The 115,343-nt window shown below is 58.3% G+C and carries 99 protein-coding genes and 1 pseudogene (2 of these 100 running past the window's edge); 58 read left to right on the top strand and 42 right to left on the bottom strand.

Annotated elements, in window-relative coordinates:
• A protein-coding gene (gene mfd, locus AC5S26_RS01995) for a transcription-repair coupling factor (RefSeq protein WP_494183173.1) crosses the window boundary here: on the bottom strand, nucleotides 1-2,814 show its 5' portion. It extends 858 nt beyond the left edge of the window; 2,814 of the gene's 3,672 nt are visible here — the first part of the coding sequence; its start codon is at nucleotides 2,812-2,814; its stop codon lies off the left edge, out of view.
• Between the two features lie 169 nt (nucleotides 2,815-2,983).
• Between mfd and AC5S26_RS01990 the strand changes: the two genes are divergently transcribed.
• The gene (locus tag AC5S26_RS01990; RefSeq protein WP_494183172.1) at nucleotides 2,984-3,985 is read left to right on the top strand and encodes a substrate-binding domain-containing protein; all 1,002 of its coding nucleotides are present in this window, start codon (nucleotides 2,984-2,986) and stop codon (nucleotides 3,983-3,985) included.
• 18 nt (nucleotides 3,986-4,003) lie between these two features.
• Here AC5S26_RS01990 and mgrA read toward each other — a convergent pair whose 3' ends face one another.
• Nucleotides 4,004-5,035 carry an L-glyceraldehyde 3-phosphate reductase gene (mgrA, locus tag AC5S26_RS01985; protein WP_494183171.1) on the bottom strand — a complete coding sequence of 344 codons (1,032 nt, stop codon included), beginning with the start codon at nucleotides 5,033-5,035 and terminating at the stop codon, nucleotides 4,004-4,006.
• Between the two features lie 107 nt (nucleotides 5,036-5,142).
• On the opposite strand from mgrA, the gene AC5S26_RS01980 reads away from it, so the two are divergent.
• The 7 genes from AC5S26_RS01980 (at nucleotide 5,143) to aspS (ending at nucleotide 16,874) form a co-directional block, all read left to right on the top strand.
• Nucleotides 5,143-8,385 carry a DUF3857 domain-containing protein gene (locus tag AC5S26_RS01980; RefSeq protein WP_494183170.1) on the top strand — a complete coding sequence of 1,081 codons (3,243 nt, stop codon included), beginning with the start codon at nucleotides 5,143-5,145 and terminating at the stop codon, nucleotides 8,383-8,385.
• Between the two features lie 39 nt (nucleotides 8,386-8,424).
• Nucleotides 8,425-9,717: a histidine--tRNA ligase gene (gene hisS, locus AC5S26_RS01975; RefSeq protein WP_494183169.1), complete on the top strand. Its 1,293-nt coding sequence runs from the start codon at nucleotides 8,425-8,427 to the stop codon at nucleotides 9,715-9,717.
• A gap of 23 nt (nucleotides 9,718-9,740) precedes the next feature.
• On the top strand, nucleotides 9,741-10,682 hold the full coding sequence (locus AC5S26_RS01970) for a PIG-L deacetylase family protein (protein WP_494183168.1): 942 nt from the start codon (nucleotides 9,741-9,743) through the stop codon (nucleotides 10,680-10,682).
• Nucleotides 10,683-10,880: 198 nt separating this feature from the next.
• Entirely contained in the window at nucleotides 10,881-11,759 is an 879-nt protein-coding gene (locus tag AC5S26_RS01965) for a hypothetical protein (RefSeq protein ID WP_494183167.1), read from the top strand.
• A 151-nt stretch (nucleotides 11,760-11,910) separates the two neighbouring features.
• Complete coding sequence (locus tag AC5S26_RS01960; protein WP_494183166.1) at nucleotides 11,911-12,240, top strand: PadR family transcriptional regulator; 330 nt, start codon at nucleotides 11,911-11,913, stop codon at nucleotides 12,238-12,240.
• 2 nt (nucleotides 12,241-12,242) lie between these two features.
• Nucleotides 12,243-14,921 carry an ABC transporter permease gene (locus AC5S26_RS01955; protein WP_494183165.1) on the top strand — a complete coding sequence of 893 codons (2,679 nt, stop codon included), beginning with the start codon at nucleotides 12,243-12,245 and terminating at the stop codon, nucleotides 14,919-14,921.
• A 129-nt stretch (nucleotides 14,922-15,050) separates the two neighbouring features.
• Nucleotides 15,051-16,874, top strand: a complete 1,824-nt coding sequence (gene aspS / locus AC5S26_RS01950; protein WP_494183164.1) for an aspartate--tRNA ligase — start codon at nucleotides 15,051-15,053, stop codon at nucleotides 16,872-16,874.
• A 42-nt stretch (nucleotides 16,875-16,916) separates the two neighbouring features.
• Here the strand turns inward: aspS and AC5S26_RS01945 are convergent, their stop codons facing one another.
• The 4 genes from AC5S26_RS01945 to AC5S26_RS01930 form a co-directional block, all read right to left on the bottom strand.
• Nucleotides 16,917-18,275, bottom strand: coding sequence for a tannase/feruloyl esterase family alpha/beta hydrolase (locus tag AC5S26_RS01945; protein ID WP_494183163.1), 1,359 nt, complete (start codon nucleotides 18,273-18,275; stop codon nucleotides 16,917-16,919).
• Nucleotides 18,276-18,427: 152 nt separating this feature from the next.
• Complete coding sequence (locus tag AC5S26_RS01940) at nucleotides 18,428-19,381, bottom strand: aldo/keto reductase (protein WP_494183162.1); 954 nt, start codon at nucleotides 19,379-19,381, stop codon at nucleotides 18,428-18,430.
• Between the two features lie 148 nt (nucleotides 19,382-19,529).
• Nucleotides 19,530-20,918: a hypothetical protein gene (locus tag AC5S26_RS01935; RefSeq protein ID WP_494183161.1), complete on the bottom strand. Its 1,389-nt coding sequence runs from the start codon at nucleotides 20,916-20,918 to the stop codon at nucleotides 19,530-19,532.
• Between the two features lie 202 nt (nucleotides 20,919-21,120).
• Nucleotides 21,121-21,945, bottom strand: coding sequence for a rhomboid family intramembrane serine protease (locus AC5S26_RS01930; RefSeq protein WP_494183160.1), 825 nt, complete (start codon nucleotides 21,943-21,945; stop codon nucleotides 21,121-21,123).
• Between AC5S26_RS01930 and AC5S26_RS01925 the strand changes: the two genes are divergently transcribed.
• Nucleotides 21,926-22,453 (top strand): hypothetical protein, encoded by a 528-nt coding sequence (locus AC5S26_RS01925; RefSeq protein WP_494183159.1) that lies wholly within the window; start codon nucleotides 21,926-21,928, stop codon nucleotides 22,451-22,453. The genes AC5S26_RS01930 and AC5S26_RS01925 overlap by 20 nt on opposite strands.
• 36 nt (nucleotides 22,454-22,489) lie before the next feature.
• Nucleotides 22,490-22,876 (top strand): carboxypeptidase-like regulatory domain-containing protein, encoded by a 387-nt coding sequence (locus tag AC5S26_RS01920; protein ID WP_494183158.1) that lies wholly within the window; start codon nucleotides 22,490-22,492, stop codon nucleotides 22,874-22,876.
• Between the two features lie 76 nt (nucleotides 22,877-22,952).
• Here AC5S26_RS01920 and AC5S26_RS01915 read toward each other — a convergent pair whose 3' ends face one another.
• Both AC5S26_RS01915 and AC5S26_RS01910 read right to left on the bottom strand, forming a co-directional pair.
• Nucleotides 22,953-26,408, bottom strand: coding sequence for a TonB-dependent receptor (locus AC5S26_RS01915; RefSeq protein ID WP_494183157.1), 3,456 nt, complete (start codon nucleotides 26,406-26,408; stop codon nucleotides 22,953-22,955).
• Nucleotides 26,409-26,740: 332 nt separating this feature from the next.
• Nucleotides 26,741-27,094: a cupin domain-containing protein gene (locus AC5S26_RS01910; protein ID WP_494183156.1), complete on the bottom strand. Its 354-nt coding sequence runs from the start codon at nucleotides 27,092-27,094 to the stop codon at nucleotides 26,741-26,743.
• A gap of 172 nt (nucleotides 27,095-27,266) precedes the next feature.
• Between AC5S26_RS01910 and AC5S26_RS01905 the strand changes: the two genes are divergently transcribed.
• The gene (locus tag AC5S26_RS01905; RefSeq protein WP_494183155.1) at nucleotides 27,267-27,806 is read left to right on the top strand and encodes a PEP-CTERM sorting domain-containing protein; all 540 of its coding nucleotides are present in this window, start codon (nucleotides 27,267-27,269) and stop codon (nucleotides 27,804-27,806) included.
• Nucleotides 27,807-27,844: 38 nt separating this feature from the next.
• Here the strand turns inward: AC5S26_RS01905 and AC5S26_RS01900 are convergent, their stop codons facing one another.
• On the bottom strand, nucleotides 27,845-29,476 hold the full coding sequence (locus AC5S26_RS01900) for an acyl-CoA carboxylase subunit beta (protein ID WP_494183154.1): 1,632 nt from the start codon (nucleotides 29,474-29,476) through the stop codon (nucleotides 27,845-27,847).
• A 60-nt stretch (nucleotides 29,477-29,536) separates the two neighbouring features.
• Complete coding sequence (locus AC5S26_RS01895; protein WP_494183153.1) at nucleotides 29,537-30,586, bottom strand: glycoside hydrolase family 43 protein; 1,050 nt, start codon at nucleotides 30,584-30,586, stop codon at nucleotides 29,537-29,539.
• Nucleotides 30,587-30,696: 110 nt separating this feature from the next.
• Here AC5S26_RS01895 and AC5S26_RS01890 point away from each other — a divergent pair, with 110 nt between their 5' ends.
• The 5 genes from AC5S26_RS01890 to AC5S26_RS01870 all read left to right on the top strand — a co-directional run bounded on the left by AC5S26_RS01890 (nucleotide 30,697) and on the right by AC5S26_RS01870 (nucleotide 34,588).
• Entirely contained in the window at nucleotides 30,697-32,016 is a 1,320-nt protein-coding gene (locus tag AC5S26_RS01890) for a Y-family DNA polymerase (protein WP_494183152.1), read from the top strand.
• Nucleotides 32,017-32,056: 40 nt separating this feature from the next.
• Nucleotides 32,057-32,440: a cupin domain-containing protein gene (locus tag AC5S26_RS01885; protein ID WP_494183151.1), complete on the top strand. Its 384-nt coding sequence runs from the start codon at nucleotides 32,057-32,059 to the stop codon at nucleotides 32,438-32,440.
• Between the two features lie 170 nt (nucleotides 32,441-32,610).
• Nucleotides 32,611-32,976 carry an energy transducer TonB gene (locus AC5S26_RS01880; RefSeq protein WP_494183150.1) on the top strand — a complete coding sequence of 122 codons (366 nt, stop codon included), beginning with the start codon at nucleotides 32,611-32,613 and terminating at the stop codon, nucleotides 32,974-32,976.
• A 17-nt stretch (nucleotides 32,977-32,993) separates the two neighbouring features.
• Nucleotides 32,994-33,824: a tRNA glutamyl-Q(34) synthetase GluQRS gene (gluQRS, locus tag AC5S26_RS01875; protein WP_494183149.1), complete on the top strand. Its 831-nt coding sequence runs from the start codon at nucleotides 32,994-32,996 to the stop codon at nucleotides 33,822-33,824.
• Nucleotides 33,825-33,952: 128 nt separating this feature from the next.
• Nucleotides 33,953-34,588, top strand: coding sequence for a hypothetical protein (locus AC5S26_RS01870; protein ID WP_494183148.1), 636 nt, complete (start codon nucleotides 33,953-33,955; stop codon nucleotides 34,586-34,588).
• A gap of 498 nt (nucleotides 34,589-35,086) precedes the next feature.
• Here AC5S26_RS01870 and AC5S26_RS01865 read toward each other — a convergent pair whose 3' ends face one another.
• The 3 genes from AC5S26_RS01865 to AC5S26_RS01855 all read right to left on the bottom strand — a co-directional run bounded on the left by AC5S26_RS01865 (nucleotide 35,087) and on the right by AC5S26_RS01855 (nucleotide 39,330).
• Complete coding sequence (locus tag AC5S26_RS01865; protein ID WP_494183147.1) at nucleotides 35,087-37,498, bottom strand: S9 family peptidase; 2,412 nt, start codon at nucleotides 37,496-37,498, stop codon at nucleotides 35,087-35,089.
• A gap of 75 nt (nucleotides 37,499-37,573) precedes the next feature.
• A complete protein-coding gene (locus tag AC5S26_RS01860; RefSeq protein WP_494183146.1) occupies nucleotides 37,574-38,332 on the bottom strand; it encodes an RNA methyltransferase in 759 nt (252 codons plus the stop codon).
• Between the two features lie 68 nt (nucleotides 38,333-38,400).
• Nucleotides 38,401-39,330 carry a YXWGXW repeat-containing protein gene (locus AC5S26_RS01855; protein ID WP_494183145.1) on the bottom strand — a complete coding sequence of 310 codons (930 nt, stop codon included), beginning with the start codon at nucleotides 39,328-39,330 and terminating at the stop codon, nucleotides 38,401-38,403.
• Nucleotides 39,331-39,606: 276 nt separating this feature from the next.
• Between AC5S26_RS01855 and dnaG the strand changes: the two genes are divergently transcribed.
• The 7 genes and pseudogenes from dnaG to AC5S26_RS01820 all read left to right on the top strand — a co-directional run bounded on the left by dnaG (nucleotide 39,607) and on the right by AC5S26_RS01820 (nucleotide 47,659).
• Nucleotides 39,607-41,406 (top strand): DNA primase, encoded by a 1,800-nt coding sequence (gene dnaG / locus AC5S26_RS01850; RefSeq protein ID WP_494183144.1) that lies wholly within the window; start codon nucleotides 39,607-39,609, stop codon nucleotides 41,404-41,406.
• A gap of 188 nt (nucleotides 41,407-41,594) precedes the next feature.
• A complete protein-coding gene (locus AC5S26_RS01845; protein WP_494183143.1) occupies nucleotides 41,595-42,995 on the top strand; it encodes a lipopolysaccharide biosynthesis protein in 1,401 nt (466 codons plus the stop codon).
• Nucleotides 42,996-43,060: 65 nt separating this feature from the next.
• On the top strand, nucleotides 43,061-43,306 hold the full coding sequence (locus AC5S26_RS01840; RefSeq protein WP_494183142.1) for a hypothetical protein: 246 nt from the start codon (nucleotides 43,061-43,063) through the stop codon (nucleotides 43,304-43,306).
• Between the two features lie 218 nt (nucleotides 43,307-43,524).
• Entirely contained in the window at nucleotides 43,525-45,237 is a 1,713-nt protein-coding gene (gene rpoD / locus AC5S26_RS01835; RefSeq protein ID WP_494183141.1) for an RNA polymerase sigma factor RpoD, read from the top strand.
• 202 nt (nucleotides 45,238-45,439) lie between these two features.
• On the top strand, nucleotides 45,440-45,982 hold the full coding sequence (locus AC5S26_RS01830; protein ID WP_494183140.1) for a DUF4136 domain-containing protein: 543 nt from the start codon (nucleotides 45,440-45,442) through the stop codon (nucleotides 45,980-45,982).
• Nucleotides 45,983-46,071: 89 nt separating this feature from the next.
• Nucleotides 46,072-46,248 (top strand): annotated as a pseudogene (locus AC5S26_RS01825) (sigma factor-like helix-turn-helix DNA-binding protein); the annotation flags it as partial.
• Nucleotides 46,249-46,384: 136 nt separating this feature from the next.
• Nucleotides 46,385-47,659: a hypothetical protein gene (locus tag AC5S26_RS01820; protein WP_494183139.1), complete on the top strand. Its 1,275-nt coding sequence runs from the start codon at nucleotides 46,385-46,387 to the stop codon at nucleotides 47,657-47,659.
• A 75-nt stretch (nucleotides 47,660-47,734) separates the two neighbouring features.
• On the opposite strand, the gene AC5S26_RS01815 is transcribed toward AC5S26_RS01820, so the two are convergent.
• Nucleotides 47,735-48,199 (bottom strand): hypothetical protein, encoded by a 465-nt coding sequence (locus AC5S26_RS01815; protein ID WP_494183138.1) that lies wholly within the window; start codon nucleotides 48,197-48,199, stop codon nucleotides 47,735-47,737.
• A gap of 99 nt (nucleotides 48,200-48,298) precedes the next feature.
• Complete coding sequence (locus AC5S26_RS01810) at nucleotides 48,299-49,087, bottom strand: transporter (RefSeq protein ID WP_494183137.1); 789 nt, start codon at nucleotides 49,085-49,087, stop codon at nucleotides 48,299-48,301.
• 304 nt (nucleotides 49,088-49,391) lie between these two features.
• On the opposite strand from AC5S26_RS01810, the gene AC5S26_RS01805 reads away from it, so the two are divergent.
• Complete coding sequence (locus AC5S26_RS01805; protein ID WP_494183136.1) at nucleotides 49,392-50,582, top strand: GGDEF domain-containing protein; 1,191 nt, start codon at nucleotides 49,392-49,394, stop codon at nucleotides 50,580-50,582.
• A 76-nt stretch (nucleotides 50,583-50,658) separates the two neighbouring features.
• Here the strand turns inward: AC5S26_RS01805 and AC5S26_RS01800 are convergent, their stop codons facing one another.
• Both AC5S26_RS01800 and AC5S26_RS01795 read right to left on the bottom strand, forming a co-directional pair.
• Nucleotides 50,659-51,705 carry an alpha/beta hydrolase gene (locus AC5S26_RS01800; RefSeq protein WP_494183135.1) on the bottom strand — a complete coding sequence of 349 codons (1,047 nt, stop codon included), beginning with the start codon at nucleotides 51,703-51,705 and terminating at the stop codon, nucleotides 50,659-50,661.
• 190 nt (nucleotides 51,706-51,895) lie between these two features.
• Nucleotides 51,896-52,135 (bottom strand): peptide ABC transporter substrate-binding protein, encoded by a 240-nt coding sequence (locus tag AC5S26_RS01795; RefSeq protein ID WP_494183134.1) that lies wholly within the window; start codon nucleotides 52,133-52,135, stop codon nucleotides 51,896-51,898.
• Between the two features lie 144 nt (nucleotides 52,136-52,279).
• Between AC5S26_RS01795 and AC5S26_RS01790 the strand changes: the two genes are divergently transcribed.
• Entirely contained in the window at nucleotides 52,280-52,963 is a 684-nt protein-coding gene (locus AC5S26_RS01790; protein WP_494183133.1) for a DinB family protein, read from the top strand.
• Between the two features lie 65 nt (nucleotides 52,964-53,028).
• Nucleotides 53,029-53,982, top strand: coding sequence for a PhzF family phenazine biosynthesis protein (locus AC5S26_RS01785; RefSeq protein ID WP_494183132.1), 954 nt, complete (start codon nucleotides 53,029-53,031; stop codon nucleotides 53,980-53,982).
• Nucleotides 53,983-54,085: 103 nt separating this feature from the next.
• Here AC5S26_RS01785 and AC5S26_RS01780 read toward each other — a convergent pair whose 3' ends face one another.
• Complete coding sequence (locus AC5S26_RS01780) at nucleotides 54,086-54,469, bottom strand: hypothetical protein (RefSeq protein WP_494183131.1); 384 nt, start codon at nucleotides 54,467-54,469, stop codon at nucleotides 54,086-54,088.
• Between the two features lie 246 nt (nucleotides 54,470-54,715).
• Between AC5S26_RS01780 and AC5S26_RS01775 the strand changes: the two genes are divergently transcribed.
• Nucleotides 54,716-55,846: a tetratricopeptide repeat protein gene (locus tag AC5S26_RS01775; protein ID WP_494183130.1), complete on the top strand. Its 1,131-nt coding sequence runs from the start codon at nucleotides 54,716-54,718 to the stop codon at nucleotides 55,844-55,846.
• Between the two features lie 37 nt (nucleotides 55,847-55,883).
• Here the strand turns inward: AC5S26_RS01775 and AC5S26_RS01770 are convergent, their stop codons facing one another.
• Entirely contained in the window at nucleotides 55,884-56,315 is a 432-nt protein-coding gene (locus tag AC5S26_RS01770; protein ID WP_494183129.1) for a hypothetical protein, read from the bottom strand.
• A gap of 226 nt (nucleotides 56,316-56,541) precedes the next feature.
• Here AC5S26_RS01770 and AC5S26_RS01765 point away from each other — a divergent pair, with 226 nt between their 5' ends.
• The 3 genes from AC5S26_RS01765 (at nucleotide 56,542) to trhO (ending at nucleotide 58,377) form a co-directional block, all read left to right on the top strand.
• A complete protein-coding gene (locus tag AC5S26_RS01765) occupies nucleotides 56,542-57,087 on the top strand; it encodes a cupin domain-containing protein (RefSeq protein ID WP_494183128.1) in 546 nt (181 codons plus the stop codon).
• 47 nt (nucleotides 57,088-57,134) lie between these two features.
• The gene (locus AC5S26_RS01760) at nucleotides 57,135-57,380 is read left to right on the top strand and encodes a DinB family protein (RefSeq protein WP_494183127.1); all 246 of its coding nucleotides are present in this window, start codon (nucleotides 57,135-57,137) and stop codon (nucleotides 57,378-57,380) included.
• Nucleotides 57,381-57,636: 256 nt separating this feature from the next.
• Nucleotides 57,637-58,377, top strand: a complete 741-nt coding sequence (gene trhO / locus AC5S26_RS01755) for an oxygen-dependent tRNA uridine(34) hydroxylase TrhO (protein ID WP_494183126.1) — start codon at nucleotides 57,637-57,639, stop codon at nucleotides 58,375-58,377.
• Nucleotides 58,378-58,392: 15 nt separating this feature from the next.
• Here trhO and AC5S26_RS01750 read toward each other — a convergent pair whose 3' ends face one another.
• The 4 genes from AC5S26_RS01750 to AC5S26_RS01735 form a co-directional block, all read right to left on the bottom strand.
• Complete coding sequence (locus AC5S26_RS01750) at nucleotides 58,393-58,701, bottom strand: hypothetical protein (protein WP_494183125.1); 309 nt, start codon at nucleotides 58,699-58,701, stop codon at nucleotides 58,393-58,395.
• A 201-nt stretch (nucleotides 58,702-58,902) separates the two neighbouring features.
• Nucleotides 58,903-59,919, bottom strand: a complete 1,017-nt coding sequence (locus AC5S26_RS01745; RefSeq protein WP_494183124.1) for an alcohol dehydrogenase — start codon at nucleotides 59,917-59,919, stop codon at nucleotides 58,903-58,905.
• A gap of 179 nt (nucleotides 59,920-60,098) precedes the next feature.
• Nucleotides 60,099-61,256: an acyltransferase family protein gene (locus AC5S26_RS01740; protein ID WP_494183123.1), complete on the bottom strand. Its 1,158-nt coding sequence runs from the start codon at nucleotides 61,254-61,256 to the stop codon at nucleotides 60,099-60,101.
• Nucleotides 61,257-61,407: 151 nt separating this feature from the next.
• Nucleotides 61,408-62,838, bottom strand: coding sequence for a PP2C family protein-serine/threonine phosphatase (locus AC5S26_RS01735; RefSeq protein WP_494183122.1), 1,431 nt, complete (start codon nucleotides 62,836-62,838; stop codon nucleotides 61,408-61,410).
• 129 nt (nucleotides 62,839-62,967) lie between these two features.
• Between AC5S26_RS01735 and AC5S26_RS01730 the strand changes: the two genes are divergently transcribed.
• Complete coding sequence (locus tag AC5S26_RS01730; protein WP_494183121.1) at nucleotides 62,968-64,215, top strand: amidohydrolase/deacetylase family metallohydrolase; 1,248 nt, start codon at nucleotides 62,968-62,970, stop codon at nucleotides 64,213-64,215.
• A gap of 66 nt (nucleotides 64,216-64,281) precedes the next feature.
• A complete protein-coding gene (locus AC5S26_RS01725) occupies nucleotides 64,282-64,689 on the top strand; it encodes a cupin domain-containing protein (RefSeq protein WP_494183120.1) in 408 nt (135 codons plus the stop codon).
• Between the two features lie 71 nt (nucleotides 64,690-64,760).
• Here the strand turns inward: AC5S26_RS01725 and AC5S26_RS01720 are convergent, their stop codons facing one another.
• On the bottom strand, nucleotides 64,761-64,970 hold the full coding sequence (locus AC5S26_RS01720) for a hypothetical protein (RefSeq protein WP_494183119.1): 210 nt from the start codon (nucleotides 64,968-64,970) through the stop codon (nucleotides 64,761-64,763).
• Nucleotides 64,971-65,253: 283 nt separating this feature from the next.
• On the opposite strand from AC5S26_RS01720, the gene AC5S26_RS01715 reads away from it, so the two are divergent.
• Nucleotides 65,254-65,694: an NINE protein gene (locus tag AC5S26_RS01715; protein ID WP_494183118.1), complete on the top strand. Its 441-nt coding sequence runs from the start codon at nucleotides 65,254-65,256 to the stop codon at nucleotides 65,692-65,694.
• 45 nt (nucleotides 65,695-65,739) lie between these two features.
• Here the strand turns inward: AC5S26_RS01715 and bla are convergent, their stop codons facing one another.
• Nucleotides 65,740-66,618, bottom strand: a complete 879-nt coding sequence (gene bla, locus AC5S26_RS01710; RefSeq protein WP_494183117.1) for a class A beta-lactamase — start codon at nucleotides 66,616-66,618, stop codon at nucleotides 65,740-65,742.
• 96 nt (nucleotides 66,619-66,714) lie between these two features.
• Entirely contained in the window at nucleotides 66,715-67,647 is a 933-nt protein-coding gene (locus AC5S26_RS01705) for a glycerophosphodiester phosphodiesterase family protein (RefSeq protein ID WP_494183116.1), read from the bottom strand.
• Between the two features lie 334 nt (nucleotides 67,648-67,981).
• On the opposite strand from AC5S26_RS01705, the gene AC5S26_RS01700 reads away from it, so the two are divergent.
• From AC5S26_RS01700 to AC5S26_RS01685, 4 genes are all read left to right on the top strand, one after another.
• Nucleotides 67,982-69,160 (top strand): glycoside hydrolase family 76 protein, encoded by a 1,179-nt coding sequence (locus AC5S26_RS01700; protein WP_494183115.1) that lies wholly within the window; start codon nucleotides 67,982-67,984, stop codon nucleotides 69,158-69,160.
• Between the two features lie 89 nt (nucleotides 69,161-69,249).
• On the top strand, nucleotides 69,250-70,182 hold the full coding sequence (locus AC5S26_RS01695) for a hypothetical protein (protein ID WP_494183114.1): 933 nt from the start codon (nucleotides 69,250-69,252) through the stop codon (nucleotides 70,180-70,182).
• A gap of 184 nt (nucleotides 70,183-70,366) precedes the next feature.
• Nucleotides 70,367-70,702, top strand: coding sequence for a hypothetical protein (locus AC5S26_RS01690; RefSeq protein ID WP_494183113.1), 336 nt, complete (start codon nucleotides 70,367-70,369; stop codon nucleotides 70,700-70,702).
• A gap of 264 nt (nucleotides 70,703-70,966) precedes the next feature.
• Nucleotides 70,967-71,947 carry a zinc-binding alcohol dehydrogenase family protein gene (locus AC5S26_RS01685; protein ID WP_494183112.1) on the top strand — a complete coding sequence of 327 codons (981 nt, stop codon included), beginning with the start codon at nucleotides 70,967-70,969 and terminating at the stop codon, nucleotides 71,945-71,947.
• An 8-nt stretch (nucleotides 71,948-71,955) separates the two neighbouring features.
• Here AC5S26_RS01685 and AC5S26_RS01680 read toward each other — a convergent pair whose 3' ends face one another.
• The gene (locus tag AC5S26_RS01680; RefSeq protein WP_494183111.1) at nucleotides 71,956-73,026 is read right to left on the bottom strand and encodes a hypothetical protein; all 1,071 of its coding nucleotides are present in this window, start codon (nucleotides 73,024-73,026) and stop codon (nucleotides 71,956-71,958) included.
• Between the two features lie 211 nt (nucleotides 73,027-73,237).
• On the opposite strand from AC5S26_RS01680, the gene AC5S26_RS01675 reads away from it, so the two are divergent.
• From AC5S26_RS01675 to murQ, 5 genes are all read left to right on the top strand, one after another.
• Nucleotides 73,238-74,908, top strand: a complete 1,671-nt coding sequence (locus AC5S26_RS01675; RefSeq protein WP_494183110.1) for a VWA domain-containing protein — start codon at nucleotides 73,238-73,240, stop codon at nucleotides 74,906-74,908.
• A 61-nt stretch (nucleotides 74,909-74,969) separates the two neighbouring features.
• Nucleotides 74,970-75,344: an ArsR/SmtB family transcription factor gene (locus AC5S26_RS01670; RefSeq protein WP_494183109.1), complete on the top strand. Its 375-nt coding sequence runs from the start codon at nucleotides 74,970-74,972 to the stop codon at nucleotides 75,342-75,344.
• A complete protein-coding gene (locus AC5S26_RS01665) occupies nucleotides 75,310-75,801 on the top strand; it encodes an SRPBCC family protein (RefSeq protein ID WP_494183108.1) in 492 nt (163 codons plus the stop codon). The genes AC5S26_RS01670 and AC5S26_RS01665 overlap by 35 nt, the downstream gene beginning before the upstream one ends.
• Complete coding sequence (locus AC5S26_RS01660) at nucleotides 75,798-76,232, top strand: LIC_13387 family protein (RefSeq protein WP_494183107.1); 435 nt, start codon at nucleotides 75,798-75,800, stop codon at nucleotides 76,230-76,232. The genes AC5S26_RS01665 and AC5S26_RS01660 overlap by 4 nt, the downstream gene beginning before the upstream one ends.
• An 8-nt stretch (nucleotides 76,233-76,240) precedes the next feature.
• Nucleotides 76,241-77,176 carry an N-acetylmuramic acid 6-phosphate etherase gene (murQ, locus tag AC5S26_RS01655; protein WP_494183106.1) on the top strand — a complete coding sequence of 312 codons (936 nt, stop codon included), beginning with the start codon at nucleotides 76,241-76,243 and terminating at the stop codon, nucleotides 77,174-77,176.
• 44 nt (nucleotides 77,177-77,220) lie between these two features.
• On the opposite strand, the gene AC5S26_RS01650 is transcribed toward murQ, so the two are convergent.
• Nucleotides 77,221-78,477, bottom strand: a complete 1,257-nt coding sequence (locus AC5S26_RS01650; RefSeq protein ID WP_494183105.1) for a GGDEF domain-containing protein — start codon at nucleotides 78,475-78,477, stop codon at nucleotides 77,221-77,223.
• 375 nt (nucleotides 78,478-78,852) lie between these two features.
• On the bottom strand, nucleotides 78,853-79,920 hold the full coding sequence (gene ruvB, locus AC5S26_RS01645; protein WP_494183104.1) for a Holliday junction branch migration DNA helicase RuvB: 1,068 nt from the start codon (nucleotides 79,918-79,920) through the stop codon (nucleotides 78,853-78,855).
• Nucleotides 79,921-79,998: 78 nt separating this feature from the next.
• Between ruvB and AC5S26_RS01640 the strand changes: the two genes are divergently transcribed.
• Nucleotides 79,999-80,784, top strand: a complete 786-nt coding sequence (locus AC5S26_RS01640; protein ID WP_494183103.1) for an NIPSNAP family protein — start codon at nucleotides 79,999-80,001, stop codon at nucleotides 80,782-80,784.
• 73 nt (nucleotides 80,785-80,857) lie between these two features.
• Here AC5S26_RS01640 and AC5S26_RS01635 read toward each other — a convergent pair whose 3' ends face one another.
• The 3 genes from AC5S26_RS01635 to AC5S26_RS01625 form a co-directional block, all read right to left on the bottom strand.
• A complete protein-coding gene (locus tag AC5S26_RS01635) occupies nucleotides 80,858-82,216 on the bottom strand; it encodes a glycoside hydrolase family 27 protein (protein ID WP_494183102.1) in 1,359 nt (452 codons plus the stop codon).
• A 43-nt stretch (nucleotides 82,217-82,259) separates the two neighbouring features.
• Complete coding sequence (locus AC5S26_RS01630) at nucleotides 82,260-82,733, bottom strand: DUF4126 family protein (RefSeq protein WP_494183101.1); 474 nt, start codon at nucleotides 82,731-82,733, stop codon at nucleotides 82,260-82,262.
• Nucleotides 82,734-82,849: 116 nt separating this feature from the next.
• Nucleotides 82,850-83,350, bottom strand: coding sequence for a GNAT family N-acetyltransferase (locus tag AC5S26_RS01625; RefSeq protein WP_494183100.1), 501 nt, complete (start codon nucleotides 83,348-83,350; stop codon nucleotides 82,850-82,852).
• Nucleotides 83,351-83,418: 68 nt separating this feature from the next.
• Between AC5S26_RS01625 and AC5S26_RS01620 the strand changes: the two genes are divergently transcribed.
• From AC5S26_RS01620 to AC5S26_RS01605, 4 genes are all read left to right on the top strand, one after another.
• Nucleotides 83,419-84,597, top strand: coding sequence for a fibronectin type III domain-containing protein (locus AC5S26_RS01620; protein WP_494183099.1), 1,179 nt, complete (start codon nucleotides 83,419-83,421; stop codon nucleotides 84,595-84,597).
• Nucleotides 84,598-84,619: 22 nt separating this feature from the next.
• Nucleotides 84,620-85,450, top strand: coding sequence for a fumarylacetoacetate hydrolase family protein (locus AC5S26_RS01615; RefSeq protein WP_494183098.1), 831 nt, complete (start codon nucleotides 84,620-84,622; stop codon nucleotides 85,448-85,450).
• Nucleotides 85,451-85,566: 116 nt separating this feature from the next.
• Nucleotides 85,567-86,562 (top strand): transaldolase, encoded by a 996-nt coding sequence (locus tag AC5S26_RS01610; RefSeq protein ID WP_494183097.1) that lies wholly within the window; start codon nucleotides 85,567-85,569, stop codon nucleotides 86,560-86,562.
• A gap of 332 nt (nucleotides 86,563-86,894) precedes the next feature.
• Complete coding sequence (locus tag AC5S26_RS01605; protein WP_494183096.1) at nucleotides 86,895-88,052, top strand: acyltransferase family protein; 1,158 nt, start codon at nucleotides 86,895-86,897, stop codon at nucleotides 88,050-88,052.
• A 65-nt stretch (nucleotides 88,053-88,117) separates the two neighbouring features.
• On the opposite strand, the gene AC5S26_RS01600 is transcribed toward AC5S26_RS01605, so the two are convergent.
• A complete protein-coding gene (locus AC5S26_RS01600; protein ID WP_494183095.1) occupies nucleotides 88,118-89,050 on the bottom strand; it encodes a cation diffusion facilitator family transporter in 933 nt (310 codons plus the stop codon).
• A gap of 43 nt (nucleotides 89,051-89,093) precedes the next feature.
• On the bottom strand, nucleotides 89,094-89,564 hold the full coding sequence (locus AC5S26_RS01595) for a DUF3592 domain-containing protein (protein WP_494183094.1): 471 nt from the start codon (nucleotides 89,562-89,564) through the stop codon (nucleotides 89,094-89,096).
• A gap of 135 nt (nucleotides 89,565-89,699) precedes the next feature.
• Here AC5S26_RS01595 and hslV point away from each other — a divergent pair, with 135 nt between their 5' ends.
• From hslV to AC5S26_RS01575, 4 genes are all read left to right on the top strand, one after another.
• A complete protein-coding gene (hslV, locus tag AC5S26_RS01590) occupies nucleotides 89,700-90,335 on the top strand; it encodes an ATP-dependent protease subunit HslV (RefSeq protein ID WP_494183093.1) in 636 nt (211 codons plus the stop codon).
• An 85-nt stretch (nucleotides 90,336-90,420) separates the two neighbouring features.
• Nucleotides 90,421-92,013, top strand: coding sequence for an ATP-dependent protease ATPase subunit HslU (gene hslU / locus AC5S26_RS01585; RefSeq protein WP_494183092.1), 1,593 nt, complete (start codon nucleotides 90,421-90,423; stop codon nucleotides 92,011-92,013).
• A gap of 202 nt (nucleotides 92,014-92,215) precedes the next feature.
• Nucleotides 92,216-95,275, top strand: coding sequence for a lamin tail domain-containing protein (locus AC5S26_RS01580; RefSeq protein ID WP_494183091.1), 3,060 nt, complete (start codon nucleotides 92,216-92,218; stop codon nucleotides 95,273-95,275).
• Nucleotides 95,276-95,330: 55 nt separating this feature from the next.
• Complete coding sequence (locus AC5S26_RS01575; RefSeq protein WP_494183090.1) at nucleotides 95,331-95,846, top strand: PEP-CTERM sorting domain-containing protein; 516 nt, start codon at nucleotides 95,331-95,333, stop codon at nucleotides 95,844-95,846.
• 148 nt (nucleotides 95,847-95,994) lie between these two features.
• Here AC5S26_RS01575 and AC5S26_RS01570 read toward each other — a convergent pair whose 3' ends face one another.
• Nucleotides 95,995-97,137 (bottom strand): glycosyltransferase family 4 protein, encoded by a 1,143-nt coding sequence (locus AC5S26_RS01570; protein WP_494183089.1) that lies wholly within the window; start codon nucleotides 97,135-97,137, stop codon nucleotides 95,995-95,997.
• A 132-nt stretch (nucleotides 97,138-97,269) separates the two neighbouring features.
• On the opposite strand from AC5S26_RS01570, the gene AC5S26_RS01565 reads away from it, so the two are divergent.
• The 3 genes from AC5S26_RS01565 (at nucleotide 97,270) to clpB (ending at nucleotide 101,964) form a co-directional block, all read left to right on the top strand.
• Entirely contained in the window at nucleotides 97,270-98,415 is a 1,146-nt protein-coding gene (locus AC5S26_RS01565; RefSeq protein ID WP_494183088.1) for a PP2C family protein-serine/threonine phosphatase, read from the top strand.
• Nucleotides 98,416-98,565: 150 nt separating this feature from the next.
• Nucleotides 98,566-99,066 carry an Hsp20/alpha crystallin family protein gene (locus AC5S26_RS01560; RefSeq protein WP_494183087.1) on the top strand — a complete coding sequence of 167 codons (501 nt, stop codon included), beginning with the start codon at nucleotides 98,566-98,568 and terminating at the stop codon, nucleotides 99,064-99,066.
• A 246-nt stretch (nucleotides 99,067-99,312) separates the two neighbouring features.
• Complete coding sequence (gene clpB / locus AC5S26_RS01555) at nucleotides 99,313-101,964, top strand: ATP-dependent chaperone ClpB (RefSeq protein ID WP_494183086.1); 2,652 nt, start codon at nucleotides 99,313-99,315, stop codon at nucleotides 101,962-101,964.
• Between the two features lie 80 nt (nucleotides 101,965-102,044).
• On the opposite strand, the gene AC5S26_RS01550 is transcribed toward clpB, so the two are convergent.
• Together AC5S26_RS01550 and AC5S26_RS01545 are read right to left on the bottom strand one after the other, a co-directional pair.
• Entirely contained in the window at nucleotides 102,045-103,847 is a 1,803-nt protein-coding gene (locus tag AC5S26_RS01550; RefSeq protein WP_494183085.1) for an ArnT family glycosyltransferase, read from the bottom strand.
• 210 nt (nucleotides 103,848-104,057) lie between these two features.
• On the bottom strand, nucleotides 104,058-105,101 hold the full coding sequence (locus tag AC5S26_RS01545) for an NAD-dependent epimerase/dehydratase family protein (RefSeq protein ID WP_494183084.1): 1,044 nt from the start codon (nucleotides 105,099-105,101) through the stop codon (nucleotides 104,058-104,060).
• A 225-nt stretch (nucleotides 105,102-105,326) separates the two neighbouring features.
• Between AC5S26_RS01545 and AC5S26_RS01540 the strand changes: the two genes are divergently transcribed.
• The 4 genes from AC5S26_RS01540 to AC5S26_RS01525 are packed head-to-tail and all read left to right on the top strand — an operon-like array spanning nucleotide 105,327 to nucleotide 108,436.
• Nucleotides 105,327-106,997, top strand: coding sequence for an NAD(P)/FAD-dependent oxidoreductase (locus tag AC5S26_RS01540; protein ID WP_494183083.1), 1,671 nt, complete (start codon nucleotides 105,327-105,329; stop codon nucleotides 106,995-106,997).
• A 25-nt stretch (nucleotides 106,998-107,022) separates the two neighbouring features.
• Nucleotides 107,023-107,820 carry a DUF6454 family protein gene (locus tag AC5S26_RS01535; protein WP_494183082.1) on the top strand — a complete coding sequence of 266 codons (798 nt, stop codon included), beginning with the start codon at nucleotides 107,023-107,025 and terminating at the stop codon, nucleotides 107,818-107,820.
• A gap of 56 nt (nucleotides 107,821-107,876) precedes the next feature.
• Nucleotides 107,877-108,263: a hypothetical protein gene (locus AC5S26_RS01530; RefSeq protein WP_494183081.1), complete on the top strand. Its 387-nt coding sequence runs from the start codon at nucleotides 107,877-107,879 to the stop codon at nucleotides 108,261-108,263.
• Between the two features lie 29 nt (nucleotides 108,264-108,292).
• Nucleotides 108,293-108,436 carry a hypothetical protein gene (locus AC5S26_RS01525; RefSeq protein ID WP_494183080.1) on the top strand — a complete coding sequence of 48 codons (144 nt, stop codon included), beginning with the start codon at nucleotides 108,293-108,295 and terminating at the stop codon, nucleotides 108,434-108,436.
• A gap of 7 nt (nucleotides 108,437-108,443) precedes the next feature.
• Here AC5S26_RS01525 and AC5S26_RS01520 read toward each other — a convergent pair whose 3' ends face one another.
• The 5 genes from AC5S26_RS01520 to AC5S26_RS01500 form a co-directional block, all read right to left on the bottom strand.
• Complete coding sequence (locus AC5S26_RS01520) at nucleotides 108,444-108,794, bottom strand: nuclear transport factor 2 family protein (protein ID WP_494183079.1); 351 nt, start codon at nucleotides 108,792-108,794, stop codon at nucleotides 108,444-108,446.
• A 110-nt stretch (nucleotides 108,795-108,904) separates the two neighbouring features.
• Nucleotides 108,905-112,303, bottom strand: a complete 3,399-nt coding sequence (locus AC5S26_RS01515) for a TonB-dependent receptor (RefSeq protein WP_494183078.1) — start codon at nucleotides 112,301-112,303, stop codon at nucleotides 108,905-108,907.
• Nucleotides 112,304-112,510: 207 nt separating this feature from the next.
• Nucleotides 112,511-113,365 carry a peptide chain release factor N(5)-glutamine methyltransferase gene (gene prmC / locus AC5S26_RS01510; RefSeq protein WP_494183077.1) on the bottom strand — a complete coding sequence of 285 codons (855 nt, stop codon included), beginning with the start codon at nucleotides 113,363-113,365 and terminating at the stop codon, nucleotides 112,511-112,513.
• Nucleotides 113,366-113,381: 16 nt separating this feature from the next.
• Complete coding sequence (locus AC5S26_RS01505; RefSeq protein WP_494183076.1) at nucleotides 113,382-114,227, bottom strand: VOC family protein; 846 nt, start codon at nucleotides 114,225-114,227, stop codon at nucleotides 113,382-113,384.
• Between the two features lie 160 nt (nucleotides 114,228-114,387).
• Nucleotides 114,388-115,343, bottom strand: partial view of a glycoside hydrolase family 27 protein gene (locus AC5S26_RS01500; protein ID WP_494183075.1) — the 3' portion only. It continues 223 nt past the right edge of the window; 956 of the gene's 1,179 nt are visible here — the last part of the coding sequence; the start codon falls outside the window, past its right edge — the gene reads right to left on this strand; it ends in the stop codon at nucleotides 114,388-114,390.

The following is a 115,343-nucleotide window of genomic DNA, read 5'->3' as shown; positions in this document are numbered from 1 at the left end:
TGCCAGCGGGATATCGAGGCCGTTCTCAATGATCGAAGTTGCCACCAGCACATCGTATTCGTGGTTCATGAAGGCGAGCATCACCCGTTCAAGCTCCGCCTCAGGAAGCTGTCCGTGGCCGATGACGATCCGCGCCTGTGGAACCAGCTCTCGAATCTTTGCGGCAATGTCGTAGATGGATTCGACACGATTGTGCACAAAGTAGATCTGCCCTCCGCGTTCGAGCTCCATCTCGACCGCGGTGCGGACCAGCTTCTCATCGAACTTGGCGACGATGGTCTGAATCGCCATGCGGTCCTTCGGCGGAGTTTCGATGACGCTCATGTCGCGCAGCCCGATAAGCGACATATGCAGCGTGCGTGGAATTGGTGTCGCCGACATGGAGAGCACGTCGATGGCAGCCCGCATCTGCTTCAGCCGTTCTTTATGGCGCACGCCGAAGCGCTGCTCCTCATCGACGACAAGCAGGCCAAGATCCTGAAACTTCAGGTCCTTCGAGAGAAGGCGATGAGTACCGATAAGGATGTCGACCTTTCCGTCGGCGACACGCTCAAGGATCTCTTTCTGCTCCTTCGGCGTGCGAAACCGCGAGATCATCTCGACATTCACGGGGAAGTTCGCGAAGCGCCGCTTGAAGGATTCGAAGTGCTGAAAGCTGAGAACCGTCGTCGGCGTGAGGACGGCGACCTGTTTGCTATCCTGCACCGCCTTGAACGCCGCACGCATGGCGACTTCAGTTTTGCCGTAGCCCACGTCTCCGCAGAGCAGGCGGTCCATCGGCTGCGTCGATTCCATATCGGCTTTGATATCGACGATCGCGTTGAGCTGGTCGTCCGTCTCGTTGAAGTCGAAGGCGTCTTCGAACTCGCGCTGCATATTGGTGTCGGGAGAAAAGGGCGTGCCCTGTGCGGCCTCGCGCTGCGCGTACAGCTTCAGCAGCTCGGCCGTCATATCGGCCATCGCCTTCTTTACGCGCGCCTTGGTCTTCTGCCAGCCCTGCGATCCAAGTCGATTCAGCTGCGGCGCAGGGCCTGTATCGGTGGAGCGATACTTCTGAATCAGATCCAGCCGCGTCAGCGGAACGTACAGCTTCGCCTCTTCGGCGAACTCGAGAATCATCAGCTCGAGCGGAGGCGCGTCGTTCTCTTCGATGACACGCAGGCCCATATACCGGGCGATGCCGTGCTCTACGTGAACAACATAATCGCCGATGCGGAGATCGCGGAAGTCAGATACGAAAGCCGCAGCCTTCGAGCGGCCGCGCCGCGCAGGACGAGCCGTGACGTCGGCTTCGTCCGAGAGATCCTGTGCACCGAACAGAATGACCTGTCTCGCGGTCGTCCGGTCCAGATCAAGAATCTGCACTCCTGTCGCGATCGGCGTCTTCACGATAACCGGAGTGCGAAGATCACCCGCCAGATAGCTCGATTCGGAGTAAACGGTAGAGGACCCCGCCTGATCCGCTCGAGAGCCGAGACGGTAGGGAACCTGGTACTCCTGCAGCAGGCCGGCCAGCCGCTCGACCTCTCCCTGGTTAGCGGCAGCGAGCAGGATTCGTGCCTCCTGGCGCATGAGAGTGTTGAGCGCTTCGATCAGCGCAGGGATAGATCCATGGAAGCGTTGCGTGGGCCGCGTGGCGAACTCGATCTCCGACAGCTCGTTGCGCTCCGCGTCGAGAACATCGACCGCACCCAGCTGGTCGAGATCGCATCCCGTCGTTCGGCGCACGCGATCCTCAAGCTCCCAAGGAGACAGGTAGATATCTTCCGGCCGCACCAGCGAGCCGATGCCCGAGCGGTCGTGTCTCTGCTCGACCTTGTTCCACCAGCGCTCGCCCTGGTTCTTCACCATCGCGGGCTCTTCCACAAAGACGCGGGTCGAGGAGCCCAGCAGGTCGAGAAGGGAATGCTTGGCCCCCGCCACCGGAGCGAAGAACTCCCACCCGGGAAAAATGGTGGCTTCGCCGGTGCGCGTAGCGATGTGCGTCTGCAGCTCGACAGGCTCTTCGCCGCCCTCAAGAGCAGCCCCTGCCGCGCCGGCGCGGGTCAGGCGAGCGTTGATCGCCGATAGCAGCTTCTCGGTGACCGGCGTCTCCGTAAGTGGAAGAAGAAGAACCTCATCCAGCGAAGAGCTGGATCGCTGCGTCTCCGGATCGAAGCGGCGAATGGATTCGATCTCGTCCCCGAAGAAGTCGATGCGAACAGGGCGATCCTGTTCCGCCGGATAGACATCGATGATGCCGCCGCGGATCGTGACCTGGCCCGGCATCTCCACCACATCGACGCGGGTATAGCCCACCGAGAGCAGATGTTCCACCAGCATCTCGGGCAGATGTTCTTCGCCCGTCCGAAGTTGCAGTGCAAGCGCGGCGTAGTAATCGCGATCGAACAGGCGCATGCAGGCCGATTCGATGGGAGCGATCACCAGGCGCGGTGTCCGGTCCCCGGCACAGATCTTCCACAACGCAGAGGCGCGTGTCTCTTGGATCTCGGAGTGCGGCGAAAGATTTTCAAAAGGTAGAACATCATGCGCGGCCAGCCGCAGCACCTGCGAAGGGTCAAGCGCTCCGCTCAGCTCGCACGCAGCCAACACTCCGGCATGCATCGCCTCCGCCGCCTTGTTGTCGGAGACGACCACCAGCGCCGGAGCCTGAGAAGCGCGAACAAAATAGGGGAGATAGAGGGAGCGGGCGGTTGCGGTAAGCCCGGAGACACGACGACGCCCCGATCCGCCGCTTAGATGGCGACGCACGCGCTCAAAGGCATCGGAGTGTTCCAGGTCCGCAAGAAGCTCGCGGACGAATGGCAGGACCATGCTGTTTCTGATTTTAGAAGAATCGCCTCTGCGGTGCATTTTGATGTCTTTACACGCCAGATGTGCTTAGAAAAGCGTATGATCCCACCCACCGCGATCTAATTTGCGGCGCTGCCCGATGGTTCGGGTTGAGCGGTCGGACAGCATGTCTCATTCGGAGGGTATCCAGATGAGCGTGTGGACCAAAGGGATCATGGTGGCCCTGATCTGCGTACTTCCTCTGCTGGAGGGATGCACGCGGCACTCAAAGAGCGAACACTATTACCTGGTTACCGTAAACGTCGATCTTCCTTACTGGAAGACTGCCGGGGAGGGGTTCCAGAAGGCGGCGACCGAGTACGGCGTCTCAGCCGAGATGCGCGGACCGGGGAGATTCGATCCCCAGGCGGAAGTCCAGGAGTTCCGTACTGTTGTGGCGCGAAAGCCCGCTGGCATTCTCGTCTCGGTGACAAATTCGGAGCTGCTTGGCCCGGAGATCGATGCGGCAATCTCTGCCGGAATTCCGGTCATCACGATGGACTCCGACGCTCCCTCGAGCAAACGGCTTTACTTCATTGGAACCAACAACCTTGAGGCGGGAAGACTCGGCGGACAGCGCGTCGCCGCGCAACTGGAGGGCAAGGGCAACGTAGTCTTCTTCACCATGCCTGGTCAGCCCAACCTTGAAGAGAGGCTAAAGGGCTATAAGGACGCCTTTTCGAGCTATCCGGGCCTCAACGTCGTTGAGGTCTTCGATATGAAGGGCGACTCAGGGATTGCGATGGACAAGGCAACCGAATATCTCGCACGCAAAGGTAAGGATAGGATCGACGCGCTTGTTTGCCTGCAATCTTCCGCCGGCAAAGATGTTGGCGAGGCGCTGCGACGCGCGAAGGCGAATGGCGAGCCCGGCCGCCTGCTGGTCGCAATGGACTCCGATGTTGCGACTTTGCAATTGATCCGAGAGGGAATCGTCGATTCGACGATCTCGCAGAAGCCTTACACGATGGCCCTGATTGGGTTGAAGGCGCTGGACCAGATCCATCACAATCCAATCCCTTCGATGGGAACCGACCACGGCCTTGATCCGTTTTCTCCTGTCCCAGCTTTTGTCGACACCGGCGTTGCCCTTGTGGATAAGAGCAACGTTGAAGCGATCCTGACGCGCAAAGAAGCGGCTGGTTCAAAGTAGGCCCATCGCGGCTAAGACTCAGGAAGTACCCTCGCGCGCTCCCTTCCACAGGTCCAGATCGCCTTCTTTCGCGTGCTTGTCGATCTCCGCCAGCTCGGCTTCGGTGAAGCTGAGATTTTTTACCGCGTCCAGCGAGTCGTTGAGCTGATCCATATTACGCGCCCCAATCAGCGCCGAGGTAACGCGCGAATCCCGCAGCACCCAGGCAATCGCCATCTGGGCCAGCGTCTGGTTGCGGCTGTGGGCGATCTCGTTCAGCGCCCGAACATGCTGAAGGTTCTCTTCGCTGAGGAAGCCCTTCTTGAGCGAGCCCTCCTGGCTGGCTCGTGAGTTCTCCGGGACGCCCTTGAGATACTTGCTGGTCAGAAGACCCTGCGCGAGCGGCGAAAAGGCGATACAGCCGGCGCCGATGGTTTCTAGCGCGCTCAGAAGCTCCTTCTCGATCCAGCGATTCAGCATGGAGTAGGACGGCTGGTGGATGAGGAGCGGAACCCCTTCGCTGCGCAGAATATCCGCTGCCTCCAACGTCCGCTCTGGGCTATAGGAAGAGATGCCAACATAAAGCGCCTTGCCCTGCCGGACGATCTGGGCCAGCGCGCCCATCGTCTCCTCAAGCGGCGTATCCACGTCGGGCCGGTGAGAGTAGAAGATGTCCACGTAATCCAGCCCCATGCGCCGAAGGCTGTCGTCGAGCGAGGCGATCAGGTATTTGCGCGAGCCGCCGATGCCATAGGGTCCGGGCCACATGTCCCAGCCTGCCTTGCTGGAGACGATCAGCTCGTTCCGATAAGGGCGGAGATCCTTACGGAGGATCTGGCCGAAGTTTTCCTCGGCCGAGCCATACGGAGGACCGTAGTTGTTGGCAAGATCGAAGTGGGTCACGCCGCGATCGAAGGCGCGCAGTACCATGGCGCGGCCAGTCTCGAAGACGTCGGCGCCACCGAAGTTCTGCCAGAGACCGAGTGAAATCGGGGGAAGAACGATCCCCGACCGTCCACAGCGGCGGAACTGCGCCTGCTCATATCGTTTCGAATCTGCCACGTAACTCATTCACCCGTCTCCTTATAAGGTTCAGCGATTGAAACCCACCAGGCCGAATCCGCCTCGCGGAACATTTTGATAGCTTACTGCTTCGACCTGCTGTATCTGTTACAGATATGCGTTTTACTGTTGTTCTGTTTGTTTTTGCCTTGGTGATGCTTCCGGTTTCCAGTATGGGTCAGGATACCGGCGGTAGTTCAGCGACCCCTCAAAAAGAAGTCCCCCACAATCTTCAGAATGCGGATCAATCGTCGTCCGCGAAGCGCGACTATCCGGCAGAGTCCGTGATCGTGGAACAGCTGAAGACCGTCTATCGGTACAGTATTCAGGGCACTGCCTCTCGCGAAATCAGCAACATCACTTTGATCCAGAGTGACGGTGCTGCAAGGCAATACGGTGTGGTGACGATTCCATTTGCTGGAAACAATCAACGCGCAGAAGTTGACTATGTACGCGTAAGAAAACCGAATGGAACGCTGGTTGAAACACCTGCGACAGACGTTCAGGAGATGCCGCAGGAGGTTACACGACAGGCGCCTTTCTACAGCGATCTGAAGGAAAAACAGATTCCTGTTCGCAACCTGCAGGCCGGCGACCGCCTGGAGTACAAAATCCGGATTGTGGATACAAAGGCAGAGATTCCCGGGCAGTTCTGGGGTCAGGAATCCTTTGGCAGCTGGGCGGTCATCCTGGACCAGAGCATTGAGCTGCACGTTCCCAAAACCAGCTACGTCAAAGTGTGGAGCCCGGATCGTTCACCAACCAAAACCGATACCGCCGATGAGCTGGTCTATCGCTGGACCGGATCTCAACTGGAGCCCACGGTGGGAAAAGATGGCAAGGCTATCCAGAAAGAGGTTGATCTGAAAGGCGAGTTGCCCACGATCGCATGGACCACCTTTAAAAGTTGGGACGACGTGGGGAACTGGTATCAAGGACTTGAAGCCGATCGTGTGGTTCCCGATGCGACTGTAAAAGCGAAGGCCGCGGAGTTGACGGCCGGAAAGTCTACCGATTCGGAAAAAGCGAAGGCGCTTTATAACTTTGTAGCAACCCAGATTCGCTACATCGGCGTTGCGTTTGGCGTGGGGCGTTATCAGCCGCATTCGGCAAGCGAAGTATTGCAAAACCAGTATGGGGACTGTAAAGACAAACACACGCTCCTTGCAGCGATGCTTACCGCAGAAGGTCTTCATCCCAAAGCCGCGCTCATCGGTGCCGGAATCCGAATGAATGAAGAGATTCCCTCTCCAGCTTCGTTCAATCACATGATCACTTTTGTGCCCATCGATGGAGCGCCTGTATGGCTCGACTCGACTTCAGAGTTGGCGCCTTATCGAATGCTGGTTTCATTTATTCGAGACAAACAGGCCCTCGTGGTTCCTGTGACAGGTCCGGCAAAGATCGAAAAGACTCCGATCGAACTTCCCTTTAAGCCATTTTCATCCTTTGTCGCGGCAGGCACCTTGACCAGGGAAGGGACGGTGAAGGCAAAGATTGAGCTCACAGAACGTGGCGATGATGAACTCCTGATGCGTACATTGTTGCGCCAGATTCCTCGCGGGCAGTGGAATGAGCTGATGCAGCGTCTTTCCCAGGGATTTGGGTTTGGCGGCGTCACAAGCGATCCCGATGCGACTCGTCCGGAATTAACCAACGATCCGGTGAAACTGGACTACAACTACGAGCGCGAGAAGACTGGAGATTGGGAAAATCATCGAATTCTCCCGTTGTTTCCAATCGTCTTCCTGCCGGCTATCGACGATAAAAATCCGCCTCAGAAGCAGCCAATCCAGCTTGGCGAGCCCAGGGTTGAAACCTCGCTATCTACCATTGAACTACCGAAGGGTTGGGGTGCGGAGCTTCCATCAGCGGTCCACCAGAAGACCGCCTTCGCCATCTTCGATAAGACCTACAGGATCGACCACGAGAAACTCATAACGGAAAGAAGAGTGGAGATTCTGCAACGGCAGGTTCCTACCCCCGAGTGGAAGGCTTACAAGAAATGGCTGGATACGACGTTGACCGATGGGGAGTCGTTTATACAGCTGATTCCCACAGCGGAAGACAAGTCATCTGGAACGGAAGGAACTCGGGATGCGGCACAGCTCGTTCGGCAGGCCTATGAACAGGTGGAGCGCGGTGAGATCAACGGTGCTGAGACCACGCTGAACAAAGCCAAAGAGATCAATGAGAAGCAACAAAGCCTCTGGAGCACTTACGGATTTCTCAACTTCCAGCGGCACGACTGGAACGCTGCCGTGGCGGCTTACAAAAAGGAGATTGCTCTTTATCCGGATACATTATGGGTTTATGGCGCCATGTCCCAGGCGCAGATGAACAGTGGGCATTTCGACGATGCCGTAGAAACGTTGCGAACGCTGAATGAACAGAAGGGAGCAACGGATGATGATCGAAAACGTTTTGCAGCCCTGCTTAAGTTCCGAGAGAAATATGAAGAAGCCCTTCCCATACTTCAGTCGCTCCTCTCTAAGTCCCCCGATGATGAGGGGCTTGCCATCGAACTCGGCAGCGCGCAACTGAAAGCCGGGCACACGGCCGACGGAGAGAAGACTTTAGTCTCTGTACTGACCAAAACATCGGATCCCTATGTACTGAACAGTGGCGCCGATGAGCTGGCGAACGCGGGGATTCAGCTCGACCTGGCGGAAAAAAGCGTGCAGAAGGCCGTCGAGACTCTCACGACCGAATCAAAAGAATGGAAGCTGGACACTCCAGAAGAAGAAGCAGGAAAGATACGTAGAAAGCAGGCACTTCTCGTCGCAGCGTGGGATACATTGGGCTGGACCTTTTACCAGCAGGGACGACTTCAGGAGTCGGAGAGCTATCTGCAAGCCTCCTGGAAAAACACCCAGGACGCTGAGGTTGGACTTCATCTGGGGGCCCTCGCGGAAAAGCAGGGGCAAAGCCAGGAAGCGCTCCATCTCTATAACCTCGCATTTTCAACGACACGCGATGCATTACCGGTCGGGAATCCTCTCAAAGGTCCTGATCCCGTGAGTGCCAAGATCCGAAAGCGGATGGACGCTTTGAAGAAAAAGGGAATCTCTGCGGGAGACACGAATATGCAGAGTGAGCTCACAAAACAGCGGACGATTCGTGTTGGCACCAAGACAGGTGGAAATCTCCTGTCGGAATATTCCTTTGTGATTGCAAATGGAAAGATCGTGCTGACTAGCAAATCGCCTTCCGACCATCCAATCGCTAGCGAAGATGCCATGCTCAAGCGTGCTGACTTCGAAAGGTGGATTCCGCAAGGATCCGACGCACACTTGCTGCGCAAGGGCACATTAAACTGTCACAGCGGAATCTGCGAGTTGGTCCTCTATCCAATGTAGGCGTATAAGACTCGTCCGATTTCGCTACACTGAAAGGCAATGGCAACCATCAAGGCAGTACGCGGAACCAGAGACCTCCTCCCCCCGGACACCACTCTTTGGAATTACGTAGAGGCCACGGCGCGATCGGTCTTCGCGCGGTACGGATTTGGTGAGATTCGCACGCCCGTCTTTGAAGTGACGGAGCTGTTTAGCCGCAGCGTGGGCGAAGAGACCGATATCGTCTCGAAAGAGATGTACACATGGGAAGATCGCGGCCGCGGCGATAGCGACAAGGGCCAAAGCCTGACCCTGCGCCCTGAGAATACCGCTGGAGTGGTCCGCGCCTACATCGAGCACGGCATGGCCGACAGCGGGATGCTCGAGAAGCTCTTCTACATCGGACCGCAGTTCCGACGCGAGCGTCCGCAGCGCGGAAGATACCGGCAGTTCTGGCAGATCGGCGCTGAAGTTCTCGGTCCCCCCTGGTCAGGGTCGGATTCGGCCCTGCGCGACGCCGAGGTGCTGGAGATGCTCGCGACCCTGCTGGATGAGCTGGGCGTAAAGGGCTGGCGTCTGGCGTTGAACTCCGTGGGCTCCGCCGAAGATCGAAAGCGGTACAGCGTGGCCTTGCGCGACGCTCTGGCCCCGGTGAAGCACCTGATGTGCGAGGACAATCAACGGCGTGCGGAGACCAATCCGCTGCGGGTCCTTGACTCCAAGGATGCCAACGACCAGAACATCATCGAAGGACTGCCAAAGATCGCGGACTTTCTCGACGAGGATTCTCGCGCGCACTTCGAGCAGGTAAAGACAGCTCTCGACACCTGTGGGGTCCCTTACGATCTCGACCCCAGGCTGGTACGCGGGCTCGACTACTACACACGCACCACCTTCGAGTTCACAGTTCCCGACGGCAGCGGCCTCGGCACTCAGAATGCTCTGCTCGGCGGCGGACGTTACGACGGCCTCAGCGAGATGCTGGGCGGCCCCAGAGCCCCGGGAATCGGTTTCGCCATCGGCGAGGACCGGCTGATCCTCACCCTGCAGGCGCAGGCCGAGGAACAGCAGGCGACGAAGCTCGACGCCTTTATCGCTCCCATGGGAGTGGCGCAGAATCCCGCGGCTCTGAAGCTGGCACGCGAGCTACGCCAGGCCGGGCTCACGATCGAAGTAGGCGATGGCAACTTCCGTCTCAAAAAGTCCTTCGAAGCGGCCGACAAACTGGCTCGTAAGATGGTGATCGTAGGCGAGGACGAAGTGAACTCGGGCCTGTTTACCGTCAAGAACTTCGCAGCAGGCGAACAGGATAAGGTCTCCCGCGAAGGTCTGGTTTCGGCGCTGAAATCCTGATCCTGACCGCATAAGGAGGCGTGATGGTGCGCAGAGATTTTTTCAGGATCGCCGCGGCAGCAGGTTTCGGCACCGCGGCACAGAACCCCGGCATGGCGCAGACGACTGCGCCAGCCACTCCGCCCACGATCGAACACGCCACCTCTGGCCAGCCATCCAAGGGCAAGGTCTTCGCGTTGATCACACCGCACCTCGACGACGGCCCCATCTTCGCCGGGGGCACCATCGCCAAGCTGCTCAACGAGGGCTACACCGGCTACTTCATCCGCGTCAGCAACGACGAGAAGGACTCCTACAACCTGACCCTGGGTGAGACCGTGCTGGCCAACGAACAGGACGCGGCGCACTTCGTCGAGGTCGCCGGCCTCAAAAAGCGCTACGACCTGCACTACCGCAACCACGGCCTCGACGACATCTCGCGCATGGAGATTCGCGTCCGCCTCATCTTCCTCTTCCGCCTTCTGAAGGTCGATACCGTCCTCAGCTACGATCCCTGGGGCCACTACGAAGAGAATCCCGACCACTACGTCACCGCGCAGGCCGTCGAGGCAGCCTGCTGGATGTCGGCCGACCACCTCGACTTTCCGGAGCAATTCGACGCCGGCCTGAAGGTCCACGCGGTCAGCGAGAAGTATTACTTCGCCCGCGGCCCTCAGATGGTCAACCGCGTCGTCGACATCGGCCCCACACTGAAGCAGAAGATCGCCTACATCCGCTCCTGCAGGACGATGATCACCAACATGGTCCGCAGCACCAACGACTCGCTCGCCGCGAAGGGAATGCGCATCCCTGCCTTCTCCAGCGGGCAGGACGCAGCGAAAGACGTCTACATCGAAGCCGCATTTATCGAACGGGACAAGCAGGTAGGAGCTAAATACGGGCTCGACTACGCAGAGGAGTTCCACTACATCGGCCCCGACCACTCCCTGGACGACTACATCCGCGCTCATGCCGAGCGCATTTAGCGGGTCAGTTTGCATTGCTTGGAAGCTAAGCCCGTTTTACGGACGAATGGCGGTAGAGAAGGCCAACAGCGCCGCCCTCCGGCGTATCACCGGAAATGAAAATCCGATGAGAAATCGAACTCCAGCGAGTAATATGGGCTGGACTTCTGCCCCGGGCTCCAATCTACTTATCCAGACATTTGCTCCTTGGAGATTGCCGTGCGAAAACCAGCGCTCTTTGTGGTCTTTGCCTTTGCCGCAGCGTCACTCCTTCTGAATGCACAGAACTCGCAAAGTCCCCAGCAGCACGCCCGCGATGGCGGTACGATCGAGCGCGTCGTCGGTCCGTTCATCCCGACCATTCCCGGTGCTCCGTTCAGTGCTTACGTCGTCACAGAATGGACTCATCTCCTCCCCGACGGGACCGTCGGCACAGTCAAAAATCGGCGCTTCATCGCACGAGACAGCGCCGGGCACGTGTTTGAGGAACACCGCAATTTTGCTCCTGACGGAGACCAGCGTCCCACGCGCCTTGGCTGGACCGACTACGCCGACCCACAGCGGCACGAGTACTATGCCTGCGTCCCGGGCTATCACCTGTGTGAGGTTGCTCCGCTGAGGCAGGCTGCTCTTGCCGCAGCCATTCCTGGCAGGCCGCAGCAGAACACTACGACTCCGAGCGGCTCACAGCGGGGCACGGCCAATGGAGTTGTGCCACCGACTGCACCGAACGTGCAAACAGAGTCGCTTGGGGAGCGGGTGATGGAGAGCATCAATGTCAACGGCTCCCGCGAAATCACGACCTTCCCGAAGGGAGCTTTTGGCAATCAGGAGCCCCAGCCTGTGATCAAGGAATTCTGGTACTCCGATCGCCTGCAGGTCAACATCCTCACCAAACGCTTTGACCCGCGCGTCTCCGCCAGTCAGACGTTTACGCTGACCGACATCAACCTCTCTGAGCCGGCGCCGCAGCTCTTCCTCGTGCCTACGTATCAGATGATCCAGGTACCCACGCCCAATGCCGCGGCGTTATCGGCCAGCGTGATGACTCCCATGCAAGGCGCCCCGCAACAGCCTACAAATCAGCCCACGCGGTAAACGAGAGTTACCCCAGGATCACCGGACAGGAAAAGAAAAAGTTTCCTTTTCTTGCCGGCAAGTACCCGTGCCAGTGCCCCAGGAAGTTCTGCCTTAGTCATCGCAAAGATTTGACACAACTACTTAGACGTCTATATATAGACATCTAAGTATGAGAAAACCTGACGCACTGCAAGGCTCACTTGATCTGTTGGTCCTGAAGATTCTTTCGCGGAGGCCGGGACTGCATGGGTACGCCATCATGACCGCGATTAAAGATATTTCGAAAGATGTGCTGCGAGCCGAGGAGGGGTCGCTCTATCCAGCGTTGCACCGGATGGAAGAGAACGACTGGATTCGCGCGGAATGGGTGGTGAAGGAGACGGGGCGGCGGGCGCGGGTGTATGAGTTGACGGCTGCAGGTAAGAAGCAGCTTGCAGCAGAGGAGCTGCGGTGGCAGACGGTGACTTCGGCGGTGAACCTTGTGCTGAGGACGGTGTAGTCATGTCCATGTGGACTCGGGTTCGGAACGTGTTTCGTGGGGAGCGGCTGAATCGCGAGATTTACGAGGAGATGGAGGCGCACCTTGCAGAGGCGGTGGCTGAGGGACGTGATCCGATGGAGGCTCGGCGGGCATTTGGATCCACGTTGCGGCGGGGCGAGGAGAGTTACTCGGTGCAGGTGGTGGGGTGGCTGGATTCGCTGCGAGCGGATGTGGTGTTTGGATGGCGGCAACTAAAGAAGCGCAAGGTAACGACCACAGCGGCGGTGCTTTCGCTCGCGCTCGGGATTGGGGCTTGCGTTACTGCGTTTCGCCTGGTGGATGCGTTGTTCTTGCGTTCGATGCCCGTGAGTGATCCGGCGAGCCTGTATGCGGTGACCTACAAGAGGCAGGCCACGGCATATCTGCCGAGTTCGTTCGATACCAACTCGTATCCGTTCTTCGAGCGGGCGCGCGAGGTGGCGAAGGGTGATGCCGAGGTGGCGGCGGCTTCGACGATGAGCCACATCGATGTGACCTATGGCTCGAATGCGGAGACGGAGAAGGCCTACCGGCAATGGGTATCCGGTGAGCTCTTCTCCATGCTGGGTCTGAAGCCAACTCTGGGGCGGTTGCTGACGGAGGACGATGACCGCGTCGTAACGAAAAGCCCATACGCGGTGATCTCGTACGACTATTGGACCCAGCGGTTTGGGCGAGACCCGAATGTGGTTGGGCGGACCTTCCGCATGGGCGACAACCTGTACGAAATTGTGGGCGTGGGGCCGAAGAAGTTTACCGGCACGGAGCCGGGAACCAGGACAGACATCTTTGCTCCGGCAAGGATGGAGCCAATCCTGCCAGCTACGAATCAGTTTTGGCTGCGTGTGTTTGTGCGTGTGAAGCCGGGTGTGAACGCGACGGTGCTGGCAGGCAAGCTGAACGGGGCGTATCAGCGGTGGGAAGAGGAACGCCTGAAGGCCTTCCCAAAAAGCGTGACAAGCGGGCTGGGTCCGAATCCGACACTGGAGTTGAAACCAGCGGGAGGTGGCGTTTCAAAACTGCAGAGTGATTACGGAGAGGCTCTGACGGTACTGGGCGTGCTGGTGGGGATGGTGCTGCTGATTGCTTGCGCGAATGTGGCGAACCTTATGGCAGGACAGGCGGCGGCGCGGACGCGGGAGCTGGCCCTGCGGATGTCCCTGGGTTCGGGGCGCGCACGGCTGGTGCGCATGGTCATGGTGGAGAGTGCGATGCTGGGTGCGATGGCCGCCTCGCTGGGCCTGATGTTTGCGTGGTGGGCGACTCCGATTGTGGTGGGGCGGATCAACCCGCCGGACAATCCCGCGCGGTTGGTGCTGGGTCCGGACTGGAGTGTGGTGGTGTTTTCAGCGGGCCTGGCCATGAGCGTGACGATTCTGTTTGGGTTGCTGCCTGCACTTCAGGCGTCGAGCGTGCAGCCGGTTAACGCGCTGAAGGGTGGGGCGGGGCCAGGGGCGAGAACGCAATGGATGCAGGGAATGGTTGCGGTGCAGGTAGCGTTCTGCGTTGTAGTGCTGTTTCTGGCGGGGCTGTTTGCCGTGACGATGACGAAACTACTACAGCTGCCGACGGGGTTTGTGGCGGAGCGGCTGTTGTTGCTGGATACGGTCACAAATACAGAGCAGCCGGCAGTGAAGTGGGACCAGATGGCAGCGGCTCTGCGCCAGGTGCCGGGCGTGCAGTCGACGGCGCTGGAGAATTGGCCGCTGATGAGCGGGGCCCAGCAGAACGAGTTGATTTCAGTGCATGGAGAAGCGCCGAGTCAGACGCTGGCGTTCTTTCTGGCGGTATCGCCGGGGTGGCTGGATACGATGCGGATTCCGCTGGTGGATGGGCGGGACTTCCGCGATACGGATGCCACGCCGAGTGTTGCCCTGGTGAATGAGACGTTCGTGAAGACATTCTTTGGCGGACGAAGTCCGGTGGGGCAGTCGTTCGAGCTGACGCGCCATTTCGATGCGCCGCAGTCGCAGCCGATTGTGCACTACGAGGTGATTGGCGTGGTAAAGGACGTGATGTATTGGAAGGTGCGCGACGGAATTTTGCCGCAGGTATATCTGCCGGTACATCAGCTATCGACCGCCGCAGGAGCGGCCGCAGGCACACTTCAGACAAGGCGCAGGGAGGTGATTGCTGTGCGGACGTCGAGAGACGATGTTGCGCAGATGGCCGAGATGCTGCGGCGCACGGTGACGCAGACCGATCCGGAGTTTCGCGTGAGCACGGTGACAACGCAGACCGAGCTGATCTCCGATCAGACGATTCGGGAGCGGCTGCTGGCGACGCTGGGCGGGTTCTTTGCCGCAGTGGCTTTGCTGCTGGCGGCGATCGGGCTGTACGGCGTACTGCATTACTCAGTGGTGCAGAGGGAGCGGGAGATCGGGATTCGGATTGCTCTTGGTGCGGCGGCCGGGAATATTGTTCGCCTGGTCACCACTCGAGTGTTTGCAATGGTCACAGTGGGAGCTGTAGCGGGGCTGGTCTTGGGGATGGCTTCCGTACGATATGTCGCTACGTTGTTGTACGGGGTGAAGGGCACGGATCCGGGGATGTTATTGGGGCCGACGACAGTATTGCTGGCGGCCGCCGGTCTGGCTTCGTTACCCGCAGTAATGCGGGCGGTGAGAATCGATCCGGTTGTAATGCTGAAAGCTGAGTGAATTCACTCTTTACCTTTCCGCAAAGCGGACATCTTGGGCGATCGGTTGTGGGTCAATCTGAAACTGCTTTATTACCCCGTTTCGCCGCATTTAGCGATTCCGCCTCGCCCTCCGTACAATAGAGAGATTGTGACACTCGACTTTTTAGGCAACTTGCAGCGCACCCATCGGTGCGGAGAGCTCCGTGTGGAGCAGGACGGACAGGACGTGGTTTTGATGGGCTGGGTCAACCGGCGCCGCGACCACGGCAATCTTATCTTTCTCGATCTGCGTGACCGCACGGGAATTACCCAGGTGGTGCTGGATAAAGAGGTCTCCGACGAGGCGCACGCCAAGGCCGAGGCAGCCCGATCGGAGTACGTCGTCGCGGTCAAGGGTACCGTCCGCCGTCGCGGCGCTGGCCTTGAGAATCCGAATATGGCCACCGGCACCATCGAGGTGGTTGCCAGGGATCTGCTGCTGCTGAACGAGGCGAAGACGCCTCCGTTCTCGCCTGCCGACGACGCCATCGCCAACGAAGAGGTGCGGCTGAAATACCGCTACCTCGACCTGCGTCGTGAGCAGATGCAGTACAACTTCGCGATGCGCCACAAGGTCGCGCGTGCCATCCGCGAGTATCTCTCCGACAACGGCTTCCTCGAGATCGAGACGCCCTTCATGACGCGGTCAACCCCTGAAGGCGCCCGCGACTATCTCGTCCCCAGCCGCGTGCATCCCGGCGACTTCTATGCGCTGCCGCAGTCGCCGCAGATCTTCAAGCAGATTCTGATGATCTCCGGCTTCGACCGCTACTTCCAGGTCGCGCGCTGCTTCCGCGACGAGGACCTCCGCGCCGACCGCCAGCCGGAGTTCACCCAGATCGATCTCGAGATGACCTTCCCGCAGCAGGAGACGGTCTTCCGCACGGTGGAAGGCTTCCTGACCGCTGCATTCAAGACGGCCGGAATTTCGCTGACGGCCCCCTTCGTGCAGATGACCTACGACGACGCCATCCGGCAGTACGGCATCGACAAGCCCGACATGCGCCTGCCCGCAATGGTCGAGCTGACAGACGAGCTGACTCCTGCGCTACGCGAGCAGTTGAAGGTCGAGCAGAAGCTGCCCGTGCTCGGCTTCGTCATCCCGAAGGCCGGCGGTCTAAGCGGAACCCAGCGTCGTGGTCTGGTCGATGAGATTCGCAAGGCCTTTGGCGAAACCGGCCTCGACTCGCTCGACGTCACCCGCCTGAAGACGAATGAGACCTTCGCTCCCCTCGCCGCGATCATCGAGCAGAAGCTGGCCGTCGGAGCCGATGATCTCGCTGTCGTCATTACACCCAAGCTCGGCACTCCGGAGAAGTGGAACTACGATCCGCAGTGGATCTACAAGCGCGTCGGTGCGCTGCGGCTCCAACTGGCGCAGAAGTTCGCCGACAAGCACGGCCTCTTCACCCAGACCGGAACCGCAGCCGACTACAAATTCCTCTGGGTTACCGACTTTCCCATGTATGAGTGGGACGAGGAGGCGAAGACCTGGAACGCCGCGCACCACCCGTTCACCTCGCCCCATGAGGACGACATCAAGTCAGGTGCGCTCTTCAACGACAAGGGGTCCGTTCGCGCATTGGCCTATGACATCGTGCTCAACGGAACCGAGCTCGGTTCAGGATCGATCCGTATCCACCGACAGGACGTACAGTCGGAGATCTTCCGTTCCCTCGGCATGAGCGACGAAGAAGCGAAGCAGCGCTTCGGCTTCTTCCTCGATGCGCTCGAGTACGGCACGCCTCCGCACGGTGGCATCGCCCTCGGCCTCGACCGCATCGTGATGATCCTCGCCGGAGCCTCCAGTCTGCGCGAGGTCATCGCCTTCCCGAAGACGGCAAAGGCCATCGACCTCATGGTCGACGCGCCCAGCCCCGCGACGGAACAGCAGATGAAGGAACTACACCTGAAGATCGCACCGCGTAGCTAGACCGTCGCATTTGTTTTGCGAAGAGTTATGCCGCTGAAGCTGTCAACGTGAAGTGCAGGTGAAGTTCGCGGCATCGTCGATGCTGCCACTGCCGTTATATCTTGCCACCTGCGGATACGCACACAGCGGCCGCGTGCGATCTATTTTGCCTGCAGCGTGGTGTGCCGCGATGATGCGCGACGGAGCCGTACCCTTCTCCACCCAATCTTCCATCGCGCCAATCTTGTCGAAGCTGTCCGGTCCCTCGCCGCCGGAGCAATGCCCCATGCCCGGCACCATGAAGAGCTTCGCCCACCCTGCTTCCTGTCCCGCGTTGAGATTGAGCAGCGACTTGTAGAATTCGACCGTCGAACCGGGAGCAACCTGTTGATCCGCCCAGCCGTGATACAGCAACAGCTTTCCGCCGCGCTTTGCGAACGCATCAAGATGCGGATCGAGCGTGTCGACATCCTTGTTCACAGCGTTAGCCTTTGCCGCATCACGATCAACGTCGAAGCTGCGCCAGTCCCAGTTGGGATCCTGGTATACAACATAGCGAAACTGGTCGAGGAAGAGTTCCGCAGGCTCAGGGCCTCCCGCAAGACGACTCCAGCGAAGCTCCGTTCCAGGCTCCAGCCGCGGAAAGAGCATGTTGCCCGAAGAATCTTTCAATGGACTGAGAATGATCTCAGCCGTATGCACTTGTCTCGGCGTAAGACAATCGGCGGCATCGCCCGCCTTGCACGTCAGCGGTGCGAAATCGACCCGGCAGCTCTCTGGATCAGAGACCAGACCATCCTTCAATCCATCCTTCGCATCGCACGCGTCAAGAACAGCGCGGTGAATCATCGCGTACTTTGCCGGAGGAATATAGTCCTGCTGGTCTTTGAACGTCGCATTTGCCAGCCAAAGCGCCCATGCATTGCGGCGCATATCGGCAGGATCTCCTGCGATGAGACCGTCGAACTCCTCCGGATAGCGATAAGCCTGCAAAAGTCCCTCGCGCCCTCCACCGGAGCAGCCATCCCAGTACGCATACCGCTGCGGGTGCCCATAGAAGGCCTTGATCAGCGCCTTCGCCTCAACCGCCATCTCATGCTCGGCCCGATAGGCAAAGTCGACGAACTTCTCCGGATGTCCCACAATGAAGCTGGCGCTCGACCCTGCATGTCCGTCATCGGTAGCGCTGGTTGCGTAACCACGTCGCAGTGCCTCGGCCATCGCATCGTAGGCGATGGAACCACCCCATCCGCCGCTGCCGACGGCAAGATACTTCCCATTCCATCCGGAAGACGGCAGCCAGACTTCGATGTGAATCTCGGAGTCTGCGGTTGGCCTTGAGATCGCCGACACGCTGCAGAAAGCAGGCAGATTTGAAATCTTCTTTGCACCCGGGGTAAAGTCACCCGCGGGAACGGACATGGCCTTCTGGATCGATACGTTTGGCGATTTTTGCCGGGCTAGGTTTTCACAAGACTGTGCATGAGCCACGGGAACAAAAGCCAGAGCAATTGCAGCGAGCAACCATCGTTCGGTCATGCAGAAAACTATACCGCTTGGCGCACCTGAAACGACTAACAATAGGCGCTTGCGTCTGTCAGCTTCTTAAGGTTCTCTTCACTCAGTTTCAAATCCACCGCATCAAAGAGCGATTCCAGTTGTCTCGCGCTGGTGGCGCTTGCGATCGGCGCTGTCACGGTGGGCTGCGCCAGCAGCCATGCCAACGAGATCGTCGCAGTCTGAGCCCCCGTTTGCTGTGCGATTTCGCTAAGCGCCTTCAGAATCTTTTTGCCCCGCTCATCGAAATACTTGAGGACACGCGACTCACGATTCGCTCCCTTTGCATCTTCTTCATTTCTGTACTTGCCGGTGAGAAACCCGCTGGCCAACGAAAAGTAAGTAATCACGCCGAGCCCATATTTCTTCGCGACCGGTGCGAGATTGGTCTCGTACTGCTGACGGCTGTAAAGGTTGTACTCCGGCTGTAGAGTTTGGTATATCGGCAACTTGGTCTTGTGCGCACACTCGATGGCTTCGCTCAGGCGCGCTCCTTTGAAGTTGGAAGCGCCGATTGCGCGCACCTTCCCTTGCTGAATAAGTTGCTCATAAGCCTCCAGAGTCTCCGTAATCGCTATGGATTCATCGTTCTGGTGGGACTGATAAAGATCGATGCGGTCGGTCCGCAGGCGCCTGAGGGAAGCTTCAGCCTCTTCGAGAATATATCTCTTGCTCAGCCCCTTCCTGCCATTCCCCATGTCCATGCCGACTTTGGTGGCGAGAACAACCTTGTCGCGCTTGCCCGAGCGTTTGAACCAATCGCCGAGCATTGTCTCCGACTCCCCTCCGTTGTTGCCCGGCAGCCATCGCGAATAAACATCCGCAGTGTCGATACAGTTGAAGCCTCGATCCACAAAGGCGTCGAGCAGGGTGAACGAACCAGGTGCATCGACTGTCCAGCCAAAAACATTGCAGCCAAAGACCAGAGGAACAATGGAAATATCGGTATGGCCGAGAACTCTGGTTTGCATGATCCTCCTCTGCACCATTGGATTGCAAAAGCTCGCGGAAGGGTTTATGCGAGATCTCGTTTTTCGCTGTCGCTTGTTCTTAAAGCAAAATGCCGCGCACTCGAGGGAGCGCACGGCATCTTTGCGTGTGGTTGTCTTGGCGAAACAGCTACTGCACTGTGACGGTGATGGTCTTGCTGCTTCGGTCGAACTGGTTGGTTGCGTAAAGGGTGTAGGTTGTCGTCGTGGTCGGATGAACCGTAGCGCTGTTTCCGCGCACGGCTCCTACCTCGGGCGAGACGACGTAGTAGCTTGCGTTGTCGGCGGCCCAGCTCAGCGTCACCGCAGTGCCAGCCGAAACGGTGAGGTTGTCGGCGGTAAAGCTGGTGACGTTGGGAGCAGCCCCCTGGGCCACGTTTGCTGCCGTTGTAACGGTCGGCATCTGGATTACCTCAAACGCCGAAGCAGGAACCTGCTTCAACGAACTGAGGTCATCATTGTTCCAGCGATCGTCCGGAGCGCCGGTAAGGAACATGTTGCTCCCGTTATCGGCCATGATCATGCCGTAGCTCTTCAGCGCAGTAAGGATGACCTTGGCCTGCGGGGGGAACGACGAGATGTCATAGTTTGCCTTGAGCCTCATGCGCATGCCCATCGGCGCGGCATTCGCATCGGACGAGTTGGCCGCCCAGTGCGTTGCAGGAGCAACAAAAGCCGCGCGGCTGTGCTGGAGCGTGAAACGGATGGCGTGGTCGATGTGACCGGCCGCAACCTCGTCGTATCGCACGAGACCCGGGAACACCGGAAGGCCTGCAGCATCGGTTGAGGTCCATCGGAATGGACGTGCATTGGCGTTGAGCATATCCCAGACAGCTCCTGCTGCTGCCTGCCACGTGCCATCGCCCTGCGGAGTCGCGCCGCCGATCTCATAAAGCCAGCAGTTGTCGCGATCCAGGACCAGTACGTGACGATCGCCGTCGCCAGGGTTGGGAGAGCCTTCCATCAGCGTTGAGGTCGAGATGGGCATGGGGCCCGGGTCGCTCTCATCGCCATAGGCGTTGTAATTGATGGTGGTGAAGGGTGAACCGCTGACGACCGTGTACGGGATGCCAATGATATTTCCGGCATAGGTTCCCGAACCAAAGTTGGCGTAGAGGTTGGAACCTCCAATGAAGTTCACCAGGTTACCGGAGTTCCCGTCGACCGGAGCATTGGCGACATTTTGCCGCCACGCATTGTTTGCCGCGAAGGGGACGAAGCCATTCAGGTTAGCGCCGGAGCCGAGATCCATCGTGCTGCATGCGGGCGGAGTCGACGGATCGGTCGGGGTCGTTGTTGGAGGAGAAGAGGGATCGGTTGGAGTCGTCGTAGGTGGCGTTGACGGGTCCGTGGGGGTAGTTGTAGGGGGAGTGCTTGGATCCGTGGGGGTCGTGGTAGGAGGGGCTACAGGCGCTTTGAGCTTCACAATTGTGTAGCGCGTGTTCGACGTGCCTTGTCCAAAAGAAAAGGTTGCTGCGGACAAGACAATAACGGCCAGCATGGGGAGTTTGCGTGGCATATAAATGGCGATTCTCCTTGATGACTCCTTCTTGCGAAGCCATTGTGAACTGGTTAATGCGCCAAGGACAGTATTATTTTAAGAAGGTTGCTGCCTGAAGACCCGGGAAGAACTCTGCGAGTGGCTGTCGATAGGACAGAACTGATTTTCGCAATTATAGAGGAACAGGAAACTTCCTCAAACCAATTGCGGCTCGGAAAAATTAATTCATCCAGCGTTTATCGTTCGGATCGCGTCGCTCGTCCGGATCGATGTAACGGCCGTCTTTATCGAAGTGCACCTCGCGATTCTGTTTGCGCATATAAACCTCAAACTTTCGCGCGGCACGACGACGCTTATATCGGTAATAAGCATTGCGTACACCAAAAAGACGCTCGGTCATCCCAAAGGCGATTCCCCGGCGCGGAGCAAAGCGCACGAAAAGAAAGCCTGCAAGACCACCCGATAGCTGCAGCAGTGCGCCGAAATTATCCGCTTCTTTCAGCAGCACCGCGATTGCGATCAGAATATAAATCGCGACAAGGTACTTTGCCTTGATGCGGATAACGAACCAGAGCAGGAACTCCTGATCGCCGAAAAGCATGGCAATCGCCACAAGAAGGCCGAAGATGCCCGCCCATACCCCTACTGCAACCGCATCCGGCCGAAGCCCGAAGATGTGCGTGAACGAGACCGCGGAGGCAATCACCGCTCCGCCGATCACAGAGCTCCAATACAACTCCGTCAGCCACCGGCTTCCGTAACTGCTTTCCAGCAGCGATCCCGTAAACCACAGCGTCAACATGGCAAAGACGATCGACAGGATCCCCGGATTGATAAGCGAGTAGGTGAAGATCTGCCACACCTCTCCCCGAATCACCGCGGAAGGCTCGAGCAGAAGATGAGCGGTAAGAACCCGGTTAAGTGAGGGTGAAACCCAGGAGAGAATGGCAAGCCCAAAGAAGGCGCCCACATTCAGCAGGATCAACCTGCGTACGGCTCCTCCGAAGGATGGCAGAGCAAGCGGGATGGAGCCGGTACGTCGCATCGTGATTCGTCTCTTTATTTCATCACAGGGCGCGGCTTCGTGCTCGGAGTGGGAGATCGGCCCAGGAATCCGGGACCAGCCGGGATCGAGAGCAAAGGGCCGGATTCCGGCAAATGTCACCCCGACGGGTGAATCCAACCATTTCGCCTGTGTAAATCAGGAAAAGGTAAAAATCTCAACTGGGGCCATCCTTATGCTTGACGCCCCGTCACGGGGAGTCGATAAATTATTAGCGGGGGCGTCGCGCGGACCTATCCGCGATTCCACGAAGATTCTGGCTCGCGACACATCCCCCGTACGGAGGCTCCTGATGGCTGTGATATGTCCCGAATGCGATAACCCGATCGATCTCGATGATGAATTGGACCAGGGCGAGACCCTGCAATGTGACGAATGCGGCGCGGAACTTGAAGTAGTCTCCACGGACCCCGTGGAACTAGCCCCCGTCGAAGAAGCCGGATACGACGAGGAAGAATCCTCTCACCTTCCCGGGGACGAAGACGAGTAGTTCGCCTCGAAAAAATTACCCCCGTATACTGGAGGGATGAACGGTCTTCCTCGGTTTTCGGTCCGCATTGGCAAAGTCGCCTTGGTATTTTCGTCGTTCTGCGTTTTCACCGTACTACCCGCAACCTTCGCAATCCCGGCTGCCGCACAGCAGCGCGGCCCGGTGCAACGCGTAGTCCAGGGTAAGGTGACCAACCATGAAAATGTACCGGTCAAGGGAGCTGTCATCTATCTCAAGGATGGCCGCTCGGTGAAGAGCTTTATCGCCAACGATGGCGGCGAGTACCGCTTCGGACAGCTGGCGCAGAACACGGACTACGAGATCTGGGCTGAACACGACGGTGCAAAGAGCTCCGTAAAAACCATCAGCTCCTTCGACAGCAAAAATCAGTTCTACATCGACCTCAGGATTGACAACAAGTAGTCGAATTCCTCTACATCAAATAAAAACGGGGACTGCATTGAGCAGTCCCCGTTCTCATTTTGAGATGCGTTGAGAGTTAGAAGGTAAAGCCGACCTTCAGGCGAATCGCGCGACCTGATTGCCAGCTGCTGGGAAGACCATACAGATTGCTGAGTACGAGGGGTCCGCGGCTCGTGGAGAGTCCGTTCCCGTTATTGGCGATGGATTTCCAATCGTACCCGTTCTCGAGGACGCCATAATTCGGGTTTCCGGCTGTCGACCCAGCAGGCAGGATGTAGTTTCCGCTCGAACCAAGAGTTGCATTCGCGCGCGACTGATAGACAGTTGCTGCCTTCTGATTGAGGAGATTGGTGAATTGCGCCTCAAATTGAAGTCTCCAGGCCTCGTGCGTGTCGCTCACACGATACGAGTCGGTCAAGGACAGGTCCGACTGTGTGTACCACGGCGTGCGACGAGTGTAGGTATTGCCGTAGACCCACGCGCCACTTGCGGCATCGCGGGTTATGTCAATCCACTTACCGCGGCCAACGACATAGACGGGATAACTGGTAGTCGCTCCATTGACGTCGGCAAAGGTGCTGAGAGGAGTACCCGAAGACGCCTGCTGGAACAGACCGATGGTGGGCTCGTTGCGCTTCCAGGTGCTGAACCGGTAATACGCAATTCCCTTGAAGGAGTTGGGACGGTCCGTAGCCAGAAGACCATTGGAAGGATTGCCATTGGCATCGAACTGGAACTGGGGCTCGTCAAATGCACGGTTGTTGTTCGGATTAGCGCGGGCGCCGCCTGCATCGGAGACGTCTGTGCTGGTAAGACCGCTATAGTTGCCGCGCAACCTGCTATAGGTATAGGCAAACTGACCGAACCAATGCCGGGTCGATGCCCTGGTAATCCGGAACTCGACCGCGTCATAGTTACGCTCAGCTTTGGGTTGCGGTTTGCAAGTGGAGCAAGAAGCGGTGGTTCCACCTGCATCGGTACCGAAGCCGGGGTTGGCAATAATGAAAGCCTCGCCATCCGGACCGATATAGCCGACGTCCTCAATGGCCTTATCAAGGCGTCTGCGGGTATAGCGAGACTCAAAGGTCCAGTCGCGGGTGATCTGGTATGCAGCTCCGACGACACCCTCGTGCTCTCGATACGGCTTGAGGCTGGGATCGACGGCAGCGCCCTGTGAGGGATCGTTCGAAGGGATACGGAAGTCCTGGTTTTCGATGAAACGCAGACCTGCCGGCGTTGCGCCGCCTGCGAAGTTTGCGCCGACTGCTGCACCACCTGCCGGGCAGTAGTGTCCGGTTGCATCCTTGACTGGTTTGACGACAGAGAAGTCCGGCGTGTCGAGAGCGTAGACGCAATCGTGCCAGTAATTGCCACCAAACGAACCGATGGCAAGGTTGAGCTTCATCACATCGTAGAAGGCCGCATAGCTCGCGTTGAGCTTAAATCTGCCGTCCTGGAAGACATCCCATGCGGCACCGAGACGAGGGGCGACCTTGCTGCCCCACCCGAAGTTGATACCGGAGGGGTACTGGTTGTAGGACGGAAGGTACTCGTGCTCGAAGCGCACACCGACGTTGGCAGTGAGGCCCTTCATCATCTGCCACGAGTCCTGAATATAAAAGGCATGGTTGTTGCTGCTCGCTTTTCCCGTGATCTCAACACCATCCCGGATGTTGACGTAACCCCAGTTGCCTTGGCAGGCACCGGAGTTTCCGCCTGCAGCCCATCCCTTTGCCGTGTTCTGCTGGGCAATGGCTGCGCAGTTGGCTTGACCCAACGCCGTGCCAGGGCCATAGGTTGCGCCATAGGTCAGACGGACAAGGTCGTTGGTGAAGGTCTGATTGACGTTCTCGTAGAAGTGGGTGAGCTGATAGCCGCCCTTCAGATTATGGGTCCCGAAGAATCCCTTCTTGAAGAAGGCAAGGTCCTCATTGAACGAGGTACGAGAATTTGCGTTGAACTGATAACCGAGGTTCGGGCTGATGTTGTAATTGTTATTCGATTTCACGGCGTTTGCATTCGCCGTACCGAGAGTGGGGGCCGTGGGATCAAGAGCAGTTTGCGTTGCGTTGGCATTGCCCACCCAGAGGTAACGATCACCTTGAGGGAGGCCACGATCGGCATAATTCTGGAAGAAGTTGCCGAATCGGGTGGTGGAGACCAGGTTGGACGTCAACGTAATGTCGGCGCCGGCAGTATAGATACTGTTCGGCTGAACGGAGCCGATAGCGCCCTGGTAGGAGTCAATCGGATTTGCCGTGGAAGGATTGTACTGGCCGTAGATCGAGTCGGGAGTGGGGAAATTACTACCAGCTACGTTGTTGCTGCCGGTCGTACGGTCAAACGCATACTGCCATCCACCGTAGAGACGAATCTTTTCGCTGACCTTAAGGTCAACGCGAGCAGCAGTGAAGTAGGTTTGTTCGCTGTAATTGAACTGACGAACGCCGGGGCAGCCTGAAGCCGCGCAAGAGGGATTCGTGAAATTGACTGTGCGACGCACCGTTTGGATCAATGGCGAAGAGGAAACCCAAAGCCAAAGGCGGTCCTTCTTCAGATATCCGCCTGCATCGAAGCCGGGTTGAAGATAACGGAAGTGATCCTTCTGTGGCGTGTAGAACTGGGCAGCGTAATCCTGCCTGTTTGGAGTGGAATAAGTCCCCTGTGGATCGGAGCGAAGGAAATTGCCCTGGTGTGTCGCTCCACTGTCATATTGACTCAGTGGCGTGATGGCATAGCTGGAGTCCATGGGGTCGCCTTCGTAGTACATCCAGACGTTGCCATGCCAGGTATTGCCACCACGTTTGCCGATAACATTGACGACACCACCCAACGCACCGCCGTTCTCAGCCTCAATGCCGCCGGTCTTTACCTGAACCTCCTGAACAAATTCGAACGGAGCGTTTGCGGCCGACTTGCCGGTGACCATGCTGCCGGTCTCCATGCCATTGATCAGATAAGAATTCTCAGCCGTAGCGCCGCCATCGATCTGATACCCACCCTGCAGCGGCTCAAGACGCGCACCGGGAGCAAAAGCAATCGCCGATTGGAAGGACCGGCCGCGAGGAGCATAATCGATCTCATCTTTGCTGATCGTTGTCTGCTGACGCGACGACGTCACATCAATCACAGGTGTTTCTGCGCTGATCTCTATGATGGTTTGCTCTGAGCCGATAGACAGTGGAAGATCAACCGTCGGAATACGGCCCGTCTGAATCACCAGGCCATCGCGCTTGAGCTCGGTGAACCCCGGGGCGCTTGCCCGAATCGCGTAGGTTCCAGGAGGAAGATTGTCGAAGCGATAGTAACCGCTTTTGTCGGTCGAGATCGCCTTAATGCCGATCAGCTTGTCTCCGCTGATGGTTACGTTGGCGCCTGTGATGGAAGCTCCGGTTTTATCCTTGACCGTACCTTCAACCGCGCCCGTCGTCTCCTGCGCGCGAGCAATCGGAAGCACAGCCAGGAAGGTAAACAGAAGCAGACAAACGATTGTCGAAAATCGCCTGAACAATACCACTGAGGTTGTGATCATTTTCGTGTGACCTCTCAGAAAAAAGCATTCTTGTGCGGATGTGTGAAGAACAATCGCTGCAATTCGTGCGTCCGATTGCAGTGCGAAGCAAGGTCCCGGCTAGAGACACGTGGGGGCGTTCAGACGCACATCCGTTGTGTCTGTGGGACCGGTCGATGAAGCTGTCAACGCCGGTGAAGCTTTAGATATGCAGGAGAACCTACAGTCTTATTTACCGTGGGTCAATATAAAAATGTGATGAACGTCGAAGTTTTTGTGACTAACTATAAGAAACGAGGGATGAATACCCTTGACCGTAATTGGTATACCGTAGTTGATTCTTGAACGACAGTTCACGCCTTATCGTCGATGCGATCGCTATGACTTGGTGGCTGACTGGTCACAATAATCCGCACCGGGGCAGCGCTTGTGTTCATCGCCTGGTGCGCCTGTCCCGGAGCGATCTCAATCCCCTCGCCTGCCCGCACCGTGAAATCGTGATGCTCGATCTCCATCGTCAGCTCGCCCTCAAGCACAAAGAAAAACTGCCGCGCATGCGCATGATGGTGGCGCGTCTCGCTGGTTCCCGGCGGCATCAGCTCTTCGATGATGTTCAGCTCAGGCGTGCGCACAAGATACCAGCCGTCGCAGTTGGCTCCCCATGTGTAATGTTCGGCGTTCGCAGTAGAGATTACCTTGGCGGGCATTTCTCTACCATGACACAACCCATTCTTCCGGGGCAGGAAGTCACAAAATTGTTAGCGCTCTTAATAACGTTCGCAAAAAAAAATGCTCCGCATCTCGTCTTGACATCTTCTCCGCGTTAGAACATCCTTCGTGTGCATGCTATCTTTGCCTCCTTTTTTGAAGGGACTCCTGATGCGCTTCTCCAAAGTCTTTTCCTTGCTTCTTCTCGCTGCCGCAAGCTTCATCGCGAGGGCCGATACCTTTTACATCACTGGCGCTGGCGTCTCAGGGCAAGAAGGTGCTACTTTTTCAATCCCCTCGCCTTCTACTCCCGATTTTCTCTCGGGGAATAGCTTTTCCTTTAGCAACGTCCCTTTGACGGTTCTCTACGGATTTACCCCTTATCCGCCTGCCGGAACTGTCATTCCCGCCACCGTATCGTTCGAGGACCTCGGGGACTCTCGCTACTTCTATGTGAACTCCGCTTTGGATCCGAATATGGGGGGCGAATATCTGCTCGACAGCCCTTTCTTCACCGTCGCGAACGGTCAGATTTCATTCATTCCCGGACAGTATGGTTTTATCGGCCTTGGAACCAGCTTTTCAATGTCCATCGATCCGGACCAATCCGATTCTCCCGTACCCGAGCCCGCCACCATTGCACTCGTCGCAACAGGGGCCTTGTATCTCTTGGTCGATCTGCGACGCAGACGCCTCGCAGCCCACGTCTGATGAATGGAAAAATCATCAGCCTCGACGAAGCAGCAAGCTCACAATGGAATATTGCCGTGCTTCTTGGGAGGATTCTTCTCTCGCTTTGTCGCCAGCATATCGAGCGCCGTGTTCAATCGCCGGCGCGTCTCGCTGGGGCGAATCACCGCATCGATATAGCCGCGTTCGGCGGCAATATACGGGTTCGCAAACCGCTCGCGAAACTCCTCCACCTTCGCCGAACGAGCCTCCGCCAGAACCTCCAGCTTCTGCTCCTCAGAGAGAGACACACCTTGCGGCATCACCGCCTCTGCCCGCCGCACCACCGCATCCAGCTCGCGCTTGTATACGATATTGACCGCGCCCTCCGGACCCATCACCGCAATCTCCGCCGTCGGCCACGCCAGGTTCACATCGGTCCGCAGGTGCTTGGAGCTCATCACGCAGTAAGCCCCGCCGTAAGCCTTCCGTGTAATGACCGTCAGCTTCGGCACAGTCGCCTCGGCGAAGGCATACAGAAGCTTTGCGCCATGGCGAATAATTCCTCCGTGCTCCTGCCGCGTTCCAGGCATAAACCCTGGCACGTCTTCAAACGTGATCAGTGGAATGTTGAAAGCATCGCAGAACCGCACAAACCGCGCCCCTTTGACCGACGCATCGATATCCAGCACACCCGCAAGCACAGCAGGCTGGTTCGCGACTACGCCCACCGGCCTCCCATTCATACGCGCAAAGCCGACGACCAGATTGCGCGCGAAGTGCTCCTGCACCTGGAACAGATAGCCGTCATCGACGATGCGCGCAATCACGTCCACCATGTCGTAGGGCTGGTTGCTCTCCTCCGGGATCATCGTGTCCAGAGCCGCATCTGCCCTCGCTGGATCATCGCTGGTCGCGCGACGAGGAGGGTCATCGAGATTGTTCGACGGGATAAATCCCACCAGCTCGCGAATCATCGCCATGCACTCCCGGTCGTCATGAGCCATGAAGTGAGCAACACCGGAGATCTCGTTGTGCGTATGCGCTCCACCCAGCGCGTCCTTGGTCACATCCTCGTGCAGCACGGTCTTGATAACGTCAGGCCCGGTCACGAACATGTAGCTCGTCTTCTCAGTCATCAACGTGAAGTCCGTAATCGCCGGCGAATAAACCGCGCCTCCCGCACAGGGTCCCAGCACCGCCGAGATCTGCGGCACCACACCGCTCGCTAGCGTATTGCGCAGAAAGATATCTGTGTATCCCGCCAGCGAGAGCACGCCTTCTTGAATCCGTGCTCCGCCTGAATCGTTCAGCCCGATCACCGGCGCGCCCACCTTCACGGCCATGTCCATGATCTTCACAATCTTCGCCGCGTTAGCCTCCGACAACGACCCGCCGAAGACGGTGAAGTCCTGCGCGAAGACAAACACCACGCGGCCATCGATGCGTCCATGCCCGGTTACGAATCCATCCCCTGGAACCCGCTGTGAGTCCATGCCGAACTCCGACGCGCGGTGCGTAACAAACTTGTCCGTCTCCTCAAACGTTCCTTCATCGAGCAGCAGCTCCACCCGCTCGCGCGCGGATAACTTGCCGGACTTGTTCTCGCGAGCCCGTCGCTCCGGCCCTCCGCCCTCTTCGGCGATGGCATGTCGCGCTGCCAGCTCAGCCAGACGCACTTGCTGTGCCGTCGGTTTCTTGTGCGATGTCATGGGTTGTTCCACTGCGGCCATAGGCAGCGATTTTAGCAGTGAGCAGGCGCGCTCTGCCTTTTATGGAAGATCTCCATCCAGGTCACTCCGCTCCCGCACCACCTCCAGGTGATCGCTCGCGTCCCGCATCTCGTACAGCTTTCCACGGGCTCCCTTGAACGGCCTGTGCAGCACCATCATCAACTGCCCCTCGAAGGTGCGGAAGAGCATGCCGTGCCCGCTATCTTGTCGCACCAGCGGTGCAAGCTGCACCCACGGTCCCTTCAGCTCTCCCGACTGCGAACGCGCCACCGTCTGCACGTAGTGGCTCCCCGGAGTCTTGTCGCTGAGATGTTCGTAGCTGGACCACAGCATCAGCAGGTGGCCATCCTTCGTGCGATACAGCTCCGGACCGTCCGTGACGTAGCGCGAAGCCGAGGTCGTCGGCTTCGCCTGCTCATCGATCCATGGAGCGTCCGAGGCCTTGAAGAGCGAGATCGGCGCTCCGTCCGCGGAGGTCAGGTCCTCCTTCAGCGGCACCGCCTCCATCGTTCCGTCCGTCACCTGCAGCCACTCGTGCGCATAAACCATCCATGGCTTACCGCTGCGGTCGATATACAGCGTTCCATCCAGTGTCATGAAATCCGCCGGAGGAATCGGGCCGTCTGCCTTTACCGGCACAAACGGGCCATCAGGAGAATCAGCCACAGCAATGATGGTTCCGCGCATGTACGTTTCATGGCCCACCGGCAGTGGCTGCGGCAGAGGCTTTCTGTCGTTGTGCAGCGTCGTCAGCAGATAGTATTTGCCTTTGTACGCATGCACCTCAGGAGCCCAGCCACCCTGCTCCGCCCAGAAGTTCTCGGGGACCGTGAACACCACCTTGGGGCGGGTCCAGTGCTTCAGATCCTTGCTCGTATACGCCATCGTCCCCACACGCTTCACTCCCGTTAGCGAGGGAACATTGGAGGTGTACAGGTAATACGTCTTACGCGGAGCATAGGGGAGGATGTACGGATCGTGCAGCGGCATCTGCGGCAGCAGCATCTCTTCCGATGACGACGATGTACCTTGTGCCCGCAACCCGGCAACAGTCATCACCAAAAGACACAACAACCCGATTCGCTTCATCCTCTTCTCTCCACCTTTATGATTCACATGCAACGATAAATCCTTTTCCATTCGCGAGCGAAGATACAGCGAATATAATCGGCCCAGCGGCACATCTCTCAAAGCCCAAAATGCCTCCAGCCCTCCATCCCGACTGCTTCACCTTCCTGCACATCGACCTGAACTCCTTCTTCGCCTCGGTCGAGCAGCAGCTGCATCCGGAGTATCGCGGTAAACCTCTCGCCGTCGTGCCAACGATGGCCGATACCACCTGCTGCATCGCCGCCAGCTACGAGGCAAAAGCATTCAAAGTCAAGACAGGCACACAGGTGGGCGAGGCAAAGAAGATGTGCCCCGGCATCATCCTCATCGAAGGAAGCCACACCGAGTACGCAAAGTACTCCAAGGCCATCGCCGAAGCTGTCGAACTCTGCTGCCCCGTCGCGCACACGCCTTCCATCGATGAGATGTGCTGTCAGCTCATCGGCCGCGAGCAGGAGCCGCCCCGTGCCCGCAAGATCGCGCTCGAGATCAAGCAGTCCATCTACAAAAATGTCGGTGAGGCCCTCCGCTGCTCCATCGGCATGGCGCCCAACCGCTATCTCGCCAAGATCGCCAGCGACATGCAAAAGCCTGACGGCCTCATCGGGCTTCTGCCGTCGCAGCTCCCACGCGCCATCGCTCATCTCGAACTTCGCGATCTCCCCGGCGTAGGTGCGCGCACCGAAGTCCGCCTCAACGCCCAAGGCATCACCACCATGGAGCAACTCCTCGCGCTCGACCGAAACGGCATGCACAAGCTGTGGGACAGCGTATGGGGCGACCGCCTTTACCATTGGCTGCGCGGCGCCGAAACCGGAGACGACGGAGCCCCCGTCTCGAACGGCGTGCAGAAGTCGCTCGGACACTCCCACGTCATGGCTCCGGAGTTCCGCAACGAAGAGGGCTCCTGGGCAGTCGCCAACAAGCTGCTCCACAAGGCCGCGATGCGCCTACGCATGGAGAAGTTCTACACCGGCTCCATGTCCATCACCATCCGCTACCAGCTCACAAAAGAGCAGGCGGAGCGCATGAAATCCAAACGCCACTTCAGCGGAATCAAGCAGTCAGGATGGGGCATGGAGGCGCGCTTCCAGCAGTGCCAGGACACCCTCACCTTGCTCGGGGCACTTCGTGGCATGTGGGCGCGCCGTCCCCAGGGCGAGGAGTTCCGCCGCCCCTTCTTCGTCGGCGTCACCCTTCGCGATCTCATCCCCGAAGACGAGCATCAGGAAGACCTCTTCGGCGATCCCGACAATCGCACCCAGCTCTCCGCCACCATGGACAAGCTCAACCTCAAGTACGGTCACACCACCCTGCACTTCGCCGGAATGCTCCCCGCCCGCGAGAGTGCGCCAACACGCATCGCGTTTACGCAGATCCCCGTCCAGTATGGTGTCGACTACATGTAATACGAATCATCCAATCGACGTACCCGAAACAAGGCCAGGCATGGAGCGACAAGTGCATAATTCTTCCTTCGAAGTCATCAAACTTTCTGCTGAATCAGCATCGGCGGGAAACTACGACAACCATTCCATCGCCAGCGTCAATGATCATGAAATCCGCATAAGCACAATGACCGAGCCTTACCATTGGCACTCTCATCCCGATTCCGATGAGAGTTTCCTGTCGTTGGAAGGTGGCCTCTTCATTGATTTTGATGACCGAACGATCGAGCTCCTCCCCGGGCACATGATCACTGTCAATCGAGGCGTTCGTCATCGCACCAGACCAGTCGGCGAACGCTCGGTCAATCTCACGTTCGAGCGAGTCGGTACACGGAGCGAGGCGCTTCCTGCGCCAGTGGAAGAAATTTCTTATCCATCTCCTTAAGGCACGGCTTCAGCCCTTGTCGTGAACATGATCCGGAGACGACCACCCCGCACTTCGCCGGAATACTTACCGCCCGCGAATGTGCCCCACCCCATCGCCTTCACCCAGATCCGGTGCAGTATGGTGTCGACTATATGTAGGATGAGGTGAATAGATTACTAAATAAAATTATGCGTTCTTTTCTGCTCTCGATCGCGTCTTCATTTTTCATAGCTGCTGCGAGTTCGAGCGCACAAGTCACAATCACAGCTCCTCGTGTAGATCCTGCGTTTGCGGAAGCGAACCGTATTGCTTATGTGGCGCCAGTGTGTCCGACCGTTTGCATAACAGGAACTGTGATCCTTCAGATAGAAATTGAATCGGATGGATCTGTCACAAAAATAAAGGTGGTCAGTGGTAATCCAATGCTCACGGGAGCCGCAATCGACGCGGTGAAGCAATGGAAATATCGACCTCTAACCCGTAACGGAGTTGTTGAACGCTTCAGTACGACAATCCGCGTTCCTTTTGTAAAACATCCCTGTCACACAAGATAACGATGCGGTGATTTCCATTGATAGCAAACTACACAGGCCGCATAGCCCCCTCGCCCACCGGCCTCCTCCACCTTGGCCACGCCGCCACCTTCTGGACTGCATACCAGCGTGCGAGGAAACATCACGGCACACTTCTCCTCCGTAACGAAGACCTCGACCCGCAGCGCTCCAAGCAAGAGTACGTCGACGCCATGATCGAAGACCTCACCTGGCTCGGCATCGAATGGACTCCACCCATCATCACGCAGTCGCATCGCATCGCTCTCTACCGCGAAGCCTTTGTCCGCCTGCTCGCCAGTGGCCACGCCTACGCCTGCACCTGCAGCCGCAAAGATCTCGCGCAGATGGTTCAGGCTCCGCATGAAGACACCGACGATGAGCCCGTCTACACTGGCCGCTGCCGGCCTGCACCAAACGAGACCCCGCAAACCCTGCAGCCCGACACCAACTATCGCTTTCGCGTCCCTGACGAGGAAGCCATCCGCTTCACCGACCGCAACCTCGGCCCGCAGAGCTTCACCGCAGGTAAAGACTTCGGTGACTTCCTCGTGTGGCGCAAGGACGGCCTGCCCAGCTATCAGCTCGCCTGCGTCATTGACGATGCGGCAAGCAACATCACCGAAGTCGTTCGCGGGGCCGATCTGCTCAAATCAACCGCGCGGCAGATCCTCCTCCAGCGCGCGCTCAACCTGCAAACACCTGCATACTTTCACGCCCGGCTTTTACGCGACGAAAACGGGGTACGCCTTGCCAAACGCCATGACGCGCTCGCTCTCCGAACCCTGCGTCATCAGGGGATTACACCGAATCTCTTGCCCCTGATCTCCCATTCGCTCCAGCGACGATGACATCCCGTTCTCCGCTTTTGGCTTTACCGTGCACAGGAGCAGGCCCAAAAATCCACCATTGTGCCCTTCCATGGGAAAGCCGCGCTCGACCTCTTCTGCATCCCACTTCCATGAAGGAGCGTGTACGAATGAGGAACTTTAAAATTTTTCCGCCACTCTGGGCGGCGACTGCATTGGCGGTCACACTTTCAATCAGCGTCGGCTGCAACAAGCACGTTGATAACACCCAGCACTTCACCGACGCCATCAATACCTATTACAGTGCTCACCCCGTTTGCCTGTGGGAGACCTCCACGAAGTTTCCCGTACAGGCCACTACCTCCGATACCACCAAGACCTCTGGCTACGACGCATTAGTCGATCAGGGACTCCTGGCGCGCACGACAGCTGAAAAGAAGGTGATGATCGTGGCCAGCAAGCAGGTCACGAACTACGATCTCTCTGACAAGGGCCGAACCGCCTGGACCGCGGATGTCGATCAGCCGGGCTCCGGCAACTTCTGCTACGGCCACCGCAAGGTCACCAGCATCGACAGCTCCACACCCACCAACGACGAGCGCGGAGCCACCACCACCGTGGCTTACCACTACACCGTAGCCGACGCGCCGGCCTGGGCCACCGCGCAGGAGACCCAGAACGCCTTTCCGCAGATTCAACAGAATCTCTCCGGACCCCGGACCGGAACCGCCGTCCTCATCGAGACCAATGAAGGCTGGAAGGTCGGACGAACCGGCCCTGTAGTGACTCCTGCACCGGCGCAATAAATCAGCAGTCAGTCCTAGGGAAACGGCATCGAACCCTGTCAAGCCCCGTTTGGCGTAAGTAAAACCAAACACACGAAATCGAGTTGCCGATTCGTCCCTCTCGTCTTGCTAAACTTAAACCAGCACAGAAAATTTAGATCGCTACAAAAAAGCCCCGGAATCCTTCCCGGGGCTTTTCCTTCAAAGACTCGTCATCAACCGCAAACCGCAAACCCAAAAACCACGTCATCTCGACCGGAGACGCGCAGTTTCACCGCGCGTCGTAGTGGAGAGATCCCTGTATTTCGCCTTTGCTCTTGCTGTTGCCTGTTTTCATTTCGAATCTATCTACAGGACCCCAACTGGGATCCTCAAGCTACGCAGCCAAAGCCGCAAACAAATCCTTTGAATACAATATCTTGCCTGTAACCCATTTATATCGAAGACTTTGCAAGCGAAGTCCGCAGCTAAATCGCCTCTTATCAAGACTTTGCACAAAATAAGGGAGGAGGGGGAGGATCAGTCGGCATCCCCCGGTCCATTCAATATCGTCTGCTCCTTGTCCCACGGCTTCATCTCGTACTCGTGCGGTGGAGTCTCGCCCCCGAGGTAGCGAACGAAATAATCCCATCGCCGCCGCGTCATGTATGGCGTGTCCACACCATAGCCGTGGTGTACGTTCGGAAGCAGCAGCAGGTCGAAGTCCTTATTCGCCTTGATCAGCGCATCCACCAGCGTCAGCGTGTTGTTCAGCGGAACGTTGTCGTCCATCGTCCCATGCGCCAGCAGCAGATGACCCTTCAGATTCTTGGCGATGTTCTGGTTCGCCTGGCTGTCGTAGTTGCTGGTTCCATCCGGATTCTTCACTTCGAGCCCGGCCCACTTCTCCGCCCAGTCGTCCTCGTAGTCGCGCTGGTCGTGGTTGCCGCTCTCCGCGATGCCGACCTTGAAGAAGTCCGGATAGTTGAACATCGCCGCCGCCGTTGCATTGCCGCCGCCGGAGTGGCCATACATGCCCGCGCGATCGATGTCGATCCACGGATACTTCTCTGCCAGCTCCTTCATCCCCGCTACCTGGTCGGGAATCGTGTTGTCCCCCAGGTTGCCATAGTAGAACTCGTGAAACGCCTTCGACCGGAACGGTGTCCCCATGCCGTCGATGCACACCACCACGAAGCCCAGCTCCGCCAGCGACTGCATATCGCGATGCGAGGCTGAAAAGCTCCGGCTCCCGCATGATCCTGTCTGCGGCCCCGGATAGACGTTGTTCACAATCGGATACTTCTTCGACGCATCGAAGTTCGTCGGCTTGAACAGGAAGCCATAGAGATCCGTCTTCCCATCGCGAGCCTTCACCGTGATCGGCGTCAGCGGCTGCCATCCCGTCGCGCTCAGCTTCGTGATGTCCTGCTTTGCCACCTCGAGCGCAAGCCCGCCGTCGCTCTCGCGAACCACCGTCGTCTGCGGCGTAGTCGGAGTGGAAGCCACGTCGACGAAGTACTTTCCATCAGGCGAAGGTGTTACCGCATGGTCAGCGTCTTCCGGAGTCAGCAGCTTCATGGCGCTTCCGTCGAAGCGAATGCTGTAGTAGTGCTGGAAGTAAGGATCGCGCCCCTTCTCCTTGCCCACGCCAAGGAAGTACAGCGTGCGTTCGGACGGGTTCACCAGCAGCACCTGGGTCACGTTGCCGTCGCCTTTCGTGATCTGGTTCTTCAGCTTTCCGGTCTTGCCGTCGTACAGGTACATCTGTCCCCAGCCGTCGCGCTCGCTGAACCACAGTACCTCGTTGGTCTCCCACAGGTACTTCCAGTTCACGCGATCGTTTCCGCTCTCAAAGAACTTCGGCGCGGACTCCGTCATCGCCTCGCGCACATTGCCCGTTGCAGCGTCGGCGACACGAAGCCATTCCTGCTTGTGATCCCGCGAGGTCGAAACGAAAGCGAGCTGGCGGCTGTCATCGCTCCACTGCACATCCTCCCAGCCGCCGCTGCAGCTCACATCGTCGCAGATGGTGGAGCGATGCTGATCTGGTGGAAGCTTCAGGCGAACGATCTTCGGCGCGTTCACATCGATCACCACGCGCTCGATCATGGTGACATCCTTATCCCCCACCAGCGGATACTTCCACGCCTCGAGCTTGGGATGACGGTTGGTGACCGGGACCAGGTACATCTCGCCGACCTTGCGCTGGTCCTGCTGAAACGTTGCAATCTTCTTCGAGTCCGGAGACCACAGCACGATCGGCCTCGCACTGTGCTGCCATCCCGCATTGTCGGTAGCGTAGCCGTAGTCCTTCACGCCGTCCGTGGTCAGCTGGGTCTCCTTGCCAGTCGCGACGTCGCGCACCCAGAGATTCCAGTCGCGAACGAAGACCGCCTTGCTTCCATCGGCAGAAAGCTCGGTCGGACGAGCTTGCCCGCGGCGGTTCGCTCGGGGCCCCGGCGTCTCCGATCCCGGCTTGTCCGTCGAGGAGCAAACGCCCGCTCCGCTCAGATCGCAGCGCCAGTGCCGCGATCCGGTCGCCACGATCACGGTCCGATCCGGATCGGCCAGCGAAAACTCCGTGATGGCCAGATGATGCGGGTCCTGCGGTGGAACAGCTTCGCCCGACGGATTCGCACTCGCCGCCGCCTGAAGGGCGTTGGCCAGCTTTGCGTGATCGAACGCCGGTCCCTTCGTCTTCTTCGCCGGATCGACGAGGATGTACGTCGTGCCTTCCGCATCGTGATCGCGGTACCAGAAGCGGCCATCCGGGAGCCACGCCGGATGCTCCACGCCGTGGTAGACCAGCGGATTTACGTTGTAGTTCATCAACCTCTCAGCCCGCGCATAATCCTCCTGCGTAAGCTGCCGGCCCTGCTGCGCCACTCCCGTAACTGCCAACGTTGCCAGCATAGCCGCCGACAAACACAGAATCTTCCCTGACGACATTCCTCGCTCCTCGTCGCGTGGTATTGAATGAAGCCTACTCTACAGCCTCTCTCAAGAAAGGCGATAGAACATCTGCTACAAAGTCTCCAGATCCTGCCGGTCAAGCTTCCACAACATCTGGCGCATGACGCCCATCCATATCGGCACGTCGGCCGCTGTCAGGCCCATGCGCAGCAACAGTCGCCTCACCTGTTCTTCGCCGCAGTTCGACGGATGCCTTCGCGAATATCCCGACTCCTCCAGCACCTTCCGGAAGATCGCGAGCAAGCGCTCCACCTCTCCCGCAGAGGCGGCAACACGGTCTCCCGACCCCACCGGCGCATCCTCAACCCGGACCAGTTCATAGAGGCATACCGCAACCGCCTGGCCAAGATTCATCGAAGGATGACGCATCTCCACATGCGAATGCATGGGAATGGTCAACAGCCAGTGACAGTGGCTCAGCTCCTCGTTGCTGAGTCCCGTCTTCTCCGAACCGAAGAGAAGCGCAATCCGCGAGCCGGAGCTGACTGCCTCACCGCGAATCTCTCCGCCCGCTTCAGCCAGGGTGTAGAGACGATGCTGCAGCGCGCGCTCTCCCACCGCCGTCGTCCCCACCACCAGCGTGCAGTCCGCGACCGCCTCCGTCACCGATTCGAAAGATTTCGCTTCGGACAGGACCTCTGAAGCGTCGACTGCAGAGCGTGCTGTCTCGAGCGGCGGCGCATACTCGCTCACCACGCGCAGATCGCGAAAGCCGAAGTCATGCATCGCGCGTGCGACTGCGCCGATATTGTTAGGATTGCGGGCTCGCACCAGCACAACCACGATGCGATCCAGAAACTCAGGGCTCACAGCTTCATTCTAGGCAAAAAAAACGGCCCGGAAAGCTTCCCCGGGCCGGTCGTTTCAAAATGGCACGCCTATCGGCGTTCACGATCGTTGTGCTTGTCGTCGTGAATCTGCTCGCTCACATGGTTCTGTTCGCGATTGACCTGCTGGCGCTCCTGCTGGTTCAGATGACCGCCATTGGCTTCACGGTCATTGCGGACCTGCTGATGAATCTGCGCCTCGTTGTGCTCGATGTTGTGCGTCTCATGAGGAGTAAGCTCGCCGGAACGCACACCGTTCGCAACCCGCTGCTGCTGGACATTGCCGCGCTCGCCTACCCTCGACATCGCCGCCGTGTGCGGATTTCCATGGTTGTACGACGCGAGCTGCCCGTGATCGTTGCGCATCGCCTGCTCGTGCGCCATCTGGTTCGAGGTCGACTGGAAGTGGTGCTCGTTATAGGCCGCCTGCTCCCGCTCCGAGGCACGCACTGTCAAACCGCCTCGGCCGCCGTTGTAGCTCACGCGGTTCACGTTATTCACAACCACCGTCCGGTTATACACATTGGTGATGTGAACACTTCCAAAGTTGTTGACCGCCCGGTTATAGGCAAAGGCTCCGCCTCTCCAGTAACCGCCTTCATAACCGATGCCCGTATAGCCGTAGCCATAGTTCACGCCGCCATAGAAGCCGATGTGCGGCCCCCAGTAACCCGCATGGAAGACATAGGCTGAGCCACCCCAACCCCAGTAGCCCGGCGTCCAAAGCACTCCGACAGCCGGCGGACGAACCCATACACCTGGGACCCAGTAGTATCCTGCCGGACCCCATGCCCAGTAACCCGGCGTCCACATATAGCCTTCGCCAGGCATGATCGGTTGCGTATAAACCGGCAGTGCCGGAGGAGGCGTATTGACCGAAACTCCGATCCCGATATTGACGGAGGCCGAAGCAACCGCGGGAAGAGAGATCGCGGCAGCAGCCGCCAGAACGATGGTTCGTATTGTCTTCAGGGAGGACATCTTGTAACTCCTTCGCAAATGCTGCTCAAAAAATAGAACAGCGGATAAAAGCCCAAACGCTCAAGTGGGTCTCATTTCATCAGCCCACTTAAGAAACTCCAGACAAATAGACACGCATCGCCGCGCTAAGTTTTCACATTCGCAATAAAATCTGTATCTGGTCCGCATACAAAAAGTTACGTTTCTCACACAACCATCCTGTCGGTTTCGCATCGCGCCTCTGCACTCCGAAACTGTTCAACGCCCTGCAATCGAATAAACTGACCTTAGCCGCCGGTGTCCGACAACTTCTCCCAAACCGTGAAGCAGCAGGCCGATATCGTGCGCATCGTCGGCGAGTACATCAAGCTGCGCAAGACCGGAGCGCAGAACTACACCGGCCTCTGCCCTTTTCACAAGGAGAAGACGGGATCGTTCTCCGTCAACGCCACCCACGGATATTTCTATTGCTTTGGCTGTCATGAGAAGGGTGACGTCTTCACCTTCATCATGAAGCTTGAAAACATTCCTTTCCCCGAGGCTGTTCGCGTTGTCGCGCAGAAGGCAGGCATCCCGCTTCCCAAACGCGAGTTCTCCTCACCCGAAGAGGCGCGCGAGGCTGGTCTGCGCCGCCAGCTCCTCGATATTCATGAAGCCGCCACGCAGTATTTCGAGGCAGCACTGAAATCTCCCGAGGCCGCGCGGGCGCGAGAGTATCTCACCGGACGCGGCGTGACGCCCGAGACGGTCGAGAAGTTCCGCATCGGCTATGCTCCCGATGACTTCAATCACATGCGCAACGCTCTGAAGGCTCACTTCAGCGAAGAGACGCTCCGTGCCAGCGGGCTCTTCAAATCGAAGGATCAGGCCGATGGCTCGCCCGGCCCTCTCTACGCAGGCTTTCGCAAACGCATCATGTTCCCGATCGCAAACGAGCAAGGCAAGCCGATTGCGTTCACTGGCCGCGCGCTCGATGCTCAGGACGAAAAGGGACGCGATATCGCCAAGTACATGAACTCGCCGGAAGGCCCCATCTATACCAAGGGCCACGTGCTGTTCAATCTGGACAAGGCGCGAGCCGAGATTCGCAATCTGGGCTTCGCTCTTCTCGTTGAGGGCCAGATGGACTGCATCTCCGTCTACATGGCAGGGATTCGCAACGTCATCGCGACCTCCGGCACTGCCTTCACCGAAGCGCAGGTGCGACTGCTCTCGCGCTTCACTCCCAACAAGCAGGTCATCCTCAACTTCGATCCCGACACCGCGGGCCGCACCGCCGCGGAAAAGGCCGGTGCCATGCTGGTGGAGGAAGGCTTCGACGTCCGCATTGTTCTACTCGACGATGGCCTGGACCCCGACCGATACATTCGCGAGCGCGGTCTGGCCGCCTACACCGCGGCGGTTCGCGCGGCCAACCGCTATATGGATTACCTGATCGAGCGCGCCCGTCAGGAGCATCCCGGCCGTACCTCCGATGCGAAGGTTAAGGCGATGAACTTCCTGCTTCCGCACATCCGCCGCATTCCTTCGCCGCTGCAACGCGACGAGTTCGCCGCCGATGCTGCACAGAAACTCGGCATCGACTCCGCGATCCTTCGCCAGGAGTTGCGCCAAGCCGCCGCGCAGCGTGTCGAAAGCGTCCGCTCGCACAGCCACGATCCCGCCAGTGAGATCGAGCGCATTCTTCTGCGTGCGCTCGTGCTTTCTGAGAACGACTCTGCGCGGCAGCTGGCGGCCTCGCGGCTCTCCGAGCATCCTGAGTGGTACGACGGTCTTCCGTCGTCGACGATTCTTGAGGCGCTGTCGCTCGCTCCGGCGCCGCAGAATCCCCTCGACGTCGCGCCAGACCAATCCAGCCGTGTCCTGCTGGCACGCGCTCTCGAACACCCTGACTCCGACGGCCTCGCGACTCCTCTCCCTTCAGCGACCGAGCAGGTTGAGAATGCTCTGCACACCCTCGAGCGCCGTCATCTTGAGCGCCGTCAACGCGAGCTGCGCTCGCTTATCGCCGAGGCAGAACGCCGCGGAGACAGCCAGATGCTCACAACGTTGATTCAGGAGAGGATGCAGCTCGACCGCCGCCTTCGCGAGCACTGACACTCTCTTAACAACCGCTTGTTACAATCAATAGCAATGGCCAAGCCTTTGACCTCCTCCCTGGGAATTTTCGTCCATCGGGCGAAATACCCTCAGGCGACCATTTACTTCTCCAATCGTGCCCACCCGCAAGCCACATCGATGGATGTGGGACGTTTCCCGGCGCAGTTAGGCTGAGCTCAGAAAACATGGACACTTCTACCAGACGAAGGCTATTCTTCGGTTTCCTCACCAACTGGATCAGCAAGCTCGCGAACACCATCATCCAGCTGGTCCAGGTTCCCGTATTCCTGCACTACTGGAGTGTTTCTCTCTACGGCGAGTGGATGATCGTCATCGCCCTTCCTTCGTATCTCAACGTCAGCAGCATCGGCTTCGGAAACGTCGCAGGCAACGAGATGACGATGATGACCGCGCGAGGCGATCGCGATGGAGCCCTTCGCGTCTTTCAGAGCTGCTGGTGGTTCATCACCTTTATCTGCGCGGGCTGCCTGGCCCTTCTCATCGGCATTCTGTACTTTCTTCCCGCCGGGCGCCTGCTCAAACTGCACGCCATCGGCGAGAGCGATGCTAAGTGGATCCTCTTTTACCTCGGCTGCTCGGTTTTGCTGGGCCAGCTTGAGACCCTGCTGCAATCCGCCTATCGCTGCATTGGCCGGTATTCCTACGGTTCGTTCATGAAGAGCGTCTTTTCCCTGGTCTCTTTTGCGGTGATGCTGATTCCGGTATGCCTGGGAGGAGGAGCCAGGGTGACGGCGCTCGTCTTCGCCTGCGCTAACGTCCTCATTACGATCGTTCTCGGCATCATGGTGCGTCGCGACATCCCGTGGATCCGTTTTGGATGGAAGTACGCCACGTTCTCAGAGATCCGCCGCCTCAGCGGCCCGGCCTTCGCTTTTATGGCCTTTCCCATCGGCAACTCCCTCAATCTGCAGGGAACGCTGATGGCGGTCGGCTACGCCCTCGGTCCGGTCGCGGTCGTCGTCTTCGGAACCGCCCGCACGGTCTCCCGCGTGGCCCTTCAGATGGTCCAGATGGTCAACAACACCTTTTGGCCGGAGCTCTCGACCTCCTTTGGCAGCAACGATATAGGGCTTACCCGCACCCTTCACCGGCGCGCCTGCCAGCTGGGATTGTTCCTGGGACTTGGCATCGCGGCGGTCATGATGAGCTTTGGGCCCTGGTTCCTTCATCGCTGGACGGGAGGCCATGTGCCGCCAAGCCCCGGGCTCCTCGGCATCCTGCTCGCTGTCGTGGTTGCGAACGCGCTTTGGTCCACCAGTTCCACCCTGCTGACGGCCATTAATAGACACCAGCGTCTGGCTGCCTGGTACCTCTTCGGAACCAGCATTACGGTCGTGCTGACCTATTTCATGGCCAAATACTTCGGTCTGTACTGGGCGGCGGCATCCCTGCTTGTCTCGGAGATGGTGATGAACATGTACGTTCTTCCGGCATCCCTCGAGCTCTCCCATGACACCTTCCCGGCCTTTATGTCCAGCATGGTGCATTACCCTGAGTCTCTGAGACCCGCAGCCCTGATGGCCCGCTACCGCCGTTCCCGTCCGCAGATGGAGAGCCAGGGTTAGTTAGCCGCATGGTTCGCCTCGCAAACCGAGGCGTTCCAAGCTTTAAAATCTTCTCTGGACAGAAGATGCCCCGACACAAAACCACCGACCCCGGATACTGCAATAAACATGGCCAGACCGTCATCTCCCGAACCGGATTTCCCTCCGAGAGCTTTCCCGGCCAGACCATCTACCACCTTCGTTGTAGTCACTGCACCCACGATTACGGCTCAAACGGCACCGATATCCACAATCGCAAATGTCCCGGCCACCAAAATGGCGTCAAGGGCGAGCCTCTTCGTACCCCGCCGCCGAATCTTTTCTCGGCCTGAACCGTCTAAAACTATGTGGTATCCTGTGATTCGCTGGGGAAGTGTGCCCTTGAATGCCCTGACCTCTCCGAAGGTCATCCGGCTGGCCAAAGCGGTCTAAACCGCTACCTGCTCCCTGCCCATTACGAAACAACCCAGGGATAACTCCGCCTCGGATATCACCGAACCGCCTGAGCGGCATCCCACTAAAAGAATATTTTGCAGGAGCGCGCACCCTCGTGGCAGAAGAAATCGATAAGTACGAAGACGACATAGAAGACAAGCTCATTGAGACCGGGAAAGAAAAGGGCTATCTCACCTACGGCGAGGTCAATGACCTTCTGCCCGGCGATATCACCTCCCCCGACGATCTCGACGATCTGCTTACCACCATCAACACCCAGGGGATCGATGTACTCTCCGGGGACAAGTTCGACCGGGATCGCGACAAGTACGAGCCCGAAGCCGGTGAAGAGTCTGAGGACGTAGAGCTCGACCTCTCTCCCGGAACGCTGGAAAAGACCAACGATCCCGTCCGCATGTACCTGCGCGAGATGGGAACCGTTCCCCTGCTCACCCGCGAGGGCGAGGTGGAGATCGCCAAGCGCATCGAACGCGGACAGCTCCGCGTCATGAAGGCCATCTCGCGTTCGCCGATCGTCATTCGCGAGATCACCGCCCTCGGCGAAGACCTCCGCCGCGGCGTTCGCAACATCAAGGAAGTCGTTACCTTCGACGAGGAAGAGCTCACCGAAGAGATCCTCCAGGCCCGCGTCAAGCAGACCGTCGGCCGCATCGACGTCATTCTGAAGCACCAGAAGAAGATCGTCGGGCTCGAAGAGAAGCTCGCCGCGCCCCAGGGCAAGGACGCCAAGGCCAAGGCCAAGGACACCCGCAAGCACCGCTGGCTCATCGGCCGCGAGCACGTGTACATCAATCGCGTCGTCCGCGAGCTGAAGTACACCAACTCAGAGAAGAAGCGCCTCCTCGACAAGGTCAACAAGACCGTCGACTCCATGCGCACCCTCGAGCGCCAGATCAAGACGCTTGAGAACAAGCACGAGGCCTCCAAGTCCGAAGAGCTGCGCAAAGAGTACAAGCGCCAGCAGAAGAACTGCCGTACCGACCTCGAGCATCTCGAGCAGGACGCCGGAATCTCCATCGCCGACCTCAAGCGCACCCAGCGCGAGATGATTCAGGGCGACATGGACGCCGAGCGCGCCAAGCGCGAGCTCATCGAGGCCAACCTTCGCCTCGTCGTCTCCATCGCGAAGAAGTACACCAACCGCGGTCTCCAGTTCCTCGACCTCATCCAGGAAGGCAACATCGGCCTGATGAAGGCGGTCGACAAGTTCGAGTACCGTCGCGGTTACAAATTCTCGACCTACGCCACCTGGTGGATCCGTCAGGCCATCACCCGCGCCATCGCCGACCAGGCCCGCACCATCCGTATCCCGGTGCACATGATCGAGACCATCAACAAGCTCATCCGCACCTCGCGTCAGCTGGTGCAGGAGCTTGGCCGCGAAGCGTCCTCCGAAGAGATCGCCCGCCGCATGGACATCCCCGTCGCGAAGGTCCGCAAGGTCCTCAAGATCGCGCAGGAGCCCATCTCGCTCGAGACCCCCATCGGAGAAGAGGAAGACTCGCACCTTGGAGACTTCATCGAAGATCGCATGGCCGTCTCGCCGTCCGACGCGGTCATCAGCGTCAACCTCAAGGAGTACACCTCGCAGGTCCTCCGCACCCTGACCCCGCGCGAAGAGCGCGTCATCAAGATGCGCTTCGGCCTCGAAGACGGCTCCGAACACACCCTCGAAGAGGTAGGCCAGTCGTTCCAGGTCACCCGCGAGCGCATCCGCCAGATCGAGGCCAAGGCCCTCCGCAAACTCCGTCACCCCAGCCGCAGCCGCAAGCTGAAGGCATTCGTGGATGGAGTCAAAGAGGTCTAACCAGCATCAAATCAATGAAATCAAAGGCCGCGAGCAATCGCGGCCTTTCATGTTTTTTGGCAAACACAAGCGTGCCTTCGGTCCGGGTATCCCGGACGTGCAGCGCTCGGACCCGTCATTGTGCTAAAACCTTTACCTGTCTTCATTGGCTTGTCGATGAAACGCACACAGGGTCCGTTTTTTCAAAGTCAGGAGGTAGAAAATGCGATTGAGACGAGTGAACACGTACCTTTCATCAGGATTAGCTATTGCTCTACTCTTGCTTGCGGCTGGGCCACTCTTAGCGCAGGACGTTAAATCCAACTTCATGCCCGGAACAGATTTTTCGAAATATCACACCTACAAATGGATCAACATCGAGGGCGCTTCTCACCCGAATCAGATTGTGGATGCAGAGATCAAACAAGCTGTGGACGCACAATTGGCCACGAAAGGTTTGACGAAAACCGACGGCGACAAAGCCGATATGTATGTGGGCTACCAAGTCGCTGTCGACAAGCAGAAGCAATGGAATGGATATGGGATGGGGGGCGGCGTCCGTTGGGGCGGCGGAATGGCGACAGCCACAAGCTCAACCATCGACGTCGGAACCCTCGTGCTTGATATGTACGATCCAACAACGAAGCAGCTCGTTTGGACTGGAAGTGCGACCAAGACGATGGACCCAAGCTCGAACCAGCAGAAGAACGAGAAGAATTTAAGCAAAGCTATGGAGAAATTACTGAAGAACTATCCTCCCAAATAGGAACGGAACCCAATAGAACCGCCCGGTGCCCACTCATGCAGCCTCATCGCATGAGTGGGCATTCGAGCGAGGTTCGAATCCATTCTCCTCAAATGCGCTTCGGCCTCGAAGACGGCAGCGAGCACACCCTCGAAGAGGTAGGCCAGTTCTTCCAGGTCACCCACGAACGCATCCGCCAGATCGAAGCCAAGGCCCTCCGCAAACTCCGCCACCCCAGCCGCAGCCGCAAGCTGAAGGCATTTGTGGATGGAGTCAAAGAAGCCTAAGCGGATATCAAGTAATAGACAGAAAGGCCGCGAGTAATCGCGGCTTTTCTGTTTTCCGGCATCATTTTGCTTGTTATCCCGTAGCGTAACGGGGAATCTGCTTTTATTAATTAGGGCTAGACTTAGCAAACAAACCATGTCAGCACATCCCAAGCTTGAAACGTTAGCTTCACTGGTAATTTTGTGCTGCGCCCTATTCGCAGGTTGCTCCCGAAAAACGAAGCATCCTGAAAGGGCAGCTGACATAGGGCCACAGGCCAGCGTTCAAGTACCTCTCAAGCAGCATGGCTTGCCCGTTGATTTCTTTAAATCCACCGGCTACACAGAATGCGCCTCGCGGATCATTGGCTACCGCTTCGTGGTCTGGATCAACAATCAAGATATTGCAGTTGGCTTTAACACTAGCCCTCCTTGCCGCAAATCGCCTGACCGTAAGGTTGACGGTATGCTTCGAGTCTTAGTCTTCGATCTACAAGGTAATCTAAAAGCCAGTCGCGACTTCCCTTATCTCGCCGACGGTAATGGTGAGCTCGTTGCAGACGGCGAGGCCATGTCAGGGCCAAATGGGACGCTTCTCATTCGTAGAGAATCTGTCAATCTCGATGAAGATGGCAGGTCTGAATCGAAGTCCGGCGTCCATCTTCTCGATAAGTCCTTAAAGGACGTGGCACAACTCAATGGCTTTCTCGAGCAGACAACTCTTGTGAATCACGCCATCGTCTTTCAAGAGGGCTACGCGCTTTCCGGGCCGCGGACCTACTCCATTCTTGACGGCCCCGCAGCAACCGTGATCACCCGTCGACAAGTGGATTGGCCAACTGGAGCAATGGATCGGAAGTTTGGAGAGCACGACATCGCCTTTATGTACTGCGGACAGGAATTAACTCCCGGTTCGTATGTCAACACTAATGTGGTTCACGTGGGCGCTAGATTTCGTTGTGCTCTCAATGTGCTCAGCGCGTCCGATAAAGGCTGGACAGCAAACCTAGCTGATGGTGAGACTGCCGCATTGGTTGGCATATTAGCCGACGGCAGTGTAGTAGGAAAAGTTCATACCTACAAAAGTAATGCGGAGCGCTTGATGCGCTGGAAAAGTGATGGGCACTCAGAAACCTTGCCCTGGGTTCCTTCACCTATGGATGGAACAATCGAAACTGTAGCCAACAATTTCTCCCGGTATGGCGTTCATGCCGCCATCAACCCGCAGCCATGTAATCCAATCCAGCGAATCATGGGAACCAAATGCGATGAAGACGGAGAGGCACGCTGGTTAGTATTCGACCGCAATTCACAATCTCCACTTATAGATCGCACGTTGCCAAAGAATGGGCGGGCTGCGTTATCTCCAGACGGAAATCACTACGCTTCGATCGAGTTAAATGAGCTCCGCGTTTTTTCCCTCGCACGTTAGAGGTCGGGTGGCCCACATCTGACCCCATTCATTCGGCCATCGCATGAGTGGGATCGTTCGAGCAAGTCTCGAACCTTATTTCCATACCGAGACAATCAGCATCACCAGCCCCAGGAGACACACCGGGATCGACACCAACACAATCATTGGCAATGTTATGTGCACATTGACATTCATCAAAACAGCTAAGAGACATACACCCACAGGCACAGAGAAAAGCGTCAACGCGAGCTTCTTAGATTCTTGTCTGCCTAGCTTTATAGCCCACCCAATTGCGCCGACAATGAGACATACTAAGCCCGCACCAATCGCCGAGAAGCCCAACGCCAAGTGATCGCCTATTATGTTCGTGGATATGGCGTAGTTACAAAGTGCCCCGAAGCATGCTGCGATAAGCCCGCAGCCAGACAGGAAAATGATCTTCCAGATTGATAGATCGTTCGCGTCCGACATTGAACGGATTTTATCGTCAGAAACGGATGAGTGGCCCAGGTCTACCCAGTGAGTGCCCCACATCTCGATTTTGAGATGTGGGATCATTCGAGCGGAGCTCGAACCGCCTCGCTTAAGGGCACGGCTTTAGCCGTGTCGAACGATCTCCACGGTGAAGGGGCTTTAGCCCCTGAGGCATCCGTGTCATTACTTCGCCGCTACATCCCCCCGTAGCCGCCGCCCAAACACCAGCCCGATCGTCGAACCCACACTCGCAGCGTGGTCGCTCACCCCGAACCGCATCCCACCATCGATCCCGAACGCCTCGCCCAGCTGGCGATAGAACCCGCCAAACACGTACGTCCCCGGCGGCGTGTTCGACTGCGACACATTCTGCCCAAAGACCTCCGCATACAGCCGCGTCTGCTTATTCACGTGATAGCTCACTGCAAACGACTGCTGCCCGCCATAGCTGCATCCCATCCTCGTCTGGCAGTCCGACTGCACCACCGAGCCGTTGGCAATCACATCCAGGTCGCCGTCCTTGCCACAGTGGTGATTCACCATCAGCGTCGCCTGCTGCCCGTAGCCCTGCAGCGCATGCTCCGACGCCGTCGGTAGCGCCGCTTCGTATTGCAAGGCAAACCCGGGAGCAGCGCGATGATAGTCTTCCTTCTTCAGCACGACCTTGCCGCCGATCTGCATCGTGCCGACCCCATTGGTCACGACCTCGTCCTCTTGCTGATGATTGAAGGCCGACCAAAGCATGTCCAGCCGAAGTCGATCCAGCGGGGCATACGTCACCAGCGTGTCCGCCGTCTGCTGATCGCCGGGCACGCTCTGTGGATAGGCATCGTAGCCCGCCTCCACCTGCAGCACGCCCTTGCCCTGAATCGTCGCTCCATCGCCACCGTGGGGCGTGTCGGACTCAGACTCAAGTCCTGCGCGAACGCATGGCCCACAGAAACGAACATCACCGCTGCTGCAACGGAGCAAACAAGTCGCGCCACCACAACCCGAACCGATCCGCCGCGCACACGCCTACACTCCGGCACGCGACACCTTGTGCCGTCCACTTCAACCTTGCGTCTGCGAATCATTCCCACGATCTTACTCGCACAAAAAAGGTTCATCCTCAAACAAGCCCTACCTCACATCTGGAGGAAACACCGAGCCCCGATTTCCCTCGGCCCGAATTGGGCCGAAGCAGATCAGGGAGCGCTTGAATTCTCGCCTCTTCGTTCTTGCGTTTTGCGTTCTCCGCGTGGGAATATACAGATCTCACGCTAAAAAAAATCAGTTGGGCTCGATTCTGATGGATGTCCGCACCATCCTGTACATCAACGTGTTCTTGCTTGCCGGATGCACCGCCGGACTCGCTGTAATCGCCTTCCATCATCGCCGCTTCCGGCAGTTCTTCCTCCTCACCATCGCCTACGCCATCGGCTGCCTGAGCACCGTCCTGAGAATGCGGCAGGGCCATCTCCCGGACTTCTTCGTTCTGGTGCTCTCGAACTTCCTCCTGGTTGCGACTCTGCTGCTCGTCCATCGCTGTTTCGCCGCCTTTCTGAAGCCCGACCTGCGAACCGGCTGGCTCGAGGTACTCTTCCTCGCGCCCTCCTTCGCAGGGCTGATGTATTACACGCATCTTCATCCCAGCTATGCGGCACGATCCCTGCTCATGAGCCTGGTCACAGCCGGTGTGGCCGCCGCGACCGCCTACATTCTGATCCGCTACGCCGATCCGGCGGTGCGGGTCCCGTGCAGAGCAACCGCCGCGCTCTATGTCGTCTTCGGTCTCATGACGGCCATCCGCTGCATAGGGATTCTCTTCTGGGGCGTACCGCAAAACTTCTTCATCGCCTCCGTCTCGCAGCTCTTCGGTTTCTTGGGGTTCTACATCCTGATCGTCGGAATCCCGATCGGCTACTTCTGGATGACCTCCAGCCGCCTCTATGCCAACCAGGAGTTGCTTGCGCGAACCGACTCTCTCACCGGTCTGCTCAACCGCCGCGGTCTCGAAGAGCACGCTCTCCGCGAGATCAAACGCAGCCGTCGCCACGGTACTCCGCTCACGGTGCTGGCCATGGATCTCGATCACTTCAAGAGCATCAACGATCGATATGGACATGAGACCGGTGATGCCGTTCTCTGTTCGGTCGCCAAAGCTCTTGCCGCCGCCATGCGCAGCTACGACGTCGCAGCCAGGCTCGGGGGCGAGGAGTTCGTTGCGCTGCTTGCAGAGACCAATGCCCAAAACGCGGCTTCCACCGCCGAACGGCTTCGCGCCACCATGGAAGCGCTGGAGGTTTCGGCCAACGGCCATTGCCTGGGATTTACCGCCAGCTTCGGCATCGCCGTCTTCCAGCCCGACGATACGCTCGAAAGCGCCTTACGCCGCTCAGATCGCGCGTTGTACGCAGCAAAGCTGGCAGGGAGAAATCGTGTGATGCAGGATCCCTTTACGGTAGCGAAAAATATAGAAGGCTAAGCTCCATCTGAGAGCTTCGTAAAAAAGGATCGCTTAGATGGCATTCCCCACCTCCGTCTCTCTCTCTTCTCAGATCTCACCGCCCCAGCTCCCGATCAAAGAACTCCGCCATGTATCCCCACGCCTCGCGCGACTCCGGCAGCTGATTGTTATTCCAGAAGCAATGCGGCAGGCCATCGAACACAATCAACTGCGACTGGTTCCCCGCCCGCAAAAATGCGCGATGCAACTCGCTCGTCGAACTCAGCAGCAGATCACGCTCGCTCGTGATGAAGAGCGCAGGCGGCATATTGTGCAGATCGGCATAGATCGGCGACAACACCGGATCGTGCCGGTCCGTCTTCCCCACATACTCCGGATTCTGCATTCCATCTTGAACCGGCACGTACCCGCGCCATCCATCCGTGTTGTACAACGACCGTGAATCGCCGCCCTCCACCATGCTCGCCGACGAGGAAAACGGACCCAGCGCCGCAGGCATCGGCATCTTCAACTGCTTCATCTTCACCGCCGCCTCCAGCGTAAGCGCCGCGCCCGCGCTGCTGCCGAAGATGCCGATGCGATTCGGCTTGTAGGTCTTCAGCAACTCCTTGTAGACCGCAATCACATCATCCACTCCAGCAGGAAATGGATTCTCCGGCGCCATCCGGTACAACACGCTTACCACGCGCACGCCCGTCAACCCCGCCACAGGAATCGACTCCGAATACGAACCCGAATCCGCATTGAACCCGCCGCCATGTAGGCAGATCAGCACACGATCCTGATGTTTGATCGTCGTCGGCATAACCTCGCGCACTGGAACGCCTGCGACCGTGCTGTTCTTGACGGTCACCGGAAACATCTTCAGCAACTCATCACGATGACGCGCCTGCGAGGCATCCAGCATCGCGCGCCGCTGCTCAATCGTCTGCGGCACATTCGCATCCGTCGCCAGCGGACGGCTCAACCACGCCTTCGCCTCTGGACTAAGCCACTGCGGCAGCGGAATCACACGCTGCTCCCGCACCGTACCATCGGCCTCCGTTACCACATGGTTCTCCGTAATCTTCGCCGCAGGATTCTCCTGCGCAGCCGCCACCAGCCCCACCGACAACGTTGCCACAACAAAGCACAGTTTCATCAATCCGGCCTCCGCCAACCAATATTGCAGGTAACGCAGCGATCGGTACAAAAATATCGTTCAGGATTTCTAACGGGTGCCAGGTGCCCCATTCATGCAGCGCAGGAATGGGATCATTCGAGCGAAGTTCGAACCGCCTCTACAACCGCCAACCCTGTCTTCTCCGCCCTCACTGTTAGAGGCATTCACTTTAGCTCTCTTCGCCACGCTTCTTGATCACAAGCTCATCCACCGTAAGCTTGCCGATGCTCAGCTCCTCGATCCTTCCTGTTCCCATCCTCAGTGCGCCGATCCCGAGCGCACCGATCGCCAACGCACCCACAGCCATCGCACCCACGGCCATCGCTCCCACCGCCGTCCCCACCATGGCAACACCAACAATGGCTGCGCCCTTCAGTGCTGTCGCTTTCAAGTAGCGTTTGCGTATCATGCAGACGATCTTACGCTCCTCGAACTTCGGCGGCGGCCCATATAGAAAGCTCGAACCGCCCCCACGTCTCCTGCTTTCCAGTAGACTGGCTCGCACCGAATTTATTCAGCGGCACAACGACGTCCTGTCCGGAGGAAACCAGTGATGCCCCGATCTTCTTTGAGCCCCAATCCATTGGCGACGCGCCGAACCTTCGTCTTCGCCGGCGTAGCCGCCCTTGCCGCCAGCTACGGAACTGTTTCCGAAACCGCCCTCGCCGAAACCGGTAGCCCAAACATGCTCGGTCCGCTGCCCGGCTACTCCCCCCAGATCGGAACTTTTGTCTCGCAGCTCACCTGGCTACGCGAAAGGAACGGGGTCCTTGTCACCACAGGAAAGCTTACGCAGGCAGATCTCGATTACCTCTTCGACAAAAACGCCAACACCATCGGTGCCCTCATGCTCCATCTCGCCGCGACGGAGACGTACTACCAGATGAACACCTTCGACAATATGAAGTGGGACTCCTGGTCCGCCGACATCAAAAAGAAGTGGGATCCCGCAATGAATCTCGGCGACGCAGGCCGCGCCACCATCAAGGGTCACGATCGCGACTACTACGTAAGCATTCTGCACGAGGTACGCGAAAAAACGTTAGCCGAATTTCGCAAGAAGGATGATGCCTGGTTCCTCGCAGCCGACAAAAGCTGGGGATGGGGTCCAACCAACAACCTCTGTAAGTGGTTTCACGTCTGCGAGCATGAAGCGCACCACACCGGCCAGATCGCCTTGCTCAGCAAGCGCCTTCCGGGAGCGAAGGCAGGCGGCGACTCCGGCGGCGCAAACTAATCGTTGCGGTTGTCCCATACACAAATAGAAACTCATATCTCGGGTGCTCTACCATTGAGGCCAGCATGTGGATTGATCGACGAAAGTTCCTCAACTTCGCCGCAGCCAATACAGCCGCGACCGCCATACCCCTGCTCGCGACAGAACAGAGCAACGAACAAGGGACGGCAAACAGCGCCACTGCGTTCGACTTCCACCAAGTTGACGTATTCTCATCCAAACCTTTGCTTGGCAATCCTCTCGCCGTAGTCATTCGTGCCGACGCGCTAAGCGATGAGCAGATGGCAGCTTTCGCAAACTGGACGAATCTTAGTGAAACAACCTTTCTTGTAAAACCGAAATCACCTGCTGCGGACTATCGCGTTCGCATCTTCAACCGGGAGGGAGAAGTGCCTTTTGCCGGCCACCCTACTCTGGGCAGCTGTCACGTCTGGTTAGCTTCCGGTGGAGTAGCAAAAGGCAGCGAGATCGTGCAGGAATGTGGGATTGGCCTCATCCCCCTCCGTCGCACGCCTGAGGGCCTCTCGTTTGCGGCGCCAAAACTGATTCGTAGTGGGCCGGTCGAGCCTGAGATTCTGGCACGGGTAATCAAAGGCCTGAACGTGGCGCCTGACGCAATCACCGCCTCAAACTGGGTGGATAACGGATCGCCCTGGCTTGCGGTCATGTTGCGTTCCCGGACGGAAGTTCTTGCACTCCGTCCGAACTATTCGACCTTGGCAGGACTGAAGGTCGGAGCCTTTGCAGCATTCAATCCCTTGAAAGATGGAACAGCTGCTCAATTTGAGGTGCGCGCCTTCAGTGCGGAAGGTGTCGGTCACGAAGACCCTGTTACCGGAAGTCTGAATGCCGGACTTGCGCAATGGCTTATCAAAAGCCGGATCGCGCCTCCAGAATATGTCGTGAGCCAGGGCGCAGTCATGAGGCGGATGGGCCGTATTCACATACGACAGGATGGTTCCAAAATATGGGTCGGTGGAGCGATCCGAACGTGTGTCAAGGGTAAGCTGATGCTCTGAGCACTGGTGCGCCACGAAAAAAGAGCGGTCCGTGCCTGCTGAAGGGCCGGATCGCTCAAACTCACCACAATCGAATGCCCATGGAAGCCAGGCTGGAACCCCGCTACGACACGATCACAGGCTTGACAGGCACCGCAGATGAATCGGCAGCGATCTTCAGGAACGCGCTGTTGATCGTGTCCTGTGTGTTTCGCGATGCAATATGCATCCGGCGCGTGGTCTTCGCCGCCATCTGGCATAGCTGATACCGGTTTGAGAGAGTCTCTTTTGCACGAAAAATGGCTTCAGAACGCATACATGCCTCCGATACTTCTTTGCGGCGGATCAGATGGTCCCTGTTTTCTCTGAAGCGCGGATAAACTGCAGCATACCCGATCGTCAGCAGCAGAGCGCCGCCGAACGCGATCGTACCTAAGTCTATACCCCACAGGTCATCAAAGTGCAGAGTATTCCGCTTCACCGCCTGCAAAGCAGCCGGGTGCCCCATCTTCGACGCAAACCGGTTTCCTGGTGAGTTTGTTCGCTGGGTAAGGAAGCAGCTAAGGCAGCGGGAGCTCTTGACTCATCCGAACTTAGAGTTGGACCTTTTGTCGGACACTAGCGCGTTCATCAATACCAATTCGAGAAACGAAAGGACAACTTCCGGTTTACCCGTTATTCGGGAGGAACTGGTAGCCCATGAGCGATTTCGTCGGGATCCGGTGTCTAAATCACCAGGAGCACCGATGTCGCGATGAGAAAGAACAAAGGATTGCACAGAGGGCTAACAAACATCTTCTCGTTTCTCTTGTTTGCGACCCCTGGACTAGCCCAAGGCAATCTTCGCTGCGCCGCGCTTGAGAACAAACCTTCGACGCAGGCAAAGTATTTTGCTGCGCATCCCGACGATCTGGAACGAGCGAAATGCATGCTCGACTTCTATGCGCGTCGCCTACCCTTGAGCGATCTGCGGACGTATCGAATTGCCCTGATCCGATGGGTTATTACTCATGATCCCGGTATTAATCTTGAGAATTACCTGGATCAGGGGCTCGACGTCGGCACAGAAGCCATCCCAGACTACGCCGAGATCAGAGCCCTGTGGCACAAGCAGGTGAAACGCAGGCCGACTGACCCCGCTGTGCTCTCAAATGCTGGGCGCGCTCTCTCCATCGCCGATCGGGAACAAGCGCTCCGATGGCTGAAGTACGCCCGCACTCTGTCCCCACAAGACACGACCATTCCGAAACGGCTGGCGGACCTCTATTCCTATGCCATCAGCGGGGTGGCGGGTACCGGGCCAGAGCTCAATATAACCCGTGTGGATAGGAGCGAACAGCAATCAAGCTTTGTGTGGCTTGCATTCCGAGAGGCAGAGGAAGACTCAAATATCGCTGCGTTGACGGGACTGAAACTCCACTACATGTCACGCTGGCCGTTTTTTCGTAGTCATCAGCTCGATTACGACAAGCAGGCGGAGACACTGTTATTGAAAGCTGCGGCCCTTGATTATCCCCATCCGACAAAGATCTCGGCGCTTGCAGCTTTTTATTTCGATCAACGTGGCAAGGCAAGCGGAAGTATCTATTCCGAGGCTCCCACGGTTGAGAGATCTAGCGACGAGATGATGAAAAGGCTCACTACGCCCGAGCTCCTCCAGGCCGGAAACGCCCGGCCGTCGCTTTCGGTGCGCGTCAAGACCGTCGTTGGTGTCGACGGTCATGTACAGTCAGCCTCGGCGATCGATCCTCCGACAGAGCAAAGCGGCCTTATGGCAGCATACAAAGCGAAGTCGTTCAGCTTCCTCCCTCTCCGGGTGGACGAAAACTCTGTCCAGGTCCGGACCGAACTCACTGTGATGGTGGAAGACGCTTTTGTGAACTAATTGAGCGTCAACTCCCGGTTTGTCGGCAAACCGTACCTTACTCCCTGAATTCGACCAGGACATCGCCCAGACCGAAACGGCAACCGTGACACAGCACGCCTCCGGCGTGAATGAGACTTTGCACACTCTTTGGTAGTGGCCAGAGGCTTTGTACAGGGGCCAACAATGGTGCACAGTGGCCGACATTGATGTGCAGGAACACCTCTGCATTCAAGAAAAAGAATCCTCCCCGCACCTGAGCGTACTTAGCACTTGCGTTACAAAACAGACCGGAGACATGGGTCAGACGGATCCATTTCACCCGAATGTTATGCATGTGGGTGAAGATGGCCACGATGGAGCGGACCTTGCCGGGAGGCCTAGCGGTCCAGACGTCCGGGTGGAGATGCTCGATGTGAAGTTGATTGAGGCCCTCGTTGATGGCAAAGATCCGAGCGGCGTCTGGTTCGAGTTGCTGAGAGGTGGCCACGACTCCCTCTCCTCTATCTGCAGCATGATCGGCCACGCTGCTCAACAAGCTCCGATCACGGGCTGCGCAATCGGGTACTGGAATAAAAACGGCGGACGCGGGTTATATATCCGCGGGGCAATGATAAAGGCGTCAGTAAAAACTACTAGTTTTACTTCGGGAATTGCACGCCGAGTGGCGCTCTTATTGACATCCCCCAACCCGAGCCACGCATGGAAAGGAACAAATGAAGGGAAAAACATCGAGCGCTGTAAAAGCCTACAAGAGATCGCCGGCACTGCCGAATTCAACCTGGTACAAGGGGATTCTTATCAGCCAGATGGCGGGGCCTGCTGATAATAACGGAGCTTTTGACATCATCGTTGCCAAGACCAAACGGGGCACCGAACCACCGCCCCATGTGCACACGCGAGAAGATGAGGTCTTCTACCTTCTAGAGGGTGAGATGACGGTGTATGTCGATGGTGAAGTCTTCTCGGTGACAGCCGGGGAATTCGTGTTTCTTCCCCGTCAAAAGCCCCATGCATTCCTTATTGAATCCGAGCAGACCCACCTTATTGCAATTATCACTCCGGGAGGGTTCGTCGACGCCGTGAACAAGATGAATGCCCCGGCCGAGCGGATGGAATTTCCGAGTGATAAGGATGTCGTTACCTACGCAACCGCGGACCTCACGGAGACGATGGAAATATTCGAGATGCATGAGGTACGACTGCTGACTCCCGATGAGGTGCGCACCGTGATGCCGCAATACCCCCTACCGCCCGCGTAGAACGTGTAAGCTTTCGGCTAAACCTCGCGTTACCTGCATTGTCTATCATGCTGTCGGTCAGCCAGTGCCGATATCCGAAGGTGCGCAGCCAATGGATAACCCGGCCCCAGATACTCTGCTACATGATCGCCCACGAGGCCCACCACCGCGGTCAGGTCAGCATGCTCGCCCACCAACTCAGCCATTCGCTGCCTACAGAGATCTCCTCGAAACTCTGGAACTGGGAATCTCCAAAAACAAGGCAAACTTCTCTGTCAAGCTCCAAAGTCTCGCAATCCCTTCATAACCAATAAGATCGAGAGTGCCGATGAGTTCTCCTTGATTCTCTATACTGGAACAGATCAGAAAAAACCGGCTCAAGCGAAACTCCGGGGTTATATCTGCCTCGTTTTCAATACTTTGTCCCTAAGTCAAGCATAATCAATACTTTGGCTATGTGGTCCGGACCTAAGCATTGAAGAATCAATACTTTGTGAGAAAAAGAGGGAGGGGGCTCACCTTGATCTGTTACGTTCATCTGCGCCTCATCCCATCAGTCCGAAATGCTCCATGTGGGCGATTTATGATGAAACGAGCGTGACCTACACCATTGCAGCTTTCTACCGATTCGTTCGCCTCTCCGAACCGACTGTTCTGAGAGAGGAACTACTCTCCAGCTTTGGCGACAGCAACCTTCTCGGCACCACGCTGATCGCCGGCGAGGGCATCAACGGAACTGTGGCAGGGGCCCCTGCAACCGTCGATCGTCTCCTCCAGCTGCTGGCAGATCGCGTTGGACTGGACCGCGCAGAGGTCAAGTTCTCTTCCTCCGAGGAATCGCCCTTCAAGCGCCTGAAGTTCAAGACCAAGGCTGAGATCATCACCTTCCGTGACGTTGCGGTCGATCCAACGAGGCCGGGAACGTATGTTGAGCCGCAGCAGTGGAACGAGTTGATCTCCGACCCGGACGTACTCGTGCTGGACACGCGCAATACCTACGAGAGCGAGACGGGCACCTTTGAGGGAGCCGTCACTCCGGAGCTCGACAAGTTCTCGGACTTCGTGACTTACGTCCGCGAAAACCTGGACACAGCGAAGCATCGTAAGGTGGCAATGTTCTGCACCGGAGGCATCCGCTGTGAGAAGGCCTCAGCCTTCATGCTGCAAGAGGGCTTCGAAGAGGTCTACCACCTGAAGGGCGGCATTCTGAAGTATCTGGAGCAGACGCCGAAGCACGACAGCAGGTGGCAAGGTGGATGCTATGTGTTCGACCGCAGGACGGCTGTCGATCACGAGACCTTCGAAGGCTAGACGAGGCTGGAAGCTTCACCTTACGGCCCACGTGCCGAACAACGAGATGCTCGAGATGCCTGCTAAAACTCCGACGATCATCTCGGTGTACAAGGCCAGAAAGATCGCATTGACGTGCGATTGATAAAACTCCTCTGAGCTGAGTCTCTTCTGCTGGCGATACCAGACGTCGACCTTGGCCACTTGCCTTAGCAGAGCCCGCTTGGTCTCGGCGCCAAAAGATCGCTTCGGAAAGACTCTTGTAAGCTGCCCGAACGAGAACCGGTTGCCCAAAGAAACTGCCGCGATTTGCTGGTTTGCACGGGTTGAATAAAGGGTGTTCATGGTGGATCCTCCTTGACTGATCGAACAATAGATCCGTCTCGGAGAGGCCGCCACGACATAGAACCGGCAAAAACGGACATCGTTATCCAGCGCATCTCTCTTGAGACACAAAGACAATGGCCCCGAAAAATCATCGGGGCCATCTGCTACCAGTCTTTCTAAGATTTGGCCGATCCAACGCTCCTTGGACAGTGAGGAAACTTACTCCATCGTCATCACTGCGCGGAACCGTGCCTTCCCAGTTATCATCCGTTCGTAGGCTTCCTTGTACTGGGAAAGCTTGTAAACCTCGTTCATCGATCGAACTCCTTCGAGCAGGCTGAAGTTCAACGTGTCTTCCGAATCGATCGATGTTCCCGAGTACCAACCACGCACCGACTGCGACTGCAGCACCATCTGGAGCGCCGGCACCTCCGCCTTCGGCACCGCGCCCACAATCATGAATGTCCCTTTTGCTGCCAGTCCGCCCATCACTGCGGACATTGCTTCCGCATTTGTAACCGTCGCGAGCACAACATTTGCTCCGCCCAGTTTCTGCAGCTCCGCCGAAGGGTCCTGCGTCTGGTTATCGATAAACACGTCTGCGCCCAGCTTCTTCGCCAGCTCGCCCTTGTCTGCGCCGCGCGCAATCGCCACCGTTCTCATCCCCATCTTCGCCGCGTACTGCACGCCCAGATGGCCTAGTCCGCCCAGCCCCAGCACCGCGACTACATCGCCAGGTCGAGCACCCGAATTTCTCAGGCAATTGAATGTTGTCAGCCCTGCGCACATCAGCGGAGCAGCTTCAACGGCGCTCAATCCATCCGGAATCTCCGCCAGCCCTATCGCCGAAGCCACGACGTACTCTGCATATCCGCCATCGAAGGTCACGCCCGTCGTCTGCAGGTCATTCGTACACGCAAAGAAGTTTCCGCGACGGCAATTATGGCAATACCCGCAGTTGCCGCCATGCCAGCCGAGGCCGACGCGCTGGCCAACCTTCCATCCCTTCGCACCCTCACCCAGCTTGTCCACGACGCCGACGATCTCATGTCCCGGCACCCGCGGATACTGAAGTCCCGGAAACAAACCATCCTTGGTCACAGAATCGCTGTGGCAGACTCCGCACGCCTGTACTTTCACCCGAACTTTTCCCGGCCCTGGCTCCGGAATCTCTCGCTCCACCAACTCCCACTCGCCGCCTGGCTTGGGAACCTGCACTGCACGCATCTTCGCCATAACAACCCTCCTCTGGACTGCGTCACGGTAGCTTAAATCAAAATATGAGGCCCATGTAATATGCGATTCTGTCTCACAAGAGTTATACGATGCTCAGATGAACAGCGCACGAACTCATCCACTCTTCCTATCGACAGTGCGGCCACTACAAATGATGCATCGGGTGCCGTAGTTCACCTTCACAACGAAACTGCCGGCTGTCCCTCCTGAGTCCGTCTTTTCAGATACCGTGCACTCAGCAACTTGCGCACCGGCTCGTCATAAAGCTTCAGGCAGGCATACGCAATCGTTATAGCCACAATAAACAGCAGCACCCCTACTACGGCTCCCTTCGGTGCCGGAATCTTATCCCGCGTCACCCACGCCGTGTACACATAGATCAGCGGATAGTGCGTGATGTACAGAGGGTACGAGATGTCGCCGAAGAACTTGCACAGCCGGTACTCGAACCCCTCCTTGACGTTATCGCCTGCACCCATTGCCACCACGATCGGAAACATCACGATGATCGCGAACGACTCGTAGAGCCCATTTCTCCATAGATGCTCCGGGCCGCCAATCCTCGGCACACAGAAGATTGCAATCAGCAGCAGGCTGCACCACAGGAAGGAACTGCGCACATGAATCCGCTTGCCCAGCCGCATCAACAGCATGCCCGCAAGAAATGGATACAGCATCCGCGCAAATCCAATGTGGAGCTGTGGTACGTCAATCGACCATCCGCCGATCACATCGCCTCTTGGACCCATCACCGTCAGGTGAACCAGCAGCCCCGCGCATATCAGAGCAAGCACCGCAAGCACTCTGTTTGAGAGCTTGCGCAGAAAGACTGCATAAAGGATATTGGCGATGTACTCAAAGAACAGCGACCACGCCGGTCCGTCCAGCGGATGCATCTCCTGCCACCCGCGTATGTCCATCGACGGCAGCAGCGGAATCAGCGTGAAGCCCACCAGCATCACCAACAGCATCTTCCACATCGGCGTTGTCGCTACGAGCGAAAACATCGGACAGCTCTGGAAGTAGAACAGCGCCGCCCCGATGATGGTGCCTGCAATCACCATCGGCTGCAGCCGTATCAGGCGGCGTTTATAGAAATCCCACTGTGTCATCCGTCCCCAGCGATCGTCATAGGCATAGGCCACCACGAAGCCCGAAAGCAGGAAGAAGAAATCCACTGCCAGGTAGCCGTGATTGAGCTTCTGCTTGAAGGGACTTCCTTCGGCGTATGCCTCAAAGGTGTGGAAGATGACGACCATCATTGCGGCCACGCCGCGCAGGCCGTCGAGAATCTCATAGTGGGGCTTCGTCTGCAGGTATCCGGATCGCTGATTCATAAAGGTCCAAACAGCATACATACAACGATGCGGTTTTGGGGACTGAGGAGGTTCCGTCAATCTTGTACGGCAGGGCGGGTATGCCGATTCCGAGATCCGAATCTTGGCCGGTCAGTACATGCAGCTTGTATGCCTGGTCGTCCTATGGAGGTCAGCCGTTAGATCCAGCACTTGTGCGAACCTCACCCCCTCCGCTCACTCGTTTGATCACCACTGCAGTCAGGTCGTCCATCTGTTTTGTGCCATCCGCAAATTTCCGCACGGCGTTATACAGCTCGGCGATAATCTCTTCGGGCGGCAGATGTCGCGCTGCCCGAACGGCCTCGGTTAATCTTTCGACACCGAACTGCTCTTCGTCTTTATTCTCCCATTCGAAAAATCCATCCGTGGCCAGGACCACCATATCTCCGTGACTCAAATCCAGAATGACGGGTTCTCCTGAATTCAATTCAGGTAGAAGGCCCAGCGGAATAGACTGTGCTGCGATTCCTTGAAAGGAATCGTTGGCCGATGAGTATACGAACAGAGGGCCATGTCCGGCAGAGAGCAGCTCCACCCGGCCCATCTCGCCGGAGCATACGGCGGCCACAAAAGTCGCGAACCGGCCGTCCGTAATATCCTCACAGAAAAACTGATTGATATGCTGCAAAGCCTTCACGACATTGTCATGCGTGTCGAAGCTGGACCTCGCATAGGCACGGCATACGGACGCAAGAAGCGCAGGACCAATTCCATGTCCGGTTACATCCGCTACCGTAACGACAAGACGGCCGTCTCGCAACTTCTTCCAGTCGAAGTAATCGCCACCTGTAGCATCAGCGGGCAGATTCCATCCGCTGATCTCCAAGCCTTTGATGTCTGGTCGAGTTCTGGGCAGCAGCGATTGTTGAATCGATCTCGCGACCTCCAGATCGTGCTCGACCTGCTTGAGCTGGCGCTGCATCTCGGCTTCGTGAAGCGCTGCTCCCACATGCTTTCTGATCTCGTCGCTCACCATACCGGCGATAAAGCCGCTCGCCAGCAGAATCAATGCGTAGAAAACGACTGCCGTCTGCGCGGGGGTATGTTGAGCCAGGTCTACGAGGCTCGGACGCCAACCCAGAGAGTAGGCACTCGCCAGATACCCAATCGTCGCAGCAAATCCAGCTATCTGAGAGACTCGCGGGTTCAAACGTAGAACGGAGAGCATGATCAGCGGAAAAAATGCGAGTACCCATGGAGTGGCAATCGGCCGATACGCAGCCAACAGCTGCGGGCTTGAAAAACAGGCAATCCCCAGAGCAGGAGCTGTTATCTCCAGGACGATGCTAAACATCCACAGTGCATGCGGAAGATCCCGACCTGTTTTTAGAGCCTTTGTTACCAGAGACAGAATCCACAGTTCATAGGCCACGATCAACAGCAGAATGAGCACTCCCCAGGGGCTCATGTGGGATCGAAAGACGACAATGCGAATTGCGATTCCGATGGCAAAGGCAAGGAGGAACGCGACTATGCCATAGATACGCCGCCGCTCACTTTGAAGGAGTGCTTTACGAAAGGCCAGGGAATCTACTTGCAGATCGATCATCGGTCGGATCACACTGCCGCTCTAAAATTTTTGAGAATAGCCCTGCCGTGAAACATATGCCATCGTTCGTGAGGAGTAAAGAGGAATAACTCATGTCCAGGCCGGTACATGCGGCAAATGGTTTTGGCTATACTCCCACCTATGCTCCGCATCCTGGCCGCCGCTCTTCTTATCTGCGTTCTCTCTGCGCATGCCCAGCAGTACGATCTCGTCCTTCGCAACGGACACGTTCTCGATCCGAAGAACAATGTCGATGCCAGGCGCGATGTAGCCATTCGCGACGGCAAGATTGCTGCCATCGAGCCTTCAATTGCCGCCAGCGCCGCGAAGAAGTCCGTCGATATCTCAGGACTCTACCTCACGCCGGGCCTTGTCGATATTCACGAGCACGTCTTCATCGGCCTTCGTCATAACGCCTGGGGCGACGGAGACCTCTCTGTTCCTGCCGATGTCATGGCCACTCCCAATGGCGTCACGACCATAGCCGATGCCGGTTCCTCCGGCTGGCGCGACTTTCCTGACTTTCGCCACCGCGTCATCGATACCTCCAAGACGCGCATCTTCGCCTTCCTCAACATCGTGGGCGCTGGTATGGCCAACAACGACGATGTCGCCGAGCAGAACGAGCACGATATGGACGTCGACGCGATCTCGAAGACCATCGAGCAGAACCGCGACATCATCGTCGGCATCAAGACCGCGCACTGGCAGCAGCCCAACTTCATCTCCGTCCAGAAGGCCATCGAGGCAGGCAACCGCAATCATCTCCCCGTTATGGTTGACTTCGGCTGGTTCGACAACAAGTCTTACCAGCAGATGATCTCCACCCTGCTGCGTCCGGGCGACATCAGCACTCACGTCTTCCGTATGCCTGCCCCGCTGCTCACGCCCGAGGGCAAGCCAGCGGCCTACATGCTCGAGGCACACAAACGCGGAATTAAGTTCGACGTTGGCCACGGCGGCGGCTCCTTCAACTTTGCGCTCGCCGAGCCCATGGTGAAGGGCGGCTTCTTCCCCGACTCCATCTCGACCGATCTCCATGTCGACTCCGCTACAGGCGTCATGCTCAATCTGCCCAACGTGATGAGCAAGATGCTCGCGCTGGGCGTCCCCCTGTCCGAGGTCATCCGCGAATCCACCACCAACCCGGCCACCGAGATTGGCCATCCTGAGTTTGGCCAGATTGCCATCGGCTCCGTCGCCGACATCGCCGTCCTCCGCATCGATCATGGCGACTTCGGCTACGCCGATCTTGCCGGTGGAAAGGTCTCTGGCACGGAACGCATCGTTCCCGAGATGACCATTCGCGCCGGCCGCGTCGTCTTCGATCTCAACGCTCGCACAGCAGTTCCGTGGCGCGAAGGCCACCTCAAATACGCCATTCGTTGAACGAAGCGAAATCCCGCTCTCCACCCGGCTGCTCCGAAACAAGCCATCTATACTTCGAACACGATCATGCCGACCGAAAGCAGATTCTTCGATATCGCCACCCTCGCCGCGACTCTGCCCGAGACTGCCGAAACCATGCTCACCGATATCCGGCTCACCGATGAGCCGGCGGCAAGCTGCCGCATCTTCCGTGTCCACCGCCCAGCCCCAGCGCACTATCACACCAGCTGCGACGAATATCTCTACGTACTCTCAGGGCGTGCAGAGATCGTCATCGCCGGGAATCCACCGCGAGAGATCGGTCGCGGGGAACTGGTCTTCTTCAGGAAGAACACCGTTCACGCGCTTGCAAGGCTTCTCGAACAGCCCTTCACCGTGCTGGCCATCGATACGCCACGTCGCCCTCCGGAAGACGTTCATTTCGTCAATCCTGAAGACGGCACGCCGGAAAGCTTCATCAGAACCCAGTACTAAAAAAGAAATCTAAAAATGGAAAGCCCGAGACACCTGTCCCGGGCCTTTCTCTTTCCGAACGAAGAACCTTTTTATGCCTGCGCAGCTGCCGTAAACCCATCGCAGCCGCTGATCGGCGTTACCTTCAGGTGCAGAGTGGCATGCTTCGGATGACCGCACTCATCCACCATGTTCAGAGGAGCCTCATGGCTCTTCATGATCGTGATCAGCGCGGGGGCCGAAGAATGGCTCTCCCCAAAGTGAGTACAAAGACCACACTGTCCATTCTGAATATGTTCCATCGCTGCTCCTCCTGCATGCTTTGAGTGTTCGAGATCAAAACTTGTTGCCTGCGCAAGCCAACACTCGCTTGTGAAATTCACACTAATCCACAGGAAAACCTTGTAAATCGCGACCATCTTGGTCCGTGTACGCCGAATAAATGCGATCAATCGGGTCGTACATCATTCCGCAAGCTGAATCATTCGTTCGCTGAGGAACTGAAGATGTTGAGAAATAGAGAGAAGCGGTCCCTCGGAACTCGCTGATCGATTTCCACGTATCTTCTGTCAGCACTTTGGAGGTATGGCAGCATTGAACTACACCGATCCTCTTTATACCGCAGCCATGACGGAGCATCAGCGCGCGTGGTTTTACGCCGAATACGAGCAGGCGCGCCGCGACGAAGTTGTCGGAGTCCTTCTTGCCATCTTTCTCGGCAACTTCGGGATCCATCATTTTTACCTTCGCCGCAATGGTCTGGGGATTCTCTATCTTCTTTTCAGCTGGACCGGCATTCCTGCAATCCTCGGATTCATCGAAGCCTTCTTCATGCCTGGACGCGTGCGTGCTTATAACGCGATGCAGGCCGCCTTTATCGCCGATCAGATTCGCGCCAGCGACGCCTCCGGATATCCGCCGCCCGTTGTCGCCGGACTCACCTGTCTATCCTGCGGGGCTGCGCTCGCCGTTGGAGCAGGCTTCTGTCCCCGCTGCGGCACTGCGACGACGCAGCCTATCGCCTGATGCCTGCAAGGCGCGCCAGTTCTTCTCTGCAAAAATCGAGCTTCACTAAGCGGATAAATTTTTCGCGATGGCGCGAGCGATCTCGGCATGAATCGCATTGCGCTCATCGGTAGAGATCGTAGTCTCAGTGAGATACGAGGCGATGAAGATCGGTTTGCCTTTAGGCGGCCAGAGAACGCCGATGTCATTGTTGCTGCCATGATCACCGGCACCCGTCTTGTCGGCAACCTTCCAATCGCCAGGGAGACCCGCGCGGAGCTTGGCAGCTCCGGTCGTGTTCGCCAGCATCCATTCCGTAAGCTGTCTGCGCGAGGAAGGTTTGAGCACCTCCCCGAAGAGCACGCGCTGGAGATTGCCGAGCATAGCGTTCGGCGTTGTCGTATCACGCGGGTCCCCGGGTGTGCCCTCGTTGAGAGAGGTCTCGTTGCGGTCGAGCCGCGTCACCTTGTCGCCGAGAGAGCGAGCAAACGCGGTTATGGCAGGAGGTCCCCCAAAGCTCGCCAGCAGCAGGTTGGCGGCGGTGTTGTCGCTGAGGGTAAGGGCAGCTTTCGAAAGCTCAGCCACAGTCATGCTGCCGCCCACATGTTTTTCCGTCTCTGGCGAGTAGGCCACCAGATCGCTCTTTGTGAACGACACACGACGGTCGAGCTGCTCTTTGCCCTGGTCGACGCGCTGCAGGATCAGAGAGGCTGCCAGAAACTTGAAGGTGCTGCACATAGGGAAACGTTCCTCGGCACGATGCGCCATACGCTCACCGGAGGGCAGCAGAATGGCGCAGCCAAGCCGGCCTTTACTCTTCTTTTCGAGTTCCGCAAGAGTGGCAGTGAGGTCTGTTGAGCCCGCAGCAAGCAGGGCACGTGGACTGGTGGCGACAGCGGCAAGAGCGAAGAGAGCAGATCTGCGAGTAAGCGTGGAGGGGAGCATGCGTGAATGCGATTCTACGCACGCTCGCCTGTGGAATCAGTGTGGATTGTGGCACGCCGGCAGGCACGTATCCGTATGTGCAACGGTCGCCCGTCTCTAGGGATGCAGTGGCGGCGTCTGCGTACGCAACCAGTCCAGTAATCCGGCAGGATCATCCGTGATCACCGCGTCGACATGGGCCTCGGCCATCTTCTTCCAACCCTCTTCCGTGTTCACTGTGTAAGGGATTACTTGTAGACCCGCACCGTGCGCTGCCGCGACCTCTGCCGGAGTGGCTAGGCTCTCGTCCGGACTCAGGATACCCGCGCCCGAGATCTTGGCAATGTGTACGAAACTCTTGTCAGGATCCGTGATTCCCATGAACGTGTCGTACTTCGCCTGCCCAAAGAGCGCCGACAACCGAATCTTCGGATCGATCTTCTTCATCGCCTGCAGCGTTCTGAAGTCAAAGCTCTGTAAGATCACGCGCGACTCCAGATGATGCCGTCGCACCGCCTCGTCGATCATCTGCACGAAGACTTCGGGCGAGGGCGTGATCTCAGGATGATTGATGAAGATCTTGGTCTCGACGTTGAAGTCGAACGTTCCCTTCGGGGCAAGATCGAGAACCTCTTCAAACGTCGGGATCGTCGTATGCGGAACAGCTACCTGGTGCGGAAACGCTGCCAGCGTGGATGCGCCGCAGTCGTACTGCTTCAGCTCCGCAAGCGTGAGCGAACGAATCAGGGTTCCCGCAGGCAGCGCCGGACCAGTGCAGTGACGCTCGTTAGCCAGCACGGTCTTCATGAAAGCGTCCTTCGCCTCCACCTGGGTGAGATAAGGCGAGTGCGAGACGACCAGCACATTGTCCTTCGTCACCGCCAGGTCCAGCTCCAGCGCATCCACTTTGTGCTCAATCGCAAACTCGAAGGCGGGGATCGTATTTTCGGGCCGCGACGCGCGCCCGCCACGGTGCGCATGAACCAGAATCGTCTGAGCAGAGATGGGCAGAACTCCCAGGAGTAGAAGGGCAATCAGATTTTTGAACATGGAGTGGATTCTCGTCGCCCGTGGTTACAGCGCAATAAAGCTGTGTAACGCAGCTAATCTGAAGTACGGCGATAAAGCAACCACCATCCCAGAAGAACCGGAATTAAAAGCAGAAACGTAAACAAAAACGTATACAAAATGACTCCGAATGAGTCTCCTGGAGCGAAATCACTTATCGCGCCTTTGAATATGAATCGCATGTAGAACTTGTTAGCAATCAGGAAGGATGCGATCAAGATCATTGGACAAGATGCGACCGCTCCTCCAATAACCCACAATTTCTTACGTCCCATGCCTCAAACATTCTCACGTCGATATCGTAGGCGCAAGTCGAGTGAAATTCGTCCGTTTGAACTTTAGTTGGTACAACGGAGAGATGATTCTGCGTCGATTCCTCTCGCCGCTTCTCTGTCTCGCCTCCGCGATGGCCTGCTTCGCGCAGCAGCCGACATCCTCCACCTCGTCACAGGAGGCTCGCCACCGAGCTGAGCTCGGCGTCAAGGCGATGCAGCATTGGTACGAATCCTCCGTCGGCCTCTACAAGACAACCGGCTGGTGGAACTCCGCCAACGCGATCACCGCCCTTACCGACTTCATGCGTGTCAGCGGCTCAAAGCAGTATGTTGGTGTGCTGGCCAGCACCTATAAACAGGCGCAGATCACCATCCCCACCGAGAAGCGCACCGACGCGAAGAAGGAGAGAACCGGCTTTCCGGGCTTTCTGAACAAGTACTACGACGATGAGGGATGGTGGGCCCTGGCATGGATCGACGCCTACGACCTGACCCATAACCCGCGCTATCTCACCATGGCCCAGTCCATCTTCGATGACATGGCTGGAGGCTGGGACCAGACCTGTGGCGGCGGAATCTGGTGGAGCAAGGATCGCAACTACAAGAACGCCATCGCCAACGAGCTCTTCTTCTCGGTCGCCGCGCACCTTGCAACCCGCATCTCCACCGCCGAGGGCCAGACATACGGCGACTGGGCCGCGAAGGAGTGGCAGTGGTTCCGCTCGACCGGAATGATCAACGGCGACCACCTCGTCAACGATGGCCTCGTCATCGACAAGGCTAGCGGTGCATGCCATAACAATCAGAAGACCGTCTGGACCTACAACCAGGGCGTGCTCATCGGAGCCTTGGCCGAATGGTCGAAGACCGGCGGAAGTGCCGATGTTCTCCTCCAGGCTCGTCAGATCGCCGAGGCGGCGGTAACGCACTTCAGCGATAAGACGGGCATCCTCCACGAGCCCTGCGAGCCCAAATGTAGCGCCGATGGCATCCAGTTCAAGGGCATCCTCCTGCGCAACCTGCGCGACCTGAGTGCGCTCGATCCCGATCCGCAGTCCATCCGAGCGTTTGCCGTAAATGCGGATGCCATCTGGACGAAGAGCCGCACTGCCAACAACACCTTCGGTGTGGTGTGGTCGGGACCGCCGGGTGAGCCGGACGCGGGAACACAGAGTTCGGCGCTCGACGCCCTTATCGCTGCTGCAGCCACTACCCGCTAAGTTCCTGAGGCAATTCAAAATCCGCGCTGGCCGACCCCAACGGGTAAAATAAACAGGTTGCGGAAAAACTTGAATCAGGACGGCAGGCAATGAGCACAGGAGCACAGACGGTATTGGCGGGACAGGTAGAGGCAGCGGCAAAGGCAGCTGGTCTGGTCGTGATCGAACAGCAGGAGGGCAAGGACTTCTCCGGCGGCCCGACCTCGCGCTTTACCTTCGGCCTGGCCTCCAATCCTTCTAAAACCCAGACGCTCGAGCTCAGCTCCGCGTTTGACTTCAGCGGACCTGCGCTGAAGGGCGTCGTCGAGAGCTATCTCAAGGAGGCCGCCACGCGCCTCAGGAATCCGCGTCCGGACTGTTATCTGACCCTGCACGGCATTCCCCTGAGCTTCGGTAAATTTGAGTGGCCCTTCCATCCGTCAACCTCGGGCGCCGATACCAGCATCGTTCACGGCGAAACCCGTTTGGAGGACGGCAAAGAGAGCATTCTGCACGCCAAGGTAGCAGCATCTTTGACCGTCACCTTCGCCGAGGTGGTCGCCGCACTCGAGCAGCCCTTTGCCGAGAGCTTCATCTACAACGCCGTTCGCAAGACGATGGACCAGGGACAACTCGAGTTGGTGAAGAGCGGCAATCGTCAGCCCGTCCCCGTCACCACTCGTTACTACAGCGCCAAGCAGAAGAAGTTCATCTTCAACGACACCACCGACGCGCAGCGCCAGGAATTTCTGGCAGCCAAGGTCTTCTGGCTGTCCGGCGTTCTCGGCGGCGGCGAGCCGGTATGGCTCACCGATCCACGCGATGCCCAGTATCTCAATACGACCGTCGAGGAGCTGAAGCAGACTGCCGCTTCGGTAGCCCACGAAGGAGTCATTCTCCTTAACGCCGATACCGAATTTGGAACCCCGTCCGAAGCCCTGATGGGACATCGCGAAGGCTACGAGCAGGAGCTCGCCGCCGCGCTGCAGTTCATTAAGCCCTCGTTTAACGAGGAAATGCGGTCCGGCCACACCAATATGTAACCGATTCGTAACATTCGGTGGAGCAAATACGCTTCTTAAGCGCGAAAATAGCGCTGTAATACGAAATATATTTGCAACCCTCGCTGCATTCTCTGTATCTTATAGGGCGGCCTGACGAAAGGGCGTACCTTGACGTACCCCTTGGGATTCTTTATTCGACCGGGATCCTGGCCGCGAGGGAAGTATGAAGCTTAATCGCATTGCAACGCCACTGATGGCAGTGGTCCTTATGAGCGGCGCCCCGTTTTTTGCGCACGCCCAGAACTCCCAGAACCAGAACACCCCGGCGCAGGCCCAGGACTGGAACACGCCTCCAGCCGGTACCGAACAGGGCCAGCAGGGCTTTCGTGACGGAATCGAAGCAGCCAAGCTCGACAAGGCAGCCAAGCGTAAGATCGACGCCAAGTCGTCGCATCTCTACAAGAATCCCCCAGTGAAGGGTGCGGCCAAAGACGGTTACCGCGACAGCTTCGAAAAGGGATATCAGGCGCAGCTCGAGCATGACAACTCCGGCATGTAATCCTGTCAGACTCCCGAAACTTGCACAGATTCTGAAGAAAAGGTCCTCCAAAGGGGCCTTTTTCTTTTTCCTCGTTTCAGAAGATATCTGGACGATCGACGCCTGAAATCCTGCTGATGTTGTGATTGGCATCGAGGAAATCACCTCATAAAAACCGGGTACCCCATTCATGCGCCTCATCGCATGAGTGGTAGCAATCGAGCGGAGCTCGAACCGCATCTATTAGGCGTACGTGACGCGAACATCGAAGCAGGAGCAATCCCGATGAAAGCCGCCGTCCTCTGCAGCTTCGCTCCAGCCCTCTCCATCGAAGACGTTCCGCGCCCCGTCCTTACCCCCGGCCACACCCTCCTCCGCGTCCTTGCCTGCGGAGTCTGCCGGACCGATCTGCATATCTTCGAGCACGACCTCCCAACCCTCCGCGACCCGCTCATTCCCGGCCACCAGATCGTCGGCGAAGTCATCGATGGAGCAACGGCTGAGTTAGCGCTGGGCTCGCGCGCCGGAGTCTCGTGGATCGGAGGTACCGATGGCACCTGCCCCTTCTGCAAGCGAGGAGAAGAGAACCTCTGCGACGCGATTGCCTTTACCGGCTACAGCATCGACGGCGGCTACGCGGAGTATGCGCTCGTCCGCAGCGATTTTGCTTTTCCGCTGCCCGCGGACATCGAGCCACAGTTTCTCGCACCTCTGCTCTGCGCTGGAATCATCGGCTTCCGCAGCCTTCGGGTAGCCGGAACTCAGCCGGGCGAGAGGGTCGGACTCTTCGGCTTTGGAGCCTCGGCCTCGCTCGCCATCGAAGTGCTTAGGCGTTGGGGGTGCGAAGTCTACGTCTCCACCCGCGGCGAGCAGCATCGCATGCAGGCCTCCGATCTCGGTGCAACCTGGGTCGGCTCCGAGAACGACAAGCCTCCCGTCGCGCTCGATCGCGCCGTCACCTTCGCCCCATCCGGAGCAGTGGTCGTCTCGGCTCTCTCAAGCCTGCGCAAGGGAGGCGTCGTCGCTATTAATGCCATCCATCTGGACCAGATGCCCGCCTTCGACTACGACAAGCTGCTCTGGGGTGAGCGACAGATCCGCTCCGTCGCCAACATGACCCGCGAGGATGCCCGCGACTTCCTCGATCTCGCGCAGAAAATCGGGATTCGTCCTCGCGTCCGCATCTTCTCGCTCGACCAGGCCAACGATGCCCTGCAGGCCGTCAAGCACGAGACCGCAGACGGACCCTGCGTAATCCTTCCCTGACGGCACGATTACTTCACGATGGCAGGGTTCGGCAGAGGCTTCTTCTTGTCTCGCAGCGTGTCCAGTGAAACCGACCCCGGCGGCATTCCCTTGCCCACATCCGGCATGAACATCTCCAGTCCCTTCTCCGGAGTCATCCTGCTGTAGCCCTTCACCAGTTGCTCCTGGTAATTGGCAAGGTCGAGATCGAACCAGGTGTCGTCGGAGGCATCGATCAGCGTCAGGTCCGCATCGTGCATCGTCAGCTTGCCCATCCCTACCGACCCGCCGCGCAGCCTTAGAAAATTGTGCCACTTCGCCAGCTTCGCCTCGTCGTCCAGTTCGGTGCTTCCATAGGTCACCGCCACATCCGGACGCCCGATCGTAATGCTCGAGATCTGCCCCTGAATATGCGGTGGAGGAAGCAGCTTCGTTGTGTCGAGATAGATATCGTTATCCTTCACCTCGACCCCCGTCGCCGGCTCCTTGCCAACAATATCGTCGATCTCCACCTTGAAGCCGCCCAGCAATCCCTTCACCGGGACCTTCAGCACGTTGATCTTCGTTACCTGCAGATGCACACGTCCGTTCGTTGCCGGCGACAGAGTTCCCAGCACCTCCACCGGCAGCGGGGCCAGCAGCTTGTGCATCGTTCCAGAAAGCTTCATCTGCTGCCCTTCGCCCGTCAGCTTCATGTTTTTGAGCGGAGACTTCGGCGCCATGTTCGAGTTCAGATAGTTTTCGATATCGCCCAGGTTCGCGTGAATCAATCCGCGGTCGATACGGAAGACGAACGACTCTTCATCGTCCAGCGACGGCACCCGGCGTGGGCTCGTCGGAATCATCTCGCCACGAAGCCACCGCACGTATACCCGGAACTGCGGACCCTTGCGCAGCTCGAGATTGTGCGCGTACACCGTTGTCGGCTCGCTCGCTCCTGCCTGCGGCGAGCCTTCATCTCCCGCTGCGGTTTTGGAGCTGCCACCGCCGCTTCCAGAAGGTCCACCCTCCTGCGAAGGATGCGAAGGCCATACGACCCAGACAAGGAAGAACACAACTGCGAGAACGGCTGCGGCGATGGCGTAGCGTCTAAGATTCATGGATTCGGTGATTTTTCCGCGCAATCCGCGCGTCGAAGAATTCCGGAGAGCTCTTGCCATCTTAGGATGCAGAAAACCGCGCCCGCAATCCCTCCCGCCTCCCCGGAAAGCCTCTAAAATTCGTTAACTCTTTATGATTCTGCACGAAACTTGCCTCACCCCTCTGGGTTTACCTCAGAACGTGCTGTCCGAAGTACCCTGAGGATCGCTTATGAAAGCTTCGCTCTTTGCCGTACTTTTGACCTTCCTTGCTGCCGCATCCTGCCCCGCACAACAGCCCGCCGCGCAAACCGAGTCTCCCGCCCAGGCCCAACCCGCGCCGTCTTCTTCGCAACCCGCACCTCAGCCTCCCGCCACCTCACCGGCACAAAATGGCGCCCAACCCGTACGCGATGCCAATGGGACCTACACCATTACTCGCAACGCCCGCATCGTCATCCTGGATATGGTCGTCACCGACGCCAAGGGCAATGTCATCATCGACCTCAAGCGGGATGACTTCCACGTCACCGAATCCAACGAGCCCCAGACGGTGCTGAACTTCGAGGTCGCCGGCGCCCACGTTACCGCTCCCGACCTCAACATCGATTCCACCTCCGCTCTCGATTCCCTCGCGCCGCGCGCCCCCGTCAACATCATCCTGCTCGACGAGTTCAACACCCGCTTCGAAGACATGGCCTTCGCCCGCTACTCCCTCAAGAAATTCCTCGAGCGCCAGCCCGGCAAACTTTCCACCCCCACCATGCTCATTGCCGTCAACCTGCAGAACTTCACTGTGGTGCACGACTACACGCAGAACAAGGACGATCTGATCTCCGCGCTCGACCATCACCTCTCGGCCTACCCCTGGCAGGCCCAGCAATACGGCTGGCTGGCAGAGCGCTACGCCACCGCCTTCATGACCCTGCGCCGTGTCGCCCAGGCCACCGTCGGTCACCCCGGACACAAGAACATGATCTGGATCGGCCGCGGATTCCCCAACCTGAACATGGCCAACTTCCCCGTCGACACCGAGCAGCGCGTCAACAACGCCGTTCAGGACTGCGTAAACACGCTGCGCGACGCCCGCATTACCCTCTACACCGTCGACCCCGCAGGCCTCCAGGTGAACCAGCAGACCTATGGCTCCGACGCTGCCTTTACCGATCCCTTCGGTGGCAACTACCAGTTCGCGAAACTCGCCACGGCTACAGGTGGACGCGCCCTCTACGGCCGCAACGACGTCGACGCCCAGATCGGCACAGCCATCCGCGACGGCGCCAGCTTCTATACCCTCACCTACCGCCCCACCAACGACTCCCGTGACCTGCAGAAGTTCCGCCGCATTAAAGTCACCGTCGACCGTCCCGGCCTGACCGTCACCACCCGAGAGGGCTACTACCTGCAATACGGTCCCGGCCGCGTCAACCCGGTCAACCCCTCCCGCCGGCTCGTCAGCGACCTCATCTCTGCCGATAGCAGCACCATGGTCTATGACGGTGTGCCAATCTCCGTACGCCGCTCTCCCGACAAGCCCGACACCTTCAACATTCACGTCGACGGAAAGGGCCTCGCCTGGACCTACGCCACCGATACCGAGCCCCGCCGCACCGAGGTCATTCTCGTCGCCTCTACCTTCGACAAGAAGAACAAGGAACTGAAGCGCGACGCCAAGATGATCCGCGCAAATGCTACCGGCGACGTTCCCCCTACCGGCCGACTCGAACGCTCGCTCGAAATTCACTATCTTCTCGCCCAGGATCCCAAGGCCACTCGCGTCCGCTTCGTCGTTCGCGTAGCCGCCACCGGCCGCATCGGAACCGCGGATGTCGACCTCACCAAACCGCTGCCACCCTCCAACTCCGCCTCCGCGCCTGCTCCGGCAGGAGAGGTCGCGCCTTAGCCGTTTTTCCAGGAAGAATCTCTTGACATGGCGAGCATCGGTAAGCTATCACTTACCGTAAGTGGACGCTTACCTACAAGCCGGCCTCGACGCCCTCGCGGACGCTACCCGCATGGCCATCTTCGACCGCCTCACCCACGGTCCGCTGGCCGTCCATGAGCTTGCAGCCACAATGCCCGTCAGCCGGCCTGCCGTCTCGCAGCACCTCCGTGTGCTGAAAGAAGCCGGCCTCGTTCTTGACAGCAAGGCCGGAACCCGTCGCCTTTATCAGCTCGATCCGGAAGGCGTAGCGCGTCTCCGCGCTCACTTCGATCAGGTCTGGACTCGCGCCCTCCGCGCCTTCGAAATCGCCGCATCGCAGGACCCGACTTTGCCAAAGGAAAAAAAAGGAGAACAAAAAAGTGCCGGAAATCGCAGAAAGCACAGTCGTCCGTAAAAGCATTCGCGTCTCCGCGCCGATCGAGCGCGCCTTCTCCGTCTTCGTCGAGCAGATGGAGACCTGGTGGCCGCCCGACCATCACATGGGTGCTGAGCCCTTCCAGTCCATCATCATCGAGCCTCGCATCGGTGGCCGATGGTATGAGCGCGACGCCAACGGTGTCGAGGGCCTCTGGGGCTTCGTCCGCGCCTGGGATCCTCCCCATCGCGTCACCCTCTCCTGGCACATCGGCCCCAACTGGAAGTACGACCCCGACCTCGCCACCGCAAGCGATGTCGAGCTGCGCTTCACCTCCGAAGGTTCTTCCACTACGCTCGTCGAGCTCACCCACTCCGGCCTCGAGCGCCACGGCGAAGGCTATCAGCAGCTCCGTGAGATCCTCGACGGTCCCGATGCATGGGCTCGCACTCTCGAAGAATTCGCCAAGGCAGCCAACAGGGAAACCGCCGCATGAGACCTACGCCCTGGCTTCGCGCCGCCTCCATCCTCACCTTCTTTCATGCCATCACCCACACCCTCGGCGGAGTCTACGGCGCCCCCGCGCCCGGAGCGCAGCAGACTGCCGTCGATGCCATGAAGGCCAACACCTTTCCTGTGATGGGACTTACCCGCAGCATGTGGGAGTTTTACCGCGGCATGGGCCTGGGCATCACCATCTTCCTCACCATCGGGGCCGTCGTCTTCTGGTTGCTCGGTAACATCGCCCGCTCAAGCGACGCCGATCTGCGCCCTGTGCTTGCAGTCTTTCTCGTCGGCTACCTTACGTTTGCCGTCAACTCGCAGGTCTATTTTTTCGCACCGCCAGTCATCGTTGAACTCCTGATCGCCGCCTGCCTTGGCATGGCTATCTTCGCCGGCAAAGGACCGGCAGATCGCCCGGTCTGAAGCTTCGAATGCATGATCTCGGCCTATCATGGAAGGTGATGAACGACCTGAATCTCGCCGCACTCTCCACCGAAGCCCGCAACCCGCGCACCACGCACATCGACCAGCTTTCCACGCTCGAGATGGTCACCGTCATCAATCAGGAAGATCAGGCCGTGCCGCTGGCCGTTGCCACACAGCTTCCGCAGATCGCCCGCGCCATCGACGAGATCGCCGCGCGCTTCGCAAAGGGCGGACGCCTCTTCTACATCGGTGCCGGAACCAGCGGACGCCTCGGCGTGCTGGATGCAAGCGAGTGCCCGCCGACCTTCTCGGTTCCACCCACGCTGGTGCAGGGCCTCATCGCCGGTGGCGACTACGCGCTGCGCAAGTCGAGCGAGAAGTCTGAGGACTCCCGCGAACAGGGTGCGACCGACCTGATGGCGGCAGGCTTCAACAAGGATGGCGCTCCCGACACACTGGTCGGCATTGCGGCCAGCGGCCGCACCCCTTTTGTCATCGGCGCAATGGAGCAATCAAAAAAGCTCGGCCTGCTCACGATCTCACTCACCTGTGTGGCCAACTCGCGGATGGCTGCACTCGCGGACATTGCCATCGCTCCCGTCACTGGGCCCGAGGTCGTTACCGGCTCCACCCGGCTGAAGGCAGGGACAGCGACCAAGCTCGTGCTGAACATGCTCTCCACAGGCGTGATGATCCGTACCGGAGCCGTTTACGGCAACCTGATGGTCAACATGCAGGCCACCAACGAAAAGCTGGTCGATCGCGCCCAACGCATCATCGCGGAAGCCGCCGGAGTTGACCGCGCAACCGCCGCAAAGCTTCTCGAAGAGGCGGGCAGCGCGAAGGTTGCCATCGCCATGCAGAAGCTCTCGATCGATCGCGCCTCGGCTGAAGGGAAGCTGAAAGCGGTCAACGGCAGCCTCGCGGCACTTTTGAGTTAGCTCGTCTATCCTGGACGTCGCACCTTATCGCGACCGTGGATGATCTACCTGGATCGGCTGTCGCCGGTCAAAGCTCGCGCGACTGGCGCCGTACGCGTGGGCACTGGCCCAAACCGCTCCACCAAGACAGGCTTGGCATGTTGGACCGTCTGCTCGTCCTGCATCACGCAGTTCCTTCCCGCCGACTTCGCTCGGTAGAGCAGACTATCCGCGCGCTTAAGCATCGTCACGAAGGAGTCTTCGTTCTGCCTTTCGGCGATCCCGGCGCTCGCGGTCATGACGATCATCTTGCCATCGTAGTGAACGCGCATCCGCTCTAGGCTGTGTCGGAGTCCTTCTGCCACTCTGGCGGCGCCGGAGGCGTCCATCCCCGGCAACACCAGGACGAACTCCTCCCCGCCGGTGCGAGCGACGATGTCGCAGCTCCGCAGATGGTCCTTGATAAGGTCGACGAAGGCGCACAGGGCCACGTCTCCACCTCCGTGGCCATGGGTGTCGTTCACCCGCTTGAAGTTGTCGAGATCGATCGCGACAATCGCCAGCGGTCGTTCCATCCGCTCGCTCCTAGCTACCTCGCGGGTCGCATGCTTCATCAGAGCTCTGCGGTTCACCGCCCCCGTCAGAGCGTCGACTCCGGCCGCGTGCGCTACGCTGGAATGCATCTCCATTACGGTAAAGAGCACATACATCAGCAACATGCAGTAGGCCACCAGCATGACGACCAGCATCGAATACATCCATCGCGGGTCCGACCAGGGTGAGTCCGTTGTTGCGCCTGAAATCCCACGTAACGACAGCAGGCACCGATAAGTGACGGCAATCACGTGAACGGTCAGCAATGCCGCCGTCAGGCGCGCTGGAACATGGAAGCGATCGTTCGTCTGCCGAAAGAGCGTCCACGCCAGGACACCGCACAGAACCAGCACCGGCAAAACGGCGACCGTAAAAGACCATAGCCGCAATCGCTCGAGGAACATCGCAAAATAGAGCACCATCGTAGCCGCGATCAGTGCCGGACCCACACGACCACGGAACGGCTTGCGAACCACAAACCACCGCAGCCCCATGTACATCATGGCAAAGGAAAGGATATTCACTTCGTTGGCGATGCAGACGGTAACCAGTCTGGACGCGTACCCGTCCAGCCCCTGCAGCATCGTCTTTGTGAAATCCAAGAGCGTTGAGGCGGCCAGCCACCGAGCCCCGATCACGCTGCGATCAACCAGCGCCAGGGAGAAGAGAACCACTGTGAACAGACCAAGGGAAACAAGAAAAAAAATACAGGACGTCGTGTAATCCATATTTGGGGATCATCCCTACAACAGAAGCCACCGCGCACAGAATAGCCTCAAGATCACACCTTCTCAATCAAAAACCTTGTATTCTCACACGAAAGTTTTGATGTGAGTTCCCTTTCCGCCGCGCACTCTCTTTCGGGCGAAACAGGATGGTGTCAACCCCGAAGCTGCGTAAGTTACTGCAGATAAGAGTGTTATCGCTGCCGATTAGTTGTATCCGATCGATTAAACTTAAATCAGGTGCGAATCGGCCTTTTGGGACGAATCGAAAGGCCCATTCTCACCGGGTGGAGTAAAGATGTTTGCGCCGCTTTAGACTTTGGTCCGGACCTAAGTTACATGGATGGAAGGCTTTAGGCAAAAACCAGGGGGTGGGTGCTAGAACAGGCTCAGCTTCCGCGGCATCTCGATCCCGAGATGCTCATACGCCAGCCGGGTCGCAACCCGTCCGCGAGGCGTCCGGTCCAGGAAGCCGATCTGGATCAGGAACGGCTCATAGACCTCTTCGAGCGCATCCTGCTCCTCAGCCAGGGCGGCAGCCAGCGTGTTCAGCCCTACAGGACCGCCGTCATACTTCTCGATGATCGTCCGCAGTAGCCGGCGGTCGAGCTCGTCGAAGCCATGCGCGTCGACTTCCAGCAGCTCAAGTGCTTTCTGCGCCGTCTCGCGGTCGATCTTTCCCGCCGCTCGTACCTGCGCATAATCGCGAACGCGACGCAGCAGGCGGTTGGCAATGCGCGGCGTCCCGCGCGACCGCATCGCAATCTCCGCGGCTCCGTCCTGGTCGATCGGGACGCCCAGCACCTCGGCGGAACGTTCGACCACGTACCGCAGCTCGTCGTCGGTGTAGAACTCCAGCCGCAGCAGAATTCCGAAGCGAGAGCGCAGCGGAGAAGAAAGCAGCCCGGGCCGCGTGGTTGCCGCCACAAAAGTGAACGGCTTGATCTCCATCACGTGAGTACGGGCGGCCGGACCCTGGCCGATCATGATGTCCAGCTTGTAGTCCTCGAGCGCCGTGTACAGCTTTTCCTCAAGCACCGGCTGCAGCCTGTGGATCTCGTCGAGAAACAGCACCTGCCTCTCGCGCACATTGGTCAGGATCGCGGTGAGGTCGCCCTGAATCTGCAGCGCGGGCCCACTCGTCTGTTGAAAGCCGACGCTGAGCTCGTTCGCAATGATGGTCGCAAGCGTCGTCTTGCCTAGCCCCGGAGGCCCGAAGAGAAGCACATGGTCCAGCGCCTCGACGCGCGATCGCGCCGCCTCCAGCGCAATCGCCAGCTGCTCCTTCGCCTTCGTCTGGCCGATGAACTCCGCCAGCCGTGTCGGCCGCAGCTTCAGTTCGAAGGTCGCATCGTCATCCACGCGTCCCGCCGAAACCAGGCGTTCGGCGTCCGACTTCGATCCCTGGTTGAGATCGATCTTCGTCCTGTTCTTCGGAAAGTCCATTGAGGCGATAGTAAGGCGAAGCTACAGCCGAAGCAACCGATACGCCCAATCTCCTGCCACTCTGCTACCGTAGTAAAAATGGATCGACGTCAATGGATTACAGGTGCCGCAGCGATGTCCGCTCTCCTCTCCAATGCAGCCAATGCTGCTGATACGGCAAGGTCATTTCTCGAGCTCACCACATGGCGCCTTCACAATAGCGACGAGGATCAGGCAAAGCGGGTCTCCGACTATCTTGAGCAGGGCCTCTTTCCTGCACTGACGCGAGCAGGCGCGAAGCCTGTTGCCGCCTTCTCGAACCTTATCGGTCCCGATGGGCCCTCGCTCTTCACCCTCGTGCAGTACGCCTCGATGGGAGCAATGCAGGATGTACTTGAGAAGCTCGGCGCCGACAGTGCGTACACGCAGGCGTCCCAATCGCTCCGCGCCGGATCGGGAATGCCCTTCGTCACCATGGAGAGCAGCCTCTTTCACAGCCTCGCTGTAATGCCGCAACCTGTTATTCCCACAGACGTCGCGAGCCGTCCGGCGCGCGTCTTTGAGCTGCGAACCTATCAGTCGCAATCAATGGTCGCACGGCAGAAGAAGGCTGCAATGTTCGACGGCGGCGAGATCGGCATCTTCCAGCGCCTCGGCATGCGTCCCGTATTCATCGGTGAATCCATCATCGGCTCACGCCAGCCAAACATCACCTACATGCTCTCCTTCGACAATCTCGATGGGCGGGAGAAACTCTGGAAGGCCTTCGGCTCCGATCCGGAGTGGAAGAAACTCAGCTCTCCGCCTGAACTGAAGGACTCTCAGATCGTTGCCAACATCAGCAACATTCTTCTGCACCCGCTATCGTTTTCGCCCCTTCGCTGACGAATCAAAATGCGCGTATAAAGCAGAAGCCCCGGTCGGAAACTGGCGGCGAGACGTAAAGTCCAAAAGGCTCTCATCGCTTCAACTCCAGCAGCATCACGCCGTGGGGAGCTATCGTTCCCTCGGCATTTGCGATTTTGCCCAGAGGTCTGCTGTCCCAGATATCGCGTGCGGTATAAGCCTTGGCCGCGAAGCCGAACCGGCTCAAAGGAGCCGCAATCTTCAACGGCTCGTCGCCTGTGTTGAACAACGCAAGATACTCGCGTCCATCCTCTCCCTTTGAAGTCCACGTCACCAAAGCGTCATTCTGTCCGGCCAGCTTTTGGTCGTGCCCCTGCTGATTCATCTTCAGCACATCCTGATTCGTCAGCAATGAAGCGGTCTCGTCATCCAGCTCTGTCAGATTCGCTCCAATAAATAAAGGAGACCGCGAGATCGACCACAAAGTCATCAGGGTCTTCTGCTCATCCTGCGTCAGCTTGGTCTTACGCGGCTCTCCCGATCCCGGTACGGGCCCCAGCGTGCCCAGCGGAAGCATGTCCGCATCCGGCCAGTTCCCCGGCTTCACGTGCGGAACCCAGCTTGCGATCACTGCAAACTGATTCTTCACTCCTTGAGGGAAGCGCTCGCTCTCGGGCCTCTCCCACCGGTCCCATACGTCGTCGGAGATGCGCCAGAGCTGCGCGTTCTCCGCCACCTCGGCGCTCTTGTCCAGTGGCGCGGGTCCCGGTGAAAGACTCAGCACCATCGCGTGTCCCGTCTTCGCAATGGCCCGGTGAATCATCCGGATCTCGTCGCCTTTATAAGGGTGTGAGGCAATGCAGTCCACCTTGATGTAGTCCACGCCCCAGCTCGCATACTGCTGCATCAGCGAGTCATACCAGGCTTGCCCCGCGGGCGTGTCCTTAACGCCGAAGTTGTCTGGATTCCATGGACAGGTGTCGCTGGTATCCGCTACATCGACCGCGCGAAAGGCGCTGTCTGCCACAAGCAGGTTCTGTTCTACCGCCTTTTTCGGGATGCCGCGAATAATGTGGATCCCAAACTTCAGCCCCTGTGCATGGACATAGTCGCTCACCGGTTTGAAGCCTGCCGCTCCCGTTGCACTTGCGAAGCGGTTCAGCGCAGGTTCGTAGCGCCCGTGAGCATCCATACGATAGTCGAAGGCGTCCGTCTTCGCTTTCTGGGGATTCGTCAGATACCATCCCTCATCGACGACGGCATATCGGTAGCCGGCGGGCTTCAGCCTCTTGGCGAGCACGTCGACATTGGCGCGAAACTGACTCTCATCGATCGTCAGCCCATAGGAGTCCCAGCTGTTCCAACCCATAGGCGGCGTGGAAGCCAGGACAGCCTGGGCATTGCCCAACGCGGGAAGCAGGAAGACCAGCATGACCGTCGCACGGAACACACGTCCAAACTGCTTCAGCATCGGTAAGAAGCCTCCACGCACTTTACCTCTTTACATCCTCTCTTTACATCCTCGAGGCCACAAACAAGCCACCCGAGATCGCCAGTAGGTCTTCGACGACGGCGATAACAAAGTCCGGCACCCGCATTTGGGTCACCAGGCCATGACGGATGTGGTATCCAGCAAAGGCTCCTGCGACTCCTCCTGCGGCACCCAGCACGGCGCCTAGGATGAGGTTCTTCCCTCCGCTTGCGGCCAGGGCCGCGCCGCAGAGCGCGCCCATAAGCAAACGCGCAGACAGCCCGACGGCAGAGGTTCGCGCAGGAGTCTTCGGAAGCTTATCCGCAATTAACTCCCCGATCGCAAACAGTGTAAAGACCGACAGCGTAATCATTGAATTCATAAACGCCAACGGAGTTCCGTACAGATGAATCCAGCCCAGGTAGGCTGCGGCGCAGACAATCGCAGGAGCCATCATGGAGCGCAGACCGGCTACGCAACCGATCAGAAAGCAGAGCAGGAGCACTGAGAAAACCATCTGCCTCACATCCTTTCCGCAAACAGACTAGGAGGCATTCTCGCGCAAAGTTGATGACTACGCAAAAGTTATTGGTCAGATAGTGAAAAACGGGCCAATCTTCATGATTGGCTACTTCATGAAGAAAGCTCGCGCTGCATCAGGGTGATGTCCTGAGGTCGGTCGAACTTCCATCCCGTCTCCCGCAGCACCCCGACCAGCGAGAAGCCAAGAGCGCGATGCAGGGCAATCGAAGAAGGGTTGTCGCCGCCGATGACCGCAATCATCTGCTTGTACTCCGCCCGGCGACAGGCCTCCATTACCGCCTGTAACAGGCGTCTGCCGAATCCTCGTCCCGCGCAGTCCGCGCGAAGGTAAATGGTGTCTTCCACGGTGAAGCGGTATCCGGGACGAGGGCGGAAAGGGGTGGCGTAACCATATCCAACGACCTCGCCCGCCTCTTCGGCAACCAGAAAGGGAAGGCCGCGCTGGCGTACATCGGCCATGCGGCGGCGCATCTCCGCTTTATCGGGAGGCTCAAGCTCCATGGTGGCGGCGCTGGACAAGACATAGGAACGGTAGATGGCAGCGATTGCTGTTGCGTCTTCAAAGACAGCCTCACGCAATACGAGGGACATGCTGCCAATTTACATTCGCCTGCCGGGCAATCGTCTCGCCTGCTTTGAAAATGCTAGGCTGGAGACCGATGCACGTCCCGCCTCACCCTCTTTCCATGGGCCGCAGAAAGCGCCTCTTCGCCGCATGGGCGGCCTCTGTGTTCGCTTTGTTGCTGGCTTCGTGCGCAAGTCCCGGACCTCCAAGGCCGCCTTCGCTCCACCTGCCCGAGGTGGTCACGGACCTGACGGCAGAGCGCGTCGGCGGCGAAGTCCATCTGCACTGGACCTCGCCTGCTCACACGACGGATGGCTTCAACGTGCCCTCGCCGATGACGGCCGAGATCTGCCGCGACCCTCATCCGAAGACGGAGCCGGCGAAGGCAGCGCCAAAAGGGAGCCGCGCACCGGCGGCCCAGAATGCGCCCGGCTGTGAGGTCGTTACTCACCTTGTTGTGAAGCCTGGTGTGACCGAAGCCAAAGAGCCCCTTCCCCCAGGATTGGCCGCAGATCCTGTGGCTCTGCTGGGATATCGTATCCGCATTCTGAACCCGCAGGGACGCTCGGCGGGGATCTCTCGCGCGGCGCTGGTCCCTGCAGGTGAGGCGCCTCCACCAGTCGAAGGATTGCGGGTCGCGGCGACGCGCAACGGAGCGATGATCGAATGGCAGCGGCTGGATTCGCCCTCGCTGATCGAGCTTGACCGAACCCTGCTTTCGGTTCCGGCAGCGAAGGCTTCGAAGAAGTCCGCCGTCGCCCTGCCTGACGATCAACCGGTGGATGTGCGATTGCGATCCGCAAGAGACGAGATGCCTGCGAAGGATCCTGGCGGAACCCTGGATCGCACTGCAGTTCGCGGCCAGCGTTATCTCTACCGGGCCCAGCGCATTCGAACGGTCGAACTCTCCGGAAACAAATTTGAGTTGCGAGGAGAAGTCTCCTCCCCTGTCGCGGTGGAGATGACGGATCGCTTCGCTCCGGCCGCTCCTACCGGCCTTGCTGTCGTTCCGGGCACAGAAGGCAACGCTGCGGTCATCGACCTGTCGTGGCAGGCCAATACTGAGGCTGACGTTGCCGGATATAACGTCTATCGGCGCGAGGGCTCCTCCGGCTTCGAGCGCCTGACCGCACAGCCCGTGCTGGGGCCGGCCTTTTCGGATGCGAAGGCAACCCCGGGAAGCACGTATACCTACCGTGTCACCGCAGTCGATATCAGCGGAAACGAAAGTTCTCCGTCGAGCGAGGTGACAGAAACCGTGAAGGCACACTAGGCAGAAAAGGAAGGCAACGACAATGAAGTACTGCAAATATCTCTCCCCTTCTGGAATCGCAGGATATGCGTTTGTTGAGGAGCAGGACGGTGTCTTATGGGCGGTGCGGCCAATGGTGGCCCCGCAGGAAGATCTTGCCGCACGCCTCGCCTCGGTAGAGCAGACATCAACCGAGGCATTTACGGCTGCGCCTCTGAAGGAACTCCGGCTGCTGCCGCCGGTGACTCCTTCAAAGATCGTGTGCGTGGGGCGTAACTATCGTGAACACGCCGCCGAGCTCGGCAACGAGGTTCCCAAGGAACCCTTGCTGTTTCTAAAGCCGCCGTCCTCGCTGCTTGCATTCGGCAAGCAGGTCAAGATTCCGGCACTCTCAAAACGGGTGGACTTCGAAGGCGAGCTTGCCATTGTCATTGACCGCCGCTGCCGCAACATCGGTCCTGACGAAGATGTGAGCCAGTACATTCGCGGCTACACCATCGTGAACGACGTAACCGCTCGCGATATTCAAAAATCTGATGGGCAATGGACTCGAGGCAAGGGATGGGACACCTTCTGCCCGGTGGGCCCCTTTGTGGTCCTCCAGGGACCGGGCGAGATCGATCCATTGCACGGTAGCCCTGTTACCATAACGACGCGTTTGAACGGCGAGACCAAGCAGCACGGTTCGACGGCGGACCTGATCTTCCCCATCGACTTCCTTCTGCGATACATCACGGCGTTCACCACGCTCGAACCAGGCGATCTCATTCCTACAGGAACACCCTCTGGGGTGGGTCCAATGCAGGCCGGGGACACGGTTGAGGTGGAGATCTCCGGGCTGGGAATGCTGCAAAACATTGTTACAACGGAGTAAACCCCGCTTTTGCAATAATCTGCAGTCGCCGGAGAGGCGGCCTTCCCTCCTGGGAGACTGCGCACAACGCCTCCGGCCTTGATAAAATCAAACTAAGCAGCGAAGGAGCGCACAAAATGGCGACAATTCTCGAACAGCTTCGTAGCATGACGACCGTGGTCTCTGATACCGGCGATATCAATGCCATCAAACAGTTCAAGCCGACGGATTCGACCACGAACCCATCGCTCATCCAGGCTGCCGCAGGCATGCCGGAATACCAGCCCATCGTGGACGACGTTTTGCAGCAGGCGCGCAAGGATGCCGGCTCCAGCGCTTCTGATAAGGAAGTTGCTGCACTCGCCTTCAAGTCGCTCGCCGTGGCCTTCGGCCGCAAGATTCTCGAGATCGTTCCCGGTCGCGTCTCGACCGAGGTCGATGCCCGTCTCTCTTACGACACGGAGAAGTCCATCGCGACCGCCCGCGACATCATCGCGCAGTACGAGAAAGCCGGAATCTCCCGTGAGCGCGTTCTGATCAAGCTCGCTTCCACATGGGAAGGCATCAAGGCCGCCGAGATCCTCGAGAAGGAGGGCATCCACTGCAACATGACCCTTCTGTTCGGAATCCACCAGGCGGTTGCCTCGGCTGAGGCCAAGGTCACCCTGATCTCGCCGTTCGTTGGACGCATCCTGGACTGGTACAAGAAGGACACCGGCAAGGACTACACCGGCGCAGACGATCCCGGCGTAAAGTCGGTGACCACCATCTACAACTACTACAAACACTTTGGCTACAAGACCGTGGTCATGGGCGCAAGCTTCCGCAACACCGGCGAGATCATCGAATTGGCTGGCTGCGATCTTCTGACCATCGCTCCCAAGCTGCTGGGCGAGCTCGAAGCCGCGCAGGGCACGCTCGAGCGCAAGCTGGATCCGGCAAAGGCCAAGGACATGAAGATCGAGAAGATCCCCATGGACAAAGAGATCTTCGACAAGATGCATGCTGCCGATCGTATGGCCAGCGACAAACTGAAAGAAGGCATCGAAGGCTTCTCGAAGGCTCTTGAAGAGCTGGAGAAGACGCTCGAGAAGCGTGTCGCAGAGATCAGCGAGCCTGCTGCTACGCGGTAGAAAATCCTTTACCTTTCTTACGACAGAAGACCGCGTTCTCAACGCGGTCTTTCTGTTTCTATAAAGAATCTCTTCGCTCGCCCCTGAAGGATTTTTAGAGACCTGGAGCAATCGCGCTGAAATAAGCCGCCGTATGCCTCTTCTTTAGAGGATTGCAGGGCTCGAAACACAACTCCTGTACAAACAGAGGATAAGGGACGTTTACATTCGAAAGATCATGGGTTGGTACACTTTAAGGCGGGCTGCCTGTATCCCTGCTCGTCAGCTTCATGAATGCACGTTCCCCTCAACTCAAAAGGACAGAGAATGCGAGACAGGATGGTTCAAACCGATTGAGCCACGACACGGAGCAGCTACTTCCGGAGACCGCGACGGATCGACCTCTCCCGCGGCTGGGCCACCTGCCGGAGCTCGATGGGATTCGTGGCATTGCGGCCCTGATGGTGTTCTTCCATCACATGTGCTTCACCGAATTTAATATCTCCGGATGGACCAACGGCTTTGTCCGTGGCTTATATTCGGTCACCAGCTACTGGGACTCGGGAGTCGATGTCTTTTTCGTGCTGTCCGGCTTCCTTATAACGTCTCTGCTGATTCGAGACCGGAAGAGCCCCGACTACTACAAGGATTTTTACTGGAAGCGTGCGCTTCGGATTTTTCCGCTCTATGCATTCGTCGCTATAGGAATCCTTATCTTCATTCCAGGTTCCCAGCGGTTCATCCTGTTGTGCGCCCTCTTCGTGGCAAACTTCGCCAACGTCTTTCACGTGCAGGCGATCGGGCCTTTCTGGACCCTGGCGATTGAAGAGCAGTTCTATGTCCTGTGGCCGACCGTTGTTCGTCGCCGCTCGCTGGCCACGCTTCGGCACTGGGCTTTTGCGATCATCTGCGTGGTGATCGTATTACGGTACGTGTTCGCCATCTACGGCCACCATAACTACTGGCACACCTACCTTCGCTGCGACGGGCTTGCCCTGGGAGCTCTGCTGGCCTGCATGCTGGAGCGCTGCCAGAGCGTCGGTCAGGGGTTGGCAGCGAAACGTGGATTCCTGCTCGGGCTCCTGGGAACGGGCATAACGTTATTTTTGCTCTCCCTGTGGATTCCCACCAGCAGCAGGAGTATCGCGTTTCATGCCGCGACAGAAGCGGCCGGAATCACGCTCTTGTGCGGAGGGTTTGTGGGTATATCGGTCGCCTTTACCGGTCGCCGATGGCTCGGCCTGCTGCGCTCGCGAGTCCTGACGTTCTTCGGCTTGATCAGCTACGCGCTGTACATGGTGCACCTGTTCATTCGGGACGCCTATGACAAAGTGCGCGGCCCGCTGCAGCCCAACGATCTCGCGGGCTATTTCCTACGCATCGCAGTCGTATTAGCCATAACGATTGTGGTCACCCTTATCACCCGCTATACGATCGAGCTGCCGATTATGTCGCTGCGCAAATACGTTCTGCATCGTCCGACAAAGGCGGTTGTAGCGGAGTCGCTCTAGCGCTGGCAGACCCACCCCTGAAACAACCTCACGCCTGCTCAAGGCATGAATATAAGCGGAGGAACTCAGTGAGAGTGTCCGTGCGCTCCCACCGCTTCGGGCTCTGGGGGCGAGCTGCAACCGTGCGTGGTCTCGCAACCTGAGGTTTCAAACTGGATCGTCGTGTGTGTGATGTGGAAACGGTCGTGCAGCCGGGAGTTGATCTCTTTGAGGATGCTCGAGCACTCCGAGGCAGGCATCTCGGAGATCCGGACATGGCTGGCCAGGGCATGCGACTGAGCCCCGAGGCTCCATATATGCAGATCATGCACGTCAAGCACGCCCGGAACCGTCTCCATCGCATCGCGAACAGAGCCGAGCTGCATATTGCGCGGCGTTCCTTCCAGAAGAATGTTCAATGTCTCGCGCAGGATGCCAATGGAGCTCCAGAGAATCATTGCGGCAATCAGCAGCGAGAGCGCCGGATCCACCCAGCTCATGCCGGAAAAGAGGATGAAAGCGCCTCCGACGATGACCGCGGCCGTCGAAAGCGTGTCGCCCAGCATATGCAGGAAGACGCTGCGGATGTTGACATCGTTCGAGAACTTCCACAGCAACGCCGCGACAGTTCCGTTCATGAGAACGCCGGCAACCGCGACCTCCATCATTATCTTGGGCTGAACCTCGACCGGAGCATTCAATCGCTCGATTGCGGTAATGGCGATCCAGACCGAGAGAACCACAAGAGTGGCGGCATTGACGAATGCGGCCAGAACGCCGGCTCTCTGGTATCCGAAGGTCTTCGTATCGGTGGCAGGGCGACCCTGGAAGTACACCGCGACGTAGGAGAGGACAATCGCCAGCAAGTCGCTGAGGTTGTGGCCAGCCTCGGAGATCAGGGCCAGTGAATGTGCTCGCAGGCCGAAGATGAAGGTTGCCAGCACGTAGGCGAAGGTCAGCCCCATCGAAGCCTTCAGGACTCGCTGCATCCGCCGGTTCGGGGTGGCGACCATGTGCATGATTTAAGTGTAGCCTCCGTAGGCCGTTTGCATCTACAGGACCTCAGCCGCGATGGTTGGCTGGGGCGTTCGAATCCGGGTGTGGATGCGCGGAACCCAGGCGCAGACCGCTCCAACTCTCGGCAACGACGATGCTATTGGCTGGGTTATGCGGCTCGTAGCGAACCTGGATCGGAAGATCGGTGCGAACGTCCTGGACAAGGTCGGCGAGCGTGGTCACGTCCTGCGCTGCTTCGTAGCTTACGCCGCCGATTCGGTAGTTGTAGACGATAATCTTCTGCGCGGACGTGTCCTGCTGGCTGAATGGCGCATCGGTGATGCTGCCGTCGGTGATGCGGCCGCTGGTGGCAATCTCTTCCCGGCGGGCTCGCTCGATCTCCTCCGCCGAAGGATGAGGCCTCCGAAACAGGTACCAGGCGACGCCGCTGGCCGCAGCCACCGCAACCGCAGCGACAATGGCGTTGCGCGGAGAACGCAGGGGAACCGACAGATACTCTGGCACGGTCGTGAACACGGCTGTCTAGCCAAAGCATAGCCCAGGTCAGGACGATTCAGGATGAAGAGTTTGCGGAACCCGTGACGGAAAGCGTACGCCCGCCCATTCCGGGCCGCCTCCCCTGCGGCTCACAGGCTGGCGATATACTGAGATGTGAGCAAAAATCCGGTTTTTTCGTCACCTCGAGTCTCCACCACTCCACAGAAGGTCTCCTCCATAGCCCATCCCCTTGATCTGGGGGAAGGACGCCGCATCCGCTCGACCACCGTGGTCTGCGTCCGACGCGATGATGCGGTGGTGATGGCAGCCGACGGACAGGTGTCGCTCGGCAATACGGTGATGAAACACTCGGCCAAGAAGATTCGCAGGCTTTACCAGGACAAGGTGCTGGCCGGATTTGCCGGTTCGACTGCGGACGCCTTCTCGCTTTTTGCCCGCTTCGAGACCAAACTCGAGCAGTACGCGGGAAACCTGAGTCGAGCCGCTGTGGAGTTAGCGAAGGACTGGCGTACCGACAAGATGCTGCGCCAGCTCGAAGCCCTGCTCATCGTCGCCGACATCAAGCAGACTCTCATGCTCTCCGGGACCGGCGATGTCATCGACCCGGATGAAGGCATCTGCGCCATCGGTAGCGGAGGCAGCTTCGCGCTTGCCGCCGGACGCGCCCTGCTCGACAACACCCAGCTTTCAGCGCGTGAGATCGCGGAGAAGTCCATGAAGATCGCCGGCGACATCTGCATCTATACCAATGACAAAGTCTTGATCGAAGAACTGAAGGGAACCTCGTAAGCCGGAATAAACTGACCGGGCGGCGAGAAAGTAGTCTGCGGGAACAACTGTTTTAGAAGCATCGTACAAAGATAAGGAATTCGTTATGGCAATCTTTCTACCCGGAACCGCAGAAGATCAGTCCCTCGCACTCGACGAGATGACTCCGCGCGAGATCGTCACCGAGCTGGACAAGTACGTCGTCGGGCAGAAGGCGGCCAAGCGCGCCGTCGCCATCGCCCTGCGCAACCGCATGCGCCGCCAGAAGCTCACGCCCGAGCTCGCCGACGAGATCATGCCGAAGAACATCATCATGATCGGCCCCACCGGTGTGGGCAAGACGGAGATTGCGCGCCGCCTCGCCAAGCTGACCAACTCGCCCTTCCTCAAGGTGGAAGCCTCGAAGTTCACCGAGGTCGGCTATGTCGGTCGCGACGTAGAATCCATCGTCCGGGACCTGGTCGAAATCGCCATCGATATGGTGCGCGAGGAGAAGCTCGAAGAGGTAGAAGATAAGGCCGAGCTCGCCGCTGAAGACCGTCTGCTCGACCTGCTTCTGCCCCCTGCGCCTGCCGCTGTAACCGCCGTTGCCGCAACACAGGAACCAGGTTCGAATGTCATTCAACTTCCTGCTTCCATGGCGGAAGACGCCGTCCCGCATATCGCTGCCGAGGACAAGCCTGGCGAACGCGAGCAGCGCACCCGTGAGAAACTCCGTCAGCAGTTCCGCGAGGGCAAACTCGACGAACGTATCGTCGAGATGGATGTGCGCGACCGCAACCAGCCCAGCTTCGAGATCATCACCAACCAGGGTACCGAAGAGATGGACATCAATCTCAAGGATATGATCCCCGGTCTCTTCGGCCAGCGCACCAAGAAACGCAAGATGAAGGTCGCCGAAGCCTTCGAGTATCTAGTGCAGGAAGAAGAGGGCCGGCTGATCGATATGGATCAAGTCACCCGCCTTGCCGTCGAGCGCGTCGAAGACTCCGGCATGGTCTTCCTCGACGAGATCGACAAGATCGCCGGGCGCGAAGGTGGCCACGGCCCCGACGTCTCCCGCGAGGGCGTGCAGCGCGACATCCTCCCCATTGTCGAAGGCACCACCGTCAACACCAAGTACGGCATGGTCTCCACCGATCACATCCTCTTCATTGCTGCCGGAGCCTTTCACGTCTCCAAGCCCAGCGACCTCATCCCCGAGCTCCAGGGCCGCTTCCCCATCCGCGTCGAGCTCCACTCGCTCACCGTCGAAGACTTCGTCCGCATCCTCACCGAGCCCAAGAGCTCACTGGTCAAACAGGCGGTTGCGCTCCTCGAAACCGAAGGCCTCAAACTCGAGTTCACCAAGGAAGCGATCGCGGAGATGGCGCATTTCGCCTTTCGCGTCAACGAGACCACCGAAAACATCGGCGCGCGCCGCCTTCACACCATCCTTGAGCGCGTCCTCGACGAGATCAGCTTCCAGGCTCCGGACCTGATGAAATCCCCCCGAACCCAGGCCACGGAAGAGGGTGTCGTGGCGCAGATCGCCGCTTCGACTCCTGCCGATGGAGGAGCCCCGGCTCCTCCACTGCCCGTGATCGAACGAGAGACTGCGGGAGTGACTGAGAAGGTTATCGTGGTCGATCCTGAGTACGTACGGCAACAGGTCGCCTCCATCGTCAAAGACCAGGATCTCTCACGCTACATCCTGTAATTTCACACAATCGGCAAAAAGCCCCGGAACTCCTCCGGGGCTTTTTGCGCTTAAGGGAGCAGAAAAGAGCTCCGCGAGAAGCTGGAGCCTTGGGAAATCTGAATCTAAAACTCGCAAGTGGTTGAGATGCAATAGTTTGCATGAATACAGAATTGACATCCCATTAAGATGAGACTTTAGATCTTCCGCTAAGATCATTCGCATGCTCACCAGAATTGCTGCGCGTCGAAGCCCTGCGGTCTCCGTGTTTCTCCTCGTCGTACTGGCAATGTTCTGTGGCGCCGGGTATGCCCAGAACAATACTCATGCGATCATCTCGCAGGTCTACGCTGCGGGTGGAAATAACGGCGCGGTGCTGAACGCCGATTATGTCGAGCTCTTCAATCCGACCGGCAACACGCTCACACTGAACAACTACAGCATTCAATATGCGAGCGCGGGTGGGGCCTCTATCTCGACGGTGACAATTCTCCCGGCGACGATCACGCTGGCTCCAGGCCAGTACTATCTGGTGGCAGCGTCGGCGGGTGCGAATGGCGCTGCCCTCCCGGCGACGCCGGACGCTCCGGACACCAATATCGCCTTTGGCGCCTCGGCCGGAAAGGTCGCGCTGGTGAGCTCGACCACTCGGCTGGCTACGGCGTGCAGCCTCTCGGATTCCACGCTGGTGGACTTTGTAGCGTATGGCAGCGGAACGAACTGCGCGCTCGGCACTCCCGCTCCTGCTCCGAGTACGACGAAGGCGGACGTTCGGACGAACGTATGCACAATCACCAATAACAGTGGTACGGAGTTCTCCGCACTTGACCCGGCTCCGCATAACTCGGCTTCTTCGCCGTTCGTCTGTGGCGCGCCTACGCCTCTGGCTGCGACCGCACAGGCCACTCCTTCTACGGTGTTCTCTGGCAGCTCGACCTTGCTGACCGCTGCGGTGACACCCGCGACACAGCCGGCGAGCACCGGGATCGCAGTCGTTGCCGACCTGAGCTCCATTGGCGGCTCGGCAGCGCAGCCATTCTTCGATGATGGAAGCAATGGGGACCTCGCAGCGGGAGACAATATCTACTCCTACAGCGCGCCGGTCTCGACGACCGGAACCTTTACGCTGCCGGTAACTGTAAGCGACTCGCAGCTTCGCAGCGCACACGTGAACATCGCGCTCACCGTGGCAACGCCGCCGCCTACGGTCTCGATCCAGGCGATCCAGGCGGCCAAGCCCTCGCCGTACAACACCCAGAAGGTGACGACGAGCGGCATCGTTATCGGAGTAAAGTCGAACGGCTTCTACATAGAGGCACCGGACGCATCTGCCAACCCATCGACGCCCCAGGGCGTCCTGGTCTACACCGGCTCGACGGCCAAGCCCTCGTATATCGCCATCGGCAACGAGGTCCAGGTAACGGGAACGGTCGCGACCTATCCACCCGCCGTGCTTACGCCCGGAACCGAGATCGACGACCCGCAGACCACTCTGCTCGCGACCAACCGGCCTCTACCCGCGCCGGTGACGATTACGGCGGCGATGGATTCGCCCTCGGGCGGAATCTACCAGTTCACCCGGTATGAGGGAATGCGGGTTGCGATCGGCTCCCTGACGACGACCAGCGGAACCGGCGCTACGCTCAACGAGGCAGCCGAGAAGAACACCTCAAATGGACGCTTCTACGGCGTGGTGACAGGGGTTCCGCGCCCCTTCCGCGAGCCCGGCGTTTCGGTGACGGACACCGTCTTTGGCCCGGTTCCCCCAGGAGTTCCCCTATGGGACTCGAATCCTGAGCTTCTCTATATCGACAGCCTTGTCCTTGGTGGACCGGCGATCGATGTAACCAGCAAAACCACTTTGACTGGTTTAGCCGGGGTTATGGACTTCTCCTTCGGATCGCCCGAGCTTCTGCTGGATGCTGCGACGCGTCCGACGGTGACCGGTGGACTGACCGTGGAGCCGATTCCTGCAGAGGCGGCCAATGAATTCACCATTGCCAGCTTCAACATGGAACGCTTCTACAACGACAAGGCCGATGCCGATAACCCCGGCAGCAGCGCCGTGGTCGTCACGCCAGAGGCCTATCAACGCAGGCTGACGAAGGCTTCGCTGGCAATCCGGACCGTGCTGAACTCGCCGGACATCATCGGGACCCAGGAGATCGAGAATCTTGCCGTGTTGACCGATCTGGCCGACAAGGTGAACAGCGATGCGGTCGCGGCAGGTCAGCCGAGCCCGGAATATGTTGCGGATCTCTTTCTCGCCAACGATGGCACGGCGATCAACACGGGCTTCCTGGTGAAGAGCACGCGGGTCAATACTGTCAGCGCCGAGCAGATTGGGCTGACGACAACCTTCACCAACTCGGTGGGCAATCAGGCCATCCTGAACGACCGCACGCCGCTTGTGCTGCACGCGGGTATCAAACGCACCGGAGCTTCGGATTATCCGGTGACGGTGATCTCAGTGCATCAGCGCTCGCTGATCAATGTCGATGATCCCACCAGCACCGGTGCGACAGTTCGGCTGAAGCGGGAGGCGCAGGCAGAGTTCCTGGCCAAGCTGATCCAGGGCTACCAGACCGCAGGGGAGCACGTGGTGACGGTGGGTGACTACAACTCCTTCGAGTTCTCGGACGGCTTTGTCGATACGATCGGCGTGACCAAGGGCAATCCTGTTCCGGCAACCCAGGTGGTGACTCCTCCCGTATCCGGGCTGGCGAATCCTCCATTGGTGGACCTGGTGACCCTGCTTCCGGCGGACCAGCGCCAGAGTTACGTAGAGGATGGAAGCGCGCAGGTTCTCGATCACGTCCTCGTGACCCAGGACCTTGTGCCTACCAACACCCGGCTGGTTTATGCCCACATCGACTCGGACTTCCCTCTGACGAACCTGAATGATGCCAGCAGCCCGACGCGCATCAGCGATCACGACCCGGCGGTGGCGTACTTCTCCATTCCGACGGCACAGGGAACCGTGAAACTCATCACTACGGCAATGCTCACGGCGGTCCCGGGAGGCTATCAGGCGATGGTGACGGTGAAGAATACCGGCACCTCCACCGCACAGAACGTGCAGCTGACGGGTGCGATACTGGGGAATGCACCAGGATCGCCGGTACCGTCGGCGCTCGGTGATTTGCAGCCCGGGGCTTCGGCTGTGGCGACAATCAACTTCCCATCTTCTGCAGGTGCGCCGGGCACGGCTACCGTGGAGAAGTTCACGGGAACCTATACCGGAGGCAGTTTCGGCGGAAACCTTCGCGCTACGCTGCCCTAAAACCATCAAAGAGTCCAAGCCACATTTTCCCCATTCCTTTCGGAGAAGAAACACAATGATCAAGAAGTATCTATCCCTGTCCACACTTGCACTGGCAGTTCTGTTTTCGGCTACTTCCCGCGCGTCGGCTGACCCGATCGTCATTCCCGGCACCATTGGGACCACGGTCGACTTCCCTGCTGAGCTCGATAACTCCGACAACAGTGTGGAGCTGTTTTTGAACGGGAGCAGCTTCAACATCGACAGCCCGCTGGTGATCGACGATCTGCTGTTCGTGAATTTTCCTGCCAGCATCGCGGCAGGCGCTGTCGCGGACGGAATCCTGTTTACGGTCGATCTTCCCGCGGGGCTGGCTCCTGGCCTCTATAACGGGACTTACACGATCTTTGGCGGACTCACTCCGAATGATTTTGACGACCTCGCCGATATCTCTTTCCAGATCGATGCCCAACCGGCGGCGAGCGCAGTTCCGGAGCCCGGCACCTGGCTTCTGCTTGCGACCGGACTCGGCATCCTGGGCGCGGCGGTCTACACGCGTGGCCGAAAAATTTCATTCGAACACGCAGCCTGAAGACATCCAAATGAAGGTGAGAGAAAGGGTCCCATGCGGGACCCTTTTTCTTGGCCATCGCCGCTGGCCATAGGCAGTTCCAGATCGATGGGTCGTCCCATCTTCCGCATGAACTTCCGGCTTTATGAGCGAAAGGATGGATTCGGGATCAGAGCGATCGGAAGATCGCCGCCATGCGATCGACAACGGAAGGCCACGTGTAACGGGCTAGCACAATCTCACGCCCCTTTTTCCCCATCCCTGCAAGTTGGTCAGGGTTGGAAAGCAACTGCGTGATCTTCTCCGCCAGGTCCCCGGCAGATCCTTTTTCCACCAGGGCTCCATTGACTCCCGGGGTCACGAACTCGCGTAACGCCCAGGCATTCGTAACCACCGCAGGAACCTGGTAAAGCATCGCCTCAAGAGGGGCGATCCCGAAGGGCTCGTAAAGGGAGGGCAGGACGAAGAGCGAAGCGTCGCGAAAGAGCGATTCCAGCTTTGCTCTCTGCTCCGGGTTGGACTTGGAAAGATGACCGTGGAGAATAGCTCCCGGAGGGAGGTTATCGATCTGCGTGGGACCCACGATATGCAGCTCGGCCGATGGGATCGATTGGCGCACGCTCCGGAAAGCCTCCAGCAACTGCGGCCCGCCCTTGCGGGCAAACTCCGTGCCGATGAAAAGAATGCGCGGGGAATGGAAGTTCTTTTGGGGTGCGGACTCGGGAAGTTCCGTAATCTCGGGAAGCTCCGTAAGATTGATGCCGCCCCCCACATTGAAGACCCGGTCCGAGGGAACGCCGTAATTGTTGATGAAGGATCGGCGAAGGTACTCGCTGAAGGTGAAGACGGCGGTCATCCTCTGGGCCGCCTGTTGCTCATAGTGCAGCGCCTGGTCAATTCGCTTCTGAGAGACCCCTTCCATCCCGAAGCCGCTGGCAAGGAGCTCGACCAGGTTGCCGTCGTGGTAGGAGACGCACTTGTGTGCGGGAAAGGCGTCGGGCAGCGAGAACATGTGGCCGATCTGCATCAGGACAGAGCCGTTGACCGGGACGCGCGAGGCGACACGAGTCAATGCCTTGCGATAACTGGGATCGAAATAGAAGTGCTTCCGCCATACGCCGCGGTTCCGGGTAAAATTTTTGGCCAGCAGCAGGGTGTTGGGGATACGCGGGACCCGGATCCCCACGGCTTTATCGAGAAGTCTGGCTCCCTCCATCGTCTGGAGAAGGAACTGGGAAGATCCGGACCAGGTCTTCGCAGAATAAGGTTCAGATCCGGTGGATCCGCCGACGAAGGCTGTGACTTCGCGCATTGGGTCAGGCTAGCATAAAGCTCTTGACGTCTTGTCTCTCAAAATTTGCCGCGTTGGACCTAGACAAGGAAGGCATAACAATGCCGATAACCCACTTCTCCTTTGCCGAGGGTGGTCATGCGTGGAGGGTAAGTGAAAAGATGGCAATACTACCGGGATGTCCCGTTCAGCAGGCTCTGGGCCCTCTATGCAGCCGTCTTTTGCCTGTTTGCAATCACCGGGTTCTTTGGGGACCTGGTAAACGTGGGCAGAACACCCTATGTTGTCGCGATTCTGAATGCCATTGTCAGCGGATTTGTGGCGACGGTGTACCTGCATATCGGTACGCGTCTTAATCCCCGCTACTTCATCCTTGCAACGGTGCTACAGATTCCTTTGTGGACCGGCTTCTCCGTATTATCTGTTTTTCTGATCACGCACTTTCATCTGCAACCTGTGAACACGGCTTCGGGCATTCGCGTCGCCGCCATCATCATGCTGACCCTGGTCGTCGTCTCGTACTCCCTGTTTATCCGATTTCTTCGCGGAGAAGGACAGGAGACGTTTCGTCTGCGGAATGAGCTTGAACTGGCGCACGGCATCCAGAAAACCCTCGTTCCTCCGATCGCACTACGTACGGTGGACTTTGAATTGTATGGCCGCTCCGACCCCAGCGACAAGGTAGGCGGCGATCTTGTAGACGCGGTCCGGCTTCCGGACGGGTCGACGGTTGCCTATCTCGCCGATATTGCCGGCCACGGTTTACAGGCAGGGATTCTGATGGGAATGGTGAAGACAGCCGCACGGACGGCATTGCTCGAAGAGTCTTCCCGAAGCCCGCCGGAGGTTCTGTCCTCACTACTGGAACGGTTGAATCGGGTCCTTCCTGACGTAAAGGAGTCCCAGATGTACGCAAGCTTCGCTGCTTTCTCCCTGGACGCGAACGGGACAGTCTTTTATGCCCTCGCAGGGCATCCGCCCTTCCTTCACTATCGACATCGCGAGAGTGTCGAACGCATATCGAGGGAGCAGTTTCCCCTGGGGCTTCTTCCGGTGACAGACTTTTTTGCGGAAGCAGCGGTACTGTCGTCCGGAGACCTTTTGGTTGTGGTGACCGATGGAATTCTTGAAGCCTGCGACCAGGCGGAGAGGGAGTTCGGTCTGGACCGCCTGCAGGAGGTGATCTCCGATCACGAGAGGGAAGAACTTCCGGCACTGTCAGAGGCGATCCTGAGAGCAGTCCGCGCCTTTGGGAAGCAGGTCGACGATCAGACTTTGCTGTTGATTCGAAAGCACTAAACCCAACATTCCGGGCAGTTACTGAAGGGTTCATATATGAGTGTTGTTTAATCAACTTATTTGCAACTTTTATATAAGATATGCGTCTTATTAGTAGCTCGAATCTTTGGGACTCGAGCTAAATATATGATTCTGTTGGAGGATTTTGACATGACGATCACACGCTTTTCCCCATTCCGCAGCCAGTTCAATGACTTGACTTTGCTGCAGAACCGGTTGAATTCGATCTTTCATGACTTTGCCCTGCCGACCAGCGGCGCCAGCGAGCCCCTTGCCGCTGGAAGCTTCGTTCCGGCTGTGGACGTCTACGAGGGTGCCCAGAAGGTTGTGGTGAAGCTGGAAGTTCCGGGCGTCAGGGAGGAAGACCTGGATGTTCGAATCGAAAACCACACCCTGACCGTGAAGGGCGAGAGAAAGTTCGAGGCGGAGGAGAAAGAAGAGAACTTCCGTCGCATCGAGCGCAGGTTTGGAAACTTCACCCGCAGCTTTACGGTTTCTCAGGCAGTGGATACCGACTCGATAACGGCGAACTATGACGCCGGCGTTCTGACGGTGACACTGGCCAAGAAGGCCGAGGCGAAGCCGAAGCAGGTGAAGATAGGGGTAGGTTCGGCGACTCAGCCGAAGCACGTGGAAGCGCCGGCTGCCTGAAGTTCGTACCAGGATAGAAACAGGCGGGAGACGAACCGGTCTCCCGTCTTTGTGTATGGGGATGTGGGGGAGTGTGGATTGAGGCTTCGTTCGAGTCACCCATCTTGGCGACGAAGAGACCGTCGTTAAGATGGGGCACCGCAGAATGACGTTCCGGCGTTTACGGGCAGGTGGGCAGGCTGAGGTCTTTGGGGGTTAGGATTTTGGAGACGATGTTCTCCACATGAGTGAGAGGGAGATTTTGGAATGGCGATCAAGTGGGAAAAATTGACGGTGAAATCGCAGGAGGCCGTACAGGGCGCGGTGGCGCATGCAGCGGAGAATGGAAATCCTGAGGTTCTGCCGCTACATCTGATGGCAGCGTTGCTGGAAGACCGCGAGGGCGTGGTGATTCCGGTGCTGGAGAAGGTCGGTGTGCCGGTGGAGCAGCTTCTGAGCGGGATTAACTCGGCGATTCAGAAGCTGCCGAAGGTCCAGGGAGGGACGCAGCCCGGACTGGGGCAGGCGACGCAGAAAGTTCTAGAGCAGGCATTTAAAGAAGCGGACAACTTCAAAGACGAGTACGTCTCGACCGAGCACCTGCTGCTGGCTTTGTCGAAGCAGAAGGGCGACGCGGTTGCGAGCGCTCTGGCTTCATTTGGCGCGACGCATGACGCGATCCTCAAAGCTCTGGCCGAGGTGCGTGGATCACAGCGCGTGACGGACCAGAATCCGGAGGGCAAGTTCCAGGCACTCGAAAAATACGCCAAGGATCTGACAGAGCTTGCGCGCAAGGGCAAGCTGGACCCGGTGATCGGGCGTGACGAGGAGATTCGCCGCGTGATCCAGGTGCTGTCACGCAGGACGAAGAACAACCCGGTGTTGATCGGCGAACCCGGCGTGGGCAAGACGGCGATCGTCGAAGGGCTGGCGCGCCGGATCTTCATGGGCGATGTTCCGGAGATCCTGAAGAACAAGCGCGTGTGCGCTCTCGACCTGGCTTCGATGGTTGCCGGGGCGAAGTTCCGCGGCGAGTTCGAAGAGCGTTTGAAGGCGGTGCTCAAAGAGATCGAGGCTTCGAACGGCGAGATCATCCTGTTTATCGATGAGCTGCATACGCTGGTGGGCGCGGGAGCGGCTGAAGGCGCAATGGATGCAAGCAACATGCTGAAGCCCGCGCTGGCTCGTGGTGAGCTCCGCGCGATCGGAGCTACCACGCTGAACGAGTATCGCAAGTACATCGAGAAAGATGCGGCGCTGGAGCGGCGTTTCCAGATCGTCTATGTGGGCGAGCCGAACGTGGAGGATACGATTGCGATTCTGCGCGGCTTGAAGGAGAAGTACGAGGCACACCACAAGGTCAGGATCAAGGATTCGGCGATTGTGGCCGCGGCGACGCTTTCGCATCGCTACATCTCGGACCGCTTTCTGCCGGACAAGGCGATCGACCTTGTGGATGAGGCTGCGTCTGCGCTGGCGATCCAGATTGGGTCAGTACCTGTGGAGATCGATGACCTGGAGCGGAGGGCGACCTCGCTCGAGATCGAGAAGGCTGCGTTGAAGCGCGAGAAGGATGCGAACTCGCAGGAGCGGCTTGAAGTTGTGGAGCGCGAGCTCGCGGAGATCAAAGAGCAAGCCGCCGCATTGCGCGCTCGCTGGCAGAAGGAGCGCGGGGCCATCGGTCGGATCGCCGAGCTGAAGGAGCAGCTTGAAGGTCTGCGCTTCCAGATGCAGGAGGAGACGCGCAAAGGCAACCTGCAGCGCGCTGCCGAACTGCAGTATGGAGAGATTCCGAAGCTTGAAGCGGAGTTGAAGGAACTCACTGCGTTACAGGAAGAGGCGGTCCGCGAGGACAAGGCCGAGGCGAAGACGGGAACAGCGGCGAAGCCTTCACGGATGCTGAAGGAAGAGGTCGACGAAGAAGATATCGCGGCAATCGTCTCCAAGTGGACGGGGATTCCTGTGTCGAAGATGTTGGAGGGAGAGACGCAGAAGCTGGTGACGATGGAGAATCGTCTGCGCGAACGCGTGATTGGCCAGGACGAGGCTCTGAGTGCGGTGGCGAATGCGATTCGTCGCTCGCGTGCAGGCCTGTCAGACCCGAAGCGCCCGATTGGGTCGTTCATCTTCCTCGGACCTACGGGCGTCGGAAAGACCGAAACGGCGCGTGCTTTGGCGGAGTTCCTGTTCGACGACGAGCAGGCAATGGTGCGCATCGACATGAGTGAGTACATGGAGAAGCACGCCGTGGCTCGTCTGATCGGCGCGCCTCCGGGATACGTGGGCTACGACGAAGGCGGGCAGTTGACCGAAGCTGTGCGGCGCAGGCCGTACTCGGTGATCCTGTTCGACGAGATCGAGAAGGCTCACCCGGATGTCTTCAACGTGTTGCTGCAGGTGCTCGACGATGGCCGGCTGACGGACTCGAAGGGTCGCACGGTGGACTTCAAAAACACCGTGCTGATCATGACGTCGAATACTGGCGCCGACAAGCTGACCAGCGCGTGGGCGCAGGGCGAGGAGGGCTTCGAAGAAGCAAAGGCGCGGGTGATCGATGCTTTGAAGCAGACGTTCCGTCCCGAGTTCCTCAATCGCGTGGACGACATCGTTGTCTTCCATCCTCTGGACGACAAGGAGCTGACGCATATCGTCGACCTGCGGCTGAAGGACCTCGAGAAGTTGCTGGCAGATCGCCGCATCACACTCGAACTCACCGAGGCGGCAAGGAAGGCGATCTTCAAGGCGGGCTACGATCGCGCTTATGGCGCGCGTCCGCTCAAGAGGGCGATCCAGCGGCTGGTGCAGGACAAGCTGGCGGTGAAGATCCTCGATGGCACCGTGCTGCATGGCGACCACGTGGTGGCGGATGCAGGCAAGGATGGCCTTACCTTCTCCGTGAAGGAGAGAGCAGTGGCGTAAGGCTTTTCTTGAGAAGGAAAAATGCAAATGCCGGGCGTAATAGCGCCCGGCATTTTTTTGCGTCGGTTTGGCAGGCGTGATCACAGCTCGCCATTGGCATTGAGAGACGGCGAATCAGGAAGATTGGATTTAGAGCGAAACGGGATGGGTGCGGGGGAGCGACGCGTGCGGCCTGAGCGGTCGCCGGATCCGAGAAAGAAGGCAGGATCGCCGTGATCGAGAGGAGTGAAGCCCTTGATGTCTCCCTGGGGAAAGCGCGCGGGGACGCGGCTGACGGGATAACTATGGTTCCGGAGATCGCGCACCAGCCAGTTGCCGTCGCTGGCGAGGATGAGATAGTCGGCAGCGTTGCGCTGGAAGTCGGCCAAAGGCAGGATGGCGAGATGGTAGAGGTTGCGTCCGGCCCAGAGATTCTCTTCAGGAGAGTCTTCCCCGCGAAAGAACCGAATCGCCGGAAAGTCGACAGGAAAGACAATGCGCGCCACGATCGAGGGTGGAGCGTAGTGGGCAAGCGTGAGGACCATGAGAGGGTCCGACACAACGATGGGTTGGTTGCCTGATGCAGCGGGAAGATGATGGAGAACCTGATAGAAGCATTGCTTCTGCCGGCTGTAGGCGTGGCCGACAGCGCTGACACGGCCGAGGAAGACGGCGCCGCAAAGAATCAGCGCTATGGCCCCGGCATACGAGAGGCGTCCGAAAACATGGTGCCCTGCAACTGTTCCGGCGATAGCAAAGCCGAGGCAAACAGGGATAACGAAGCGCGGCGAAAGCATGCCTCCGTGGATCGAAGCGACAAGGTAGCCGAGAAAGGGATAGAGCATGAGGGTTAGTGCGGCGGCGGCTTCATGCGTGGGAAAGGAGGAGTAGGAGCTGCGGGGGTGCCGGTTTGCAAGGCCTGCGAGCCACGCAGGGCGCATGCCCGCGCGGCAATGAGGACACATGCGTGAGAGCAGGGAAACCGCTGCAGCCAGAACCAGCAGACCAACGACGGGAGAGAGGATGACCTCCACCATGCCGGTGTAGGAATCAAAGACCTGGTCGAGGGAGACCTTGTTCCACGCATAAGGAGCGAAGTGGGCGATGGATGCCTGAATGAGCTTGCGGAAGATGAGCAGGGGAGTGGCGGCCACCGCCAGGGCAATCCAGATGCGGGCGCTGAACGCGCTTCGTGAGATGTGCGGGAACGGCGGTCGAGGCGAAGCGAGCGAGCGGATGAGCTCGCCGCCAGCAATAGGAAAGAAGGCGAGGACGGCAAAGTAGTTGGTGCAGATACCGGCCGCCAGAGCGAGCGTCATGCCGCATAGCGCGAGATGACGGCGCAGAGACGGAAGCCCGGGATCGACCGCGCGGCTCCAGCAAAGAACGGCGAGCATCGCCAGACCGTAGAAGATTCCGTAGGAGCGGGATTCGTAGCTGTAATCGAATGCCGCATTTGCCATGGACAGAATAGTTCCAGCGAGAGCCCAGGTCGTCGGCAGCCGTCTCCTGAGGAAGAGGAAGAGAGAGAGCATGCCTACCCAATAGCCGAGGATGGCGGGCAGGCGAAGGGCAAACTCATGGTTCCCAAAGAAGCGCAGGGAGGCAAGAACGGCGAGATGGGTCAGGGGAGGGTTGGGATCTGCGGCCTGCGCGAGAGCGTTCCAGATGGCGGAGGCGCTGCCTAGCTGCGCGATGTGCAGTGTGATCAGCTCGTCGAGCCAAAGAAGCTTCGCATGCGAGAGAAGGGCGACAACGATGAGATAGGAAAGGGATAAAAAGGCGAAGGCGACTCCGGCTCGATGCTCGAAGAAGCTTTCGATTGAATTTCCGAAGCGACGAATGGAAGAGGACAAGACCGAAGGGGGTCCTGCAGAAAGTTCAGAAGCAACGAGTAAACTCACAGCAACAGCTCCAACGACGGGGGAGGATCGACGTACAGCATCTAGCTGTGTGCTTGGATGCAGGAGATGGAGTCGCTTTGCCTTGGTTAAGCCTTCTCCTCGCGGGAACGATTTCAGAGTCTTCCACCGAAATGCCTGATTTTGCAAACGTTCCAGACGCCGTGTAGAGAAGCAGCCGAGGTCAGCGCAAAAAAACCTGTGCAATTCTTCTCAGGAGATCCACTTCAGAAGGCGGATCACGCCCATGGAAGCGGGTTTGCGATGAGTTGAAACGTTGGTGCGTGTACTGATCTCATCGCGATTTTTCGCATAGTACTCATAAGATTTAAGCAGCATCTCTTCGTTGGTGAGCGTAGGTTTCCATCCCAGCCGTTCCTTGATGCGTGTGGTATCGAAGACGAAGCTTTCGGCGATCATCTTGTAGTGATAAGGCCCAAGCGGCGAGATCCGCAGCTTGTGCGCCGCCATCATGGCAGCAATCGTCGGCCCCTTGGGGAGAGAGCGGACACGCGAGCGACTTTCGCAAGAACGGATGACAGCTTCATAAACCTGGCGCATGGATTGAACGTTATCCGAGCCGATGTGGAAGAGATCGGATTTGCCATGTTTCGCCGCGAGAATGCAGGCGGTGGCGAGATCTTCCGCATAGATGAACTGGTAGCGATTATCACCTTCTCCTACAACCCACACGGTCTTGTGATCGTCGATGAACTCGTAGAGGATTGCCAGCAGTCCAAGGCGTCCGGCGTCCATGATAGTGGGACATCGGATGGTGACGATGTCGAGATCTCCGGTAAATTCCTCGAGCAGCTTTTCGGCGGCGAGCTTCGATTTACCGTAAAGCTCGACCGGGGCCGGAAGGTCGCGATCTTCGTGGACGGGATGGCCGAGATTCGAGGCCCACAGGCAGTTCGTGGAGACGAAGACGAAGGGGCGAACTCCGGCATCGCGCGCGGTTTCAGCCAGAAGCCGCGTAGCATCCACGTTCGAGGTCCACAGCAGATGCTCGTCCATCCTCATTCCGTGAGCCAGCTGCGCCGCGACGTGAAAGACGGCGTCGAAGCGGTGCTCGCCGAAGACGCGCTTCATTAGGGCCGCGTCTCGCAGGTCGCCCTGGATGCTGGTGAGACCGGGATGAGTATCCTCGTCGGGCTCGAGGTCGATATTGACGACGGTGTGGCCCTCGCGAAGGAGACGCCGCTTGAGGACTCCGCCGAAGAAGCCGGAGGCTCCGGTGACGAGATAATGAGACATGGCAGTTCCGTAAACCGAGATGGGCCAACGTGGCCCGCAAAGACGTCCAGCTTCCTGTCGTCCATCTCTATCTTAAGGCCCCAACGGAATGTTCGCAGGATCGTCTTAGATTAGAAGGCCGGAATTCGCAGGGTTTGTGTCTGCCTAAGCAGCACCCGTCCTTTAGTTCTGAAATCGATTGAGTATACTGATCGGATTAGTTTGTCCACTCCCAATAGAATCTTCATGCAACAAGCAGTCATTATCGGAGCCGGGCCAGCAGGGCTCACGGCTGCGCTCGAACTCCTTCGCCGTACCGGGATCAAGCCCATCATCCTGGAGAGCAGCCATGAGATCGGCGGCATCTCCCGGACCATACGGTATAAAGGCAACCGCATGGATATTGGCGGCCATCGCTTTTTTTCCAAGAGCGATCGCGTCATGCAGTGGTGGGTCGATCTTATGCCACCCGAAGCCGAGTCCGACGCCCTTATCAGCTATCAAGGCAAGCAGCGCGTGGTCGAGATTCCGGTCGATCAGCCGCAATACCCGCCGTTGCGCGGCATGGGGCCGCTTGAAAGCGATCATCAGGTAAGAGAGCTTGAGGAAGAGGAAGAGTCGGAGGCTTACGGTCACGTAGAGACCGTGGTCGCTCCGGCGCCCGCCGATCCGGACCTTGTGATGCTGATCCGGCCCCGCAAGAGCCGTATCTACTATCTGCGCAAATTCTTCGACTATCCCATCACGCTGACAGCAACGACGCTCGGTAATCTTGGAGCCGTGCGTACAGTCAAGGTGGGCCTTAGCTACCTGAAGTCGCGCGTCACGCAGATTCAACCCGAGAAAAGTCTCGAAGATTTCCTGATCAACCGCTTTGGCCGCGAGCTCTACCTGACCTTCTTCAAGAGCTATACAGAGAAAGTATGGGGAACGCCCTGTGATCAGATATCTGCTGAGTGGGGCGCGCAACGCATCAAGGGCCTGAGTCTGACCACCGCAGTGAAACATTTTGTGAAGAAGACATTCACAAGGCAATCGAAGGATCTTGGGCAGAAGAAGACCGATACCAGCCTGATCGAGCGATTCATGTACCCAAAGTTCGGACCTGGGCAGCTATGGGAGCATGTCGCGGACCTTGTGCGCGAAGGCGGCGGTGAGATCCATATGGGATGGAAGGTCGATCGCATTCACTGCGAAGGCGAAAAGGTGGTTTCGGTCGAAGCCGTCAATGAGGCGGGCGAGAGAAAGATGTTCGCAGGAGATTATTTTTTCTCGACCATGCCGATGCGAGAGCTGGTTCGCGCACTCGATGCACCAGTCCCCGAGAATGTGCGTGAGGTCAGCGAAGGACTTGAGTATCGCGATTTCATCACCGTGGGCCTGCTCGCCGATCGACTGAAGGTGAAGGAGCCCGATGGCGGTCTCCTGAAGGATACGTGGATCTACGTGCAGGAGCCGGATGTGCTCCTGGGACGGTTGCAGATCTTCAATAACTGGAGTCCGTACCTGGTAGCGGACCCTTCAAAGGTGTGGATCGGCCTCGAATACTTCTGCTACGACACCGACCCGCTCTGGAAGATGCCGGATGAAGATTTGAAGAGGTTTGCCATCGCAGAGGTCGCGAAGATCGGAATCCTCCGTGCCGAAGATGTGAGCGACGGGCACGTGGTTCGAGTGCCGAAGACCTATCCGGCCTACTTCGGAACGTATGACAGGTTCGATGAGCTGAGGCAGTTTACAGACTCGTTCGAAAACCTCTTTCTGGTGGGTCGAAATGGAATGCATAAGTACAACAACCAGGATCACAGCATGCTAACGGCCATGGCGGTTGTGGATGGACTGGTTGCGGGAAAAGTCGACAAGGCGGGACTGTGGGAGATCAACACCGAGCAGGAATATCACGAGGAAAAGAAGTGACATCCACCGTTTCGCGGGAGCTGGCATGAAGTTTCGAACAAGGTTATTTTGTGTTGCCAGCCTATGCTGTGTGTCGATCCTGCCGGCGCAACAGACAAAGTCCGTGGATGGAACCGCAGTATCTGGCGTTGAGAATGCCAGGCTTGCTGAGGTGCGGGATCTGCAGGGAACGCTCTACCACGTCCAGGGAGTTGCCCTCGATCGCGAGCACATCTGGATTACCTCGGTGGATATCGCAAACCGAAAGGGATACCTGCATCGGTTCAACCGTGCCACCGCAAAGCTGGAACGCCAGGTCGAGGTAACCGACGGGGTCCGCTTTCATCCCGGCGGGCTCTCTGTCGCGGGGGATTCGATCTGGGTCCCGGTCGCAGAGTACAAGCCGCATAGCTCCGCCGTTCTTATGGAGCTGGACAAGCATACCCTCGCGGTCAAAAGGAAGATCTCCGTGGCAGACCATCTTGGATGCGTTGCTGTGACCGGCGATGGTCTTATTGCAGGGAACTGGGGAAGCCGGCAGTTTTATGTCTTCGACCGGCAAGGCAAGCAGCTTCGTGTGATCGACAATGCCTCACCGAATCAGTATCAGGACATCAAATTTGTGGAGGGCAAGCTGGTTGCTTCAGGAAATCTGACGCATAGCAGCGGGGCCATTGATTGGTACGCGTGGCCGTCGATGAAGCTGGTGCGCAGCGTTCGATCCGGCGCCACGGATCGAGGCAAGCCTTATACGGGCGAAGCGATGGCGTTGGAAGGGAAGGATCTCTACCTCGTGCCTGAGGATGGTCCAAGCCGCCTCTTTCATTTCGTGCTGTCCAGGTAAGCCATCACGAAAAATTATGGTAATTGTTTCAGCGTCGAAAGCAGGGATGGATTCGAGTGAAAAGAATTCTGGTGTTGGTCGGAATCGCACTGATCGCGCTGCTGGCGATCAATCGGCAGAGAGCATTTCTGCGCGACCCCTTGGGAAAGGTGTATCGAAACGAAGTGCAGCTCCATGGAGCTCAGGTGTATATCAATTATTCCAATGACGTTCTAGTGGCGGAGCCCGGTCAGCATCCCTACCTGGTGCAGGGATGGAACAAGGTTCCTGGGCTCCCGCAGCCGCTTACCTGCTTGCACGGCATGCTCTGCTGGACGGACGCCGACCATGCCACCACGGTCACAGCGCAAGACACGGCGTACTCGCCGGATACGGCGATGAGCAACCGGGAGGTGACCTTCAAAGATCGCGACGGCAGCCGGGTCCGTATTACTCTGCGCTAGGGAGTAGCCTGAACAAGGGAGGGTCTACGATGAGCGACGGACGCGAAGAGCGCGAGGAACAGGAGCATCGTCGGCGCTGGCAGGAAGAGGAGGATCAGCGGGATCGATTGGACCCGGCAGGTCGTCCGCATCGCGAGCGCGAGTGGGAAGAATGCGGCCGGGAACCTTCGTAAGTTAGGCTCAGGCGGCGATCGTCCCCTGATGAAACAACATCTGCCACCGGTTGTCACGCTGCACCCAGATCGACGAGTGGTGCGACGTGGAGTTGGTGGTGGTGATGTGGTAAGTGGCCAGTGCGGCTCCTTCGCCCAGGGGCGTTACGTAGAAATGGCTCATCGTGGCCGAGCGGGGTGAGGTGGTGAGAAGCGCATGCGAGAGCTGGTTCAGATTGAAGATGCGACCTGAGGTGCAGAATTCCTTGAAATCCGAGGCAAGCAGAGAGGTTAAGTCATTCCGATTGGTTTCGCGATCGGGATGAAGCAGACGTTCCTCAAGGGAGTGAAGGTGTTCCTGTAACTGAGCTGCTGTCATGGTGAATAGTTTGACGTCCTTTCCCTTTGCAGAAGTTTCACCAAGGGTACAGAAAGATAGGGCTGTTCCGCTATGGGAACAGCCCTATCTTTGGTTAGATATCGCTGGAGTTAAAAGTTGAACTTCCCGGCCAACTGGAAGATACGGGGATCGAGAGCACCGGTGACGTTGCCGAAGGTCCCGGAGTTGAGGCCCTGTGTGAAGGCGCTGGCCCCGGTGGCGCTGACCGGACCGAAGTTGGGGTGATTGAGAACGTTGAACGCCTCCATGCGGAGCTGGAAGTTCAGACGCTCATGGACTGGGAAGATACGGCTGACCGCGAGGTCGACGTTGTAGTTGGCCGGTGTGCGGAAGGCATAGCGGCCGATGTTGCCATAGGTTCCGACGGCGTTCTGAGAGAAGGCCGCCTTGTTGAGATAGGCGAGATTGCCCGGAGACGCCCGTTGGATTTTATTGTGCGTGTAGGGATCGACGCCGGGAATGAGGTTCGGACGATCGAGTTGGATGCCGGTGCGGGAGTTATCCGAGCCAGAGGTGATGTTGAGGGGCTGGCCTGAGATGATGCGGATGAGTGGAGCCACCTGCCAGTTGTTGGCCAGCGCTCCTCCTATGCCGTGCAGCCCGGGGAAGTGGGTGGAGGCGATGAGGGTGGTGTTGAAGATGTGGCGCACATCGAAGCCGCACGGTCCACGATCAAGACGCATATTGTTGGTGTGCTGGAACTGGGGCGCGGCGATGTCGCCGGTGGTGTCGGAGACGTCGGAGCACTTGGACCAGGTGTAGTTTGCCAGGAAGCTGAAGTTGTTCGACATACGGTGCTGGATGGCGGCGATCATGCCGTTGTAGCTGGAGGTTCCGTTGTCGGAGATCAACGTCATGGTGGGGCTGTAGCCCTGTCCCTGGATGTTGTTGGCCAGCGTCAGAGGCGTGCGATTGTTGGCGTTTCCGGTAGTAGAGCAGGCAGTTCCAATAGGACCGGGGGCGGTGGCGAGCGCACCGCAAGTGCCTGGGCCCCTCCAGGTGCCGGGGATGTAAACGGCGGCGTTGATGCCGCTTCCGATCCACTGGTGTGCCTGCTGGCTGCCGAGATAGTTCAAAGAGAACATCCATCCACGGCCGAAGTCCTGCTGAACACTGGCGGTCCACTGATAGATGACGGGGGTCTGCATGTTGCGCTGCAGCAGAACCCAGAGAGTGTTCGTCGGGAAGGTTGCCGTCGCATCCGGTGGAAAGACACCGGGGAACGGGTCGCCGCCGGGATAGTTGCGCCAGGGCTGGTCAAAGGGAATGTTGGGACCGTTGAGGTCAATCTCGTTGACGAACGGCGGGTTGGAAGCGACACGCTGCGACATGTAGAGCGGCGGCGTGTCATACATCAAAGCTCCGCCGGCGCGGAAGACGGTCTTGCCGTTGCCGAAGGGATCGAGAGTGGCGCCGACACGCGGGGAGATGTTGCCGAGCCGGTTGCTGGTAAAGGACTTGGGAACACCAGCGTCGCCGTAGTAGGAGGCTCCGGCGGGGGCATTGGGGAATTTGGCGGAGTGCTGGCCGGCGTTGAAGGCCGCCTGGTCGAAGGTAGCGCCGCGGCCAAACTTGTCGGTCTGGTAGAAGTTCGGCTCCCAGCGCACGCCGTAGTTGACGGTCAGCCCGGGGGTCAGGTGCCAGGTGTCCTGCGCGTAGAGACCGAAGACGTTTTGGCGATAAGTGGTGTCCTGGGTGCGGCTCTGTCCGAAGGAGCTCATCTGCCCGGTGAGGAAGTCCGCGAGGGTTTCGCCGGAGGCGGAGCCGTTGCCGCCGAAGGTATAGCTGCCGTTGAAGAGATAGCCGGTGCGGGTGTTATCGCCAGTGCGGATGTACTCGCCGCCAAAGGCAAACTGGTGCTTGCCTACAAGCCAGTCAACGTCGTCGGAAAAGTCTTCGGTATTGACGTTGAAGTAGCCGGGGGCGCAGGTCCCGCATCCGGTGTTGAAGCCGCCGGTCATCTGGATACGCAGGTCAACAGGGGTGTAAGTAAAGATGTTGATGCCAAGATCGTTCGCGTTGATGCCACCGGCCGTCGGCCCACGATTGTTGCGCCGGCGGGAGTAGGTGCCGTGGAAGGTGTTGACGATCTTTGGCGAGATGATGAAGGTATCGCCCAGAGTGACGCTTTGAACGCGCTCGTCGTTGCCGGCGGTTGTGGTCAACAGGATGTTGGTGGGCGAGTAATAGTTGGGAGCGTTGTAGTTGGTGAGATAGTAGCGCGCGAACATCGAGTGACGCTCCGACCAGGTGTAGTCGACACGGCCGATGTACTGGTCCTCGGTGTTGTTGCCAGGAAGAGCGACACTGACGAAGCCGACAGAGTTGGCCTGCGAGAGCGGAAGCATTTTTACGAGGTTAAGCGCGGCGGGGCTGAACTCCGAGGTGGAGATCTTTTTGCTTGGAGTGGGTACGCCGGTGATGGGGTCTTTGAAGGCGGCTGGTGTGGCGGTTTGGGCGCAGTTGCCGCTGGCGGGCATCCCGCTGAAGTCTCCGTTAAGCATCGCGGGGGTGGGGACGCAGTAGTTGGTTGCGGCCGATGTCTTATGCTCGCGGGTGCCCTGATAGCCACCGAAGAAGAAGAGCTTGTCGGTGATGATCTTTCCGCCGAGGGTGCCGCCGAACTGGTTGCGCTTGACGGTGTCCTTTGTGGGGGAGAAGAAGTTGGTGGCGTTGATGATGTTGTTGCGGACGAAGTCGAAGACCGTGCCGTGCCACTGGTTGCTGCCGGAGTTAGTGACGACGTTCACGAGCGAACCGGGGTGGAGACCGTTGCGTGCTGGCAGCGAGCTCGATTCGACGGAGAACTCGTGGAGGGCGTCGGGAAAGGGATAGGGCAGGTTAACGTTGGTGAAGTTGTCGGTGTGGTATCCGCCGTCGAGAACGTAATTATTGTAGTTGCCCTGGCTGCCGGCTACGGCGATGACGGTGGAGCTGGCGTAGTTCTTGGAGCCGACCATGTCGCCGCCGGGCGCGGTAACGGCGCCGCCGGAGACGAGGACGAGTTGCGTAGCCTGGCGTCCGTTGAGCGGCATCTCGGTGATGCGCGCCTGGTCGATGACCTGCTTGAAGGTACTGGTCTCGGTCTCGAGCGCGACGCCCGAGGCCTGGACCTCGACGTGTTCGGTAGCGGACCCCACGGTGAGCTGCGGGTTGATCTGGACGTTATTGCCGACCTCGAGGTTTCCCTTCTGGGTGTATCCGCTGAAGCCCTGGGCTTCAACATCGAGGGAGTAGGGACCGACGGGGACGTTGGGAAGAGAGTAGAGGCCGTTGCCGTCGGTGGCCGTAGTACGGCTGGTCCCGGTGTCGGTCTTGGTGAGGGTGACCTTGGCATTCGGGATGGATGCCCCGGTCTGGTCGGTGACGGTTCCCTGAATGCTGGCTGTTCCCGCTGACTGCGCCCAAGCCTTCGTATGCGGCACGAGTGGAAGAAGAGCAACAGCCAGGAGGAGATTGGACAGTCCAATTAATCGTTTTCTTTTCATAACTTGGCCTCAGAAGGATGGTGCATTTGCGAGTATTGGCTCTACTTTCACGTTTTAGAAAAGGCTCTTTACTCGTGCGTCAGACTATATGGATACGCTTTCTTGACTGTCAACAGGAATTGTTCACCCTTTGGAGTCCAAAGGTGATGCTGACGTGACTTGGTCAGACCAACTTCGCCCACTTCAAGAGAACGATATCTCCGGAGGCTATCTCCGAGCCAGAGCGATCCGCGGGATCGACTGCAGATCGTTCACGAAGTCGATGTCATGCCAGTGGTTGAGAAGGGTTGCGATGGCCTCGCTCTGGCCGTGACCGATCTCGAGCGCAAGCAGCCCCCCGGGCTTCAGGGCTTTATGGGCCTGCGGGATGAGTCTTCTGTACACGTCGAGTCCATCGGCACCGGCGAAGAGCGCCGATGCGGGTTCGTAATCGCGTACCTGTGGATGGAGCGCCGCGGCATCCGCCGTTGGGACGTAAGGCGGATTGCTGACAATTGCGTCGAAATGCTCGCGTCTCTGTTGCGCAGGAAGAGCATCCAGAAGGTTGGAGACGGAAAAGCGGATGAGATTCGATACGTTTAGTGCTTCGGCATTGGCCTGGGCGACCTCGAGTGCGGCGGCTGAGAGATCGAGCGCGGTCAGGCTGGCATGAGGGAGATGAGTAGCCAGTGCGATGGCGATGGCGCCAGAACCGGTTCCGATATCCGCTATGGTGACCGGCTGATCGTGCGGCAGACGCTCGAGCACGGCTTCGACCAGGTGTTCTGTCTCGGGCCGTGGAATCAGCACAGCAGGTGTGACGCGGAATGGGAGGCCGTAGAACTCCTGCGTGCCGGTGATGTACTGCAGGGGCTCATGCCGCAGCCTGCGGTTGATGAAGGTCTCGTAGCGGCGAAGTTGCTCCGGGGTAAGCTCCCGCGTGGGGTCGGACAGGAGAGCCACTCGTGAGATGCCGGCAGTGTGCAGCATCAGCGACTCGGCATCGCGTCGGGCAAAATCGCTGAGTTGGGGATCGGCGGCGAGCTGCCGGGCAGCGGAGAGGAGCGCCTGCTGTAACGTCATGGCAGCCGTGACCTGATTACAGGCTCTTAATCATGATCAGGTTGCCATCCGGATCGGAGAGGGTCAGAGTATCCTTCGACTTCAACACAGAGATCTGATGTTTGTGCAGGAGCCGCGACGCCTTGGAGAGATTGGAGCTGCGCAGCGTGAATCGTGCCTTGGGACCGAGAGAAGCTGCAGTAGCGATCTCGATCTCCTGGCCTGAATTGCCGGGCATGTGCAGAAACATGGGATCGCCCGCGATGGATTTAAAAGAGAGCTGGTTGAGGTAGAAGTCGCGAGCGGCGGCAGGATCGCGCATGGCGATGGAGACGGAGCCTATCGAATCGGCGACACGATCCTCGCCGAGGTGCTTGCCCTGATCGTTGGAGTGAAGGGATCCAGGCTGGTATTGCGTGTATTCAAGATTCTGGGCCGCGCCATTGGCGTCGAGAGGGCCCGCCAGGGTAAAGAGCAGATTTCCGGCTCCGGCCTTTCGCACCTGCTTGGGGGTCAACCCGTGTTGGACATAGTCGTCGTGGATGGCCTGGAGGTCGTCTCCCTCAAAACAAACGTGTAGAAATCCGATTGCGGCCTCTGCAGGAACGTCAGGATTCGCCGGGTAGAGTTCGAGAAACTGATGATCGTTGATCTTGATGAAGCTCTCGCGAGGCTTGCCGTTTTTGTCCTTGAGGTCGAAGGCCTCCTCGAAGCCGAGATTGTTATAAAACTCCCGGGAGGCATCGAGCGAGCGCACGCGAATCGCGATATGCGCAATGCCGGCCAGTGGCGGAGCCTGCTGTTGGGCACGGAGGAACGGAGCGGCAAGAGCAATGAGGGCAAGTGCAAGGAAGCGGCGCAGGGAGGTGGTGTTTTGGAGCATGGGCGTGGGTCCTCTGGAGCTGAAGTCATTTTCTCAGAGAAAGTCTTTTTCGGCCTTCCGGCGAGCTGGCGAAGCGAGGTGTAGCTTCCGCGAAATGGCCACGGGGTCCCAAAAGCGGAGACCCCGTGCACTTGCACGATACTGAGAGCGACGGGCAGTTTTACTTTGTCAATTTCAGCAGCACGGCGCCGTGCCGTTGCATGGTAAAGACGTTGGTGTCCTTGATGACGCCGAGGTCTTTGTCTGTCCACAGATCTCGTGCGTGCGCCGTACCGCTCGGGAATCCTGCCTCCTTGAGGTGAAGGCGAAGGCCGCGCATTACGTTGCGGTCTTGCGAGAGATTGAAGATAGCCAGCGCGACGGAGCCGTCGGCGAGCGGGCGCGACCAGATCTCCGTCTCGTCGCCAGCCCACACTCGGTCGCCCTGCTTGCCCAGCTTGTCCTGATCGATTGCGATGACTTCTTTGTTGGTCAGGATGGAGCGTACGTCGTCGTTCATCTCGGTGAAGTTGTTGCCCGCGATCAGCGGCGCAGCCAGCATCGACCACATGGTCATATGCGAGATGTTTTCCTCGTGCGTCATCTTGCCGTTGCCTACCTCGAGCATGTCGGGGTCGTTCCAGTGGCCGGGACCGGCGTACTTCGAGAGGCCGGCCTGCGACAGGCCGATGAGGATCATGCTGTTGTAGTTGGCCTGGATATCGCCAGTGGTGCGCCACAGGTTTCCCCCTACCTCCGGGGCCCACTGCCACGACTGGTCAAAGCCGTACTGGCACAGGCTGTAAACCATGGGCCGCCCAGCCTTCAGGATGGCGTTGTGCATCTTCACGTAGGCGTCGCGCATCATCTTGTTTTGCGCGTCGGGATCGTTGGGGTGCTCCTCCTTCATGTTCTTGCCGAAGCTGCAGAGATCGTATTTCAGGTAATCCATTCCCCATTCCGCGTATGTTTTCGCGTCCTGCTCTTCATGGCCCAAAGAACCTTCGTAGCGTGCGCAGGTCTGCGGTCCGGGCGACGAGTAGATGCCGATCTTGAGGCCCTTGGAGTGGACATAATCGGCAAGCGCCTTCATGTCCGGAAACTTCTCATTGGCCTGAATGACTCCGTTTGCATCGC

The sequence above is a fragment of the Edaphobacter sp. FHG110511_03 genome (genome assembly GCF_059115365.1).
Note: the sequence above shows the minus strand (reverse complement) of the source record. Positions and strands in the feature narration are given on the sequence as shown.

Coding starts and splice junctions, on each gene's coding strand:
- AC5S26_RS01865 (WP_494183147.1), bottom strand. CDS start 37,498: ATGTCGTCAGGGAAGATTCTGTGTTTGTCGGCGGCTATGCTGGCAACG.
- AC5S26_RS01640 (WP_494183103.1), top strand. CDS start 79,999: ATGGATCGACGTCAATGGATTACAGGTGCCGCAGCGATGTCCGCTCTC.
- AC5S26_RS01800 (WP_494183135.1), bottom strand. CDS start 51,705: ATGAAACTGTGCTTTGTTGTGGCAACGTTGTCGGTGGGGCTGGTGGCG.
- AC5S26_RS01740 (WP_494183123.1), bottom strand. CDS start 61,256: ATGAATCAGCGATCCGGATACCTGCAGACGAAGCCCCACTATGAGATT.
- AC5S26_RS01955 (WP_494183165.1), top strand. CDS start 12,243: ATGTCCATGTGGACTCGGGTTCGGAACGTGTTTCGTGGGGAGCGGCTG.
- AC5S26_RS01820 (WP_494183139.1), top strand. CDS start 46,385: ATGTCAGCACATCCCAAGCTTGAAACGTTAGCTTCACTGGTAATTTTG.
- AC5S26_RS01540 (WP_494183083.1), top strand. CDS start 105,327: ATGCAACAAGCAGTCATTATCGGAGCCGGGCCAGCAGGGCTCACGGCT.
- mgrA (WP_494183171.1), bottom strand. CDS start 5,035: ATGAGTTACGTGGCAGATTCGAAACGATATGAGCAGGCGCAGTTCCGC.
- AC5S26_RS01780 (WP_494183131.1), bottom strand. CDS start 54,469: ATGGGGCACCCGGCTGCTTTGCAGGCGGTGAAGCGGAATACTCTGCAC.
- AC5S26_RS01505 (WP_494183076.1), bottom strand. CDS start 114,227: ATGCTCCAAAACACCACCTCCCTGCGCCGCTTCCTTGCACTTGCCCTC.
- AC5S26_RS01620 (WP_494183099.1), top strand. CDS start 83,419: ATGCACGTCCCGCCTCACCCTCTTTCCATGGGCCGCAGAAAGCGCCTC.
- AC5S26_RS01795 (WP_494183134.1), bottom strand. CDS start 52,135: ATGATACGCAAACGCTACTTGAAAGCGACAGCACTGAAGGGCGCAGCC.
- AC5S26_RS01815 (WP_494183138.1), bottom strand. CDS start 48,199: ATGATCCCACATCTCAAAATCGAGATGTGGGGCACTCACTGGGTAGAC.
- AC5S26_RS01920 (WP_494183158.1), top strand. CDS start 22,490: ATGAACGGTCTTCCTCGGTTTTCGGTCCGCATTGGCAAAGTCGCCTTG.
- AC5S26_RS01545 (WP_494183084.1), bottom strand. CDS start 105,101: ATGTCTCATTATCTCGTCACCGGAGCCTCCGGCTTCTTCGGCGGAGTC.
- prmC (WP_494183077.1), bottom strand. CDS start 113,365: ATGACGTTACAGCAGGCGCTCCTCTCCGCTGCCCGGCAGCTCGCCGCC.
- AC5S26_RS01900 (WP_494183154.1), bottom strand. CDS start 29,476: ATGACATCGCACAAGAAACCGACGGCACAGCAAGTGCGTCTGGCTGAG.
- AC5S26_RS01930 (WP_494183160.1), bottom strand. CDS start 21,945: ATGCGACGTACCGGCTCCATCCCGCTTGCTCTGCCATCCTTCGGAGGA.
- AC5S26_RS01980 (WP_494183170.1), top strand. CDS start 5,143: ATGCGTTTTACTGTTGTTCTGTTTGTTTTTGCCTTGGTGATGCTTCCG.
- AC5S26_RS01560 (WP_494183087.1), top strand. CDS start 98,566: ATGACGATCACACGCTTTTCCCCATTCCGCAGCCAGTTCAATGACTTG.
- AC5S26_RS01725 (WP_494183120.1), top strand. CDS start 64,282: ATGCCGACCGAAAGCAGATTCTTCGATATCGCCACCCTCGCCGCGACT.
- ruvB (WP_494183104.1), bottom strand. CDS start 79,920: ATGGACTTTCCGAAGAACAGGACGAAGATCGATCTCAACCAGGGATCG.
- AC5S26_RS01635 (WP_494183102.1), bottom strand. CDS start 82,216: ATGCTGAAGCAGTTTGGACGTGTGTTCCGTGCGACGGTCATGCTGGTC.
- AC5S26_RS01940 (WP_494183162.1), bottom strand. CDS start 19,381: ATGCAAACCAGAGTTCTCGGCCATACCGATATTTCCATTGTTCCTCTG.
- AC5S26_RS01970 (WP_494183168.1), top strand. CDS start 9,741: ATGGTGCGCAGAGATTTTTTCAGGATCGCCGCGGCAGCAGGTTTCGGC.
- AC5S26_RS01615 (WP_494183098.1), top strand. CDS start 84,620: ATGAAGTACTGCAAATATCTCTCCCCTTCTGGAATCGCAGGATATGCG.
- AC5S26_RS01905 (WP_494183155.1), top strand. CDS start 27,267: ATGCGCTTCTCCAAAGTCTTTTCCTTGCTTCTTCTCGCTGCCGCAAGC.
- AC5S26_RS01690 (WP_494183113.1), top strand. CDS start 70,367: ATGAAGCTTAATCGCATTGCAACGCCACTGATGGCAGTGGTCCTTATG.
- AC5S26_RS01935 (WP_494183161.1), bottom strand. CDS start 20,918: ATGCCACGCAAACTCCCCATGCTGGCCGTTATTGTCTTGTCCGCAGCA.
- AC5S26_RS01570 (WP_494183089.1), bottom strand. CDS start 97,137: ATGCGCGAAGTCACAGCCTTCGTCGGCGGATCCACCGGATCTGAACCT.
- AC5S26_RS01680 (WP_494183111.1), bottom strand. CDS start 73,026: ATGAATCTTAGACGCTACGCCATCGCCGCAGCCGTTCTCGCAGTTGTG.
- AC5S26_RS01945 (WP_494183163.1), bottom strand. CDS start 18,275: ATGTCCGTTCCCGCGGGTGACTTTACCCCGGGTGCAAAGAAGATTTCA.
- AC5S26_RS01610 (WP_494183097.1), top strand. CDS start 85,567: ATGGCGACAATTCTCGAACAGCTTCGTAGCATGACGACCGTGGTCTCT.
- AC5S26_RS01685 (WP_494183112.1), top strand. CDS start 70,967: ATGAAAGCCGCCGTCCTCTGCAGCTTCGCTCCAGCCCTCTCCATCGAA.
- AC5S26_RS01880 (WP_494183150.1), top strand. CDS start 32,611: ATGCGTTCTTTTCTGCTCTCGATCGCGTCTTCATTTTTCATAGCTGCT.
- AC5S26_RS01915 (WP_494183157.1), bottom strand. CDS start 26,408: ATGATCACAACCTCAGTGGTATTGTTCAGGCGATTTTCGACAATCGTT.
- AC5S26_RS01625 (WP_494183100.1), bottom strand. CDS start 83,350: ATGTCCCTCGTATTGCGTGAGGCTGTCTTTGAAGACGCAACAGCAATC.
- AC5S26_RS01705 (WP_494183116.1), bottom strand. CDS start 67,647: ATGTTCAAAAATCTGATTGCCCTTCTACTCCTGGGAGTTCTGCCCATC.
- AC5S26_RS01575 (WP_494183090.1), top strand. CDS start 95,331: ATGATCAAGAAGTATCTATCCCTGTCCACACTTGCACTGGCAGTTCTG.
- AC5S26_RS01525 (WP_494183080.1), top strand. CDS start 108,293: ATGAGCGACGGACGCGAAGAGCGCGAGGAACAGGAGCATCGTCGGCGC.
- AC5S26_RS01960 (WP_494183166.1), top strand. CDS start 11,911: ATGAGAAAACCTGACGCACTGCAAGGCTCACTTGATCTGTTGGTCCTG.
- AC5S26_RS01520 (WP_494183079.1), bottom strand. CDS start 108,794: ATGACAGCAGCTCAGTTACAGGAACACCTTCACTCCCTTGAGGAACGT.
- AC5S26_RS01630 (WP_494183101.1), bottom strand. CDS start 82,733: ATGGTTTTCTCAGTGCTCCTGCTCTGCTTTCTGATCGGTTGCGTAGCC.
- AC5S26_RS01535 (WP_494183082.1), top strand. CDS start 107,023: ATGAAGTTTCGAACAAGGTTATTTTGTGTTGCCAGCCTATGCTGTGTG.
- AC5S26_RS01600 (WP_494183095.1), bottom strand. CDS start 89,050: ATGCACATGGTCGCCACCCCGAACCGGCGGATGCAGCGAGTCCTGAAG.
- AC5S26_RS01840 (WP_494183142.1), top strand. CDS start 43,061: ATGCCCCGACACAAAACCACCGACCCCGGATACTGCAATAAACATGGC.
- AC5S26_RS01745 (WP_494183124.1), bottom strand. CDS start 59,919: ATGGCGAAGATGCGTGCAGTGCAGGTTCCCAAGCCAGGCGGCGAGTGG.
- AC5S26_RS01910 (WP_494183156.1), bottom strand. CDS start 27,094: ATGCCCGCCAAGGTAATCTCTACTGCGAACGCCGAACATTACACATGG.
- AC5S26_RS01790 (WP_494183133.1), top strand. CDS start 52,280: ATGCCCCGATCTTCTTTGAGCCCCAATCCATTGGCGACGCGCCGAACC.
- AC5S26_RS01830 (WP_494183140.1), top strand. CDS start 45,440: ATGCGATTGAGACGAGTGAACACGTACCTTTCATCAGGATTAGCTATT.
- AC5S26_RS01890 (WP_494183152.1), top strand. CDS start 30,697: ATGCCTCCAGCCCTCCATCCCGACTGCTTCACCTTCCTGCACATCGAC.
- AC5S26_RS01715 (WP_494183118.1), top strand. CDS start 65,254: ATGGCAGCATTGAACTACACCGATCCTCTTTATACCGCAGCCATGACG.
- AC5S26_RS01855 (WP_494183145.1), bottom strand. CDS start 39,330: ATGTCCTCCCTGAAGACAATACGAACCATCGTTCTGGCGGCTGCTGCC.
- AC5S26_RS01785 (WP_494183132.1), top strand. CDS start 53,029: ATGTGGATTGATCGACGAAAGTTCCTCAACTTCGCCGCAGCCAATACA.
- AC5S26_RS01845 (WP_494183143.1), top strand. CDS start 41,595: ATGGACACTTCTACCAGACGAAGGCTATTCTTCGGTTTCCTCACCAAC.
- AC5S26_RS01990 (WP_494183172.1), top strand. CDS start 2,984: ATGAGCGTGTGGACCAAAGGGATCATGGTGGCCCTGATCTGCGTACTT.
- murQ (WP_494183106.1), top strand. CDS start 76,241: ATGCATGATCTCGGCCTATCATGGAAGGTGATGAACGACCTGAATCTC.
- AC5S26_RS01885 (WP_494183151.1), top strand. CDS start 32,057: ATGGAGCGACAAGTGCATAATTCTTCCTTCGAAGTCATCAAACTTTCT.
- AC5S26_RS01760 (WP_494183127.1), top strand. CDS start 57,135: ATGCTGTCGGTCAGCCAGTGCCGATATCCGAAGGTGCGCAGCCAATGG.
- AC5S26_RS01580 (WP_494183091.1), top strand. CDS start 92,216: ATGCTCACCAGAATTGCTGCGCGTCGAAGCCCTGCGGTCTCCGTGTTT.
- AC5S26_RS01775 (WP_494183130.1), top strand. CDS start 54,716: ATGAGAAAGAACAAAGGATTGCACAGAGGGCTAACAAACATCTTCTCG.
- clpB (WP_494183086.1), top strand. CDS start 99,313: ATGGCGATCAAGTGGGAAAAATTGACGGTGAAATCGCAGGAGGCCGTA.
- AC5S26_RS01675 (WP_494183110.1), top strand. CDS start 73,238: ATGAAAGCTTCGCTCTTTGCCGTACTTTTGACCTTCCTTGCTGCCGCA.
- bla (WP_494183117.1), bottom strand. CDS start 66,618: ATGCTCCCCTCCACGCTTACTCGCAGATCTGCTCTCTTCGCTCTTGCC.
- AC5S26_RS01695 (WP_494183114.1), top strand. CDS start 69,250: ATGAGCACAGGAGCACAGACGGTATTGGCGGGACAGGTAGAGGCAGCG.
- AC5S26_RS01515 (WP_494183078.1), bottom strand. CDS start 112,303: ATGAAAAGAAAACGATTAATTGGACTGTCCAATCTCCTCCTGGCTGTT.
- hisS (WP_494183169.1), top strand. CDS start 8,425: ATGGCAACCATCAAGGCAGTACGCGGAACCAGAGACCTCCTCCCCCCG.
- AC5S26_RS01750 (WP_494183125.1), bottom strand. CDS start 58,701: ATGAACACCCTTTATTCAACCCGTGCAAACCAGCAAATCGCGGCAGTT.
- hslU (WP_494183092.1), top strand. CDS start 90,421: ATGGCAATCTTTCTACCCGGAACCGCAGAAGATCAGTCCCTCGCACTC.
- AC5S26_RS01650 (WP_494183105.1), bottom strand. CDS start 78,477: ATGGATTACACGACGTCCTGTATTTTTTTTCTTGTTTCCCTTGGTCTG.
- AC5S26_RS01765 (WP_494183128.1), top strand. CDS start 56,542: ATGAAGGGAAAAACATCGAGCGCTGTAAAAGCCTACAAGAGATCGCCG.
- AC5S26_RS01925 (WP_494183159.1), top strand. CDS start 21,926: ATGGAGCCGGTACGTCGCATCGTGATTCGTCTCTTTATTTCATCACAG.
- trhO (WP_494183126.1), top strand. CDS start 57,637: ATGTGGGCGATTTATGATGAAACGAGCGTGACCTACACCATTGCAGCT.
- AC5S26_RS01730 (WP_494183121.1), top strand. CDS start 62,968: ATGCTCCGCATCCTGGCCGCCGCTCTTCTTATCTGCGTTCTCTCTGCG.
- AC5S26_RS01720 (WP_494183119.1), bottom strand. CDS start 64,970: ATGGAACATATTCAGAATGGACAGTGTGGTCTTTGTACTCACTTTGGG.
- AC5S26_RS01870 (WP_494183148.1), top strand. CDS start 33,953: ATGAGGAACTTTAAAATTTTTCCGCCACTCTGGGCGGCGACTGCATTG.
- AC5S26_RS01895 (WP_494183153.1), bottom strand. CDS start 30,586: ATGAAGCGAATCGGGTTGTTGTGTCTTTTGGTGATGACTGTTGCCGGG.
- AC5S26_RS01660 (WP_494183107.1), top strand. CDS start 75,798: ATGAGACCTACGCCCTGGCTTCGCGCCGCCTCCATCCTCACCTTCTTT.